The sequence below is a fragment of the Rhodococcus sp. 5G237 genome, assembly GCF_053764735.1.
The window spans coordinates 456773-572115 of sequence record NZ_JBSNCD010000001.1; the positions used below are offsets into that span (position 1 = coordinate 456773).

General features: G+C 68.4%; 108 protein-coding genes and 1 tRNA gene (1 of these 109 cut by a window edge). 52 read left to right on the plus strand and 57 right to left on the minus strand.

Annotation, left to right across the window (positions count from 1 at the left end; all coding sequences use genetic code 11):
- Nucleotides 1-363: the 3' end of an alpha/beta fold hydrolase gene (locus ACWPOC_RS02150; RefSeq protein WP_455407930.1), read on the plus strand. 930 nt of this gene lie to the left of the window's left edge; 363 of the gene's 1293 nt are visible here — the last part of the coding sequence; its start codon lies beyond the left edge, outside the window; its stop codon occupies nt 361-363.
- Nucleotides 364-437: 74 nt separating this feature from the next.
- On the opposite strand, the gene ACWPOC_RS02155 is transcribed toward ACWPOC_RS02150, so the two are convergent.
- Complete coding sequence (locus ACWPOC_RS02155; RefSeq protein ID WP_455407931.1) at nt 438-2417, minus strand: acyl-CoA dehydrogenase family protein; 1980 nt, start codon at nt 2415-2417, stop codon at nt 438-440.
- Nucleotides 2418-2772: 355 nt separating this feature from the next.
- Nucleotides 2773-3237 carry a hypothetical protein gene (locus ACWPOC_RS02160; protein ID WP_081314571.1) on the minus strand — a complete coding sequence of 155 codons (465 nt, stop codon included), beginning with the start codon at nt 3235-3237 and terminating at the stop codon, nt 2773-2775.
- Nucleotides 3238-3339: 102 nt separating this feature from the next.
- On the opposite strand from ACWPOC_RS02160, the gene ACWPOC_RS02165 reads away from it, so the two are divergent.
- Nucleotides 3340-3867, plus strand: coding sequence for a peptidylprolyl isomerase (locus tag ACWPOC_RS02165; protein ID WP_016691095.1), 528 nt, complete (start codon nt 3340-3342; stop codon nt 3865-3867).
- 10 nt (nt 3868-3877) lie between these two features.
- Nucleotides 3878-4804 carry a rhomboid family intramembrane serine protease gene (locus tag ACWPOC_RS02170; protein ID WP_059381972.1) on the plus strand — a complete coding sequence of 309 codons (927 nt, stop codon included), beginning with the start codon at nt 3878-3880 and terminating at the stop codon, nt 4802-4804.
- Here the strand turns inward: ACWPOC_RS02170 and ACWPOC_RS02175 are convergent.
- Together ACWPOC_RS02175 and crgA are read right to left on the minus strand one after the other, a co-directional pair.
- On the minus strand, nt 4789-5247 hold the full coding sequence (locus tag ACWPOC_RS02175; RefSeq protein ID WP_059381973.1) for a PH domain-containing protein: 459 nt from the start codon (nt 5245-5247) through the stop codon (nt 4789-4791). The genes ACWPOC_RS02170 and ACWPOC_RS02175 overlap by 16 nt on opposite strands.
- A gap of 108 nt (nt 5248-5355) precedes the next feature.
- Entirely contained in the window at nt 5356-5619 is a 264-nt protein-coding gene (gene crgA, locus ACWPOC_RS02180; RefSeq protein ID WP_006550938.1) for a cell division protein CrgA, read from the minus strand.
- A gap of 103 nt (nt 5620-5722) precedes the next feature.
- Between crgA and ACWPOC_RS02185 the strand changes: the two genes are divergently transcribed.
- Nucleotides 5723-6448 (plus strand): DUF881 domain-containing protein, encoded by a 726-nt coding sequence (locus ACWPOC_RS02185; protein ID WP_159417098.1) that lies wholly within the window; start codon nt 5723-5725, stop codon nt 6446-6448.
- Between the two features lie 166 nt (nt 6449-6614).
- Nucleotides 6615-7277, plus strand: coding sequence for an aminodeoxychorismate/anthranilate synthase component II (locus ACWPOC_RS02190; RefSeq protein ID WP_006550940.1), 663 nt, complete (start codon nt 6615-6617; stop codon nt 7275-7277).
- Nucleotides 7278-7348: 71 nt separating this feature from the next.
- On the opposite strand, the gene pknB is transcribed toward ACWPOC_RS02190, so the two are convergent.
- The 7 genes from pknB to ACWPOC_RS02225 form a co-directional block, all read right to left on the minus strand.
- Nucleotides 7349-9253, minus strand: coding sequence for a Stk1 family PASTA domain-containing Ser/Thr kinase (pknB, locus tag ACWPOC_RS02195; RefSeq protein WP_120280966.1), 1905 nt, complete (start codon nt 9251-9253; stop codon nt 7349-7351).
- Complete coding sequence (locus tag ACWPOC_RS02200; RefSeq protein ID WP_455407932.1) at nt 9250-10821, minus strand: serine/threonine-protein kinase; 1572 nt, start codon at nt 10819-10821, stop codon at nt 9250-9252. The genes pknB and ACWPOC_RS02200 overlap by 4 nt, the downstream gene beginning before the upstream one ends.
- Nucleotide 10822: 1 nt before the next feature.
- A complete protein-coding gene (locus tag ACWPOC_RS02205) occupies nt 10823-12307 on the minus strand; it encodes a peptidoglycan D,D-transpeptidase FtsI family protein (RefSeq protein WP_106200896.1) in 1485 nt (494 codons plus the stop codon).
- On the minus strand, nt 12304-13752 hold the full coding sequence (locus tag ACWPOC_RS02210; RefSeq protein WP_059381992.1) for an FtsW/RodA/SpoVE family cell cycle protein: 1449 nt from the start codon (nt 13750-13752) through the stop codon (nt 12304-12306). Before ACWPOC_RS02210 ends, ACWPOC_RS02205 begins: the two co-directional genes overlap by 4 nt.
- Nucleotides 13752-15326, minus strand: coding sequence for a protein phosphatase 2C domain-containing protein (locus tag ACWPOC_RS02215; RefSeq protein ID WP_120280968.1), 1575 nt, complete (start codon nt 15324-15326; stop codon nt 13752-13754). Before ACWPOC_RS02215 ends, ACWPOC_RS02210 begins: the two co-directional genes overlap by 1 nt.
- Nucleotides 15323-15784, minus strand: coding sequence for an FHA domain-containing protein FhaB/FipA (locus ACWPOC_RS02220; protein WP_006550946.1), 462 nt, complete (start codon nt 15782-15784; stop codon nt 15323-15325). The genes ACWPOC_RS02215 and ACWPOC_RS02220 overlap by 4 nt, the downstream gene beginning before the upstream one ends.
- A 154-nt stretch (nt 15785-15938) precedes the next feature.
- The gene (locus ACWPOC_RS02225) at nt 15939-17255 is read right to left on the minus strand and encodes an FhaA domain-containing protein (protein WP_120280969.1); all 1317 of its coding nucleotides are present in this window, start codon (nt 17253-17255) and stop codon (nt 15939-15941) included.
- 202 nt (nt 17256-17457) lie between these two features.
- Between ACWPOC_RS02225 and ACWPOC_RS02230 the strand changes: the two genes are divergently transcribed.
- A tRNA-Leu gene (locus tag ACWPOC_RS02230) sits at nt 17458-17540 on the plus strand.
- A 106-nt stretch (nt 17541-17646) separates the two neighbouring features.
- Here ACWPOC_RS02230 and ACWPOC_RS02235 read toward each other — a convergent pair.
- Nucleotides 17647-18252 carry a pentapeptide repeat-containing protein gene (locus ACWPOC_RS02235; RefSeq protein WP_455407933.1) on the minus strand — a complete coding sequence of 202 codons (606 nt, stop codon included), beginning with the start codon at nt 18250-18252 and terminating at the stop codon, nt 17647-17649.
- Nucleotides 18253-18846: 594 nt separating this feature from the next.
- Here ACWPOC_RS02235 and ACWPOC_RS02240 point away from each other — a divergent pair.
- Nucleotides 18847-19488, plus strand: a complete 642-nt coding sequence (locus ACWPOC_RS02240; protein WP_120280970.1) for a dihydrofolate reductase family protein — start codon at nt 18847-18849, stop codon at nt 19486-19488.
- 46 nt (nt 19489-19534) lie between these two features.
- A complete protein-coding gene (locus ACWPOC_RS02245) occupies nt 19535-19741 on the plus strand; it encodes a hypothetical protein (protein WP_006553307.1) in 207 nt (68 codons plus the stop codon).
- Nucleotides 19742-19833: 92 nt separating this feature from the next.
- Here the strand turns inward: ACWPOC_RS02245 and ACWPOC_RS02250 are convergent, their stop codons facing one another.
- The gene (locus tag ACWPOC_RS02250; RefSeq protein ID WP_120280971.1) at nt 19834-20373 is read right to left on the minus strand and encodes a winged helix-turn-helix transcriptional regulator; all 540 of its coding nucleotides are present in this window, start codon (nt 20371-20373) and stop codon (nt 19834-19836) included.
- Nucleotides 20374-20460: 87 nt separating this feature from the next.
- On the opposite strand from ACWPOC_RS02250, the gene ACWPOC_RS02255 reads away from it, so the two are divergent.
- From ACWPOC_RS02255 to ACWPOC_RS02280, 6 genes are all read left to right on the plus strand, one after another.
- Nucleotides 20461-20826 (plus strand): nuclear transport factor 2 family protein, encoded by a 366-nt coding sequence (locus tag ACWPOC_RS02255; protein ID WP_120280972.1) that lies wholly within the window; start codon nt 20461-20463, stop codon nt 20824-20826.
- A gap of 93 nt (nt 20827-20919) precedes the next feature.
- Nucleotides 20920-21267 (plus strand): metal-sensitive transcriptional regulator, encoded by a 348-nt coding sequence (locus ACWPOC_RS02260; RefSeq protein ID WP_024102573.1) that lies wholly within the window; start codon nt 20920-20922, stop codon nt 21265-21267.
- Between the two features lie 40 nt (nt 21268-21307).
- Nucleotides 21308-21514, plus strand: coding sequence for a heavy-metal-associated domain-containing protein (locus ACWPOC_RS02265; protein ID WP_120280973.1), 207 nt, complete (start codon nt 21308-21310; stop codon nt 21512-21514).
- Complete coding sequence (locus ACWPOC_RS02270) at nt 21511-22473, plus strand: hypothetical protein (protein WP_455407934.1); 963 nt, start codon at nt 21511-21513, stop codon at nt 22471-22473. The genes ACWPOC_RS02265 and ACWPOC_RS02270 overlap by 4 nt, the downstream gene beginning before the upstream one ends.
- A gap of 25 nt (nt 22474-22498) precedes the next feature.
- Entirely contained in the window at nt 22499-24781 is a 2283-nt protein-coding gene (locus tag ACWPOC_RS02275; protein WP_268654944.1) for a heavy metal translocating P-type ATPase, read from the plus strand.
- Nucleotides 24782-24827: 46 nt separating this feature from the next.
- On the plus strand, nt 24828-25826 hold the full coding sequence (locus ACWPOC_RS02280; protein ID WP_120280976.1) for an MDR family oxidoreductase: 999 nt from the start codon (nt 24828-24830) through the stop codon (nt 25824-25826).
- Between the two features lie 75 nt (nt 25827-25901).
- On the opposite strand, the gene ACWPOC_RS02285 is transcribed toward ACWPOC_RS02280, so the two are convergent.
- From ACWPOC_RS02285 to ACWPOC_RS02315, 7 genes are all read right to left on the minus strand, one after another.
- Complete coding sequence (locus ACWPOC_RS02285) at nt 25902-27563, minus strand: catalase (protein WP_120280977.1); 1662 nt, start codon at nt 27561-27563, stop codon at nt 25902-25904.
- Nucleotides 27564-27727: 164 nt separating this feature from the next.
- Nucleotides 27728-28987: a glycosyltransferase 87 family protein gene (locus ACWPOC_RS02290; protein WP_120280978.1), complete on the minus strand. Its 1260-nt coding sequence runs from the start codon at nt 28985-28987 to the stop codon at nt 27728-27730.
- A 67-nt stretch (nt 28988-29054) separates the two neighbouring features.
- A complete protein-coding gene (locus ACWPOC_RS02295) occupies nt 29055-29771 on the minus strand; it encodes an SOS response-associated peptidase (protein WP_120280979.1) in 717 nt (238 codons plus the stop codon).
- Nucleotides 29772-29915: 144 nt separating this feature from the next.
- Nucleotides 29916-30638, minus strand: a complete 723-nt coding sequence (locus ACWPOC_RS02300) for an ABC transporter ATP-binding protein (RefSeq protein ID WP_085468680.1) — start codon at nt 30636-30638, stop codon at nt 29916-29918.
- Complete coding sequence (locus tag ACWPOC_RS02305; RefSeq protein WP_085468681.1) at nt 30614-31501, minus strand: ABC transporter permease; 888 nt, start codon at nt 31499-31501, stop codon at nt 30614-30616. The genes ACWPOC_RS02300 and ACWPOC_RS02305 overlap by 25 nt, the downstream gene beginning before the upstream one ends.
- A gap of 29 nt (nt 31502-31530) precedes the next feature.
- The gene (locus ACWPOC_RS02310; RefSeq protein ID WP_085468682.1) at nt 31531-32880 is read right to left on the minus strand and encodes an LLM class flavin-dependent oxidoreductase; all 1350 of its coding nucleotides are present in this window, start codon (nt 32878-32880) and stop codon (nt 31531-31533) included.
- 21 nt (nt 32881-32901) lie between these two features.
- Entirely contained in the window at nt 32902-33960 is a 1059-nt protein-coding gene (locus ACWPOC_RS02315; RefSeq protein WP_085468683.1) for an ABC transporter substrate-binding protein, read from the minus strand.
- A gap of 222 nt (nt 33961-34182) precedes the next feature.
- On the opposite strand from ACWPOC_RS02315, the gene ACWPOC_RS02320 reads away from it, so the two are divergent.
- Nucleotides 34183-35604: a wax ester/triacylglycerol synthase domain-containing protein gene (locus ACWPOC_RS02320; RefSeq protein WP_085468684.1), complete on the plus strand. Its 1422-nt coding sequence runs from the start codon at nt 34183-34185 to the stop codon at nt 35602-35604.
- Here the strand turns inward: ACWPOC_RS02320 and ACWPOC_RS02325 are convergent, their stop codons facing one another.
- Both ACWPOC_RS02325 and ACWPOC_RS02330 read right to left on the minus strand, forming a co-directional pair.
- The gene (locus ACWPOC_RS02325; RefSeq protein WP_085468685.1) at nt 35605-36360 is read right to left on the minus strand and encodes a FadR/GntR family transcriptional regulator; all 756 of its coding nucleotides are present in this window, start codon (nt 36358-36360) and stop codon (nt 35605-35607) included. It abuts the gene before it with no gap.
- Between the two features lie 5 nt (nt 36361-36365).
- On the minus strand, nt 36366-37733 hold the full coding sequence (locus ACWPOC_RS02330) for a phosphotransferase family protein (protein WP_085468686.1): 1368 nt from the start codon (nt 37731-37733) through the stop codon (nt 36366-36368).
- 189 nt (nt 37734-37922) lie between these two features.
- Between ACWPOC_RS02330 and ACWPOC_RS02335 the strand changes: the two genes are divergently transcribed.
- Both ACWPOC_RS02335 and ACWPOC_RS02340 read left to right on the plus strand, forming a co-directional pair.
- Nucleotides 37923-39575 carry a thiolase C-terminal domain-containing protein gene (locus ACWPOC_RS02335; RefSeq protein ID WP_455407935.1) on the plus strand — a complete coding sequence of 551 codons (1653 nt, stop codon included), beginning with the start codon at nt 37923-37925 and terminating at the stop codon, nt 39573-39575.
- A gap of 51 nt (nt 39576-39626) precedes the next feature.
- Entirely contained in the window at nt 39627-40856 is a 1230-nt protein-coding gene (locus ACWPOC_RS02340; RefSeq protein WP_085468688.1) for a CaiB/BaiF CoA transferase family protein, read from the plus strand.
- Nucleotides 40857-40905: 49 nt separating this feature from the next.
- On the opposite strand, the gene ACWPOC_RS02345 is transcribed toward ACWPOC_RS02340, so the two are convergent.
- Nucleotides 40906-41592 (minus strand): TetR/AcrR family transcriptional regulator, encoded by a 687-nt coding sequence (locus tag ACWPOC_RS02345; RefSeq protein WP_145709208.1) that lies wholly within the window; start codon nt 41590-41592, stop codon nt 40906-40908.
- A 229-nt stretch (nt 41593-41821) separates the two neighbouring features.
- Between ACWPOC_RS02345 and ACWPOC_RS02350 the strand changes: the two genes are divergently transcribed.
- The 11 genes from ACWPOC_RS02350 to ACWPOC_RS02400 all read left to right on the plus strand — a co-directional run bounded on the left by ACWPOC_RS02350 (nt 41822) and on the right by ACWPOC_RS02400 (nt 53572).
- On the plus strand, nt 41822-42010 hold the full coding sequence (locus ACWPOC_RS02350; protein WP_145709209.1) for a ferredoxin: 189 nt from the start codon (nt 41822-41824) through the stop codon (nt 42008-42010).
- Between the two features lie 97 nt (nt 42011-42107).
- Nucleotides 42108-42968, plus strand: a complete 861-nt coding sequence (locus tag ACWPOC_RS02355; protein WP_085468690.1) for a mycofactocin-coupled SDR family oxidoreductase — start codon at nt 42108-42110, stop codon at nt 42966-42968.
- 37 nt (nt 42969-43005) lie between these two features.
- Entirely contained in the window at nt 43006-44478 is a 1473-nt protein-coding gene (locus tag ACWPOC_RS02360) for an aldehyde dehydrogenase family protein (RefSeq protein WP_085468691.1), read from the plus strand.
- A 34-nt stretch (nt 44479-44512) separates the two neighbouring features.
- Nucleotides 44513-45730: a cytochrome P450 gene (locus tag ACWPOC_RS02365; RefSeq protein ID WP_085468692.1), complete on the plus strand. Its 1218-nt coding sequence runs from the start codon at nt 44513-44515 to the stop codon at nt 45728-45730.
- 55 nt (nt 45731-45785) lie between these two features.
- A complete protein-coding gene (locus ACWPOC_RS02370; protein WP_085468693.1) occupies nt 45786-46973 on the plus strand; it encodes an amidohydrolase family protein in 1188 nt (395 codons plus the stop codon).
- Nucleotides 46974-46999: 26 nt separating this feature from the next.
- Nucleotides 47000-47260 (plus strand): hypothetical protein, encoded by a 261-nt coding sequence (locus tag ACWPOC_RS02375; RefSeq protein ID WP_037189688.1) that lies wholly within the window; start codon nt 47000-47002, stop codon nt 47258-47260.
- Nucleotides 47257-48207 (plus strand): DUF7065 domain-containing protein, encoded by a 951-nt coding sequence (locus ACWPOC_RS02380; protein WP_085468694.1) that lies wholly within the window; start codon nt 47257-47259, stop codon nt 48205-48207. Before ACWPOC_RS02375 ends, ACWPOC_RS02380 begins: the two co-directional genes overlap by 4 nt.
- A 56-nt stretch (nt 48208-48263) precedes the next feature.
- Nucleotides 48264-49010, plus strand: coding sequence for a Clp protease N-terminal domain-containing protein (locus ACWPOC_RS02385; protein WP_085468695.1), 747 nt, complete (start codon nt 48264-48266; stop codon nt 49008-49010).
- 84 nt (nt 49011-49094) lie between these two features.
- The gene (locus ACWPOC_RS02390) at nt 49095-49751 is read left to right on the plus strand and encodes a superoxide dismutase family protein (RefSeq protein ID WP_085468696.1); all 657 of its coding nucleotides are present in this window, start codon (nt 49095-49097) and stop codon (nt 49749-49751) included.
- Nucleotides 49752-49876: 125 nt separating this feature from the next.
- The gene (locus ACWPOC_RS02395) at nt 49877-51358 is read left to right on the plus strand and encodes a carboxylesterase/lipase family protein (RefSeq protein WP_085468697.1); all 1482 of its coding nucleotides are present in this window, start codon (nt 49877-49879) and stop codon (nt 51356-51358) included.
- 96 nt (nt 51359-51454) lie between these two features.
- Nucleotides 51455-53572, plus strand: a complete 2118-nt coding sequence (locus ACWPOC_RS02400; protein WP_085468698.1) for a catalase — start codon at nt 51455-51457, stop codon at nt 53570-53572.
- A 129-nt stretch (nt 53573-53701) separates the two neighbouring features.
- Here the strand turns inward: ACWPOC_RS02400 and ACWPOC_RS02405 are convergent, their stop codons facing one another.
- Complete coding sequence (locus ACWPOC_RS02405; protein ID WP_085468699.1) at nt 53702-54745, minus strand: FAD-dependent monooxygenase; 1044 nt, start codon at nt 54743-54745, stop codon at nt 53702-53704.
- A gap of 67 nt (nt 54746-54812) precedes the next feature.
- Here ACWPOC_RS02405 and ACWPOC_RS02410 point away from each other — a divergent pair, with 67 nt between their 5' ends.
- The 3 genes from ACWPOC_RS02410 (at nt 54813) to ACWPOC_RS02420 (ending at nt 61738) form a co-directional block, all read left to right on the plus strand.
- On the plus strand, nt 54813-55397 hold the full coding sequence (locus ACWPOC_RS02410; RefSeq protein ID WP_159417071.1) for a TetR/AcrR family transcriptional regulator: 585 nt from the start codon (nt 54813-54815) through the stop codon (nt 55395-55397).
- Nucleotides 55398-55698: 301 nt separating this feature from the next.
- On the plus strand, nt 55699-60294 hold the full coding sequence (gene gltB, locus ACWPOC_RS02415; protein WP_455407936.1) for a glutamate synthase large subunit: 4596 nt from the start codon (nt 55699-55701) through the stop codon (nt 60292-60294).
- Entirely contained in the window at nt 60287-61738 is a 1452-nt protein-coding gene (locus ACWPOC_RS02420; protein WP_060652370.1) for a glutamate synthase subunit beta, read from the plus strand. Before gltB ends, ACWPOC_RS02420 begins: the two co-directional genes overlap by 8 nt.
- Nucleotides 61739-61867: 129 nt before the next feature.
- Here the strand turns inward: ACWPOC_RS02420 and ACWPOC_RS02425 are convergent, their stop codons facing one another.
- A complete protein-coding gene (locus ACWPOC_RS02425; protein ID WP_455408011.1) occupies nt 61868-62350 on the minus strand; it encodes a DoxX family protein in 483 nt (160 codons plus the stop codon).
- 138 nt (nt 62351-62488) lie between these two features.
- Here ACWPOC_RS02425 and ACWPOC_RS02430 point away from each other — a divergent pair, with 138 nt between their 5' ends.
- Both ACWPOC_RS02430 and ACWPOC_RS02435 read left to right on the plus strand, forming a co-directional pair.
- Nucleotides 62489-63259 carry a hypothetical protein gene (locus tag ACWPOC_RS02430; protein WP_455407937.1) on the plus strand — a complete coding sequence of 257 codons (771 nt, stop codon included), beginning with the start codon at nt 62489-62491 and terminating at the stop codon, nt 63257-63259.
- Between the two features lie 200 nt (nt 63260-63459).
- Entirely contained in the window at nt 63460-64302 is an 843-nt protein-coding gene (locus ACWPOC_RS02435) for a cutinase family protein (protein ID WP_455407938.1), read from the plus strand.
- 3 nt (nt 64303-64305) lie between these two features.
- Here the strand turns inward: ACWPOC_RS02435 and ACWPOC_RS02440 are convergent, their stop codons facing one another.
- On the minus strand, nt 64306-65217 hold the full coding sequence (locus ACWPOC_RS02440) for an SDR family NAD(P)-dependent oxidoreductase (protein ID WP_120280994.1): 912 nt from the start codon (nt 65215-65217) through the stop codon (nt 64306-64308).
- 36 nt (nt 65218-65253) lie between these two features.
- Entirely contained in the window at nt 65254-65895 is a 642-nt protein-coding gene (locus tag ACWPOC_RS02445) for an MSMEG_1061 family FMN-dependent PPOX-type flavoprotein (RefSeq protein WP_088896868.1), read from the minus strand.
- A gap of 176 nt (nt 65896-66071) precedes the next feature.
- Between ACWPOC_RS02445 and ACWPOC_RS02450 the strand changes: the two genes are divergently transcribed.
- Nucleotides 66072-66554, plus strand: coding sequence for a nuclear transport factor 2 family protein (locus ACWPOC_RS02450; RefSeq protein ID WP_120283825.1), 483 nt, complete (start codon nt 66072-66074; stop codon nt 66552-66554).
- A 58-nt stretch (nt 66555-66612) separates the two neighbouring features.
- Here ACWPOC_RS02450 and ACWPOC_RS02455 read toward each other — a convergent pair whose 3' ends face one another.
- The 3 genes from ACWPOC_RS02455 to ACWPOC_RS02465 form a co-directional block, all read right to left on the minus strand.
- Nucleotides 66613-67212, minus strand: a complete 600-nt coding sequence (locus ACWPOC_RS02455; RefSeq protein WP_120280995.1) for a histidine phosphatase family protein — start codon at nt 67210-67212, stop codon at nt 66613-66615.
- Nucleotides 67213-67256: 44 nt separating this feature from the next.
- Nucleotides 67257-70547, minus strand: coding sequence for a bifunctional lysylphosphatidylglycerol synthetase/lysine--tRNA ligase LysX (gene lysX, locus ACWPOC_RS02460; protein WP_455408012.1), 3291 nt, complete (start codon nt 70545-70547; stop codon nt 67257-67259).
- Between the two features lie 146 nt (nt 70548-70693).
- Complete coding sequence (locus tag ACWPOC_RS02465; RefSeq protein WP_183070621.1) at nt 70694-72808, minus strand: MMPL family transporter; 2115 nt, start codon at nt 72806-72808, stop codon at nt 70694-70696.
- 46 nt (nt 72809-72854) lie between these two features.
- On the opposite strand from ACWPOC_RS02465, the gene ACWPOC_RS02470 reads away from it, so the two are divergent.
- Together ACWPOC_RS02470 and ACWPOC_RS02475 are read left to right on the plus strand one after the other, a co-directional pair.
- Entirely contained in the window at nt 72855-73355 is a 501-nt protein-coding gene (locus tag ACWPOC_RS02470; protein ID WP_120280998.1) for a MarR family winged helix-turn-helix transcriptional regulator, read from the plus strand.
- 60 nt (nt 73356-73415) lie between these two features.
- A complete protein-coding gene (locus tag ACWPOC_RS02475; protein WP_120280999.1) occupies nt 73416-74192 on the plus strand; it encodes a putative protein N(5)-glutamine methyltransferase in 777 nt (258 codons plus the stop codon).
- Nucleotides 74193-74214: 22 nt separating this feature from the next.
- Here the strand turns inward: ACWPOC_RS02475 and ACWPOC_RS02480 are convergent, their stop codons facing one another.
- The 4 genes from ACWPOC_RS02480 to ACWPOC_RS02495 all read right to left on the minus strand — a co-directional run bounded on the left by ACWPOC_RS02480 (nt 74215) and on the right by ACWPOC_RS02495 (nt 76924).
- Entirely contained in the window at nt 74215-75033 is an 819-nt protein-coding gene (locus ACWPOC_RS02480) for an anti-sigma factor (protein ID WP_120281000.1), read from the minus strand.
- Entirely contained in the window at nt 75026-75598 is a 573-nt protein-coding gene (locus ACWPOC_RS02485; protein ID WP_024102602.1) for a sigma-70 family RNA polymerase sigma factor, read from the minus strand. The genes ACWPOC_RS02480 and ACWPOC_RS02485 overlap by 8 nt, the downstream gene beginning before the upstream one ends.
- 77 nt (nt 75599-75675) lie before the next feature.
- On the minus strand, nt 75676-76299 hold the full coding sequence (locus tag ACWPOC_RS02490; RefSeq protein ID WP_120281001.1) for a DUF1365 family protein: 624 nt from the start codon (nt 76297-76299) through the stop codon (nt 75676-75678).
- Nucleotides 76289-76924 carry an alpha/beta hydrolase family protein gene (locus ACWPOC_RS02495; RefSeq protein WP_230789547.1) on the minus strand — a complete coding sequence of 212 codons (636 nt, stop codon included), beginning with the start codon at nt 76922-76924 and terminating at the stop codon, nt 76289-76291. Before ACWPOC_RS02495 ends, ACWPOC_RS02490 begins: the two co-directional genes overlap by 11 nt.
- 171 nt (nt 76925-77095) lie before the next feature.
- Here ACWPOC_RS02495 and ACWPOC_RS02500 point away from each other — a divergent pair, with 171 nt between their 5' ends.
- Together ACWPOC_RS02500 and ACWPOC_RS02505 are read left to right on the plus strand one after the other, a co-directional pair.
- Nucleotides 77096-77770 (plus strand): fasciclin domain-containing protein, encoded by a 675-nt coding sequence (locus ACWPOC_RS02500; protein WP_120281003.1) that lies wholly within the window; start codon nt 77096-77098, stop codon nt 77768-77770.
- A gap of 30 nt (nt 77771-77800) precedes the next feature.
- Nucleotides 77801-78391 (plus strand): lipocalin family protein, encoded by a 591-nt coding sequence (locus ACWPOC_RS02505; RefSeq protein WP_455407939.1) that lies wholly within the window; start codon nt 77801-77803, stop codon nt 78389-78391.
- A 145-nt stretch (nt 78392-78536) separates the two neighbouring features.
- On the opposite strand, the gene ACWPOC_RS02510 is transcribed toward ACWPOC_RS02505, so the two are convergent.
- The 3 genes from ACWPOC_RS02510 to ACWPOC_RS02520 form a co-directional block, all read right to left on the minus strand.
- Complete coding sequence (locus tag ACWPOC_RS02510) at nt 78537-80000, minus strand: SDR family oxidoreductase (RefSeq protein WP_455407940.1); 1464 nt, start codon at nt 79998-80000, stop codon at nt 78537-78539.
- Nucleotides 79997-81361: a TIGR01777 family oxidoreductase gene (locus ACWPOC_RS02515; protein ID WP_455407941.1), complete on the minus strand. Its 1365-nt coding sequence runs from the start codon at nt 81359-81361 to the stop codon at nt 79997-79999. Before ACWPOC_RS02515 ends, ACWPOC_RS02510 begins: the two co-directional genes overlap by 4 nt.
- Before the next feature lie 259 nt (nt 81362-81620).
- A complete protein-coding gene (locus ACWPOC_RS02520) occupies nt 81621-82976 on the minus strand; it encodes a cryptochrome/photolyase family protein (RefSeq protein WP_455407942.1) in 1356 nt (451 codons plus the stop codon).
- A gap of 28 nt (nt 82977-83004) precedes the next feature.
- Here ACWPOC_RS02520 and ACWPOC_RS02525 point away from each other — a divergent pair, with 28 nt between their 5' ends.
- Nucleotides 83005-83226 carry an RNA-binding S4 domain-containing protein gene (locus ACWPOC_RS02525; protein WP_033097898.1) on the plus strand — a complete coding sequence of 74 codons (222 nt, stop codon included), beginning with the start codon at nt 83005-83007 and terminating at the stop codon, nt 83224-83226.
- Between the two features lie 25 nt (nt 83227-83251).
- On the opposite strand, the gene rraA is transcribed toward ACWPOC_RS02525, so the two are convergent.
- From rraA to ACWPOC_RS02540, 3 genes are read right to left on the minus strand one after another with little or no spacing between them, the layout of a single operon-like run.
- The gene (gene rraA / locus ACWPOC_RS02530) at nt 83252-83740 is read right to left on the minus strand and encodes a ribonuclease E activity regulator RraA (protein WP_016695034.1); all 489 of its coding nucleotides are present in this window, start codon (nt 83738-83740) and stop codon (nt 83252-83254) included.
- A gap of 47 nt (nt 83741-83787) precedes the next feature.
- A complete protein-coding gene (locus ACWPOC_RS02535) occupies nt 83788-84171 on the minus strand; it encodes a DUF5313 family protein (RefSeq protein WP_455407943.1) in 384 nt (127 codons plus the stop codon).
- An 18-nt stretch (nt 84172-84189) separates the two neighbouring features.
- Entirely contained in the window at nt 84190-86034 is a 1845-nt protein-coding gene (locus ACWPOC_RS02540; protein WP_455407944.1) for an AMP-dependent synthetase/ligase, read from the minus strand.
- A gap of 68 nt (nt 86035-86102) precedes the next feature.
- Between ACWPOC_RS02540 and ACWPOC_RS02545 the strand changes: the two genes are divergently transcribed.
- Nucleotides 86103-86486 (plus strand): ArsR/SmtB family transcription factor, encoded by a 384-nt coding sequence (locus tag ACWPOC_RS02545; RefSeq protein ID WP_455407945.1) that lies wholly within the window; start codon nt 86103-86105, stop codon nt 86484-86486.
- A complete protein-coding gene (locus ACWPOC_RS02550; protein ID WP_455407946.1) occupies nt 86483-87109 on the plus strand; it encodes an SRPBCC family protein in 627 nt (208 codons plus the stop codon). The genes ACWPOC_RS02545 and ACWPOC_RS02550 overlap by 4 nt, the downstream gene beginning before the upstream one ends.
- 21 nt (nt 87110-87130) lie before the next feature.
- Here ACWPOC_RS02550 and ACWPOC_RS02555 read toward each other — a convergent pair whose 3' ends face one another.
- A complete protein-coding gene (locus ACWPOC_RS02555; RefSeq protein ID WP_455407947.1) occupies nt 87131-88618 on the minus strand; it encodes an adenylate/guanylate cyclase domain-containing protein in 1488 nt (495 codons plus the stop codon).
- A gap of 142 nt (nt 88619-88760) precedes the next feature.
- Between ACWPOC_RS02555 and ACWPOC_RS02560 the strand changes: the two genes are divergently transcribed.
- Together ACWPOC_RS02560 and ACWPOC_RS02565 are read left to right on the plus strand one after the other, a co-directional pair.
- Nucleotides 88761-89501, plus strand: a complete 741-nt coding sequence (locus tag ACWPOC_RS02560) for a GAF and ANTAR domain-containing protein (protein WP_120281014.1) — start codon at nt 88761-88763, stop codon at nt 89499-89501.
- A 66-nt stretch (nt 89502-89567) separates the two neighbouring features.
- Nucleotides 89568-91121 (plus strand): succinic semialdehyde dehydrogenase, encoded by a 1554-nt coding sequence (locus tag ACWPOC_RS02565; protein WP_120281015.1) that lies wholly within the window; start codon nt 89568-89570, stop codon nt 91119-91121.
- Here the strand turns inward: ACWPOC_RS02565 and ACWPOC_RS02570 are convergent.
- From ACWPOC_RS02570 to ACWPOC_RS02585, 4 genes are all read right to left on the minus strand, one after another.
- Nucleotides 91090-92655, minus strand: a complete 1566-nt coding sequence (locus tag ACWPOC_RS02570) for an MDR family MFS transporter (RefSeq protein WP_120281016.1) — start codon at nt 92653-92655, stop codon at nt 91090-91092. The two genes, ACWPOC_RS02565 and ACWPOC_RS02570, sit on opposite strands and share 32 nt — an antisense overlap.
- The gene (locus ACWPOC_RS02575) at nt 92652-93377 is read right to left on the minus strand and encodes a TetR/AcrR family transcriptional regulator (RefSeq protein ID WP_455407948.1); all 726 of its coding nucleotides are present in this window, start codon (nt 93375-93377) and stop codon (nt 92652-92654) included. Before ACWPOC_RS02575 ends, ACWPOC_RS02570 begins: the two co-directional genes overlap by 4 nt.
- Nucleotides 93378-93444: 67 nt before the next feature.
- Entirely contained in the window at nt 93445-94872 is a 1428-nt protein-coding gene (locus tag ACWPOC_RS02580) for a DHA2 family efflux MFS transporter permease subunit (RefSeq protein ID WP_455407949.1), read from the minus strand.
- Nucleotides 94869-95642 carry a DUF427 domain-containing protein gene (locus ACWPOC_RS02585; RefSeq protein WP_455407950.1) on the minus strand — a complete coding sequence of 258 codons (774 nt, stop codon included), beginning with the start codon at nt 95640-95642 and terminating at the stop codon, nt 94869-94871. The genes ACWPOC_RS02580 and ACWPOC_RS02585 overlap by 4 nt, the downstream gene beginning before the upstream one ends.
- Nucleotides 95643-95819: 177 nt before the next feature.
- On the opposite strand from ACWPOC_RS02585, the gene ACWPOC_RS02590 reads away from it, so the two are divergent.
- From ACWPOC_RS02590 to ACWPOC_RS02620, 7 genes are all read left to right on the plus strand, one after another.
- Nucleotides 95820-95951, plus strand: a complete 132-nt coding sequence (locus tag ACWPOC_RS02590) for a hypothetical protein (protein WP_277370688.1) — start codon at nt 95820-95822, stop codon at nt 95949-95951.
- The gene (crtI, locus tag ACWPOC_RS02595; RefSeq protein WP_455407951.1) at nt 95948-97567 is read left to right on the plus strand and encodes a phytoene desaturase family protein; all 1620 of its coding nucleotides are present in this window, start codon (nt 95948-95950) and stop codon (nt 97565-97567) included. Before ACWPOC_RS02590 ends, crtI begins: the two co-directional genes overlap by 4 nt.
- A complete protein-coding gene (locus ACWPOC_RS02600; protein WP_159417043.1) occupies nt 97560-98528 on the plus strand; it encodes a phytoene/squalene synthase family protein in 969 nt (322 codons plus the stop codon). Before crtI ends, ACWPOC_RS02600 begins: the two co-directional genes overlap by 8 nt.
- Before the next feature lie 52 nt (nt 98529-98580).
- Complete coding sequence (gene idi / locus ACWPOC_RS02605) at nt 98581-99165, plus strand: isopentenyl-diphosphate Delta-isomerase (RefSeq protein WP_120281020.1); 585 nt, start codon at nt 98581-98583, stop codon at nt 99163-99165.
- 37 nt (nt 99166-99202) lie between these two features.
- Nucleotides 99203-99955: an ABC transporter permease gene (locus ACWPOC_RS02610; protein WP_277370692.1), complete on the plus strand. Its 753-nt coding sequence runs from the start codon at nt 99203-99205 to the stop codon at nt 99953-99955.
- A 72-nt stretch (nt 99956-100027) separates the two neighbouring features.
- Nucleotides 100028-103210, plus strand: a complete 3183-nt coding sequence (locus tag ACWPOC_RS02615; RefSeq protein ID WP_455407952.1) for a carboxyl transferase domain-containing protein — start codon at nt 100028-100030, stop codon at nt 103208-103210.
- Nucleotides 103211-103229: 19 nt separating this feature from the next.
- Nucleotides 103230-103868 carry a UdgX family uracil-DNA binding protein gene (locus ACWPOC_RS02620; protein WP_120281023.1) on the plus strand — a complete coding sequence of 213 codons (639 nt, stop codon included), beginning with the start codon at nt 103230-103232 and terminating at the stop codon, nt 103866-103868.
- A gap of 4 nt (nt 103869-103872) precedes the next feature.
- On the opposite strand, the gene ACWPOC_RS02625 is transcribed toward ACWPOC_RS02620, so the two are convergent.
- The 5 genes from ACWPOC_RS02625 to ACWPOC_RS02645 are packed head-to-tail and all read right to left on the minus strand — an operon-like array spanning nt 103873 to nt 107264.
- Complete coding sequence (locus tag ACWPOC_RS02625; RefSeq protein WP_120281024.1) at nt 103873-104811, minus strand: CopD family protein; 939 nt, start codon at nt 104809-104811, stop codon at nt 103873-103875.
- A gap of 5 nt (nt 104812-104816) precedes the next feature.
- A complete protein-coding gene (locus ACWPOC_RS02630; RefSeq protein WP_455407953.1) occupies nt 104817-105350 on the minus strand; it encodes a copper resistance CopC family protein in 534 nt (177 codons plus the stop codon).
- Nucleotides 105347-106021, minus strand: coding sequence for a YcnI family protein (locus tag ACWPOC_RS02635; protein ID WP_120281025.1), 675 nt, complete (start codon nt 106019-106021; stop codon nt 105347-105349). Before ACWPOC_RS02635 ends, ACWPOC_RS02630 begins: the two co-directional genes overlap by 4 nt.
- A 33-nt stretch (nt 106022-106054) precedes the next feature.
- Nucleotides 106055-106546: a hypothetical protein gene (locus ACWPOC_RS02640; RefSeq protein WP_120281026.1), complete on the minus strand. Its 492-nt coding sequence runs from the start codon at nt 106544-106546 to the stop codon at nt 106055-106057.
- 34 nt (nt 106547-106580) lie between these two features.
- Nucleotides 106581-107264, minus strand: a complete 684-nt coding sequence (locus ACWPOC_RS02645; protein ID WP_106200837.1) for a DUF6474 family protein — start codon at nt 107262-107264, stop codon at nt 106581-106583.
- Nucleotides 107265-107413: 149 nt separating this feature from the next.
- Between ACWPOC_RS02645 and ACWPOC_RS02650 the strand changes: the two genes are divergently transcribed.
- Complete coding sequence (locus ACWPOC_RS02650) at nt 107414-108991, plus strand: TM0106 family RecB-like putative nuclease (RefSeq protein ID WP_120281027.1); 1578 nt, start codon at nt 107414-107416, stop codon at nt 108989-108991.
- A 15-nt stretch (nt 108992-109006) separates the two neighbouring features.
- Nucleotides 109007-109210, plus strand: coding sequence for a hypothetical protein (locus ACWPOC_RS02655; protein ID WP_455407954.1), 204 nt, complete (start codon nt 109007-109009; stop codon nt 109208-109210).
- On the opposite strand, the gene ACWPOC_RS02660 is transcribed toward ACWPOC_RS02655, so the two are convergent.
- The 7 genes from ACWPOC_RS02660 to ACWPOC_RS02690 all read right to left on the minus strand — a co-directional run bounded on the left by ACWPOC_RS02660 (nt 109194) and on the right by ACWPOC_RS02690 (nt 115064).
- Complete coding sequence (locus tag ACWPOC_RS02660; protein ID WP_455407955.1) at nt 109194-110003, minus strand: alpha/beta hydrolase; 810 nt, start codon at nt 110001-110003, stop codon at nt 109194-109196. The two genes, ACWPOC_RS02655 and ACWPOC_RS02660, sit on opposite strands and share 17 nt — an antisense overlap.
- A 71-nt stretch (nt 110004-110074) precedes the next feature.
- Complete coding sequence (locus ACWPOC_RS02665; protein WP_120281029.1) at nt 110075-110842, minus strand: SDR family NAD(P)-dependent oxidoreductase; 768 nt, start codon at nt 110840-110842, stop codon at nt 110075-110077.
- A 44-nt stretch (nt 110843-110886) separates the two neighbouring features.
- A complete protein-coding gene (locus ACWPOC_RS02670; RefSeq protein WP_174246956.1) occupies nt 110887-112134 on the minus strand; it encodes an MFS transporter in 1248 nt (415 codons plus the stop codon).
- Complete coding sequence (locus ACWPOC_RS02675; protein ID WP_174246955.1) at nt 112131-112634, minus strand: MarR family winged helix-turn-helix transcriptional regulator; 504 nt, start codon at nt 112632-112634, stop codon at nt 112131-112133. The genes ACWPOC_RS02670 and ACWPOC_RS02675 overlap by 4 nt, the downstream gene beginning before the upstream one ends.
- A gap of 78 nt (nt 112635-112712) precedes the next feature.
- The gene (locus ACWPOC_RS02680) at nt 112713-113411 is read right to left on the minus strand and encodes a TMEM165/GDT1 family protein (RefSeq protein WP_455407956.1); all 699 of its coding nucleotides are present in this window, start codon (nt 113409-113411) and stop codon (nt 112713-112715) included.
- A 264-nt stretch (nt 113412-113675) separates the two neighbouring features.
- Nucleotides 113676-114209: a hypothetical protein gene (locus ACWPOC_RS02685; RefSeq protein ID WP_024102643.1), complete on the minus strand. Its 534-nt coding sequence runs from the start codon at nt 114207-114209 to the stop codon at nt 113676-113678.
- A 231-nt stretch (nt 114210-114440) separates the two neighbouring features.
- Nucleotides 114441-115064: a superoxide dismutase gene (locus tag ACWPOC_RS02690; protein ID WP_006553395.1), complete on the minus strand. Its 624-nt coding sequence runs from the start codon at nt 115062-115064 to the stop codon at nt 114441-114443.
- Nucleotides 115065-115343 lie beyond the last annotated feature (279 nt).

Below are 115343 nucleotides of genomic sequence, written 5' to 3' on the forward strand. Positions count from 1 at the left end.
CAGCGCACCAGCGATTACACCCGCACGGGTGAGCCCCTCGACGTCGTGCTCGACCGCCTGCCGCAGGTCCAGAAGATCCTCGCGGAGCAGCGCATCGGCAACCGCACGCCGGCCGTGCCCGTCCTGCTCCAGCACGGCACGCAGGACGACACGGTCCCCTACGGTCAGGGCCGTCAGCTGGCGCTGGACTGGTGCGACAAGGGCGCGACGGTGCAGTTCCTGCCCAACACGACGCCGCCGATCCTGCCCGGCTTCGTCATCAACCACGCGGTGCCGATGATCGGCGGACTGCCCGAATCCGTCGCGTACATCGAAGCGCGACTGCGCGGTGAGCCCGCACCGTCGAACTGCGGAGCCTTCTGACGCTCCTTCGAATCCGCAATCGATCCGGCCCGCACCCCCCTTCCGGGGGTGCGGGCCGGATCCGTGTGCAGGGTCTACACCGAGTGGCGGGTGTCGATGATCCGGCGCGCGACGTTCGTCTCGGTCGACGGGCCCGGTTCCCAGCGGGAGATCCACGGACCGGTGCCCTCGCTCGGATCGAGCACGCCGCGCTCGAGCCACTCGTATCTGCCCTCGAGAACACCGGACGCGGTGCGACGGTCCTCGGCGTCGGTGTTCGTCCACAGGGCGTCGAACAACTTCTCCACGCGAAGCCGCGACTGCTTGCAGAAGGCGTCGGCCAGCTCGAAGGCCGCGTCGGCTCCCGGATGCCCGTCCACGCGTTGCCGTTCGGCGCGCACGCACACGGCGGTCGCGGCGAACAGTTCGCCTCCGATGTCGACGATCCGGCCGAGGAAGTTCTCCCGCTTCTCGAGTCCGGCCTGCCAGCGGGCCATCCCGTAGAAGGTCGAGCGGGCGAGCTTGCGCGAGCTGCGTTCGATGTACCTCAGATGCGGTGCCAGGGAACCGAATTCGTTGTAGGTCCGCGGTAGCTGTCCCTTGCCGGCGACGAGCTTCGGGAGCCATCGGGCGTAGAACCCGCTCGCCCGTACCGCGGCCTGCGCCTTCTCCTTGCCCGTCGAATCGGGGTCGGCGAGTTCGCCGGCCGCGCGCAGGTGGGCGTCGACCGCCTCGCGGGCGACGAGGAGACGCATGATCTCACTCGACCCCTCGAAGATGCGATTGATCCGCAGGTCGCGAACGAGTTGCTCTGCGGGAACGGCCCGTTCGCCGCGCGCGGCGAGCGACTCGGCGGTCTCGTAGCCGCGCCCGCCGCGGATCTGCACCAGTTCGTCGGCGATGAGGCATCCCATCTCGCTCGCCCACAACTTCGCCAGTGCCGCCTCGATGCGGATGTCGTTGCGCTGCTCGTCGTTCATCTGACCCGACAGTTCCACGACGGACTCGAGTGCGTAGGTGGTCGCGGCGATGAACGAGATCTTCGCGGCGACGGCCTCGTGCTCACCGACCGGCTTGCCCCACTGCACCCGCTCCGACGACCATTCGCGGGCGATCTTCAGCGCCCACTTGCCGGCACCCGAACACATCGCGGGGATGGCGAGGCGACCGGCGTTGAGCGTCGTCAACGCGATCTTCAGCCCGTCGCCCTCACGCCCGATCAGGTTCTCCTTCGGAACCCGCACCTTGTGCAGCCGGGTCACGCCGTTCTCGATGCCGCGCAGACCCATGAAGGAGTTGCGGCGTTCGACGGTGATGCCGGGCGAGTCCGCTTCCACGACGAAGGCGGAGATCCCGCCGCGATGGTCCTCGCTCTTCGGTATGCGGGCCATGACGACGAGCAGTTCGGCGACCACCCCGTTGGTCGTCCACAGCTTGACGCCCTCGAGTTCGTAGGCGCTGCCGTCCTCGACGGGAGTGGCGGTGGACGCGAGTCGCGCGGGGTCGGACCCGACGTCGGGTTCGGTGAGCAGGAAGGCCGAGATGGCGCCGCGCGCGCATCGCGGCAGGAAGCGCTGCTTCTGCTCGGGGGTGCCGGCGAGCTTCAGCGGTTCCGGCACACCGATCGACTGATGGGCCGACAACAGCGCCCCGATGCTGGGGTGCACGCAGGCGACGACCGTCAGTGCCCGGTTGTAGGCGACCTGCGACAGCCCGAGACCGCCGTACTCCTGCGGGATCTTCATGCCGAAGCAGCCGAGTCCGGCCAGCTCACGGACGTATTCGTCGGGTATCCGCGCGTCGCGTTCGATGCGGCCGCCGTCCATCGAGCCGCACGCGGCGCGCAGGCGTGCGAGGAACTCCTCGGTGCGGGAGTCCTCGTCGGGTGTCGGTCGCGGGAAGGGGTGGACGAGGTCGAGGGTGAGCCGTCCGAGGAACAGTTCCTTCGCGAAGGACGGCTTGTTCCACTCGGATTCGCGGGCCTGCTCCGCTACTTCGCGAGCCTGCCGCTCGGTTACTTGGCGAGCCTGCCGCTCGGTGACCTGTGGGGTTCGATCATCGGCGCTGTCTGCCATGACTGCCTCCGGGTCGCGTGCCTACTGGTGAGTATGCACCCGGATGTGTCGCTTATCACAGCTTCGGACATGTCGATCATGAAGCGGTCGGGATGTGAACGAGATCACTACTGCGGAGGTCGTCGGGGGCGTGCCGGTACTCCCGGACACGCCTACGCTCGAATCGTCACCGGCGACGCGCCCCGCCCGTCACTCGCCGATCCGCACCGCGGATCGGAACGGAGGTGGCCATGGAATTCCTGGCCTTCGTCCCCGTCCTGCTCACCTTCCTCGGCGTGCTCTACTTCGCGGCGTGCCTCATCGTCGACCACGAGATCCGATCCGCGGAACGAGAATTCGGCACCGCGACCGGCGATCAGGCCTCCGAGGTGTCGGTGGACTCGGGGGAGACCGGCGTCGACGCGGCCTCTCCGGTCGTCGTCGCGGCGGATTCCGCCGGCCGCACGCGCGGCGGTTCCGGAGCGATCGGAGGGTGAGCCGGACGGCGTCGCCGGTAGAACACGACCCCGCCGGCGGCCACGACGGCAACCGCGCCGGCGACGACGAGACCGACCCGCCTGCCCGTGCGCTCCGGTCGCGAGGACGACTTCGCGGCACACCGCTCGGCCGCGGCCCGCCGGGCCACCGAGAGCAGTTCGCCCGCGACGTCCAGACCCTTGCGTGCTGCGAAGAGTCCGGCCGCACTCGAGCCCTGCGCGAGCGCTACCGCGCCCTCGCCGGCCACGCGGAGAGCACCCGCGAGATTGCCGGATTCGTCGTGGCGTCGCACGAATGCCGGAAGCCACACGTCGTCGGTCTCGGCATGAATCAGCTTGCTCATGCGTCCACTCTTCCATACCGTCCCGGACCTGCGGTCGTGACCGGAGAGCGTGTCCCGCGCCGCCTGCCCTGCCCGGGAAGCGGGCAATGGCACCATGGTGGGGTGACTTCACCGCATCAGACAGCAACGGCCACGCTCCACACGAACCGCGGCGACATCGCGATTGCGCTTTTCGGCAACCACGCGCCGAAGACGGTCGAGAACTTCGTCGGTCTGGCTCAGGGCACCAAGGAGTACAAGACCCAGAACGCCAAGGGCGAGACCAGCGGTCCGTTCTACGACGGCGCGGTCTTCCACCGCGTCATCGACGGCTTCATGATCCAGGGTGGCGACCCCACCGGCACCGGCCGCGGCGGCCCGGGCTACCAGTTCGGCGACGAGTTCCACCCCGAGCTGCAGTTCGACCGCGGCTACCTGCTCGCGATGGCGAACGCCGGCCCGGGCACCAACGGCTCGCAGTTCTTCATCACCGTCGGCCCGACCCCGCACCTCAACCGTCGCCACACCATCTTCGGTGAGGTCGTCGACGCCGAGTCGAAGAAGGTCGTCGACGCGATCGCGACCACCGCCACCGACCGCGCCGATCGTCCGGTCGACGACGTCGTGATCAACAGCATCACCATCTCCTGAGAGAGTTCCCATGACGAACCCCGGCTGGGGCTCCGCGGCCGAGGGTGGTGGCCCGCAGCCCCAGCCGCGGTGCGTTCGCCATCCCGACCGTCCGACCCTTCTTGCCTGCTCCCGCTGCGGCCGGCCCGCGTGCCCCGAGTGTCTGCGTCCCGCCTCGGTCGGTCAGCACTGCGTCGACTGCGTCGCCGCGGCCGAACGGTCGACACCGCAGGCCCGCACCATCGCCGGCGCACCCGTCCGCTCCGATCGGCCCTCGCCGATCGTGACGTACGTGCTCATCGCGCTGAACGTGCTCGTCTTCGGCATCACCGCCGCGCAGTCGGGCAGCGTGATGACCAACGAGCAGGGCTCGGCACTGTTCCTCGACTGGGCGCTGTGGCCGCCCATCATCGCCGCGCACGGCGAGTACATCCGGATCCTCGGCAGCGGCTTCCTGCACTTCGGCCTGCTCCACCTGGCCGTCAACATGTTCGCGCTGTGGGTGATCGGCCGCGACACCGAACTCGTGCTCGGACGCGCCCGGTACCTCTCGGTCTACCTCGTGTCGATCCTCGGTGGATCCGCCGCGGTGATGTTCATGGAGACCGGTGCGGTCACCGCCGGAGCGTCGGGAGCGGTCTTCGGTCTGCTCGGCGCGCAGGCCGTCATCCTGCTGCGCCTGCGTCGCAGCCCGGCACCCGTGCTGACCATCGTCGGCCTCAATGTGATCATCAGCATCACCATCCCGGGCATCTCCCTGTGGGGTCACCTGGGCGGTCTCGTCGCCGGTGCCGCCGCGACCGCGGCCCTGCTCTACGCCCCGCAGTATCTCGGTGCCGGCACCGACCGGGACCGCATCGTGCGCACCGGGTGGATCGCGCTGGTCGCGGTCGTCGTGGTGACGCTGGTCGCGATCGTGCTCGCCGTGGTGCGGCTACGCGATCAACTGGGCGTCTGATCGGGCGCGAGATCGCGCACCGCCAACGCGGCGTGCACGTTCCGCGGGTCGGTGCCCAGATCCCACCGGCCGAAGATCATCAGGTTCTCCGTGCCGGTCGCGGAGTCGATCGTGTCGATCTCGAGCATCGGCACGCGCCGCCCGAAGCGCGGGTACTCGACGATCCGCACGCGGTGCAGGGCCGCGCGCGGGAACTCGCGACGACCCGTCAACCGCATCGTCGCGATCCCCGTTCCTCCGGGGAGCACTTCGAGGCGAGGACGCTGCCGCAGCGCGAGCGCGACCATCACGAGGACGAGCACCGCCGCGAAACCCACCAGCACGCGACCGGCCGCGTCGGGAACCGCAACCGCGGCCGTCACGGCCAAGGCGATACCGGCGGCCGACAACGCAGCTATTGCGGCGGGCGGCGTCGCCCACCGCAGCGGTGTCTCGTCGGGCATCTGCGTCCTCTTCCGATCCGTTCCCCGGAGACCTCTCACCGGGTTGTGCACAGTGTTATCCCCAGGTGGGGATGAATAACATCGGTGTAACCCGAATGGGCGGGGAGGTCAGCGCCAGTTCATCGTCATGATCAGACCGACCACCATGAACCCGAAACCGATCAGGAAGTTCCAGGCACCGAGATCGTTCATCCACGTGATCTGCTCGGCCGCGAGGTAGTAGACGATCAGCCACAGCAGCCCGATGACCATCAGGGCGAGCATCACCGTCACGTACAACGTGCTCGACGGCGTGCCCTTGACCTTCACCGGTGTGCGGCTCACCGTCCGGGTCGCGGAGACGTCCTTCTTGCGAACCTTCGACTTGGGCATGGTGTCCTCGTTCTCACGACTCCACCCGTCGTACACGGATGGAGTGGTCGGTCAACTACCTGTTGAGATCACGCTAACGTAAGGCCAGGATCGGAGGTACGACGTGTCGGAACGACGACTGCGCGCGCCCGTGTGGGGTGTCGCGACCCTCGTCGTCTGCCTCGTGGCCGGTCTGCTCGTGGGCACCACCCGCGGAGTGTCCGAGGGCGACGAACTGCGCGCCGGCGACTCCCCGCGACTGTCCGATCTGGTCCGTGCCGCGCAGGAGAAGGCCGACGAACTCGCCGCCACCCGAGACGATCTCACCGCGCGCATCGACGAACTCCAGGACCGTGCCGCGGTGAACGACGAGGACGTCGCCGCAGTGCTCGACGACCTGTCCGCGATCGAGGACCCGGCCGGACTCGTGGCCCGCCGCGGTCCGGGCGTGACCGTCACTCTCACCGACGCACCCCGCGACGCCAACGGGCGCTATCCGTCCGGTGCCTCACCCGACGATCTCGTCGTGCACCAGCAGGATGTGCAGAGCGTGCTCAACGCGGTGTGGGCCGGCGGTGCCGAGGCCGTGGCCATGCAGGACCAGCGGATCGTCGCGACGTCGGCGCCACGCTGCATCGGCAACACGCTGCTGCTGCACGGGCGCACCTACTCGCCGCCCTACGTCGTCACCGCGCTCGGCGACCCGGCGCGGCTGCAGGCCGCGCTCGACGCCGAGCCCGGTATCCGCATCTACAAGCAGTACGCGGCCCGCTATCAACTCGGATACACGCAGCAGGCGTCGGAGGATCTGTCGGTCCCCGCCTACACCGGTAGTTCGTCCGCGCGCTGAGACGTGCCCGATTCGGACACCGGGCGGGTCGCCCTGTAGTGAGCACCGGGCGGGTCGCCCTGTAGCGAGCACCGGGCGGGTCGCCCTGTAGCGAGCACCGGGCGGGTCGCCCTGTAGCGAGCACCGGGCGGGTCGCCCTGTAGCGAGCACTGAGTACCCTCGTCTCATGCGCATTCTCGTCGTCGACAACTACGACAGCTTCGTCTTCAACCTGGTCCAGTATCTGGGGCAGCTCGGAACGACGGCCGACGTGTGGCGCAACGACGACGAGCGGCTCACCGCACCGGGTGCTCTCGCACGGGTCGCGAAGGAGTACGACGGCATCCTCCTCAGCCCCGGCCCGGGTACACCCGAACGCGCCGGGGCGAGCATCGACCTGGTGAAGGCATGTGCCGACAGCAGCACTCCGCTGCTCGGTGTGTGCCTCGGTCATCAGTCCATCGGTGTCGCGTTCGGCGCGACCGTCGACCGCGCCCCCGAGCTGCTGCACGGCAAGACCAGCCTGGTCCGCCACAACGGTGCCGGTGTGCTCGCGGGCCTGCCCGATCCGTTCACCGCGACCCGCTACCACTCGCTGACCGTGCTGCCCGAGACCATGCCCGCCGAGCTCGAGCCCACCGGCCACACGGAGACCGGCATCGTCATGGCCCTGCGTCACGCCGAGCTGCCGATCCACGGTGTGCAGTTCCATCCCGAGTCGGTGCTCACCCAGGGAGGTCACCGGATGCTCGCGAACTGGCTCGCGGCCTGCGGCGAGGCTCCGGACGAGACGCTCGTCGCGCGCCTCGAGGCGCAGATGGCACGCGCGCTCGACGGCGGAGCGGCCTGACACACCCCATTTCCGACGAGAAAGGCGCCGGTCCTTCGAGGACCGGCGCCTTTCGTCGTTGATCAGCTCGCTCAGCGGATGCCGAGCACACCGACGCCCACGGTGATGGGCTGGTTCTTCGAGATCTCCGAACCCGGCGGCTGGGCCTGCGTGATCACGGTGCCGACGAGATCGACATCGAGTGTCGCCTCACGCGTCTGCTGGAGCTGGGAGGCGTTGCCCGTCCAGCCGGCGCCGCGCAGGGCAGCGAGTGCGTCCGAGACCGACCGGTTGGTGATGACGGGCATCTCGATACGGTCGCCGTTGGACACCCGCACCGTCACCGTCGACCCCTGTTCGGTGGAGGCGCCACCGGCCGGGCTCGTCGACACGACGGTGCCCTCGGTCTCGCTGGAGTCGATGTTCTCGACGACGACCTCGAAACCGGCGCCCTCGATGTTGTCGCTGGCCACCTCGACGGTCTGGCCCACGACGTTGGGGACGCGCACCAGTTCGGGGCCGGATCCCAGCGTGATGGTGATGGGGCTGTCGCGGTCGACGCTGGCTCCCGCACCCGGGTTCTGGTCGACGACGAGGTCCTCGTCGTCGGCATCCGACGGAGCGCGTCCGACGTTCGGGTCGAGCCGGAGACCGACGGCGGACAGCTCCTGGGCTGCGCGTTCCTGGGTCATGCCGTCGAGCCGCGGGATCTGCACCTGTTCCGGTCCTGTCGACACCTCGAGGGTGACCGTCGAACCCTCCTCGGCCTGGCTCCCGGGCACGGGACGGGTGTTGATGACGTTGCCGTTCGCGACGACCGGATCGCTCTTCTGCTGGATCGAGACCCGGAAGCCGGCGTTCTGCAGCTGGCTCTCGGCGAGCTCGGCGGAGATGTTGCGGACGTCGGGCACCGCGACCTGGGCGGCCGTCGAACCGGGGCCGAGCGACCACAGGAAGACGCCGACGATACCGACCACGGCGACCGCGGCGATGCCGAGCAGCACCTTCTTGAGAACCGAGCCGCCGCCGGAATCCTCGGCGGGTGCCCCGGCAGCGCCGGCGGCCGCGACACGGCTGTGCCGGCCCGTGTTGTTGTCGACGGAGTCGATCAGCGTCGTGCGGTCCTCGTCGGTCATCACCATCGGCGCACTCGGACGCTGCCCGCTCAGCACGCGGATCAGGTCGCTGCGCATCTCCGCGGCCGACTGGTAGCGGTTCGCGGGGTTCTTCGCCATCGCCTTGAGGATCACCGAGTCGAGCTCGGGCGGCACGGACGAATTCACCGACGACGGCAGCGGCGGATCCTCCCGCACGTGCTGGTAGGCCACCGCGACGGGCGAGTCGCCCTTGAAGGGGGGCTCGCCGGTGAGGATCTCGAACAGGACGCAACCCACCGAGTACACGTCGGACCGGGCGTCGACCTGTTCACCGCGCGCCTGCTCCGGGGAGAGGTACTGCGCGGTGCCGATCACCGCGGCGGTCTGCGTCATCGGGCTCGCGGCGTCGGAGATGGCCCGGGCGATGCCGAAGTCCATGACCTTCACCGCGCCGGCCTTGTTGATCATGACGTTGGCCGGCTTCACGTCGCGGTGCACGATCATGTTGCGGTGGCTGAAGTCCAGGGCCGCGCACACATCGGCGATGATCTCCATCGCCCGCTTGGGGGTCATCGGCCCGTCGGCGCGCACGATGTCGCGCAGCGTGTCGCCCTCGACGTACTCCATGACGATGTACGGGAGCGGCCCGGCCTCGGTCTCGGCCTCACCGGTGTCGTAGACGGCGACGATCGCCGGATGATTCAGCGCAGCGGCGTTCTGCGCCTCGCGCCGGAAGCGCAGGTAGAACGTGGGGTCGCGTGCGAGATCGGCACGCAACACCTTGATGGCCACATCCCGGCCGAGCCGCAGATCCCGCGCGAGGTGCACCTCGGACATACCGCCGAAGCCGAGGATCTCACCCAGCTCGTAGCGGGAGGAGAGCTTGCGGGGTGTGGTCATGACGTTCCTTGATTGTTCGTACCGTTGCTGGTTTCGGATGAATTGTCGTCCCCTCCACCGGCGGCCTCGGGGTCGGTCTCGTCGTCGCCGTCACCCTCCGCGCCGCCCGTGCCGCCGTCGCCGCCACCCGTGTCCTCCGCTGTGGTGGTGGTCGTCGCCGTCGTCGTGGTCGGGACCGTCGTGGTGGTGGGCGGTTGCGTCGTGGTCGGCTCGGTCGTCGGCTCCACTGTGGTCACCGGCGGCTGGGTCGTCGTCGTGGTCGGAGGGGGTGTGAAGGTCTCCGTCTCGACGGGCGGCGGCAGCGGCACGAACGTCGTCGTGGTGGTCAGCGGCGGACGGGTCGTCGTGGTGGTCGCGCGGGTCGTGGTGAGCTGCGTCGTCGGCGACGGAGCGCGCGGGATCTCCTCGTCGTCGCCGCCCAACAGCACGATTCCCAGAGTGACCAGGGCGAGCACGACTGCCGCACCTGCGGCCCAGGCCAGCGCTGTGGGACTCGGCGACCGTCGTCCGTCGTCGTCGGCGGGCACTCCCGCAGTCGGTGGACCTGCCACCGGCGGACGGCCGGCGGTCGGCGGCTGGGCCGAGCGGGGAACCGACGAATAGGCCGTCTGGTCGTACTGCGTCGGGTGCAGGGCACGGGTCGAGGACGTGTGGGCCGTCGTCCCGGGCACGCCGGGCGGAAGAACCCGGTTGGCGCTGGTCACCGGCGGCACGTTGCCGGGCGGGGGCACGGGCCGTCCGGACCGCACCGCAGCGACGGCGTTGGCGAACTCGCCGCCGTTCGAATAGCGGTAGGCGGGGTCCTTCGACATCGCGATCTCGATGAGTTCGCGCACCTCGGGCGGAAGATCCGTCGGCAGCGGCGCCGGGGTCTCCTGGACGTGCTTCATCGCGACCGTCACGACGCTGTCGCCGAGGAACGGACGTCGGCCCGACAGCACCTCGTAGCCGACGACGGCCAGCGAGTACACATCGCTCGCGGACGTCGCCTCCTGGCCCAGTGCCTGCTCGGGAGCGATGTACTGCGCGGTGCCCATCACCATGCCGGTGCGGGTGACCGGGGAGGCGTCGACCGCCTTCGCGATACCGAAGTCGGTGATCTTCACCTGGCCCGTCGGGGTGATGAGGATGTTGCCCGGCTTGACGTCGCGGTGCACCACGCCGGCGTTGTGGGCGGCCTGCAGGGCGCGTCCGGTCTGCTCGAGCATGTCGAGCGCGTGCGGCAGCGACAGGCGTCCGAGCCGCGACAGGACGGCGTTGAGCGGTTCGCCGTGGACGAGTTCCATCACGAGATAGGCGATGGACTGGCCTTCGGCGTCGGTGGTCTCGCCGTAGTCGAACACCCCGGCGATGCCGGGATGGTTGAGCTGGGCGGTGGTGCGGGCCTCGAAGCGGAACCGGGCGAGGAAGTCCTCGTCGCCGGACAACTCGGCCTTGAGGACCTTCACCGCGACCCGCCGGTCGAGCCGGGTGTCGAGTCCTTCCCACACCTGACCCATTCCGCCGGTCGCGATGAGTCGCTGGAGACGGTAACGGTCGGCGATCATGGCGCCGCTGCTCAGAGCCATGTCAGCCTCCCTGTAATCCGGCCGAGATGACGGCCCGTCCGATCGGGGCGGCCACCGAGCCGCCGGTCGCGGCGAGAGCTCGGTCGCCGCCGTCCTCCACGATCACCGCGACGGCGATGCGGGGTTGTTGTGCAGGTGCGAATGCGATGTACCAGGTGTGCGGCGGGGTGTTCCGCGGATCGTTGCCGTGTTCCGCGGTGCCCGTCTTCGACGCGATCTGCACGCCCTGGATGGCACCGCCACCGCCGGCATTGTTCTCGGCACCGATCATCAGGTCGGTGAGGGTCGCCGAGACCTCCGGCGAGATCGCCTGGCCCAGCGATTCGGGCTTGGTCTCCTCGAGCACCGTCAGGTCGGGTCCCTGCCGACGGTCGACGAGATACGGCTTCATGCGCACCCCGCCGTTTGCGATGGTCGCGGCGATCGACGCGTTCTGCAACGGAGTGAGGGCCACATCACGCTGGCCGATGCTCGACTGGCCGAGTGCCGCGCCGTCCGGGATGGGGCCGACGGTGCTCGCCGCGACGGGCAGCGGCACGTCGAGGGTCTCGCCGATGCCGAGCTTCTCGGCCTGCGAGACCAGCGCCTCGCGTCCGTCGTCGATGCCCATCTCGACGAAGGCCGTGTTGCACGACCGCGCGAAGGCCTCCCGCAGCGTCACCGTCGGTGCGTCGCCGCACGCCGCTCCGCCGTAGTTCTCGAGGGTCGTCGCGGTGTCGGGCAGGGTGATCTGCGGTGCCGCGGTGAACTGCGTGTCGGGGGTGACGCCGTTCTCGAGCGCCGCCGCCGTCACGACGACCTTGAAGGTCGAGCCCGGAGGGTAGGTCTGGGAGATCGCACGGTTGAGCATCGGCTTCTCGGGATCGGCGTTGAGCTCGTCCCAGGCCTGCGAGGTCGCGGCACCGTCGTGTCCCGACAACCGGTTGGGGTCGTAGCTCGGAGTGCTCACCATCCCGAGGATCCTGCCGGTGCTCGGTTCGATCGCGACCACCGAGCCCGTGTAACCCTTCGAGGTCAGCTCGTCGTAGGCCACCTGCTGAACGACCGGATCGATCGTGGACACGACGTTTCCGCCGCGCGGGTTGCGGCCCGACACCAGGTCGAACAGGCGACGTCCGAACAGCAGGTTGTCGGAACCGTTGAGCAGCGAATCCTCGGACCGCTCGAGTCCGGTGCTGCCGTACTGCATCGAGTAGAAACCGGTCACCGGCGCGTAGGCCAGCGGGCTCATCGGCTGGGTCGGCGGCGCCGGGTATTCGCGCAGGTACTTGTAGCGGCTGTCGGTGGGCACCGACACCGCGAGAGCCTGACCGGCCGCGACGATCTGTCCGCGCTGACGGGAGTATTCGTCGATCAGCACACGCGAGTTGCGCGGATCGGTGCGGAGATCGTCGGCCTTGATGACCTGCACGTAGGTGGCGTTTGCGAGCAGCGCGACGACCATGAACATCACGGCCATCGCGACCTTGCGGAGCGGACCGTTCATTCGCGCCCCATCATTTCCGTCTTGGCCTCGGCGATCGGCGTGGGCGCCTTCTTACGGGGGATCGCGGGTTGGCGGGCAGCGTGCGAGATCTTCATCAACAGAGCCAGGAGCAGATAGTTTGCGAGCAGCGACGAACCACCGTAGGACACGAACGGTGTGGTCAGGCCGGTCAGGGGGATCAACTTCGTGACACCGCCGACCACCACGAACAGCTGGACGGCGAGGGTGAACGACAGGCCGGCGGCGAGCAGCTTGCCGAAGCTGTCGCGCACCGCCAGCGCCGTGCGCATGCCGCGGACGACGAGGATCAGGAACAACAGCAGGATGGCGGCCAGGCCGATCAGGCCGAGTTCCTCACCGATCGCGGCGACGATGAAGTCGGTCTTCGCGAACGGCACCTGTCCCGGGCGTCCGCTGCCCAGGCCGGTGCCGGCGACCCCGCCGGTCGCGAGACCGAACAGCGACTGGGAGATCTGGTAGCCGGTGTTGTTGTAGTCGGCGAGCGGATCGAGCCAGGTCTCCACGCGCACCCGCACGTGACCGAACATCTGGTACGCCGCGTAGAAGCCGACGGCGAGCAGCGAGAATCCGATGATCAGCCAGCCGACACGTTCGGTCGCGATGTAGAGCATCACCAGCACGGTGGTGAACAGCAGCAGCGACGTGCCGAGGTCCTTCTCGAAGACCATCACGCCGATCGAGATGATCCAGGCCGCCAGGATCGGGCCGAGATCGCGGGCGCGGGGGAAGTCCATCCCCAGGAAGTGCTTGCCCGCGGTGGTGAACAGATCGCGTTTCGCCACGAGGACCGATGCGAAGAAGATGATCAGCAGGATCTTCGCGAACTCACCGGGCTGGATGCTGAAACCGGGCAGCCGGATCCAGATCTTGGCGCCGTTGACCTCGGAGAACCTGCTCGGCAGCAGGGCCGGGATCGCGAGCGCGATGAGGCCGATGAGACCGAGCGTGTAGCTGAACCGCGCGAGCAGGCGGTAGTCGTGCAGGAACACGAGCACGACGATGAACAGCGCGATGCCGAGCGCCGTCCACAGCACCTGCTGCGTCGCGTCGGGCGACGGCGGCGGAAGGCCCATGTAGCGGGCGTTCTCCTGGTCGGACAGGTCGAGCCGGTGGATGAGCACGAGTCCGAGACCGTTGAGCAGCGCGACGATCGGCAACAGCAGGGGATCGGCGTACTTCGCGAAGCGCCGGACCGCGAGGTGCGCGGCGAGGAACAGCGCCGCGAAGGTCACCCCGTACTTGAGCAGGTCGAGGGTCAGCGCCTGCTCCATCGAGACCTCGACGAGCATGAGCGACACGGTCGTGACACCGATGGCCGCGATGATCAGGGCCAGTTCGGTGTTGCGCCGGGTCGACTGGACGGGAGCCGGGGCGAAACCTCCCGGAGGGCTCGGGAAGGCCCCCACACCATGGGACACCGACATCAGGCGCCCACCCTGCAGTTCTGACCGGGGATCTGGGGCGCGGGCTCGGGAGCCGGCTCCATGTTCGGAGCGGGTTCGCCGGGAGTCGGCTCGCCGGGCTGTGGTTCACCGGGCTGGGGTTCACCGGCTCGGGGTTCGCCGGGGAGCGGTTCGCCGGGCTGGGAGGCCGGTGCCGGTTCGCCCGGCTGCGGCTCACCGGGCGCCGGCGGCTGCACCGCGGGTGTCTCGGTGGGCTGGGTGCCGTTCGGTCCGGGAGCCGGCTGCGGCTCACCCGGCCCGGGGGCCGGTGCGGGAGTGGGCTCGGGTTCCTCCGGGGTGCACACCGGCAGCAGGTCCAGTTCGGCGAGCCGCTGCATCTGCTCGCGGGTGTCGTCGAGCGACCCCGACGGAAGACCGGCACGAACCTGTTCGCGGGCGGCGGGCCACAGATCGTCGACGAGCATCACCCGGCACGACGCGCTGGCGGGGTCGACGAGCGTGAGGTCGCCCTCGTCGGTGATGCACCCGACGCGCGCGGCCTCCTGCAGCGAGTAGCCGAAGACGTCGCCGGGGATGCCGCGCAGCACCGTCACGCGACCGTCGTCGGCGCCGACGTAGTAGTTGTTGCGGATCAGCTGACGGCCGACGAACAGACCGCCGACCAGCACCGCGATCACCACGATGGCGGCGACGGGCCACCACAGACGGCTGCGCTTCTTCTTCGGCTCGGGCTCCGGGGCCTTGTTGATGACCCGCTTCGGAGTGGCGCGCGGGGGTCGCATCGCGGCGGCACGACCGGCTGCGGTGTTCGGTGGGGGAGTGTCCTCGTCGTCGTCCGCCGATGCCGCACCGGCGACGATCGGATGCGACTGGCCGTAGTCGAGATCGATCACGTCGGCGACGACGACGGTGACGTTGTCGGGGCCGCCACTGCGCAGCGCCAGCTCGATGAGCCGGTCGGCGCACTCGTCGTGCGTGCCCTGCCGCATGGTGTCGGCGATCGTCTCGTCGCTGACGACGTCGGACAGGCCGTCGGAGCACACGAGGTAACGGTCGCCGGCGCGGGCCTCGCGCACGGTCAGGGTCGGTTCGACCTCGCTGCCCGTCAGCGCGCGCATGATCAGCGACCGCTGCGGGTGCGTGTGAGCCTGCTCCGGGGTGATACGGCCCTCGTCCACGAGCGACTGCACGAAGGTGTCGTCGCGGGTGATCTGGGTGAGCTGACCGTCGCGCAGGAGATAGGCGCGGGAGTCGCCGATGTGCGCGAGGCCGAGCTTGCTGCCGGCGAACAGGATGGCCGTGAGCGTGGTGCCCATACCGTCGAGTTCGGGCTCTTCCTCCACCTGGTCGGCGATCGAGGCGTTGCCTTCGCGGACGGCCGCGGCGAGCTTGCCGAGGAGGTCGCCGCCCGGCTCGTCGTCGTCGAGGTGGGCAAGCGCCGCAATCATCAGTTGCGAGGCGACCTCACCGGCTGCGTGGCCGCCCATGCCGTCGGCGAGGGCGAGCAGGCGGGCACCGGCGTAGACGGAGTCCTCGTTGTTGGAGCGCACGAGGCCGCGGTCGCTGCGGGCGGCATATCGGAGTACGAGGGTCACGGGCGGAGCTCGATCACGGTCTTGCCCACACGGACCGGGGTTCCGAGCGGGACACGGACAGCGGTGGTGACCTTCGCGCGGTCGAGATACGTGCCGTTCGTCGACCCGAGGTCTTCGACGTACCAGTCGGAACCTCGCGGCGACAGGCGTGCGTGGCGCGTGGACGCGTAGTCGTCGGTCAGCACGAGTGTGGAGTCGTCGGCACGGCCGATGAGAACCGGTTGGGTGCCGAGCGTGATCCTCGTGCCGGCCAGCGCGCCCTGCGTGACCACCAGATACTTGGCGGTCTTGTTACGGCTCAGCGTCGGCAGCACCGACTGCTTGGGGGAGTAACGCGGGAGCGGTCGCGCGGCACCGGCGTAGATGTCGGACCGGAGCGTGCGCAACACCGCCCATACGAACAACCACAGCAGGAGGAGGAATCCCGCTCGGGTCAGCTGCAGAATCAGCCCCTGCACGGTGCATCCTCCTTCGGGGTAGTCGACCGGTCGTGTTCCTGGTCGTGCGGTCACTCACAATACGGACACCGGACGACTCCATGCAGCGTCCGACGCGCTGTCACACGCGTCGGACGGTATGAACGGGTCCGGTCGGTCCTTCGATACCGGCTGATCAGAGGATGCGCACGAGGATTTCGGAATGCCCGGCGCGAATCACGTCACCATCGGCGAGCTGCCAGTCCTGCACCGAGGCGCCGTTGACCGTCGTGCCGTTCGTCGACCCGAGATCGGAGAGCATCGCGACCTGGCCGTCCCAGCGGATGTCGATGTGGCGACGCGAGACGCCGGTGTCGGGCAGGCGGAACTGTGCGTCCTGGCCGCGGCCGATGATGTTGCTGCCCTCTCGGAGCTGGTAGTAGCGACCGCTGCCGTCCTCGAGCTGGAGCGTCGCGGTCAGCACCCGACCGGCAGTCGGAGACTGGTAGCCGCCCTGCTGGTAGCCCTGATCGTAACCGGGAGCCGCGGCGGCGTAACCCTGGTCGTAGCCGCCCTGCTGCGCGCCGTACTGCTGGTCGTAACCCGGCTGTGCGTAGCTCTGCTGACCGTAGGCCTGCTGATCGTAGCCGCCCTGCTGGTAACCCTGGTCCTGGTAACCCTGGTCGTAACCGGGCTGCGCGTAACCCTGCTGGCCGTACGCCTGCTGGTCGTAGCCACCCTGCTGCGGATAGTCGTGGCCGTAGTCCTGGCTGTACGCCTGCGGCTGGGCGCCCTGGGCACCGTAGGCCTGCTGGTCGTAACCGCTCTGGTCGTAGCCGCCCTGTTGGTAGTCCTGCTCGCTGTAGGCCTGGCCGTACGCCTGCTGGTCGTAACCACCCTGCTGGTCGTAGCCGCCCTGAGCCTGGTCGTAGCCGGCGTTGCCGTAGCCCTGGTTGTAGCGCTGCTCCTGGCCGACGTGCGCGTGACCGTTGCGTGCGTACTGCGGTTCCGCCTCGGCGGGGTCACGGCTGGGGTCGTAGCCGGGGTTCTGCGTCATTGGGCCAGCTCCTGGTTCAGAGGTCACGGGTGGGCGGTTCTGTGGGTTCCGCGGTGACGGAGCACGCGTCGCTGAGCGCCCCGCATCGGGATCTACCGAGCCGCGAGTCCGGAACTGCCCGGTGTGCAGTGCCGACGACGACTCGAAGACGACTTGGATCTCACCGTATGTCTGCCATCCCTGTTCTCGGATGAAGTCCTCAAGGTGACGGGAGAATGCCTTCACAGTCAAGTCCCGATCCGCTGCGAGGGCGTCGTGATCGGTTTCGCTGATCGTGATGACGTAGTGATTGGGGGCGAGCATGTGGCCCCGATCGAGCTGTTGGACGCCGTCCGTTGCCTCCTGCTGCAGCGCCGCCTCGACTTCCTGGGGCACGACGCCGCCCCCGAACACGCGGGCGAAAGCGTCGCCGATCGCGGCCTGGAGTTTGCGCTCGAAGCGCTGGGCAATACCCATGGCGACCCCCTTTCCGTACTCAGCGTGTCGCAATGCAGATCTCGTCACTGCATGGTATCCACTTTTCCCCGGATTCGACCCTGCGGTATTCGGCACGTCTCCGACGGATGTGCTCGGCACTCGAACCGGCGGCGCTGGCAGCCCGCTGACCAGGCGAATAGTTGTTTGACTCCGGTGTGTGTTACTGTTTTCGGCGTTGCTCGGGCGAGTGGCGGAATGGCAGACGCGCTGGCTTCAGGTGCCAGTGTCCTTCGGGACGTGGGGGTTCAAGTCCCCCTTCGCCCACAGTGTGCAGTTCCACGAACTGTGACGGACGAGGTCACGAACTCTTCGGAGATCGTGACCTCGTCCTTTTCGTCGTGGTCTTCCGGGCTGTCGGCCCTCCGGCCGGTCAGTCGCTCGGGTGCCGATCCGCGGTGAGGTCGACACGGATCTGTGGTACGGGCACGCTCGTGGGTACTCGGGTCCGTCGATTGCCGTGCGCGGCGGCGAGTTGTGGCCCGGTGAGATACAGGGCGAGGGACAGATCGGCGTCCTCCACCCACGCACCGCGCAGGTCCGCGCCGAGCAGATCGACGCCGGCGAGGTCGCATCCCCTGAGGTCGGCGCCGATCAGTACCGCGCCCCGCAGGTCGGCGCCGCACAATCGGTGGGCACGTAGATCGGTTCCGGCGAGATCGGCGCCCGGGACCAGGTCCGGATGTATCCGCTCGTCGTCGGCGAAGTACGAAGCCCGTACCTCCGCGCTGACCTCCATGAGGACCGGTCGAACGCGGGCGCGTATCTCGGCAATGTCGAGGGATTCGAGTTCGCCCACGCTCCGGCGGGTCAGGGATACAAGGGATGCGACGAGTTCCCGCGCGGTGTCCGCGGTTTCCGGATCGTAGGTGCGTTCCTGGGCCTCGAGCAGATGCCACATCATCTCGTGCAGCTCTTTCACGACGGCGAATGCCGAGAACATCCGGTCGCAGGTCTCGGATCGATCCTGCCGGCTCACACCGGCGAACAACCGCTGGGAGACGGCCTGGCCGGCACCGAAACAGTCGAAGACCGTGCAGCCGCGGAAGCCGCGGGACGGCAGCGTCTCATGGATGGTGCACGAGAAGCGCGCGTCGAGATGTCGGCACGGTGACCCGGCGAGCTTGTCCTCGGCGAAGTCCGAAGACCTCGTGAATCCGAAAGCCGTGCAACACAGTGCGAAGCAACGGCTGCAATCGCCCCGAAGGTCGGATCGGTGAACGATCGGTGATGGGGACGAGTGACGTGATGGGGTGAGCATGTGAACTCCGAGAGTCGATTCCGATGCATGAAGGACTGCACGACGGGATCGGGGAACCCTGGCCCGGGTTCCCTCTCGGGGCACACGGAATCACCGCCGCCTGCAGACGCGGTTCGCGGACGGCGCGGAACATCTGTCTCACGGATACACGGTGCTGATCACTGGACACGAAAATACCAGCAGGCACGCGCGGTGTCAGCAGGCCGGACGGCTGTCCCGAGGCTCTCCGTGAGCCGAGCACGGTGCGATGAGTTCGCACGGCTCGCGAGGTCTTCCTCTTCGTACCGGTCGATCGGATGTGAGGAGAAGAGAGTGGGTCAGTTGCTGCGCGTACAGAACTTTTCGGTGTCGAGCGACGGCATCGGTGCGAGGGAGGACCAGAGCTTCGAGAGTCCCTTCGGCCTGGATCCGGGTCCGATGTTCGAGTGGGCCGGTGCCACGGCGAGTTGGCACCTGCGCACCGAACCCGGCGGGAGCCGCGGGCTCGACGACTACTTCATCCGGGACTTCTCCTGCAATATCGGTGCGGAGATCATGGGACGCAACAAGTTCGGTCCTCAGCGGGGTCCGTGGCAGGACCACGAATGGCAGGGCTGGTGGGGTGACGAACCGCCGTTCCATACCCCCGTGTTCGTTCTGACCCACCACGAACGTCCGTCCTTCGCACTCTCCGACACCACCTTCCATTTCGTGAACGGTGAACCGGCCGCGGTGCTCGAACAGGCTCGCGCCGCCGCGGAGGGCAAGGACGTCCGACTCGGAGGTGGCGTCTCCACCATCCGCGAGTTCCTCGACGCCGATCTGGTCGACACCATGCACGTCGTGGTGGCGCCGGTGCGGTACGGCACCGGTCTGAAGCTCTGGGACTCCCCGGACGAGCTACGGGACCGTTTCCACCTCGAGGTCGTGCCCAGCGCGAGCGGGGTGGTCCATCACCTGTTCTGGAGGAAGTGAACACCGGCGACCGGCGCATAATGGGGGATGGGGGTAGGAGGTCGTCATGCGTGCTCTGAGTGGCCTACTGGATGTCGTGCTCGGACTTCTCACCGCCCTGCTCGGCACCGTCCTGGGGATCGTCGCCGCGGTGGTGATGCTCCTGGGCGCGGTGTTGTGCGTGACGATCCTGCTGATTCCGCTGGGCATCCCCGTCATCCGGCTCTCCCGCCGTCTGTTCACCCTCGCAGGGAAGATGATGCACGTGCCCTGAGCTTCGCAGGGAGCTCGTGGTGCGGCGTGCGACCCGGGCGCCGTGGATGTCGCTCCCGCCCCGAAACGACGACTCATCCGCACGGAATGTCGTTACGACACCGTGGGCTCGTGACCATCGTCTGCGTCTGCGCGTCCGGACGCGGCGCCGGTTCTGCGGGCATAGCGTTCGCGCATCTCGGGTCCCGCCGCCGGGCCGGCGGTATAGATGTATCGCGGATCGTCGACGCGCTCGCCGGTGGCGGCATCGACGACCACCGGCTCGACTTCGCGGCCGGTGTGTGAGTCGACCAGGATCATGGACCGCTCCTGCGCGGCCAGTTGCGCATTCCGCCAGGCCGCCAGCGCGATCAGCACGGGCCGTAGCGATCGGCCGAGCGCGGTGAGTACGTATTCGTAACGAACGGGTCGTTCCTGGTACGGCTTCCGCTCCAGGATTCCCGCCTCGACAAGCGCTTTCAGTCTGCTCGTGAGCATGCTCGACGAGATCCCGGTGTTGTCCTGGAACTCGTCGAAACGCGAATAACCGTCGAAGCAGTCGTGGAGTATCAGCACCGTCCACCACTCACCGACCAGGCCCAATGTCGTCGACAGCGGACACTCGCGGTCCTCGAGACGAATTCTGCCGGCCATGCCACCTCCTCGACGTCGCTGCTATTCTAGCAGTCACTGTTACTTCTAAAATAGAAGTGACTTCGAGGACTATCGAGAGGAACTGCAATGACGAATTCCGTGGTCGACCGGTGTCCGGATGCCGTGCGCGCCTACCTGGCTCTTGCTTCAGGCGAGGATCGCACCGCGGCGACTCCGCTCTTTGCGGAGGATGCGCACGTGACGGACGACGGGACCGACCATCGTGGCAGGGCCGAGATCAGGGAGTGGCTCGACCGGGTCGCGGGTGAGTTCTCGTACACCACAACCCCGATCTCCGCCGACGGCGACGCCGCCTCGGATCGGGTGTCGGTGCGGTGCCGAATCGAAGGGAACTTCCCCGGGGGTGTCGTCGACCTGGATTACCGCTTCCGCCTCGATGCGGCCGGTCGCCTCGCGAGTCTGGTGATCGCCCCGGCCGTCGACCAGGGGTGATGTCTCTCGGTGGTCGCTCCTTGTCGTAGATACCCTAGGGGGGTATGGTATCCGTCAGGACGACCGCCGAGCGCACCGACAAGGACGACTCCGATGCCGAATACCCCGAGCGAGACCGTGCACACCGATGCCGTCGCACACGACGACGCGCATCAGCACAGCTACATCGCCAACAACACCAAGGCCGACTACCTCAAGCGACTGCGTCGCATCGAGGGGCAGGCTCGCGGCCTGCAGCGGATGGTCGAGGAAGAGAAGTACTGCATCGACATCCTCACGCAGATCGCGGCGATGAAGAAGGCTCTCGAGGCCGTCGCGCTCGGTCTGCTCGACGAGCACATGGCGCACTGCGTGGCCGGTGCCGTGCGCGCCGGCGGCGACGAGGCCGACCTCAAGTTGAAGGAAGCCAGCGACGCCATTGCGCGACTCGTCCGCTCCTGATCGTCCCGACCCGTTCACGACCCGTATCCGAGGAGTTCCCATGAGCCACACCAGCACCTACACCGTCACCGGCATGACCTGCCGGCACTGCGTCGCGTCGGTCACCGAAGAGGTCCAGGAGATCCCGGGCGTCGAGAACGTCGAGGTCGATCTGGACACCGGTGCCGTCACCGTCACGAGCGCCGAGTCCCTCGACGATGCCGCCGTCGCGGCCGCCGTCGAGGAGGCCGGTTACAACCTCGCATGAACACCCCGGCCAAGCTCACCGGCTTCGTCGCCGCCGTAGCCGCGGTCTTCGGTATCGCGCTGCTCGTCGGCGCCACCGTCGGCCCGGTGGAGGAGCAGACCGGGGATCCGACCGCGAGCGCCCACGACGCCGGTCACGGTGAGGACACCGCCACCGGCAGCGCCGCGGAAACACCTGCTGTGGAAGACATCCCGGGAGGTCTGATGATGTCTCAGAACGGTTATACCCTCGCGCTCGCCGAGAGGAATCTCGAGTCGGGTGAGGGCAGGAACCTGACATTCGCGATCAACGGTCCCGACGGCGTGCCGGTGACCGACTTCGACGTCACCCACGACAAAGAGCTGCACCTGATCGTCGTGCGCCGCGACTTCACCGATTTCCAGCACGTCCATCCCGTACTCGACGAGAACACCGGTATCTGGTCCGTCGACGTCGACCTCACGCCCGGCACGTGGCGGGTCTTCACCGACTTCACGCCCACCGGGGGAGAGGCGCTCACGCTGGGCACCGACCTCACGGTGGAAGGCGAATTCGTCCCTGCCCCACTGGAAGCCGACAACCGCACCGCTACCGTCGACGGCTACGAGGTCACCCTCGACGGCGACCTGTCGTCGGGTACCGACGCGATGCTCACCCTCACCGTGAGCAAGGACGGACAGCCGGTCACCGACCTGCAGCCCTATCTCGGTGCCTACGGACACCTGGTGGCACTGCGCGGCGGCGACCTCGCCTATCTCCACGTCCACCCGGACGGGACACCCGGCGACGGCACCACACGACCCGGTCCCGAGGTCGTCTTCCACACCTCCGTCCCGAGTGCCGGCACCTATCACCTCTATCTCGACTTCCAGCACGACGGAGTGGTTCGCACCGCGGCGTTCACCCTCACCGCCGGAGGCACCGGCGAGGTGCAGTCGGGGTCCGGCGCGCACGGTGACCACAGCCGTTCCGGCCGCTGACGGCCCTTTTCCCGAGGAGATGCACATGACCACGCAGAGTCAGCCGGTCGCCGCCGAATCGATCGAACTCGCCATCACCGGCATGACCTGCGCATCCTGCGCCAATCGCATCGAGCGCAAGCTCAACAAGCTCGACGGCGTCACCGCGACCGTCAACTACGCCACCGAGAAGGCGAAGGTCACCTACCCCGACGACGTGACACCCGAGGATCTCGTCACGGTCGTCGAACAGGCCGGCTATGGCGCCGCACTGCCGCCGCCGCCCGCGCAGACGGCCGACCGGTCCGATGACGTGCCCGAAACCGATTCGGTTGCGGCGCTTCGTCACAGGCTCGTCGTCTCGGCGATCCTGACGGTGCCGGTGATCGCGATGGCGATGATCCCGGCCCTGCAGTTCACCAACTGGCAGTGGCTCTCGCTCACCCTCGCCGCGCCGGTCGTGGTGTGGGGTGCGTGGCCGTTCCACCGGGCGGCGTGGATCAACCTGCGCCACGGCACGTCCACCATGGACACCCTTGTGTCGCTGGGAACCCTTGCTGCCCTGGGATGGTCGGTCTACGCCCTGTTCTGGGGAACGGCGGGTGAACCGGGGATGGTCCACCCGTTCGAGTTCACCATCGCGCGGGGCGACGGCAGCGGCAACATCTATCTCGAGGCCGCGGCCGGTGTCACGACGTTCATCCTCGCCGGACGCTACTTCGAGCAACGATCGAAGCGACGCGCAGGCGCCGCCCTGCGTGCCCTGCTCGAACTCGGTGCCAAGGACGTCGCGGTCCTCGGACCGGACGGGACCACCGAGACCCGGGTTCCGGTGGAGCAGTTGGCAGTCGGGGATCTGTTCGTCGTACGGCCGGGTGAGAAGATCGCCACCGACGGTGTGATCGAACGGGGCACGTCGGCGGTCGACGCGTCGATGCTGACCGGTGAATCCGTTCCCGTCGAGGTCGGTGTGGGCGACAGTGTCGTCGGCGGCACGGTCGACGTGGGTGGACGACTCGTGGTGCGCGCGACCCGCGTCGGCTCCGACACCCAGCTCGCGCAGATGGCGAAGCTGGTGGAGGACGCCCAGAACGGTAAGGCCCAGGTGCAGCGCCTGGCCGACCGGATCTCCGGCATCTTCGTGCCGATCGTCCTGCTGATCGCTGCCGGCACACTCGGTTTCTGGCTCGGCACCGGCAACGGACCTGCGGCGGCCTTCACCGCGGCGGTCGCGGTGCTGATCATCGCCTGTCCGTGTGCCCTCGGCCTGGCCACCCCGACCGCGCTGATGGTCGGTACCGGTCGCGGCGCCCAGCTCGGCATCCTCATCAAGGGACCCGAGGTCCTCGAGTCGACCCGTTCGGTCGACACCGTGGTCCTCGACAAGACCGGTACGGTCACCACCGGCCGGATGACGCTGCGCGAAGTCGTCGCCGACGACGGGGAGAACGCCGACGACGTGCTGCGGTACGCCGGGGCACTCGAGTCGGCGTCGGAACACCCGATCGCACGTGCCATCAGCGACGCGGCTGCGGACAGGTTCGGCGGCCTGCCCCAGGTGGAGGACTTCACGAACGTCGAGGGCCTCGGTGTCCAGGGAGTGCTCGTCGACGGCGACACGAGCCGCGCCGTGCTGGTGGGACGCCCGAAGCTGCTGGCCGACTGGTCGCAGCATCTCTCCGAGACCCTGCAGCAGGCGTTCGAGCAGGCCCAGAAGTCCGGTGGCACGGCCATCGCCGTCGGCTGGGACGGAAAGGCCCGCGGCATCGTCGTCGTGGCGGACGCGGTCAAGCCGACCTCCGCGAAGGCCGTCGCCGAACTGCGGGAGCTCGGCCTGCGTCCGATCCTGCTCACCGGCGACAACGCCGCCGTCGCGCACACCGTGGCGGCCGAGGTCGGCATCGACGAGGCCGACGTGATCGCCGACGTGCTGCCCACCGACAAGGTCGACGTGGTCGAGCGACTCCAGCGCGAGGGCGCGGTGGTCGCGATGGTCGGCGACGGTGTCAACGACGCCGCGGCGCTCGCCCGGGCCGACCTGGGTCTGGCGATGGGCACCGGCACCGACGTCGCGATCGAGGCGAGCGACCTGACGTTGGTCCGCGGCGACCTGATGGTCGCGGTCGATGCCATCCGGTTGTCGCGCCGCACGCTGACGACGATCAAGGGCAACCTGTTCTGGGCGTTCGCATACAACGTCGCGGCACTGCCGCTGGCGGCCGCGGGCCTGCTGAACCCGATGCTCGCCGGTGCCGCGATGGCCTTCTCGTCGGTGTTCGTGGTCTCCAACAGCCTGCGACTGCGACGGTTCCGCGCGCACGCGGCCTGACCGCTTTCGGCTGCAGCGAGGAGGACGGCCTGTCAGGATCGGATCCATGACACAGCCGTCCTCCTTCCGTGCCCTGGTCGTCGACGACACCGACGACGGCCAGGTGGCACAGTTCCGCGAACTGACCGACACCGACCTTCCCGAACACGACGTCCTCGTCGAGGTCGAGTACTCCTCGCTGAACTACAAGGACGGTCTCGTGATCGCGGGACCGCAGAAGATGGCGCGACGCACCCCGCTGGTCGCCGGAGCCGATCTCGCCGGCACCGTCCTCGAGAGCAGCAACCCCGACTGGAAGCCGGGCGACCGCGTCGTCGTCAACGGCTGGGGTCTGTCCGAGACCCAGTCGGGCGGGTACACCCGGCGCCAGCGCGTGAAGCCCGAGTGGCTCGTGCGCATCCCCGATGCCTTCTCCACCCGCGACGCCATGGCCATCGGCACCGCCGGCTACACGTCCGCCCTGTGCCTCGACGCGCTCGAACGGTACGGGATCGCATCCGACGCGGAACTGCTCGTCACCGGCGCGGCCGGTGGCGTCGGGTCGATCGCCGTCGCGCTCGCCGCTGCCGCGGGACACACGGTCGTCGCCGCGACCGGCCGTCCCGAGACCCACGACTTCCTGAGCGAACTCGGTGCGTCGTCGTTCGTCGACCGTGCCGAACTGCAGGGCAAGGGCCGGCCCCTGGGCAAGGAACGCTGGGATGCCGCGGTGGACGCGGTGGGCGGTTCGACGCTCGTGAACGTGCTGTCGCAGATCCGCTACGGCGGCGCGGTCGCCGCGTGCGGTCTCACGGAGTCACCGTCGATGCCCGATGCCACGGTGATGCCGCACATCCTGCGCGGCGTCGCGTTGCTGGGCGTCGACTCGGTGATGGCGCCGACTCCGCTGCGCCGGTCGGCGTGGGATCGTCTCGCCCGCGATCTCCCTGCGAGCACCCTGGATTCGCTGTCGCGGGTCGAACCGCTCTCGGACGTCCCGCGACTCGCCGAGGAGATCCTGGCGGGCAAGGTGCGCGGCCGGGTGGTCGTCGACGTCACCGCCTGAGAACGGTTCCGGAGAACGACCGGTGGGCAGCCACTTCGACAAGTGACTGCCCACCGGGGCCGAGACGGACGGACGCTACGAGGACGCGTGGACCTCGCGCTCGTTGGGCACGCAATGCGTCATCTGCAATCCGGTCACATCACGGGGACCGTTCTTGCCGAGATTCGCTGCGCGTTGCAGTTCGTCCTCGTCGAGGGTCTGGCTCTGCAACGGCGGTAGATCCCGTATGTCGTCGGCACTGATACCGAGTCCGTCGCCGACGCGTTGTCCGAGCTCGTCGTCGCACATGAAGAAATGCCACACCATCCGCTCCTGCACCTCGCGGACGGCCTGCCCGATACCGCCGACGAGATTCTTCACCAGGTCGTCCTTCTCCCACTGCTCCATGAGCTGGTAGCGCTGGCCGGCCTGCTCGTAGTCGTTGGTACGCGGAATACGTTTGCGCGTGAGACGACCCCGGATTTCCGGCCCCTGATCGTCGTGAGTCGGGAACTCGGCTTCGCGCAGACCGCCGGTGATGGACGGTTCGTAGTTCACGTGCGGGTTGTCGCCGACATCGTCGACGCCGTATGCCATCGGTCCGCCCTGCTGATTGGTGGCCACGTGGGCGTTCTTCGCCGAGTTGACCGGAAGTTGCAGGTAATTGGGCCCCACCCGGTAACGCTGCGTGTCGGAATAGGAGAACGTGCGTCCCACGAGCATCTTGTCGTCGGAGAAGTCGAGTCCGTCGACGAGGACGCCGGTGCCGAAGGAGATCTGCTCGTTCTCGAGGAAGTGGTTCTCGACGTTGCGGTCGATCACCATTCTGCCGACCGGCATGGCGGGGAACTCGTTCTCCGGCCAGACCTTCGTGTCGTCCAGGGGATCGAAGTTCAGCTCCGGATGGTCGTCGTCGCTCATCATCTGTACGCGCAGTTCCCATTCGGGGTGGTCACCGCGCTCGATGGCCTCGTACATGTCCTTGCTGGCATGCCCGAGATCGTGCGCCTGAATGGCTGCCGCGTCGTCCTCGGTCAGGCTCTTGACACCGATCTTCGGAATCCAATGGTATTTCACGAGGTGTGTCACGCCCTCGGCGTTGACCCACTTGTAGGTGTTGACCCCGAAGCCCTGCTGAGTGCGGTAATTGGCCGGAATGCCACGGGGACTGAACAGATTCACCAGCATGTGCATCGCTTCGGGTGTCTGCGACATGAAGTCGAAGATGCGTGCGGGTTCCTGCCGGAAAGTGACGGGGTCGGGCTTCAGTGAATGGATGACGTCGGGGAACTTGATCGCGTCGCGAATGAAGAAAACCGCGAGGTTGTTTCCGACGAGATCCCAGTTACCGTCCTCCGTGTAGAACTTGACCGCGAAACCTCGTGGATCGCGGGCGGTTTCCGACGAGTCGCGTCCACCGATGACCGTGGAGAGCCGGATGGCGACGTCGGTCCGCTTCCCCGGCTCGGCGAAGAGTTTCGCGCGCGTGTAGTTCGTGATGGGTTCATCGCCCCATTTCCCGGTGGCTTCGAAATATCCGTAGGCGACGAAACCGCGCGCGTGCACCACTCTTTCCGGAATACGTTCTCGATCGAAATGGCTGATCTTTTCGAGGAACTGATAGTTCTCCAGCGTCGCGGGTCCGCGGGGGCCCACCGTCCTCTGATTCTGGTTGTCGTATACGGGGTGGCCCTGGCGGTTGGTCAACACACGTCGGTCGTCTCTCCGGGCCGGGCCCTGCGACGAAACATCGGTCACGGTGTTCTCCCTCGGATGCAGTTGATGGGCTTTCTCGTAATCGAGTTGTCACCCGTCCTGTGCGACGGCGACATCCCTCTCACTATTACGTTCTTTCCGGGTTCCCGTCGGCCTTTCGCGAACAACGACCCGGATGCCCGACAACCGGCGCACCCTCTACACGATCAGCGCGCGGTCTCCGCGTTCGGCAGTTGTTCCGACGAGGCGGAGTCCGGATCGGTCCGTGGACCGAAGGCGAGCCAGAGCAGGAACCCGAATCCGGCCGTGACGTAGAGCGTGCCGAGCAGGTGCTGCCATGCGGCCCAGCCGAGTTCGAGATCGCCACCTGTGGGGAACAGGTGGTGCGGGCCGATGAGGAAGACGAGCGCGACGCCGGCGGCGATCGCCGTGAGCCTCTGCGCATCGGTTGCGCGCCACGCCGCGAGCGCGAGGGCCGGCAGTGCCGGCGCGACCCACACCCAGTGGTGCGACCACGACACCGGCGACGCCAGCAGCACGGCCGTCGCGTTCGCGAACAGGGCGAGCACGAGATCGCCCTGCTCGAGGGCACGCCGGATGGCCACCACCGCGACCAGCAGCATCACCGCGACGGCGAGCAGCCACAGCACGGACCCCATGAGTTCGGGCGGCCCGAAGCGGGAGATCACGGCCTTGAAGGACTGGTTGGTGGCGAAGTACGCCGCGCCGATCCGGCCGGTGTCGGGCAGGGTGTCCAGCCAGTACTTCGTGGAGGTCGCGGGCATCACGGCGAACGCGAGGGCGGTGAACCCGAAGGTCGACGCGATGATGGTGGCGCTGGTCCGCCGGTCGCGCCGCAGCAGGAACAGCAGCAGGAATGCGATGGGCGTGAGTTTGACGGCGGCGGCCAGTCCGATCAGCATTCCGCGCGGCCACTTCGGGGTCTTCACCAGGACGTCGAGGGCGACGAGCGCCATCAGGACGAGGTTGATCTGCCCGAACGAGATCGTCTCGCGCACAGGTTCGAGCAACAGTGCTCCGGCGACCGCGACCGCCGTGACGATCCATGCCGTTCGCGTCTCGAAGTCCGGGCGGAGCCGGTCCAGCACGACCCGCAGGGTGACGACGAGCGCGGCGACCGAGACGAGGGTGAAGACGATCTTGCCGAACGTCACGGGGATCAGCGCCAGGGGAGCGAAGAGCATCGCCGACAGCGGCGGGTAGGTGAACGGCAACGCGAAGTCGTCGGTCACCGGAGGCATCTGCCCGTAGATGTCGGCGCCGTCGAGCAGCACCCGCGCGCCCATCCGGTAGACCAGGAAGTCGATGAGTTCGCTCCTGACGAGGATCGCGACGAGCACACCCACGGAGACGAGCGACGCGATCACCGCGACGGCGGTACCGCGAGGTCCGGTGAGGAACGGAGGCGTCGTCGAACCGATCGGAGTCTGCCGTGATTGTCGCACCCGGCAACTTTAGTCAATTCCGATAATCGTTCCGGTCCGACGTGGGGAATGCCATACGGCCGGAATGTCACGAACCGACAGGTCGCAGCAGGTCGGGGTTGTTGTTCCGAGGTGAATTGACCGCCGTGCTCACCTCGTACGGTTCGAGCGTCGGTTCGGGAATCGAATTCAGCAGGGCGTCGACGTCGTCGCGGTCGTTCAGCTCGGGATCGAGCCACGGACCGACGAAGGTATCGGGCAGGATCACCGGCGACCGTTCGTGGATGTGCCCGGCGGCGTCGGTCGCGGGACGGGTGAGCACGGTGCACGTCCACAACCAGCGGTCGGGATGGTCCTCCGGCAGCTCCGGGTTCGGCCACAGCTCGTAGAGCCCGGCCATCGAGATCGGTCCGTCCGCGTGCAGGAAGAACGGGATCTTCTTCCCGTCCTCACCCTTCATCCACTCGTAGTACCCGTCGGCGGGCAGCACGCACCGACGCTTCGCTGCCGCGGCCTTGAAGGCGGGCTTCTGGGTGATGGTCTCGGAGCGGGCGTTGATCATCCGCGACCCGATCTTCGGGTCCTTCGCCCAGAACGGCACGAGCCCCCACTTGATCTGCGAGGACACGATGCGGATCGGCTCGGCGTCCGGTTCCTCGCGCGGCGCTCGCTCGAGCACGACGTTCACGCGCTGGGTGGGCGCGATGTTGTACGACGGGGGCAGTTCCTCACCCACGGCCTCGACGGCGTCGTAGGCCGCGAGCAGATCCCCGCGGGTACTGGTGCTGGCATAGCGTCCACACACGATGCATCTCCCGTCGGCGACTCCGGAGCGACGATTCGATTCTCTCTCATCGGTCGCTCCGGAGCGGATCGCTCGGGCGGAGACGGAGCGGATCGCTCGGGCGGAGACGGAGCGGGTCGCTCCAGCGGAGACAGTGCAGGTCGCTCAGACGGAGACCTCGACTCCCAGTGCCTCGAGCAGGGTGCGGCGGTACTCCGCGATCTCGACGACATGATCGGCCCGCGGGTGGGGCAGGTCGATGGTCAGTTCGACGGCGAACGAGCCATGGTCGAGCACGAGCACTCGGTCGGCGAGGGCGATGGCCTCGTCGACGTCGTGGGTGACGAGCAGGACCGCGGGCCGGTGCTTGGCGCACAGTTCCTGCAGCAGTCCGTGCATCCTGATCTTCGTCAGTGCGTCGAGGGCACCGAACGGCTCGTCGGCGAGCAGCAGCTCGGGTTCGCGCACGAGCGACCGCGCCAGCGACACCCGTTGCTGCTCACCACCGGACAGCTCGGTGGGCCATGCCTTCTCGCGTCCGGCGAGCCCGACCTCCGCCAGGGCGGTGCGGCCGCGCTCGGCGGCGTCGTCGCCGTCGAGACCGAGGATCACGTTGTCGAGCACCCGAGCCCAGGGCAGCAGTCGCGAGTCCTGGAAGACCACCGCCCGCTTCTGCGGCACCTCGAGGGTGCCCGAGCCGGGCACGCCGTGGTCGAGTTCGGCCAGGGCGCGCAGCAGGGTGCTCTTGCCCGAGCCGCTGCGGCCGAGCAGTGCCACGAACTCGCCGGGGGCGATCTCGAGGTCGATGTTGTTCAGCACCGCGCGTCCGTCGAAGCCGCGGCTCAGTCCCCGGGTGCGTACGGTCAATTGCCGATCGTCCTGCGCCATGCCAGCGCCTTCCTCTCTGCCGCACGGACCAGCAGGTCGCTGCCGAATCCGAGGATCGCGTAGACCACCAGTCCGACGATGATGATCTCGGTCATGCCGTAGTTGCGGGCCTGGTACATCAGGTAGCCGATGCCGCTCGAGGCGTTGACCTGTTCGACGACCACCAGGGCCAGCCATGCGATGGTCACCGACAGGCGCAGGCCGGTGAAGAAACCGGGCAGCGCCCCCGGCAGGGCGATGCGCCGGACGAACCGGGCGCGGGACAGATCCAGCGTCTCGGCCAGTTCGACGTAGCGGGCGTCGATGCCGCGCAGCGCCGAGTAGGTGTTGATGTAGACGGGGACGAACACCGACAGGGCGATGAGCAGGATTTTCATCTCCTCGCCGATGCCGAACCACAGGATCGCCAGCGGCATCAACGCCAGGGTGGGGATGGAGCGCTTGATCTGCACCGGGCCGTCGATCAACGCCTCACCGATGCGCGACAGGCCGGCGGCCAGTGCGAGCACCAGTCCGAGGACGACACCGATGACCCCGCCGATCAGGGCGCGCTGGACGGAGGTCCACAGGTTCGACTGCAGTCGTCCGTCGCCGATCAGTTCCCATGCGGTGGTGACGACCGTCCACGGCGCCGAGAGGGTCTTCGGATCGAGCACCCCGGTGGCCGAGGTGACGATCCATGCCACCAGCAGCAGCGCCGGGCCGATCGCCAGGCCGAACTTGATCGGCTTGCCCGGGGCGAGGCGGCTGCGGGTCGTGCGCGGCGACAGGTCGGCCGTCGCGCCGGGATCGGGCTTCTGGTCGGTGTCGGCGTCACCGGCCAGGCCACTGCCGAAACGCCGGGGTTCGACGGAGACGCTCATGGCTCCAGTCCTTTCGTCGGTTCGGTCGGTCAGACGCCGGCGGCAGCGAGCTCGCGTGCGTACTGGCTCTCCGGACGCGGCAGGCCGTAGTGGTCGCGCAGCGTGGTGCCGGTGTACTCGGTCCGGAACAGGCCGCGCTCCTGCAGGATCGGCACCACCTGGGAGGCGAACGCCTCGAGACCCTGCGGGTACTGCGGCGGCATGATGTTGAAGCCGTCCGCGGCACCGTTGGTGAACCACTCCTCGATGATGTCGGCGATCTGCACCGGCGTACCCGCGACGACGTTGTGGCCCCGTGCGCCGGCGAGCTTGTGCAGCAGCTGACGCAGGGTCGGCTGTTCGCGCTCGACGATCTTCGCGAAGACCAGGCGGCGGCTGTTGTCGTTGTCGGTGATGTCGCCTGCGCCGGCGAACAATTCGACCGGCACCTTCTCGTCCAGCTCGAGCCGGGACACGTCGATGCGGCCCATCTTCTGGAGCTGCCCGAGGCCGTATTCGACGATGGTGAGCTCGTTGAACTCGCGCTGCAGTTCCTTCGCCTCGGCCTCGGTCGCACCGATGAACGGGCTCAGGCCGGGAAGGATCTTCACGTGATCGGGATTGCGCCCGAATGCCGCTGCGCGGGTCTTGATGTCGGTGTAGAAGGCCTGGGCGTCCTCGATGCGCTGGTGCGCGGTGAAGATCGCCTCGGCGTAGGTCGACGCGAAATCGCGCCCGTCGTTGGAGGATCCGGCCTGCACGAGCACGGGGCGTCCCTGCGGGGAGCGGGCCGAACCGAACGGGCCGCGCACCTTGACGTAGTCACCCTCGACGTCGATGCGGTGGATCTTGTCCGGGTCGGCGTAGACGCCGGCGGCCTTGTCGAGGACGAGTGCGTCGTCCTCCCACGAATCCCACAGCTTGATCGCGGCGTCGACGAATTCGCGTGCGCGGGCGTACCGTTCGTGAACTTCGGGGTGTTCGGTGTACCCGAAGTTCGCCGCTGCGGCGTCGGTCGCGGTGGTGACGATGTTCCAGGCGGCGCGGCCACCGGAGATGTGGTCGAGGGAGGAGAACAACCGGGCGAGATTGTAGGGCTCGTAGTAGGTGGTCGACGCCGTGGCGATCAGCCCGAGATGCGTGGTGACCGTGGCCATCGCGACCAGCGTGGTGATCGGTTCGAGGCCGTAGTCGGGACGGTACTTCACCTCGGTGCGCAGGGCCGGGCCGTCGGCGAAGAACACCGCGTCGAGCTTCGCACTCTCCGCGAGGCGGGCGAGTTCCTGGAAGTAGGTGACGTCGTAGAGACGCTCGGGCACGCTGCCGGGATGACGCCACGAGGCCTCGTGGTGGCCGGTCGGGTAGATGAAGGCGTTGAGGTTGAGCTGGCGGTTCGTCATGTCGGATTTCCCCTCGGAAGGTCAGCTGCGGGTGTGGGAGGCGCCGGTCTCGGCGACCGCTTCGGTGACGACCTCGTCGAAACGCAGGTCGAAGGCGTCGGCGGCGTCGACGGGCTTGGGCAGTTCACCGGCGGCATCGATCACGTCGATGGTGTGCTGCTGGATCTCGATGAGCTCCTCGTCGAGATGCGGGAAGGTGGTGATCCCGGAGGTGTCGAGGATGCGCTCGCCGTCCTCGGCCGTCAGGCCCTGGCTCTTCACGAAGTAGGTGTCGATGTACGCGTCGGGGTTGTTGTTGGCCCAGTCGACGGACGTGATGTACGCGGTGACGTAGGCGCGGACCGCCGCGGCGGTCGCCGGGTCCGACAGGGCCTTCTTGCTCGAGTAGAGGTACGAGATGCCTTCGCTGAGGTCCTCGATCTCGGGGCGCGGCAGCGACGTCGCGCCTGGTGTCTGCATGTAGCGGGAGAAGACCGGCTCGCTCATCGGGGCGGCGTCGATCTGGTTGGAGCGCAGCGCGTCCGGGAAGTCCGGCAGCGACATCGACACGAGCTCGACGTCGTCGACCGACAGGCCGGCCTTGTCGAGGCCACGGAGCACGAAGGCCTGCTGCGAGGTGCCCTCGGCGTAGCCGATGCGCTTGCCCTTCAGATCCGCGAGCGTCTCGATGTCCGAAGCGTTCGGAGCGATGCCCATGTTGAGGCTGTTGTTCGTCTGCATGGCCGCGACGACCTGCACGTCGTCACCGGCGACCAGCGACTGGACGGTCATGATCTCGCCGGCCCACGCGACGTCGACCGCGTCGGCGCGGAACGCCTCGAGGATCGCGGGCGCGCCCTGGAAGGTCGCGAACTCGTACTCGAACGGCAGCGCGTCGAGCTGTCCGGAACCGGTGAGGAGGGACAGCTGCCGCTCACCCTGGTCGGCGATGACGAGCTTGGTGCCCGCGGGGATCTCGGTGGGCAGCGCGCTGTCGGAACCGAGGCCGCCGTCGCCCGAGGAACCGGAGCTACATGCCGCGACCGCGGTCAGAAGGAGCGCGATGATGGCCGTCGATCCGGCACGACGTAGACGGGGCATGGACTTCCTCACGGTTCTGGCGATGGGGAGCGATCTTCGACGGCGTCGAAGTCGTCACCGATCCTGTGCGATCCGTCGGCGGGGGACCAGGGTTTGCGTCAGCGTGAGCGAAAGGTCCTCGATCCGGCCCATCGGTGCTGTTCGAGGGCCGATATCGCGGGTATCCGCGCATCGCGGCGGTTACCGTGCGAGGGAGAACCGGAGGCGGGGGAGGTGGCGCGCATGGGTGCGGACGATCGGCACATGTCACAGCCGGATCTGATGTCCTGGCGGATGGAGAAGGACCCCGTCCTGCGGTCCACGATCGTCGCGGTGGCGCTGCTCGACCGGTCACCCGACCAGGAGCGCTTCGTCCGGATGATGGAGCGCGGAACACGTGCGGTGCCGAGCTTCCGTCGCAAGCTCGTCGAATCCCCGTTCGGGCGGACCCCACCACGGTGGGTGGACGACCCCGACTTCGATCTGTCCTGGCATCTGCGGCGCATCGCGCTCCCGCATCCCGGGGGACTGGACACCGTGCTCCCGCTCGTGCGTGCCGCGGCGATGTCGGCCTTCGACAAGGACCGTCCCCTCTGGGAGGCGACGATCGTCGACGGCCTCGACGACGGTCGCGCCGCGATCGTCCTCAAGGTGCACCACTCGCTCACCGACGGTATCGGCGGCATCCAGATCGCGAACGAGATGGTCGACTTCGAGCGCGACGGTACCGACCGCGGGCCACTGCCCGAGGATTCGCCGGCCTCGGCTCCGGCATCGGACCTCGCCGATTCCGTGGGCTGGTACCTCTCGACGGCCGGCGAGATGGTGGGGAGGGGTGTGCCATGGCTCGTGCGTTCCGGTCTGCGGTCGGTGACGAATCCGGTCGCGGCGCTGCGCAGCGTCGTGGACACGGCCCGTTCGACGGCCCGGTTCGTGCAGCCGGTGTTCACGACGCTGTCTCCGGTGATGGTCGGCCGCAGCACGGTTCGGGAGGTCGCGGCCCTCGATCTGCCGCTCGACGCGCTGCGGCGGGCCGGACGGGCAGCGGACTCCTCGCTCAACGACGCCTTCCTGGCCGGAATCCTGCTGGGGCTGAGGCACTACCATTCCCGGCACGGTGCGCAGGTCGCCGAACTTAGGACGACGCTGCCGATCAGTCTCCGGCGCGAGGGCGACGCGATCGGAGGCAACCGGATCACCCTGGCGCGGTTCGCGCTTCCCCTCGACATCGCCGATCCGGTCGCATCGATGCACCGGGTGGACCGGATCGTCCGGTCGTGGCGGGACGAACCGGCCGTGCCGCTCTCGTCCGCCATCGCGGGTGTGCTGAACGTGCTCCCGGCCGGTGTGCTGGGTGGAATCCTCGAGCACATCGACTTTCTCGCGTCGAACGTCCCGGGTTCCCCGATCCCGCTGTACATGGCCGGGGCGGAGGTGCTGAGGTACTATCCGTTCGCTCCCACCGTCGGCTCGGCCGTCAACATCACCCTGATGTCGCACACGAACCACTGCTGCATCGGAATCAACGCCGACTCCGCCGCCGTCCCCGACCTGCCCGTCCTCGTCGAGTCGCTGGCCGAGGGCTTCGGTGAGGTGCTCGCGGTGGGAGGCGAGGGCACGCGCATCGAGACCACGCTGTCCGCAACGGCGGTCTCGCACCCCTGATCAGTCGAGGAGATCGCGCACCGGTGTGCCGGCATCCCCCTCGAGCGTGAGCAGCCGGGACGCGTGCATGTGCCGCTGCCAGTGCTCGAACGCACCGTCGCCGTCGCGTAGGCGCAGCAACCGGATCAGACGCCGCAGCGATCGCACGAGCAGCATGAAGTTCTCCGCGGTATCCGGATTCGCGAGCGACATGCGTTCGCGTGCCACCTCGCCGGTGTGCCGGGCGAAGATCTCGTGGAGCATTCCCGCGATGAGCGCCAGCGTCGCGTTCCCGGACAGTTGCACCATCCGCAGATGGAACCGCGCGGCCGCCACACCGAGATCGCGGGTCGTGAACGCTGCGGGGATCTCCTCGTCGACGAAGCGCTCGAGTTCGTCGAACGCCACCTCGGTCCCGGTGATCGCGAGGAGACGTGCGGCAGGAGGTTCCACCGCCTCGAGAGCATCGAACACGTCGGCGACTGTGGCACCGGACAATTCGAGCAACAACGATGCCGGTCGCGCGACGACCTCCGAACCCGGAACCCGGACCCGCGCTCCGGCCCGGGAACCTCGCCGCACCTCGACGAGACGTTCGGCCTCGAGCACCCGGACGGCCTCGCGCAGGGTGGGCCGGCTGATCGCGAAGTGCTCCATGAGTTCTGCCTCGTGCGGCAGATGATCGCCGTCGACGAGGGCTCCCTCGACGATCATCCGGCGCAGGGTCCGCGCCACCACTTCCGCGGCCTTCGGGCTGCGGATCGCTCGGGTCTCCACGGTGACTACAGGACGTCGAAGTGACGTTCGGCGAGAACGCCCATGGCCGAACGCAACTGCTGGGTGCGCCCGGCGATCTGGCGGGCGAACACCGTCAGGACGTCGTCGATGGGGATCTCACCGGCGAGGTGCCGTTCGACCAGCACGGTGGTGCCGTCGACGACGGTGTCGGGTCGCGACCCGAGCGCGGTTTCGAGATCGTCCAGATCGCGCTCGGTGATGCGATCTGCGTACCGGTCCGCGTCGCGGAGATACTTCAGGATGCGGGCGAGTCCCTTGCTGCGCTGGATGACGAAGGCGTCCTCGCTGCGCGGCACGATGATGTGCCGGATCTGTTCGAGGGCAGCGTCGTAGAGCCATTCGCGCTCGGTCGATTCCGCCTCGACGTCGTTCGGCGTGTCGAGGTCGATGCGGAGGACGTCCGCGAGGGCCTCGACGAGCAGGCGGCGGTGCAGGAGCCCGTACGGCAAGGCATTTCCCACCTCGGCCAACAGATCCGGATGGGCGGCGTTCCCCTGCCCGAGGATCACGATGCGCAATTCCGCGAGCACCCGGTAGTAGCGCACCCGATCGAGGTCGACCGTGGTCCCGGATGCGCGTTCGTAGTCGGCGAAGCGATCGTGGATGTCGGTGAACGGCTCCTGGACCGCGCGGGTCGTGACCCAGGCGAGGTCGTCGTGCGGGTCGCCGAGATGACCGAGTTCGAGATCGAGAACCGCGGTGACCCTACCGTTCTCGTAGAGGAAGTTCCCCGGACCGGTGTCGCCCTGGACGATGACGACGGGGCCGTCGACCTCCGGGATGTTCCGCTTCACCCAGGTCAGTGCGAGTTCGATCAGCGGATCGGCCTTCCCGCCGGCGTCGCGGTAGACGGTCTCCCAGGTGTCGATCTCCTGCGCGACCAGCTGTCGCAGTCCCGTCTCCGGATGCTGGTCGGGCAGCTGCAAACGGTGCGGATCGACGCGGTGCATCTCGGCCAGGATGCGCATGAAATCGGAGGCCACCGACACGCGTTCGTCCTCGTCGCGGATCCGGGAGAACCAGGCCTGCCCGGGAACTCGCTCGGACAGGATGGCCTGTTCGGTGGGGTGGACTCCGACGATGCGGGGCACCGGAACCGGGGAATCGGCGAAGGCGCGGTAGAAGTGCGCTTCGCGGTGCAGGGTGAACGGATCTCCGCGTTGTGCCGGATCGAGCCGGTCGTAGCGCAGGAAGAGCGGAAGGATCGTGCCGTCGCCGGTCTCGACGTCCACGATCCACGCCTCGCGACGGCCGCCGCCCGGTCGCCGGTCGATCTCCACGATGGTTCCGCCGGCCGTCTCGGACACCCACTCCAGGAGGGCCGGTTCGAGTGCGCCTCGGTTCTCGGTCATGTGCGTGCCCTGCTCCTTCGTGCGCTGTCACCCGATGGTTGTGCACTAGGTTATATATCTCGATGCGGTCTGGGTAGTGTTCGGCACGCTTTTCCACGAGCTTCGGAATGGATGGTGACGTGGGTCATGGTCGGTGCTAGCATCCGTCCCCAAGTTGTCTAACTTGGTGATCGGACACGGAGGATATCTGTGGGAGCGTCCCGAAGACCGTTGCCTCAACCCACCCTGACCACAGCGGGGTTCTGGGCCTCCGGCGCCGACGATGTCCTGAGGGTCGCACAGTGCGATGCCTGCGGAAAGCTCATGCATCCCACTGCGGTGCTGTGCTCGGAATGCGCATCGCGCGAGATCTCGCTGCAGCCCGTCTCGGGACGCGCCGTCGTCGTCGGCGTGACCGTCAACGCCCAGCCGTGGCTTCCGGATCTCCCACCGCCCTACGTCATCGCGATCGTCGCGCTGGAGGAGGACCCGAGCGTCCGGCTCACGACGAACATCGTCGGATGTGAACCGGGCGAGGTCGCGGTGGGCGACCGTGTGCGGGTCGTCTTCGAACAGGCCGCCGACGACATCTGGTTGCCGCTGTTCGAACCCGACCCCGAGGCCGGCGACGAGTCCGGCCCGCTGCCGGAACCCGAGGACGTGCGCGCGCATGTCCGGACCCCGGTCTCGAACGACAGGTTCGAGGACCGGGTCGCGATCACCGGTGTCGGCCAGTCCGCCGTCGGCCGACGCCTGATGGTGGATCCGCTGACCCTCACCGTCGACGCGTGCCTGCGGGCCGTGGAGGACGCCGGCCTCACGCCGGCCGACATCGACGGCCTGTCCACCTATCCCGGCGCGGCTCCCGGAGGCATCTCCGAGGGCGGCATCATGCCGGTCGAACAGGCTCTCCGCATCCGCCCGGTGTGGGTGAACGGCGGCGGCGACCTGCCGGGGCAGAACGGTTCGATCGTCGCGGCGATGCTCGCCGTCGCATCCGGTCTGTGCCGCCACGTGCTGTGCTTCCGCACCGTCTGGGAGTCGACGCACTCCGAACTGGTGAAGGCCGGGAAGTGGTCGGGCGGGGGCGGCAGGGCTTCGGGCATGCTCGAATTCCGGCACCCCTTCGGCGCGGTGTCCGCCGCCAACTGGATCGCGTGCCAGGCCTCGCACTACTTCCACCGCTACGGCGACGCCAAGGACGCCCTGGGCGCGATCGCCGTCACGGCCCGCGACCACGCATCGGCCAATCCCGAAGCGGTGTACCGGGATCCGATCACGATGGACGACTACCTCTCGGCCCGCGTCGTCTCGACCCCCTTCGGGCTGTACGACTGCGACGTGCCCGTCGACGGGGCCGTCGCCGTCGTCGTCTCCGCGATCGACGCCGCCGCGGATCTGCGGCACGAACCCGTGCTCGTCGAGGCCGTCGGTACCCAGATCACGGAGAACCTCTCCTGGGACCAGGGCACGCTCACACACCTCCCGCAGTCGCTCGGCCCGGCCGCACACCTGTGGAGTCGCACGGATCTGCGACCCGACGACGTCGACGTGGCCCTGCTGTACGACGGCTTCACGTTCAACGCGCTGTCGTGGCTCGAAGGTCTCGGTTTCTGCGAATTCGGTGGTGCCGCCGACTTCATCGACGGCGGCAAGGGCATCTCCGTCGACGGTGTGCTGCCCCTCAATCCGCACGGCGGTCAGCTGTCGGCCGGTCGCACCCACGGCTACGGCTTCGTCCGCGAGGCGGTGCTGCAGCTGAGGGGACAGGCCCCCGGGGTGCAGGTCGCCGACGCGAAGGTCGCCGTCGTGACCGCCGGTGGTGGCGTGCCGTCCGGCGCGATGCTCCTCCGGACCCGCTAGCGAAGAACATCCCGAACACCCCACCCGTACCCGACCAGGTCAGGAGTCGTCATGGACCGTCCCTTGGAGGGCATCCGCATTCTCGAGGTCGCACAGTTCACCTTCGTTCCCGCCGCCGGCGCCGTGCTCGCCGACTGGGGAGCCGACATCGTGAAGGTCGAGCACGCCGAGAACGGTGACGCCCAGCGCGGACTCGTCCGTGTGCTCGGGCTCGACGCGAGCAAGGCGGGATCGTCGTTCGCGCCGATCATGGAAGGACCCAACCGCAGCAAGCGAAGCATCGGAATCGACCTCGCCAACCCCGAGTCGCGACCGGTCCTCGAGGAGTTGATCCGGCGCAGCGACGTCTTCCTGACCAACTACCTCCCCGGACCGCGCGCGAAGCTCTCGATCACCCTCGAGGACGTCCGCGCCATCAACCCGAAGATCATCTACGTCACCGGAAGTGGTTTCGGTACCGAGGGTCCCGACGCCGACAAGGGTGCCTACGACGCCACGGCATTCTGGGCGCGCGGCGGAAGCGCCGACGGTGTCATGCCGCCGGATGCCGACCACATGGCGTTCATGCCGTCCGGCGCGTACGGAGACAACATCGGCGGCATGACCATCGCAGGCGGGATCGCCGCCGCGATCGCCGGCCGGGAACGCACGGGCCAGCCGTCGGAGGTCGACGTCTCGCTGCTCGCGGTGGGAGCCTGGGCCACCCAGTTCTCCGTCAACCTCTCGCTGTTCACCGGTGGTCCGCTGCCGAAGGTGCAGCGCAAGACCGCCGCGCCCGGCAATCCCCTCAGCGGCTCGTACCGCACTGGCGACGGACGCTGGCTGCAGTTCTCGATGCTCCAGCCCACGCGCTACTGGAACGAATTCGTCACCGCTCTCGGTCTCGAGCACCTCGTCGACGACGAGCGCTTCGCGTCGATGGAGGCGATCTTCCAGCACGCCGAGGAGATCGGCGGCTGGTTCGCCGACGCGATCGCGCAACGCGACTACGACGACTGGCTCGAGGTGTTCGCGTCCCTGACCGGGCAGTGGGCGCCGGTGCAGGACGGTTGGAATCTCGGGCACGACGAAGCGCTCGTGGCGAACGGGCGGATCGTGGAGGTGGTCGACGCCGACGGCAAGCCGCAGAAGCTCGTGGCGAGCCCGGTGAAGTTCGACAACGCGCCGGTGAAGATGACGCGGGCACCCCAGTTCGCCGAACACACCGACGACATCCTGCGCGAACTCGGGTTCGACGACGACAAGCTCATCGAACTCAAGATCGCCGGGGCCGTCACGTAATACGGTCCACGACCATCCCGTGACGTCAGGATCACCCTGTAGCGTCACGTCATTCGGTGGCGTCGTGCCTCAACCTGCGTGCCGCGTGGTTCGCGACGGCGAGCGCCTCGGTGGCCGCCTCGAGGGCCTTCTCGAGGTCCTCGCGTGCGGCATCGCCACCGTCCTCGGAGGGCTGAGGGCGTAGGGCGGGGACGACATATCTGCGGAAGCGCAGGCGTGCGGCCTCGTCGGAGCGCTTGGGGTCCTCGGCCGCGAGAAAGGTCTGCTCGATGAGGTATTCGAGCAATTCCTCCAGCGGGATGTCGGTGCGGATGAGTCCTGCCTCCTGTCCGGTGCGGAGCAGGGGCTCGGAGACCGCCGAGGTGACGGCGAGGATGTCGGGATGGCGCGCCGACGCCGAATGCTGAGCCATGAGAGCGACGATCACCGGGTCCTCGGGGAGTTCCCGGGCGTTGTAGGCCATCGTGTCTTCCATCTTGGCGAAGATGTCGCCGTGGCCGGCCGAGCGGTCGAGTGCGCGTTCGATATGACGCTCGGCGCGAAGCAGCCCTACCTGGACGATCATCTCCTGGGCCCCGCCGAGCTGCCGGAACGCCGTCGCTCGGGAGACACCTGCGCGTTCAGCGATCGCGGTCATGCTCACGGACACGGTGCCGCGGTGCCGGATCTCCTCGTCGGCGGCGCGGACGAGGCGCTCGCGCAAGCTCATCTCGTTGGTCGTCACGGACTCGTCCATCGGCACCACCTCACCCTAACGGTGGTCACTGCACGTCGTCGGGGGCACGCACACCGCGACATAGTAAACTTGGTAAAAAGTGTGATCCAGGTCTCGACTTACGCATCCGATGTTGCTACGGTGTGTCCAATGAGTCTCAGGCAGTGAGACCGATCGGGGGATTCGGTCTCACGATCTGCCGCGACCGTCAGTACTTCGTCTCTTTCGTCCACGTCGAAAGCAGGGCTTCATGAGACTTACGATCGACACCGCCAAATGCTCCGGCCACGCGCGCTGCTGGGAAGCCGCCCCCGAGGTCTTCGACATCGACGACAACGGATACGCCCTGCCGCTCGACCGCGAGGTCTCCGAATCCGTCGACGCCGCGGTGCGCGCCGGCGTCGCCGCTTGCCCAGAGCGGGCCATCACGCTCTCCTGAATTCTCGTTACCTATGTGAACAGTCTGCACGACAACCGATCTCGTCCGTTTCTTCACACCTCCCCTCCCACCGGATCCGAAGCAAAGGACACCCCTCATGGGCCGTTTGCAGGACAAAGTCGTCTTCGTCACCGGCGTCGCCCGCGGTCAGGGACGCACTCACGCAGTGCGTCTGGCTCGCGAAGGCGCGAAGATCATCGGCGTCGACCTCTGCGACAACATCAAGACCAACGCCTACCCCCTGGCGTCGCCGGAGGATCTCACCGAGACCACCCGCCTCGTCGAGGAGGCCGGCGGCACACTGCTCACCACCGTCGCCGACGTCCGCGACCGCCAGGCCCTGTTCGACGCCGTGCAGCGCGGTGCCGAGGAGTTCGGCCGGCTCGACGGCGTCGTGGCCCAGGCGGGTATCTGCCCCTTGGGAACCGACGATCCGCAGGCCTTCATGGACGCCTTCACCGTCGACTTCGTCGGTGTCGTCAACGCGGTCGAGGCCGGCCTTCCGCACCTCGCCGACGGCGGGTCGATCGTGGCCACCGGCAGTCTCGCGGCCCTGCTCCCCGGCGCCACCGACAATCCCACCAACGGCACGGGCGGACTCGGTTACTCCCTGGCCAAGCGGATGATCTCGTCGTTCGTCAACGACCTGTCGGTCGTGCTGGGACCGAAGAAGATTCGCGTCAACGCGGTACACCCCACGAACTGCAACACCGACATGCTCAACAGCGAGGTGATGTACCGGCAGTTCCGGCCCGATCTCGAGTCGCCCACCCTCGAGGACGCCCTGCCGGTCTTCCCCGTCATGAGCGTGATGAACGTGCCCTACGTCGAACCCGAGGACGTCACCGACACGGTGCTGTTCCTGCTCTCCGACGAGTCGCGGTACATCACGGGCATGCAGATGCGCGTCGATGCCGGCGGCTACGTGCGCAATCGTCCCGCCACCCCGGCCTTCTGAACTGCGCACGCAGTTCCTGCCCAGTACGGAGAATCCTGTGACACACGACTTTTCCCGGCTGTTCATCGACGGTGCCTGGGTCGACAGCGACGGCGGCGAGATCCTCGACGTCCACAATCCCGCGAACGGCGAACTCGTCGGCCGCGCCCCGCAGGCCACCGTCTCCGACGTCCGCCGGGCGATCGCCGCCGCCCGGCGCGCGTTCGACGAGGGACCATGGCCGCTCATGACCCCGCACGAACGCGCCCAGGTGATGCTGCGCATGGCCGACGCCCTCGACAAGCGCCGCGCCGAACTGGTCGACCTGAGCATCGCCGAGGCCGGTTCCACCCGGGCACTCGCCGAATACCTGCAGGTGGGTATTCCACTGCAGCACTTCCGCGACATGGCCGAACGCATCCTGCCGTCCTTCGATTTCGAGAAGCCCGTGCTCCCGACCATCGGACAGGGCATCGGGCAGGGCGTCGTGCTGCGCGAACCCGCCGGTGTCGCGGCCCTGATCTCGGCGTACAACTTCCCGCTCTTCCTCAACATCATGAAGGTCGCGCCCGCGCTCGCCGCCGGATGCACCGCGGTCCTCAAGCCGGCACCCACGACGCCTCTCGAGGCGCTGATCCTCGGCACGATCGCCGAGGAGGCCGGGCTCCCGCCGGGCGTGCTCAACATCGTCACCGGCGACACCGAGGCCGGCCGCGAACTCACCACCAGCCGCGACGTCGACCTGGTGAGCTTCACCGGCTCCGACACGGTGGGCCGCGCGGTCTACGAACAGGCCGCCCCCACCCTGAAGAAGGTCGTCCTCGAACTCGGCGGCAAGTCGGCCAACATCATCTGCGAGGACGCCGACCTGGCGAAGGTCGCCGAATCGGTGATCGGCAACATGGTCACCCACTCCGGGCAGGGATGCTCGCTGTTCACCCGCACTCTCGTGCACCGTTCCCGCTACGACGAACTCGTCGCCTACGTGACCGCGGGACTGGGGACCATCACGGTCGGCGACCCCGCAGATCCGAGTGTCATGATGGGTCCGCTCATCAGCGAGGCGCAGCGCACCAAGGTCGAGAAGCTCATCGCCCGCGGGGTCGAGGAAGGCGCGAAGATCGCTTTCGGTGGAGGTCGCCCCGCCGGACTCGACAAGGGTTACTTCGTCGAACCGACCCTGTTCGTCGACGTCGACAACTCGATGGACATCGCGCAGAAGGAGTTCTTCGGCCCGGTCGGTGTCATCATCCCGTTCGACGACGACGATCACGCCGTCCGTCTCGCCAACGAGAGCGAATTCGGCCTCGGGGGAAGCATATTCGCCGCCGACCCGGCGCGCGCCTACGGCATCGCCAAGCGCATCCGCACCGGTTTCGTGTCGATCAACGGAGGCGGTGGGGGAGTGACCCCGCACGTTCCGTTCGGTGGCTACAAGCAGTCGGGACTCGGACGCGAATGGGGCGCAGCCGGACTCGACGAGTACCTGGAAACCAAGGCCGTCACATGGAGCGCCGCCAGCGGCGGCTGAACCCCCTCACACTTTCTCTTCGTAAGGATCTGACATGACCCGAGCCGAATCCGACCGAGCCACCACCTCCGGTTGCCCCGTCCACAACTTCAACTACACCGAGCTGCAGAAGGCCGGCACGTGGTTCGAGAAGTACGACGAGCTGCGCAGCGAATCCGCCGTCTACCGGAACGAATTCGGTCCGGGTTTCTACTCGGTGGTGAATTACGAGGGCATCCTCGACCTGCTCCAGCGGCCCGACACCTTCTCGAACAGCGTCGTCACCCCGCTCGACCCGAACCCGGCCTTCAAGTGGATCCCGGAGATGCTCGACGGCGACGAGCACCACCAGTGGCGACGGCAGCTCGGCCCACTGTTCTCACCCAAGTGGGTGGAGTCGCTCGAACCACACATCCGTGAGTGTGCAGCGGGACTGGCCGACGAGATCGCGTCGCGGTCGGACAACCAGGTGGACTTCATGCGCGAGTTCGCGCAGGTCTTCCCCGCGACGATCTTCCTCGAACTCATGGGCATGCCGGTCGAGGAACTCGACCAGTTCATGGAGTGGGAACACGCGATCCTGCACGCCACCGCGGACGATCTCGAAGCCCACGGGGAGCGTCAGTTCGCGGCCATGCAGGCCGTGATGGGACGGTTCGCCTCGATCATCGCCGAGCGGCGTGCCGAACCCAAGGACGACATCATCAGCAAGGCACTGACCTTCGAGATCGACGGTGAGCCCGTCAAGGACGAGGATCTGCTCTCCTTCTGCCTCCTGATGTTCATGGCCGGACTCGACACGGTGGCCGCGACCCTGGGATGGGCGTTCTATCACCTGGCGTCGCATCCGGAGGATCGTGCGCGCATCGTCGAGGATCCGTCGATCATCCCCAGTGCGGTCGAGGAGTTCCTCCGCGCCTACGCGATCGTCGTTCCGGCCCGGAAGGTTATGCACGACACCGAACTCCAGGGTGTGCAGCTGAAGGCCGGCGACATGGTGAACTTTCCGCTGAGCGGCGCGACCCGCGACGAGGAGGCCTTCGACGGCGCTGCGGAGGTCGACATCGAACGTTCACCGAACAACCACATCGCCTTCGGTGCGGGTCCGCATCGCTGCCTCGGCTCCCACCTCGCGCGACGTGAACTGCGTATCGCTCTGGAGGAGTGGCACAAGCGGATTCCGGAGTACCGCCTCGTTCCGGGTGTCGAGCTCACCGAGACCGGCGGTCAGCTCGGTCTCACCTCGCTGCCGATCGAATGGGACCGGGCCTGAGTTCGCCGGCCGCGAGCTCCCCGCACGGCGATCCCCGCACATCCAGGAGGACGTAATGCCATTGCAGGACCACATGCACCTGATCTCCACCGACGATCACCTGATCGAGCACCCGGCGTTGTGGTCGGACCGGTTGCCGTCGAAGTTCCTCGAAGCCGGCCCGAAGATCGTCGAGAAAGAACTGCCGAAGGCCATCCACGTCGGCGACGGCGACCGCGCGCTCGACGCCGCGACCAAGATCGCGCAGGTGTGGGAGTACGAGGGACGTATCTACCCGTACATCGGCCTCAACGCCGTGGCGGGCAAGAAGCCCGAGGAGTACGGCGTCGAACCCACGCGGTACGACGAGATGCTGCCGGGCTGCTACGACCCGAAGGCCCGTGTGCAGGACATGGACATCGACGGTGTGCAGGCCACCCTGTCGTTCCCGTCCTTCCCCCGGTTCGCCGGCACCGTCTTCCTCGAGGGGCAGGACAAGGATTTGGCCCTGCTCTGCGTGCAGGCGTGGAACGACTACATTCTCGACGAATGGTGCCCCACCGCACCCGATCGCCTGGTCCCGCTGACGATCCTGCCGCTGTGGTCGGTGGAGGAGGCCGTCAAGGAGGTGCACCGCACCGCCGCGAAGGGTTCGCGCGCCATCTCGTTCGTGGAGAACCCCGTCCCGCTCGGTCTGCCGTCCTTCCACACCGATCACTGGGACCCGCTGTTCTCGGCGGTGGAGGAGACCGGCCAGCCGCTGTGTGTGCACTTCGGCACGTCGGGTCAGGCACCGATCACCGCTCCCGAAGCACCGATGGCGGTGATGATCGCACTCTTCGGCTGCAACTCGATGTACGCGACCGCCGACCTGCTGTTCTCGCCGGTCTTCCACAAGCATCCGCGCCTGAAGTTCATGCTCTCCGAGGGTGGCATCGGCTGGGTGCCCTACATGCTCGAGCGGATGGACCAGACCTGGCAGAAGCACCGCTACTACCAGAACATCAATCAGAGCGTCCGGCCGTCGGAGTTGTTCGCCAAGCATATCTACGGCTGCTTCATCGACGACCAGTTCGGTGTCGACAACCGCGCGGCCGTGGGCATCGACAACATCACCTGGGAGGGTGACTACCCGCACTCCGACTCGAACTGGCCCAACAGTCGCAAGGTGGTCCAGGAGCAGATGCGCCTGGTGCCCGACGAGGACGTCCATAAGATCGTCGAACTCAACGCGCGGGGGCTGTTCAATTTTCCGCGTGCGTGATCCGGCCCGACGAGAGGGAATCCGACATGGAGGAACCGATCACGCAGATCCCGGAGGACGACTGGGCCGATCAGGATCTGCTGACCCGCGATCTGGCGGGATCTCTCCTCGACGAGGAGATCGAGGCCGAACGCGAACGTCTCGCGAGGCTCGACCGAGGTGAAGGGGGAGACGACATCGTGATGTCGCGGGAAGACATGGAGCGCAGACTCGCCGCGATGATCGCCGTGCGCGATCGCGTGCGCGGCGAGGGCCGGCCGGCTCCGTTGAGAGGACTTCCGGAATGACGGATTCCACTGTTGCCGAAGAATTCACGACGGACGGTGGATTCACGGCGGAGGACGACGGTCTGCATCCCGTCTCCGACAACTTCTACGAGACGGAGACCTTCTGGTTCTCGTTCTTCGTGCCGGAGCGCAACATCGGTGCCTGGGTGTACGTGAGCGTCCGGGCCAACGCCGGCACGACCGGTGGGGGATTGTGGTTGTGGGACCACACCGGTAGCGAACCGTGGAATGTTCCCTTCTTCGAGGGGTTCTCGCATCTCAAGCCACCGAAGTTCGAGGACGGTGTGCTGACGAGCCCCACGGGAGCGACGATCACGGTCGTGCAGCCGGGGATGGAGTACTCGGTCCGCTACGACGATCGCGACCGCATCACCGCCGACCTGCACTTCGTCGGGCTCGAGCGGCCGGTGCCGCTCCGCAGCGGGTCACCGCCGTATCCGTCGGCGTCGCACTACGACCAGACCGGACGCGTCACCGGCACCGTCGTGCTCGACGGCGAACGCATCGACGTCGACTGCTACGCGATGCGCGACCGTTCGTGGGGGCCGCGGACCGAACGTGGCTACCGCCGTGTGGGTTACACATGGCTGGCCGATCCGCAGCTCACCCTCCTCACCTATTCGGCACCCACCGACGACAGCGACGACATCCACTCCGGGTATGTGCGCCGGGGAGAGGACGTCGTCGCGGTGCGCGGCGGGCACCGGAAGGCCGGCCGCGATCCCGAGCGAGGATGGATCGAGTCGCTGGATCTGACCGCGGTCGACGAGAGCGGTGCCGAGATCACCGTGAGCGGTCGCGCTCGGAGCCGCCTGATCCTGCCGGGATCGACGAACATCTGCATCAACACGTTGCTCGAGTTCGACGTGGACGGCCGCATCGTCTACGGCGAGGACCAGGACGTCTGGCCGATCAAGGAGTTCCGGGCAGCGGTACGTCCCGGCTGACGATCGGTCGTCAACCCAGGGTTGACGGGTTCCATGCGTCAACTTAGAGTTGACGCATGGAACCCATTCGTCCTTCCCATCCCATCCGGCTCGACGACCTCATCGACGCGATCAAGAAGGTCCACGATGATCCACTCGAACAGCTCTCCGATGCCGTCATCGCGGCCGACCACCTCGGCGAGGTCGCCGATCACCTGATCGGACACTTCGTCGACCAGGCCCGACGTTCCGGCAAGTCGTGGTCGGAGATCGGCCAGAGCATGGGCGTGTCCAAGCAGGCAGCCCAGAAACGGTTCGTGTCGAAGAGCGACAACGACCTCGACCCCGAGCAGGGGTTCTCGCGATTCACCCCGCGCGCACAGAACACCGTGATGGCGTCGATGAACGAAGCACGTGCCACGGGAAGCCGCGAGATCACGCCCGTCCATCTGATCCTCGGTCTGCTCGTCGACACCGAGTCGCTCGCCGCCCGCGCACTCGCGGCCCAGGACGTCGACTTCGCGGCGCTGCGCTCGGCCGCCGTGGCGACGCTCCCCGAACCGACGAGCGACGTCCCCGAACTCGTCCCGTACGACGCGGGTGCCCGCAAGGCCCTCGAGCTGACCTTCCGCGAAGCCCTGCGACTCGGGCACAACTACATCGGCACCGAGCACATCCTCCTCGCGCTCCTCGAACTCGAGAACGGCGACGGCGTGCTCTCGGCGGCCGGCGTGAACAAGAGCGCCGTGGAGAAGAAGGTCGCGGAGGATCTCGCCGCGATCGTCGAGGCCCAGCAGGCCGAGGACGGCAAGACCGGGTCGTAGGACCGGCGGGACCTGCGCGCCCGTGGCGCGGGCACGTTCCTGCGGCCAGGTTCGCCGACGGCCCCCTCGGGGTACGTCGAAGTCATGAACACACGCCACGCATGTCTCGTCGCGGGCTTCTCCGTCGCCACGCTCGTGGCCGCCGGGTGCAGCAGCGACGACTCGTCGACCGATACCGAGACCACCGTCGAGACCCCGCCCACTTCGCTCACGACCACCACCACCGATTCCATGCCCACGCCGCTGCCCGGAATGAGTGGCGACGCCTTCGGGCTCCCGAACGAGGGAGGCGACGACGACAACGCCTTCACCTACGACGAAGCGGCCGTGCCGGTCGGGGCGACCTTCGACGTCGAATCCGAAGAGGAGAACGGCCGGACCACCGTGACCCTCAGGGTGATGGGTCTGCAACCCGATCGGGACTTCGGGGCGCACGTCCACACGCAGCGGTGCGGGCCGAACCCGCCCGATTCGGGGCCGCACTACCAGAATCAGGTCGACCCGGCGGCGAACCCCGACTCGCCGTCCACCGATCCCGCCTACGCCAATCCGCAGAACGAGATCTGGCTCGACATCACCACCGACGCGCAGGGCAACGCCGAGGCGTCCACGACCGTCGATTGGGAGTTCCGCGACGACGAGGCCAACTCGGTGGTGCTCCACGCCCAGCACACCATGACCGCACCGGGTGAGGCAGGACAGGCCGGCGACCGGCTCGCCTGCATCGACGAGGACTTCTGACCCGGACGACCCGACGGTCCGGTGGGTGAGCGCCACCCGCCGGACCGTTCTCGTGCCGTGAATCGGGCTCGGGCGAACGACTTCCGTGCCATGCTGACGCCGGAACCGGTGAAGGAGGAGCGTGGATGGAACCCGTCGTCGACACCACCGGCGGACGAGTACGCGGTACGACCGTCGGCGGCACGGCCGTCTTCAAGGGCATCCCGTACGCCGCCGCGCCTTTCGGTGAGCTCAGATTCGCAGCGCCCGGACCTGTCCCCCGATGGGACGGCGTGCGCCCCGCGACCGAGTTCGGTCCCACCGCCCCGAAGGCGCCGTACGCCCCACCGATCGATCAGCTTCTGCACGAACCGTCGATCCCGGGCGAGGACGTCCTCGGACTCAACGTGTGGAGTCCCGACCTCTCCGGCTCGCTGCCCGTGATCGTGTGGATCCACGGTGGCGCGTTCGTGCACGGCAGCAGCGCGGTGGCGCTGTACGACGGTGCGAACTTCGCACGCGATGGCGTCGTCTTCGTCAGCATCAACTACCGACTCGGCGCAGAGGGATTCGCGCTCCTCGACGACGCTCCGGCGAACCGCGGTCTCCTCGATCAGGTCGCCGCCCTCGAATGGGTCCGCGACAACATCGCGGCCTTCGGCGGTGATCCGGATCGCGTGACGATCGCCGGTGAATCCGCGGGGGCGATGAGTGTGGTCTCGCTGCTGGCGATGCCCGCCGCGCGCGGGCTGTTCCGTCGCGCGATCGCCCAGAGCGGCGCCGGACATTCGGTGATGTCGGCCGGCACCGCGCGGACGGTCGCCGGCGCCCTGAGCGACATGCTCGGCGTCGCCCCGACCCGCGCGGCCTTCGCCGGGATCGAGCCGAAGGTGCTCGTCGACGCACAGGAACGTCTCACGGCCCGGATCCGCGGTGAGCGCGACCCGGCGACATGGGGTGAGATCGCCACCGATTCGATGGCCTTCGAACCGTGCGTGGACGGGACCGTGCTCCCGGGCCGGCCGATCGACCTCGTGGGGAAGGGCGCGGGATCCGACGTCGATGTGCTCATCGGCCACAACGACGACGAGATGACGCTGTTCTTCGTGCCTCTCGGGGTCGACGGACTGCTCGACGAGGCCGCTGCGCGCGGACTCGCCGCCGCCTACGGCCTCACCGATCCGGAGGCGTTCGACGCCTACCGTCGCGCCCGGCCCGATGCTCGTCCCGGTGAGGTGGCCATGCACATCGTGCGCGACTGGATGTACCGCATCCCGGTGCTCCGCGTCGCGGAGGCGCGTGCCGCACACGACGCCGAAACCCATGTCTACCGGTTCGATTGGAAGTCGCCGCTGTTCGACGGCCGGCTCGGCGCGACCCACGCGCTCGACATCGGTTTCGTGTTCGACAATCTCCATCTCCCTCAGGCCGCGGCGCTCGCGGGTTCCGCACCTCCGCAGGAGCTGGCGACGCGGATGCACCGGGCGTGGGTGGACTTCGCGACCACGGGTTCGCCGGGATGGCCGCCCTACGGGGACGAACGCACCGAGATGCTCTTCGGCGACACGTGTACGACCGCCGACGACCACGAGGCCGATCTGCGGACGCTGTGGGACGGAATTCGCTGACCGAGTTTGATCTTTGTTCCCACGGGTAGTCGTGGGGAAGACGTGCCCAGCCCCGGATATCCACTCGACAGACGACAGCCACGAATCGGAGTTCCCATGCCCGCCGACACCCCGAAGATCCCCGGTGTTCCCTCGTCCACCGTGCCGTCCGTGGAGGAACCCACGACGCCCACGACTCCGCCCGAGCCCAAGCCGGAGCAGGCCGAGCCCGAGGTCAGGACGGCCACCGGTACTCCCGCGGATCTGCCGCGCGGTCGTGCCCAGCAGGGGGAGTACCTGACGACGGCTCAGGGTGCGCGGCTGACGGATACCGACCACTCCCTCAAGGCGGGCCGGCGTGGTCCGATCCTGTTGCAGGATCATCACTTCCGCGAGAAGATCACCCACTTCGACCACGAACGCATCCCGGAGCGGGTGGTGCACGCCCGCGGCGCCGGCGCCCACGGTGTCTTCCGCGCGACGGGCGCCGCGAGCTCGATCACGCGTGCCCAGTTCCTCCAGAAGGACGTGGAGACACCGGTGTTCGTGCGGTTCTCGACGGTGCTCGGTTCCCGTGGCTCGGCCGACACGGTGCGCGACACCCGCGGTTTCGCGACGAAGTTCTACACCGAGGAAGGCACGTTCGACCTCGTCGGCAACAACATCCCGGTGTTCTTCATCCAGGACGCCATCAAGTTCCCCGACATCATCCATGCGGGCAAGCCGCACCCGGATCGTGAGATCCCGCAGGCGCAGAGCGCCCACGACACCTTCTGGGACTTCGTCTCGCTCCACACCGAGGCCACGGCCCACACGATGTGGAACATGTCCGACCGCGGCATCCCGCGCTCCTACCGCATGATGGAGGGCTTCGGCGTCCACACCTTCCGCGTGGTCAACGCCGAGGGCGACACCGCGCTGGTGAAGTTCCACTGGAAGCCGCGCCTCGGCGTGCACTCGCTGGTGTGGGAGGAAGCCCAGCTCATCAACGGTTTCGACCCGGACTTCCACCGCCGCGACCTCGCCGACGCGATCGAGGCCGGTGCCTACCCCGAGTGGGATCTCGGTGTGCAGGTCTTCCCGGACACCCCGGAACAGACCTTCGAGGGGATCGATCTGCTCGATCCCACCAAGATCGTCCCCGAGGAACTGGCGCCCGTTCAGATCATCGGCACGATGGTCCTCAACGCCAACCCCACCAACTTCTTCGCCGAGACCGAACAGGTCGCCTTCCACCCGGGCCACCTCGTTCCCGGCATCGACGTCACCGACGATCCGCTGCTGCAGGGCCGCCTGTTCTCGTACCTCGACACCCAGCTGACGCGACTCGGCGGACCGAACTTCGGGCAGATCCCGATCAACCGTCCGCACGCACCCGTCAACGACATGTTCCGCGACGGCTTCCACCAGCACGCCGTCCACACGGGTGTCGCTCCGTACAAGCCGAACTCGCTCGACGCGGGATGCCCGTTCATGGCCGGTGTCACCGAGGGCGCCTTCATCGACCTGCCTGTGGAGGTACCGGCGGCGAAGAAGGAGCGTGAGGTCTCCCGGTCGTTCGACGACCACTACACGCAGGTCCGCCAGTTCTACCTGAGCCTGTCGGAGATCGAGCAGGACCACGTGGCCTACGCGTACACCTTCGAGCTGGGCAAGTGCTACGAGCAGTCCATCAAGGAGCGGCAGCTGCAGATCCTGGCGAACATCGACACCGGCCTGTGCGAGAAGGTGGCGGCCGGTCTCGGTCTGCCCGCTCCGAAGCCGACCGTCGAGGTCTCCGATCTCCCGCAGAGCCCCGCGCTGGCGCAGGTCGGCAAGACGTGGCCCGTGCAGGGCCGGTTGATCGGCATCGTCGCCGACGACACCACCGACGTCGACCAGGTGCTCGCGGCCGTGCAGGCCGTGGATGCGGCCGACTGCGTCCCGCTGGTCGTCGCCCCGCACGGCGGGATGCTCGGGGGAATCGTGCCGATCTCGCGCACCTTCCTCACGGCCCGCTCGATCGAGTTCGACGCGGTGATCATGGCGACGACCGTCCCCGACACGAGGGTCCGGATCCTCGTCGACGAGATGTTCCGGCATCACAAGGCACTGGCCGCGTGGGGCGCCGGTGCGGCGGCACTGGAGGAGCTGAAGGCACCGGGTGTCGAGATCGTGGACGGACCGGAAACGGCCGTCGCGCAGGTGCTGGAGCTGCTGGGTACCCACCGTGTGTGGGATCGAGACGCCGTGTGACAGACCTCACCCGAGCTCGTCTTCCGAAGTTCGGGTGCCCCAAGTTATTCTTTCGTTACCTCTGGCCGCAGCTGATTCTCATCGCTGCGGCCAGTTGTTATTTACGCCCAGGTCAGGGCACGAATCGCATCATCGGGTGAATCGCGCTGCCGCGCCCACGAACGGGTCGCGCAGAGCCGTGAACCGGCGTGCGGTCGCCACCCGGGCAAGGGTTCGGGACGCGCGCACCAGCCGCTGGGTGCGGCGCCGCCGGGTGCGGTCGTATCGCTCCAGCGCCTCGGTCACCGGATGCTCGGACAGCAGGACCGCGAGTGTCGCGCCGTCGATCATCGCCTCGCACGCGCCGCGACCGAGATTCGGTGCCATCGCGTGAGCGGCGTCACCGATCAGCGCGACGTTGCCGTGGACGAAGGACGGCAGCGGGGGCGATTCGTACAGATCGTGGTGCAGCACGTCGGCGGGGTCGATCCGATCGAGCACGTCGCGCACGGCCGGGTGCCAGTCGCGGTAACGCTCGCGCAGTTCGTCGATGCTCCCCGCTCCGCCGGCCGGGGCGCGCACGGCGGCGAACCAGTTGGTCAGATCCCCGTCACGCGGGGTGATGCCGAACAGCGCGCCCGGTCCCCACGACTCGCTCGTCGTCGGCACCGTGCCCGATACCCAGCCGCGCCACGCCGAGTAGCCGGTGTACACGGGACGGTAGGCGGGACCGAACAGCCGGTCGCGCGTCGCGCTGTTGATGCCGTCCGCTGCGATCACGACGTCGTAGGCGGCGAGATCGGGCAACCCGGGTGCCGGCGCTCCGAACCGGACGGCATCGGACGGAAGCCCCTCGGCCAGGATCGTGAGCAGTTTCGGCCGGGAGAGAAGGACGACCGGTCGCGCCAAGGTGCGGATGCGTCCGATCACCCGCCCGTCCCATCGCAGGAAGGCCGCGCCGTCCTGCAGCACGCCGAGCTTCTCCACCTGCCCGCCGAGACCGGAGCCGCAGCCGGCGGTGGTCAGGGCGTCGAGGGCTTCGGCCCACATGCCGAGTGCGGTGCCCGTCTCCGGAAGGGAGGGTGCGCGTTCGAAGACGTCGACGTGCCAGTCGCGCCGGACGAGCGCGTTGGCGACGGTGAGCCCGCCGATCCCTCCGCCGAGGATCGCTGCTTTGCCGTGTCGTGCGGTCATGACCCGACCGTACTACGGATGTAGTGTCGTGTCACTACTCCTGTAGTGAATCTCGTAGGATCGAGTCGTGACCGACGAACGCCCTCGGGTGGCAACCGACAAGCGCACAGCGGTTCTCGACGCTGCGATCCATCTGGTGGGGACCGAAGGGCTGCGCGCCCTCACCCACCGCCGCGTCGATGCCATGGCGGGTGTGCCGGCCGGATCCACGTCGAACTACTTCCGCACCCGCCAGGCCCTCGTCGAAGGAGTGCTCGACAGGCTCCTCGAGCAGGACCGGGTCCAGCTCGCGGCGATCGGCGCCGCGTTGCCGGGCGACGCGCGTGAGCTCGAAGACCTGATGCACGGTTATGTGATGTTCGTGACGGGGGACGACCTCGTGCGAACCCGCGCACGCTTCGCGATGTTCGTCGAGGCGATGGCGACGCCCGAACTGCGTGCCGGGGTCGAGACCCGCCGCAGCGAACTGCGCGGATGGATCGGGACGGTGCTCGCGGGCCTCGACGTCGACGATTCCGTCACCGCCGCGCGGGTTCTCATCGACTACCTGGACGGACTGATCCTGCATCGCTGCACCTCGCACGACGACGGACCGGACCCGCGCGACGGCGTGTCCCGGATGGTGCGAATGCTCCTTTCCACGGCAGGGTGACGCCCGCGATTCCGGTGCGTTACGGCTGCGTTTCCGCAGGTGGGCGGGAGAATAGGGCAGGCTTGCTTGCATTACCCCCCGCCACCTGGCATATCGTTCATTTCGAAGACGGTGGGACCACGACGTCCCACCGGTCGCCGGATCCACGCTCGTGCTGCCGAAAAAGGCACCCGCACCGTCGCGGATGAGCGGATACTGGCGATGTCGAAGGTATCGGGCACCCGGCCGATACCCGTCTACGGCAGTAGATGGCCATCAGCGCTGCTGGTCGTCGGTGCTATCGCATCAACGAAGGCTAGGTATGACTCATCTCCCCGGGCCTCGAGGGCTCTACCACCCGGCGAACGAGCACGACTCCTGTGGCGTCGCGTTCGTCGTCGACATGCACGGTCGTCGCAGTCGCGACATCGTGGAGAAGGCGATCACCGCCCTGGTGAATCTCGAACACCGCGGTGCAGCGGGAGCGGAACAGAACACCGGCGACGGCGCCGGCATCCTGATCCAGGTCCCCGACGCCTACTTCCGTGAGGTCGTCGACTTCGATCTTCCCGCCGAAGGCGCATACGCGACCGGTATCGCGTTCCTGCCCAAGGACACAGCCAAGGCCGACGCCGCGGCCGCCGAGGTCGACCGCATCGTCGCCGAAGAGGGCCTCGAGGTCCTCGGCTGGCGCGAGGTGCCGATCGACGAGTCCGAGCTGGGTTCCATGGCCAAGGACGCCATGCCTACCTTCCGGCAGATCTTCATCGCCTCCGGCGCCCGCGCGCTCACCGGCCTCGAGCTCGAGCGCCGCGCGTACGTCGTGCGCAAGCGCACCGAGCACGAGCTCGGCCACCACGGCGCGGGCGAGGACGGTCCCGGCAGCGAGACCGTCTACTTCCCGAGCCTGTCGGCATCGACCTTCGTCTACAAGGGCATGCTCACCACGCCCCAGATGAAGGGCTTCTACCGCGACCTGCAGGACGAGCGCGTCGTCTCGGCCCTCGGCCTCGTGCACTCGCGGTTCTCCACCAACACGTTCCCGTCGTGGCCGCTCGCGCATCCCTTCCGCCGCGTGGCGCACAACGGCGAGATCAACACCGTCACGGGCAACGCCAACTGGATGCGCGCCCGTGAGGCACTCATCGACACCGAGGTCTTCGGCGGTCGCGACAAGCTCGAGAAGATCTTCCCGGTCTGCACGCCGGGCGCGTCCGACACCGCGCGTTTCGACGAGGTGCTCGAACTGCTGCACCTCGGTGGCCGCAGCCTGCCGCACGCCGTGCTCATGATGATCCCCGAGGCGTGGGAGCGCCACGACTCGATGGATCCGGCACGTCGCGCGTTCTACGAGTACCACGCGGCCCTCATGGAGCCGTGGGACGGACCGGCCTCGGTGTGCTTCACCGACGGCACCGTCATCGGCGCCGTGCTCGACCGCAACGGCCTGCGCCCCTCGCGTGCCTGGGTCACCGACGACGGCCTCGTCGTCATGGCCTCCGAAGTGGGTGTGCTCGACATCCCCACCGAGAAGATCGTCAGCAAGCGCCGCCTGCAGCCGGGCCGCATGTTCCTCGTCGACACGGCCAAGGGCCGCATCGTCGAGGACGAGGAGATCAAGCGCGAGCTCGCCGCCGAGCATCCCTACGAGGAATGGGTCGCCAACGGCGTCACCCGTCTCGAGGACCTGCCGGAGAGCAAGTACACCTACATGTCGCACGAGCGTGTCGTGCTGCGGCAGCAGGTCTTCGGCTACACCCGCGAAGAGGTCGACCTCCTCGTCAAGCCGATGGCGGCCTCCGGTGCCGAGGCGCTCGGCTCGATGGGCACCGACACGCCGATCGCCGTGCTGTCGTCGCGCCCGCGTCAGCTGTTCGACTTCTTCTCGCAGCTGTTCGCCCAGGTCACCAACCCGCCGCTCGACGCGATCCGCGAGGAGATCGTCACCAGCATGGGCGGCATGCTCGGCCCCGAGGGCGACCTGCTGAACCCGACCGAGGCGTCGTGCCGGCAGATCCTCATCGGTGCGCCGGTCATCGACAACGACGACCTGCAGAAACTCATCCACGTCAACGACGAGAAGCAGTTCCCCGGCTTCAACAGCGTCATCATCCGCGGCCTGTACCCGGTCGCGGAGGGCGGTGAGGGTCTGCGTCGCGCGCTCGCCTCGATCCGCGAGCAGGTCTCGCAGGCCATCGAGAAGGGCGCACGCCTGATCGTGCTGTCCGACCGCGAGTCCGACGAGAAGCTGGCGCCGATCCCGTCGCTGCTGCTCACCTCCGCAGTGCACCACCACCTCGTCCGTGAGAAGACCCGCACCAAGGTCGGTCTGCTCGTCGAGGCCGGCGACGCCCGCGAGGTCCACCACATCGCCGCCCTGTGCGGTTTCGGTGCGGCCGTGGTCAACCCGTACATGGCGTTCGAGAGCATCGACGAGCTGCTGCAGAACGGCGACCTGCCCGAGGGCATGACCCTCGACAAGGCCATCGCCAACTACATCAAGGCGGCCTCGAAGGGCGTGCTCAAGGTGATGTCCAAGATGGGCATCTCCACGCTCGCCTCCTACACCGGTGCGCAGCTGTTCCAGGTCATCGGCCTGTCGCAGGAACTCGTCGACGAGTACTTCACCGGTCTGCAGTCGCAGCTCGGCGGCGTCGGTCTCGACGAGATCGCCGCGGACGTCGCGGCCCGTCACCGCACGGCCTTCCTCGACCGCCAGTCCGAGCGCGCGCACCGCGAGCTCGAGGTGGGCGGCGAGTACCAGTGGCGTCGTGAGGGCGAGTACCACCTGTTCAACCCGGACACGGTGTTCAAGCTCCAGCACGCGACCCGCACCGGCCAGTACTCGATCTTCAAGGAGTACACGAAGCTCGTCGACGACCAGTCGGAGCGACTCGCGTCGCTGCGCGGTCTGTTCGAGTTCAAGAAGGGCGTGCGCCCGCCGGTGCCGATCGACGAGGTCGAGCCGGCGAGCGAGATCGTCAAGCGCTTCTCGACCGGTGCGATGAGCTACGGCTCCATCTCGGCCGAGGCGCACGAGACCCTCGCGATCGCGATGAACCGTCTCGGTGGCCGCTCGAACTCCGGTGAGGGCGGCGAGCATCCGAGCCGTTTCACCCCGGACGAGAACGGCGACTGGCGGCGCTCGGCGATCAAGCAGGTCGCCTCGGGTCGCTTCGGTGTGACCGCGCACTACCTGAGCAACTGCACCGACATCCAGATCAAGATGGCGCAGGGTGCGAAGCCCGGTGAGGGCGGCCAGCTGCCGCCGCACAAGGTGTACCCGTGGGTCGCCGAGGTCCGTGGTTCGACGCCCGGCGTCGGCCTGATCTCGCCGCCGCCGCACCACGACATCTACTCGATCGAGGATCTCGCGCAGCTGATCCACGACCTGAAGAACGCCAACCCGAAGGCCCGCATCCACGTGAAGCTGGTCTCCGAGCTCGGTGTCGGCACGGTCGCCGCGGGTGTGTCGAAGGCACACGCCGACGTCGTGCTCATCTCGGGTCACGACGGTGGTACCGGCGCGTCGCCGCTGACCTCCCTCAAGCACGCGGGTGCTCCCTGGGAGATCGGTCTCGCCGAGACCCAGCAGACGCTGATGCTCAACGGTCTGCGCGACCGCATCGTCGTGCAGGTCGACGGTCAGATGAAGACCGGCCGCGACGTCGTCGTCGCCGCTCTCCTCGGTGCCGAGGAGTACGGTTTCGCGACCGCGCCGCTCGTGGTCTCGGGCTGCATCATGATGCGCGTGTGCCACCTCGATACCTGCCCCGTGGGTGTCGCGACGCAGAACCCGGTGCTGCGCAAGCGGTTCACCGGTAAGCCGGAGTTCGTCGAGAACTTCATGCTGTACATCGCCGAAGAGGTGCGCGAGTACCTCGCCGAGCTCGGTTTCCGCAGCCTCGACGAGGCCATCGGCCAGGTGGACGTCCTCGACACCCGCAAGGCCGTCGAGCACTACCGCGCGTCGAAGCTCGACCTGTCGCCGCTGCTCGAGAAGGTCACCTCCCCGATCTACGGGGAGCAGGACATGCACTGCACCAAGGAGCAGTACCACGCTCTCGACAAGGCACTCGACAACGAGCTGATCGCGAAGGCGCAGCCCGCTCTCGAGTCGGGCACGCCGGTCTCGTTCGACACCCCGATCACCAACGTCAACCGCACCGTCGGCACGATGCTCGGCCACGAGCTCACCAAGAAGTACGGTGCGGAAGGGTTGCCGGACAACACGATCGACATCACCTTCACGGGTTCGGCCGGCAACAGCTTCGGTGCGTTCGTCCCGCGCGGCATCACGATGCGGCTCAACGGCGACGCGAACGACTTCGTCGGCAAGGGCCTGTCGGGTGGTCGCATCGTCGTGCGTCCGCCGCACAATGCGGCCGAGGGTTTCGTGCCCGAGGACAACATCATCGCCGGCAACGTCATCCTGTTCGGTGCCACCTCGGGTGAGGTCCTCATCCGTGGCATCGCGGGTGAGCGCTTCGCGGTCCGCAACTCCGGAGCCACGGCCGTCGTCGAAGGCGTCGGCGACCACGGCTGCGAGTACATGACGGGTGGCAAGGTCGTCATCCTCGGCAAGACCGGCCGCAACTTCGGTGCGGGCATGTCCGGTGGCGTCGCGTTCGTGTACAACCCGGACAAGGACTTCGAGAACAACCTGAACACCGAGCTGGTCGACCTCGAGGATCTCGAGGGCGAGGACTTCGCGTGGCTCAAGGGCGCCGTCGAACGGCATCGTGACGAAACGGGCTCCGAGGTCGCAGCCCGCATCCTGGCCGACTGGTCACAACAGGTCAGCCACTTCGCGAAGGTCATGCCTCGCGATTACAAGAAGGTACTCATGGCTATCAAGGACGCCACCATCCGTGGTGCGAACGTGGACGAGGCGATCATGGAGGCTGCTCGTGGCTGATCCCACCGGTTTCCTCAAGCACGGTTCCCGCGAGACGCCGGTCCGCCGGCCCGTCCCGCTGCGACTCCTCGACTGGAAGGAGGTCTACGAGCCGTTCCCGCTCGACACCCTCCGGACCCAGGCGAGCCGTTGCATGGACTGCGGTATCCCCTTCTGCCACAACGGTTGCCCGCTCGGGAATCTCATCCCCGAGTGGAACGACCTCGCCTACAAGGGCAAGTGGGAGGACGGGATCGAGCGTCTCCACGCCACGAACAACTTCCCCGAGTTCACCGGCCGGCTCTGCCCGGCGCCCTGTGAGGCGTCGTGCGTGCTCGGCATCAACCAGGACCCGGTGACCATCAAGCAGGTCGAGGTCGAGCTGGTCGAGAAGGCCTTCGACGACGGCCGCGTCAAGCCGGTTCCGCCGTCGAAGCTCACCGGCCGCAAGGTCGCGGTCGTCGGCTCCGGGCCTGCCGGTCTCGCTGCGGCACAGCAGCTCACGCGTGCCGGTCACTCGGTGACGGTGTTCGAGCGGGCCGACCGCATCGGTGGTCTGCTCCGCTACGGCATCCCCGAGTTCAAGATGGAGAAGCGCTTCATCGACCGCCGTCTCGCGCAGATGGAGGCCGAGGGCACCGTCTTCAAACCGGGCGTGAACGTGGGTGTCGACATCACCGCCGACGAGCTGCGCGAGCAGTTCGACGCCGTGGTGCTCGCCGGCGGCGCGACCGTCGCCCGCGACCTGCAGATCCCCGGACGCGAGCTCGACGGCATCCACCAGGCGATGGAGTTCCTGCCGATCGCCAACCGCGTGCAGCTCGGCGACCTGCCCGCCCCGACCATCACGGCCGAGGGCAAGAAGGTCGTCATCATCGGCGGTGGCGACACCGGCGCCGACTGCCTGGGCACCTCGCACCGTCAGGGTGCGGCGAGCGTCCACCAGTTCGAGATCATGCCGCGGCCGCCGGAGCAGCGCGCCGAGTCCACCCCGTGGCCGACCTACCCCCTCATGTACCGCGTCTCGTCGGCGCACGAGGAGGGCGGCGAGCGCGTCTTCTCCGTCAACACCGAGGAATTCGTCGGTAAGGACGGCAAGGTCACCGCGCTCAAGGCACACGAGGTGCAGATGGTCGACGGTCGCTTCGAGAAGGTCGAAGGCAGCGACTTCGAACTCGAGGCCGATCTGGTGCTGCTCGCGATGGGCTTCACCGGTGCCGAGAAGCCCGGTTTGCTCACCGATCTCGGTGTCGACTTCGACCAGCGCGGCAACGTCGCCCGCTCGTCGGAGTGGGCCACCAACGTCGACGGTGTCTTCGTCGCCGGCGACATGGGTCGCGGACAGTCGCTCATCGTCTGGGCGATCGCCGAGGGTCGCGCGTGCGCCGCTGCGGTGGACCGCTTCCTCGAGGGCGAGACGGCACTGCCGGCGCCGATCGCGACCACCACGATGCCGCAGCGCTGAGCGCGGAAATCTATCGGCGTCCGAGTGGCGCCGGAGAGTTGAGCGCTCCAGCGTCGCAGCGCTGAACGAGGTACGACCACTGGGCCGCACACCGGAAGGTGTGCGGCCCAGCGGTGTTCGTGGGTGAGGTCAGGCGTCGACGAGCGACGCGGGATCGGTGTCGGATGCGGTGGCCGGCGCCGGTTCGGGTGTGGCCTCCTCGCGCCGCCGCGCGAGGAGGCGGTCGACGGCCCACGATCCGGAGCCGACGAAGATCAGGACGAACATCGCCCAGCAGAACAGCGCGGCGGATTCACCGTCGTTCTGGATGGGCAGTGCGCCGTCGGCCTGATGGCCCCAGAAGTAGGCGTACGCCATCGATCCGGAGCCGAGGAAGGCCGCGAGCCGGGTGCCGAGACCGAGGATCAGGGCGGTGCCGCACACGACCTGGATGATCGCGCCCCACCAGCCGGGCCATGCGCCGAGTTGTGCGGTGGCTCCGCCGTAGGGTTCCGTCGGCCACGCCCACAGGCTCGTGGTGCCGTGGCACAAGAACAGGAAACCGACGACGATGCGGAAGGCGGCGACGGCGTGGTCGCCGAAACGGTCCGGCCAGTGGCGCACTGAGTTCATCACGTGCGGAAGTAAAGCATGCCTACCCTTACATACAGGGTGCTTGGTCATCGTTCCGCGGTTCAACAGCAACCGCCGGACGCGCTGCACTGTGATATTTCCGTGTCGCCGGGCGTCGCACCCGTTATGGTTCTGCGCATGACGGCTACGAGACGGGCACTGGCGATGGTCGTGATGGGTGCGGGTGCCGTCGTGGCCGCCGTCGCGGCGGCTCCCGCCGCGGCCGCGGATCCTGCGGACGCGTGCATCCGCAACGGTGGTGGGCTCGTGACGGTCGACGGCGCCGAGCCCGTCCCACCGGTTTTCGGATTCGACGGCCCCCGCCTGCTCGGACTCCAGGGCGGTGTCGGCAACGCGTGCATCACCAACGTGGGTCCCGGCGCCGTGACGGTCACGCATCCCGAGGGACGTGTCCCGGGACGCACCGAGGTGTCCACCGCGCTCGTGGAGATGCGGGTCGACGGCGGGCTCGGCAACGTCGCCGTCACCAACGTCGGTACCGGTGCGGTCACGGTGCACCGGACGGAGGTCACGCCCGAGCCTGTTGCGGCGCCCACCCAGGCTCCGCTCCCCGGGATGCCGGAGCTGATCCTCGACGCGGGAACCGACGGCGTCTTCGTCACGAACGTCGGTACGGGCGGTGTCACGGTCGTCGACCGTGCCGTCGCGCCGGCGGAGCTTCCGGCCTCGCCACCGCCTCCCCCGGGTGCGGTCGTCACCGATCCGTTCAGCGGAAACATCTATGTCACAAACCTCTTCGGGCCCGACATCGTCGTCGCGGAACCCGCCTCGACCGCCGAAGGGAGCGCGGTCGAGCGACCGGTTCCGGGAACGGCGGTCGACTACGGGACGGGCAACGTCTTCGTGACGAACATCGGCGGGGGACAGGTGACCGTCGTCCGCGGCTGATCCGCCGGCCCCGTCGTTCCCCGACAACGTTCCGGACTCGGATGTATCACATCCGGTTCACGAATATGTCATCCTTCTACTCGATACTGCCGGGGAGGGACGCGGCACCAGGACAGTAGCGGGGCGGGGACATGGCTATGAGAAGAGTGTGGGCGGCAACGGTGGCCGCAGTGGCGGCATGTGCAGCAATATTCGTCGCAATGCCTGCGGCGCAAGCGAATCCGCCCGGATGTCCGACCCTGAACGTGGTCGCTGTGCCCGGAACGTGGGAGACCTCGAACACCCCCGACCCCGGCCGCGGGAACGGCATGCTCGCCCAGGTCACGTCCGATCTTCCCGCAGGGGCACGCGTCGACTACGTCGCGTATCCCGCCACGGCCTTCCCGTGGGAGGGCGACGTGTACGCGGCCTCCCGCAACCGCGCCGTCGACAACGCGCGCGGCATCATCGCGGCCACCGCCGCGCGGTGCCCCCTCACGAACTTCGCCCTCGTCGGCTACAGCCAGGGTGCCGATGCCGCAGGTGATCTCGCCGCCGAGATCGGCACCGGGCTGGGAGTGGTCGGTCCGCACCGCCTCGTCGCGGTGGGTCTGCTGTCCGATCCGCGCCGCTCCGAACTCGACCCGTTCGTCGGTCCGCCCGTCGCCGGCACCGGTGCCGGAGGTGCCCGTGCGGGTGGCTTCGGATTCGTAACGCCCAACGTGCGCACCATCTGCGCGGTGGGCGACCTCTATTGCTCGACGCCGCCGGAGGACTTCGTCACGCGACTGGCCGGCTTCCTCGCCATCTCGGCGGGCAGCCCGTTCGAGCAGCTCGAGAACTACCGCGACGAGGCGACCGCGCTCTACAACGACATCATGACCGCCGGGGGCATCCCGATGCTGCAGCTGCAGCTCACGCCCGAGGCGAACGAGCTGCGCGAGCAGAAGATCCGCACCTTCTACGAGTCGCAGATCCACCAGGACTACTCGAACTACGTGGTCGACGGTCGCGGAACGACGGCCACGCGGTGGCTGCACGACTGGATCGCCTCCAAGGCCTGACCATCAGTCGATATCGAATCGTGCGCCCACACGCATGACACGGGGCGCGAAGCGCATCAGCCACTTGCGGACCTTCGCACCCGGCGCGACCGTCACCACAGGTTTGTTGTGACGGACCGCCCCGACGATCGCCTTGGCCACCTTCTCCGGCGCGATGTGCAGGCGCCGGTACATCGCGAGGGTGCGGGTGCGTCGCGCTGCTCGTAGTTCCTTGTTCGGCGCGACGTACTCCGTCGCCCGGGTGAGGTTGGTGTCCACCAGGTCGGGACACACGACGGTCACGCCGATCCCGTGTTCGAGCAGTTCGGCGCGCAGGCACTCCGACAACATGAACACCCCGGCCTTGCTCGTCGTGTAGGCGGCGAGGTTGCGTTGCGGCATGTACGCCGCCGCCGACGAGACGTTGACGATCTGCCCGCCCGTGCCGGCTTCGATCATCTGCTCGGTGAAGGCGCGGCAGCCGTAGACCACACCCCAGAAGTTCACGTCCATGACGTTCTCGAACACGCTCTGCGGGGTGTCGGCGAAGGCACCGATGACACCGATGCCCGCGTTGTTGACGAGCACGTCGGCGACGCCGTGCCGCTCGCGGACGGTCTGCGCGAACTTCCGGACCTGCTGTTCGTCGGAGACGTCGAGTTCGTAGGCGTGGGCGGCGCCGCCGAAGACGGCCTCGGAACCGCCGGCGCCGGGAGCCGGGACGTTCACGAGCGCCACCGTCTCGCGGGCACTGTCGAGATCCTTGTCGGCGACGACGACGATGGCGCCTTCGGCGGCGAAGGCGATCGCCGACGCCCGGCCGATCCCGCTACCGCCGCCGGTGACGACGACGAGGGCGCCGGTCAGGTCGCGCAGACGGCTGCGTAGTGCAGCGCCGGCGCGCCAGCGGCGTATCTGAGCGATCCGAGAGGGCACCCCACCATCGTGACGCACTCGCCGCGTGTGGTCCGGTCAGTACAGGAACTCGCGGTAGAGCTCGCGCTTGCCCGGCTCTGCGTCGGCCGGGATCTCGATCGAGTGGAGTTCGGCGTGCATGTCGCGCATCGACGGGACCGCCGCGCGGTCGGGATAGGTCGACGGATCCCACAGTTTGGCGCGCAGCAACGCCCGCGCGCAGTGCAGGAAGACCTCGTCGATCTGCACGATCACAGCGAGCTGCGCCGGCTTGTTCTGCAGCGACAGCTTCTCGAGCAGGTCGGGGTCGGTCGACAGGGTGGCGCGGCCGTTGATCCGCAGCACCTCCTCGTCGCCGGGGACGAAGAACAGCAACCCGACGTGAGGGTTCTCGAGGATGTTCCGGTACGAGTCGGCGCGGCGGTTGCCGGGCCGGTCGGGCAGCGCGATCGTGTGGTCGTCGAGGACGAGCACCGCCGACTCGATGTCGCCACGCGGCGAGCAGTCGCAGTTGCCGACGGCGTCGGCGGTGGCGATCGTGAAGAACCGCGCCAGCGACAAGAAATGCCTGATGAGCGGGGTCAGGTGTGGTCGCGCCTTGTCGACGATCGCCGGGTGCGGAATGCCCAGGACGGCCTCGAGCTCGCCCTGTGTCCGTATCCCGCCCTGTACGAGCTCGTCGATCCTGTCCGCATCCATCCGGTGCACCTCCGGCGGTGACCGTACCAATCCTGCGGGCGAAGATCACGTCGGCATCCGGATCGTGCCTGATCAGGTGGTGGTCGCCGGAGCTTCCGGTCACCGGGACAGACCGGGAACGCACGCTCCCGATCCCGGTAGAACGAAAGGCGATGCCCCCGTCCGGAAGGATCGAGATGACCGACTCCGCCCTGCTGGCCTCCCTCCTCGAACGCGTACAGCTCCTCGAGGACAAGGCTGCGATCCACGAGGTCCTCACGGCCTACGGCCCGGCCGTCGACGCCGGTGACGCCGAGGCGGTGGGGGAACTGTGGACGCAGGACGCCGTCTACGACATCGACATCCGCTTGATGGAGGGGCGCGACACGATCATGGAGATGGTGCGCACCCGGCCGCACCAGGACTACATCGAGGAGGGCTGCGGTCATCTGCTCGACCCGGTGCACATCCGGGTCGACGGCGACACCGCCGTCGCGACCTGTCACTCCCTGCTGCTGCGCCGCAACGCCGATTCGGATTCGTTCCGGGTGTGGCGGGTGAGCGCCAACCGATTCGAACTCGCCCGGATCGACGGCAGTTGGAAGATAGCGCGCCGCACGTCGCGGTTGCTCGACGGCAGCACCGCCGCCCGCGACCTCCTCGCGAGCGCACGGCGCTGAACCCACGACTCGTGGGTGGGCGCTGGGGGCTCACCCACGGGCCGGCTGCCGGAGGAGCTCAGACGCGCAGGGTGTCGCGTACGTGCCCGGTCTCGTTGATCGACGCCACGCGGCGTGCGCCGCTGCGTGAGACGAGGATGCGCGTCACCGACGCGTATTCGATGGGGAACATCAGCGGCCGGGGCAGCTCGAGCAGGTGCTGCAGCACGATGTTCACGACCCCGCCGTGGACGAACAGCGCCACGGTCTCGGCATGGTCGCACGTGCCCACCACGTGGTCGATCCCGCGCAGCACCCGTGTGCGGAAGGCGTCCCCGTCCACGAAATCGGGCAGGTGACCTGCCAGGATGCGCTTGTAGGCAGCCGGTGCGACGTCCTTCGCGGCGTCGATCGTGAAGTAGTGATCGTGGCCGTAGTCGTACTCGGCGATGTCCTCCATCTTCTCCACGTCGAGCCCGCGTCGTTCCGCGACCGGCTCGGCCGTCTGCAGGGCCCGCAACTGCGGGCTCGAGAACAGACGGGTGATGTTGTAGGGGGACAGCGCGTCCGGTAACCGCGACGCCTGGAGACGACCGGTCTCCGTGAGCGGCGGGTCGGCGACCCCGGTCTCGGCGCGGGCGTTGTTCGGCTCGGCGTGGCGGATCAGGAGTAGCTGCACGACCTCACGATGCCAGGTGGAGCGGTTTCACGTGAAACGACCCGTCAGGAGCGTCGCGGCTTCGTGAACGGGAACGCCAGCGACTCGCGGATACTGCCTCCGAGGACGAGCATCACGATCCGGTCGACACCCATGCCGAGACCGCCGGTGGGAGGCATCGCGTATTCGAGTGCTTCGAGGAACTCCTCGTCGAGTTCCATCGCCTCCTCGTCACCGCCCGCGGCGAGCAGCGACTGCTCGGTGAGGCGGGCACGCTGGTCGAGGGGATCGGTGAGCTCGCTGTAGGCGGTCCCCAGCTCGACACCCCAGGCCACCAGGTCCCACTTCGCTGCGACACCCGGTTTGCGGGGGTGCGGCCGGGTCAGCGGCGACACCGAGGTCGGGAAGTCGGTGTAGAAGGTGGGGAACTCCGTCTTCGATTCGACGAGGTGCTCGTACATCTCCTGTGCGGTGGCGCCGGCGTCCCAGGCCGGGTTGTAGGGGATCTCGTGTTCGTCGCACATGCGTCGCAGGACGTCGACGGGGGTCTGCGCGTCGACGAACGTCCCGAGCGCCTCGGAGATCGCGTCGTGGAAGGTCTTGACGGGCCACTCGCCGGAGATGTCGATCTCGACCGGGGTGCCGTCGGGGCCGGGTCGCAGGATGATCTCGCGTCCGTGTGCCGCACGGGCCGCTGCCTGGATCAACTCGCGTGCGACGACCCGCATCTTCTCGTAGTCGCTGTGCGCCTCGTACGCCTCGAGGATCGTGAACTCCGGGTTGTGCTTGAAATCCGCACCCTCGTTGCGGAACACCCGGCCGATCTCGAAGACCTTCGCCATGCCCGCGACGCACAGCCGCTTCAGGTACAGCTCGGGGGCGATCCGCAGGTACAGATCGGCGTCGTAGGCGTTGATGTGCGTGACGAACGGTGCGGCGTTCGCGCCGCCGTGCACCGACTGCAGGATCGGCGTTTCCACCTCGAGATAGCCGCGGGCCTGCAGTTCGTCGCGCAGCGACCGCACCACCGCGCTGCGCGCCGCGAGGTGGTCGCGTGCGCCGCGGTCGATCGCGAGATGCAGATAGCGTTGCCGCACGCGGGCTTCCGGGTCGACGAGACCGTGGTACTTGTCGGGCAGCGGGTGCAGGCACTTGCCGTCGACGCGCCACGAATCGGCGAGCACCGAGATCTCGCCGGTGCGGCTGCGTCCCGTCTCGCCGGACACCTCGACGAGGTCGCCGAGGTCGAACAGGAAGCGTTGTCCGGCAACCCGTTGCCGATCGACGAGGATCTGGATGTCGCCCGACCAGTCGCGCAGCACCGCGAACAGCACACCGCCGAAGTTGCGGATGCGCAGCAGGCGTCCCGCCACGGTCACCGGAGTGCCGGGCTTCGCGGCCCGGGCCTCGGCGGCGGTGTGGGTCGGGGGATGCGCGACCGGATAGGGATCGACACCGTGTTCGACGATCCGCTGCAGGGTGTTCATCCGCACCTGGACCTGCTCGGGGCGGCGACGTCCGTGCGAGACGGCGGGCGTGCCGTCGGCGAGTTCGACGCCGGGTGCGCTGCCGTCGTCGTGCAGTTCCGCCGCGACCACCTGGTCCTCGGGGAACGCCGAATGTGTTCCCGTGTGCTGCTCGGTGTTCCGGCGAGCGAAGGTGGGGAGGGTGAGGAAGCCCTCGGCGATCGCCGACGCGAGCGCGACGCGCGGGATGAGCCGGTTGTCGCGGAAACACAGGAAGCGGGGCACCCACTCGGGGTGGTACTTGACGTTGGACCGGTACAGCGCCTCGAGCTGCCACCACCGCGAGAAGAACAGCAGGATCGACCGCCACAACCGCAGGATCGGGCCGGCGCCGATCCGCGCGCCCTCCTCGAAGACCGACCGGAAGACCGCGAAGTTCAGCGAGATCCGCTCGACGTCGAATTCGGCACCACGTGAGGCGAGCTCGGAGACCATGAGTTCGACGACGCCGTTGGGGGCCTGCGGGTCGCGGCGCATCAGGTCGAGCGACACCCCGTCCGATCCCCACGGCACGAGCGAGAGCATCGCGACGACCTTGCCGTCCGCGACCGCTTCGACGAGCAGGCAGTCGCCGTCGAGCGGATCACCGAGCCGGCCGAGGGCCATCGAGAAACCGCGCTCGTTCTCGGTGTCGCGCCAGGCCTCGGCGCGCTGGATCGCCGCCGACAGCTCGATGGGCGACAGTTCGCGGTGACGCATGATCCGTGCGGTCACACCGTGTTTGCGGGCGCGGTTGACGGCCTGCCGCACCGGTCGCATGTCGCGTCCGGCGAGACTGAAGTCGCGGGTGAGCAGGACGGCCTCGTCGCCGAGCTGCAGCGCGTTCAGGCCCGCACGGTGATAAGCCCTCGCACCGTCCTCGCTCGCCCCCATCACCGCGGGTGTCCACCCGTAGGCGCGGGCGAGATCGAGCCATTCGTCGATGGCGTGCGGCCACGCCTCGGGGTTGCCGATCGGATCACCGCTCGCGAGGCACACACCGAGTTCGACGCGATAGGTCACCGCGGCCTTGCCACTGGGGGCGAACACCACGGCCTTGTCGCGGCGCGTCGCGAAGTAGCCGAGTGAATCGTCGCTGTGGGTGAGCAGGCCGCGGATGGCCGATTCGTCACTGCCGGTGAGCGCATTGCTCGCTCGCTGCGAGCGGAACAGCACCACGACGGCCGCGAGCACGGCGAGCGCGCCGAGCAGGCCGAGGACCGTGTTGACCAGCCCGTTCGGGCGACCACCGAACTGGTCGTTGTCGATGAAGGTCAGCGCGGTGACACGGTTGAGGGCCCACAGGAACCGGTCGGGGGCGGGCAGAGTGCCGGGGAACAGCTCCACCAGACCCCAGCCGATCAGTGTCGCGACGGCCAGGCCACCCACGAGCACACCGAGTGCGGCCCAGACGTTTCCGCGCCGCACGCGCGTGTAGAACTCGGGATAGGACAGCAGCAGGAGCGCGACGATCAACAGGTGGACGATCAACGCGACGAGGTGGTTCGGGTCGCGCTCGACGATGCTCATCACGAGATTGGTGATGGTGAATCCGCCGAGATAGATCGTCAGGATCCACCACGCGATGCGCTTGCGGCCGGCGACGGCACCGGCGAGCAGGCCCAGGACGAGAGCGAACGACAGGCTCGTGTCGGGAGCGTCGAAGTAGTACTCGTCGAGATATTCGCGCGGAGCGTGGATCCAGTAGCGCAGGGTCGGGGAGATCGACCACAGCGCGACCACGACCGCGTAGATGCCCAGGATCAGGCCGAGGATGTGCGGTACGGCGGACAGACGCCCACCGACGAGGTCGGTCGGCGATGGACGGGAGGGCGCTGGGCCGTCCTCCACCGGACGCGGGCGCTCGACAGGAGCGGTGGAATCCGCAGACATGGAATAGAACGGTAACGGGCAAACGCGGCAGACGTGGGACGAACGGCCGCGGGACCGGGTCGCATTCCCGGTCCCGCGGCCGTTCTCATCCGTTCATGTGCCCGTCAGGAACGGGGTGCTCCCGCGGTCGCGACGTCCTCGGTGGCGTCGGGCTCGGACGGTTCGGTCCGCGCCAGCTTGCTCGGCCACCAGATCTTCTTGCCGATGTCGATCGTCAGCGCCGGCACCACCAGCGACCGCACGAGCAGTGCGTCGAGGAGGACGCCGAAGGCGACGATGAACGCGAGTTGCGCCAGGAACAGCAGCGGGATCACCGCCAGCGCCGAGAACGTCGCAGCGAGGACCACGCCGGCGGACGTGATGACACCGCCGGTGACGGTCAGTGCCCGCAGTGTGCCGGCGCGGGTACCGACCTTCTTCGTCTCCTCGCGGACGCGAGTCATGAGGAAGATGTTGTAGTCGATACCCAGCGCCACGAGGAAGACGAACCCGAACAGCGGCACCACCGGGTCGGCGCCGGGGAAACCGAGCAGGTCGTTGAACACGAGCGACGAGATGCCGAGGGTCGCCGCGAACGAGACGATCACGGTGAGCATCAGCAGGATCGGTGCGACGACCGCCCGCAGCAGTGCGATGAGCACCAGCAGCACCACGAGCGTCACGGCCGGGATGATGACGGTGCGGTCGCGGGTCGCGGTGTCCTTCGTGTCGAGGTCGACGGCCGTGGGTCCGCCGACGAGTGCCTCGGCGTCGGGCACGGAGCCCACCGCCTCGCGGATGCGTTCGACGGTCTCCTCGGCGGCGAGGGAGTCGGCAGGATCCGACAGCGTCGCCTGCACCGCGACCAGTCCGTCGACCACGCGCGGCGCGCCGTCGGGGCCGGGGACGGGCTGGACGGTCGTCACGCCCTCGACGCCCTCGGTGGCGTCGACGACACCCTCGAGCGCGCCTTCGCGGGCGACGACGATGCTGGGCGAACCGGTGCCGGCGTCGAAGTGCTCACCGAGCACCTCCTGGCCGGACTTCGAATCGGTCTGCAGGAGGAACAGATCCGAGGACGCGACACCGCTCGCCTTGAACTGCGGTGCCAGCAAGGCGAAGGCGACGAGCACGAGGCTGCACACGATCCAGATGGGACGCGGCTTAGACCCGACGAAGTCGGCCACCCGGCCCCACACCTTGTGGGACTTCTGCATGTCGTCGGCATCGGCGTTCGCGTCGTAGACCGGGCGGGTGGGCCAGAACGCGACGCGGCCGAGCAGCACGAGCGCTGCGGGCAGGAAGGTGAGCGACGCGAGGAACGATGTCGCGATGCCGATGGCGGCCACCGGGCCGAGACCGCGGTTGGAGTTCAGGTCCGACAGCAGCAGGCACAGCACGCCGAGGATGACTGTGCCGGCGGACGCAGCGATCGGCTCGATCGAACCGCGGAGCGCGCTGCGCATCGCGGCGTACTTGTCCTGCTGCAGTCGCAGTTCCTCGCGGTACCGGGAGACCAGTAGCAGTGCGTAGTCGGTGGCGGCACCGAACACCAGGATGAACATGATGCCCTGGCTCTGGCCGTTGAGCGCGATCGCTCCGGCATCGGCGAGCACGTAGACCAGCAGGCTCGCGAGGGCGAGTGCGAACAGCGCCGAGATGATGACGACGAACGGCAGGATCGGGCTGCGGTAGACCACCACGAGGATGACGAGAACGACACCGCCCGCGACGAGCAGGAGCAGTCCGTCGATGCCGCCGAAGGCAGACGACAGGTCTGCGGCCTGCCCGGCGGGGCCGGTGACGTAGACGGTCAGGCCGTCGGGGGCGCCTTCGAGGGCCGTCCGGAGTTCCTCGACGGCCTCCTGGACCTCCCCGGAGGCGTCGAGCGGCACGATCATCTGCGCCGCTGCGCCGTCCTCGGACGGGATCGGCGGCGGTCCTGCGGATTCGGTGGCCAGGAAGGCGAGGTCCTCGTCGGTGATCCCGCCGTCGCGTTCGGCGACGACGATCGCGGGGATGAACTCGCTCTCGTTGAACTGCGCGTACAGCTCGTCCGCGCGGGTGGATTCGGCGGAAGCCGGGAGGAAGGTGCTCGCGTCGTTGGAGGCGACCTCGCTGAGCTTGCCTGCGAACGGACCGCCGCCACCAGCGGCCACAAGCCACGCGATGAGCAACAGGGCAGGTAGGAGCCACCGCCATCGGCTGGTTGTGCGTGGGGGCTCGGTAGCAGTGCTCAAGATTCCTCCTGGCGTGAGCGAATGTGTCGGAACTAGATTATTCAGCGTGCTGAACGATGGGGGTGGAGACGACCTCGACGAGTGGCCCACCGGACGTCTGCTGTCCACCGCGGCCCGGCTCGTCGAGCAGGCCTGGGAGCAGTCCTTGCGACGGCGAGGGCTCACCCACGCGGGGGTGATCGCACTGCACGCGGTGGCCCACGCCCCGCTGTCGCAACGGGAGATGGCGCGCGCATGCCGGGTGACCGACCAGACCATGAGCCGGACCGTCGACCATCTCGTCCGCGGCGGTTTCGTCACGCGCGCGGTCGACCCGGAGGACGAACGGAGGATGCGGGTGGAGATCACGCCGTCGGGCGTGGACGCCTACCGGCGCGTGATCGAACTCGAACGCGACGACGAGCCCGGCGGTGATTCTCCGGTCGCGGTGTCGGACCCGGCTACCCTGCGCCGGCTCCTGCTCGAAATCGTTCGTTCGCACAGCACTCCTCGTGACAGCCCCGGGAGTACCCACGATCGGGAGAGTCCACCCCTCGGCGGGATGTGAGCTGCCACCCTCTCCGGAAAACGAGAAGATCCGTCCGGAGCGCGCGCGGTAGGGTGCCGCATGGTCTCCGCTCCCCGGACCCACGCCGACGTCGTGTCCGCACTGCGAGCAGCCGGGTGCGTGTTCGCCGAGGAGGAGGCGCAGCTGCTCGTCGAAGCCGCTCCCACACCCTCGGATCTGGAGCGGCTCATCGCGCGGCGCGTCGGCGGCGAACCCCTCGAACACGTACTGGGACAGGTCTTCTTCCACGGCAGGCGCATCGCGGTGCGAGAAGGGGTGTTCGTCCCCCGTCGCCGCACCGAGTATCTGGTGGACTGCGCGATCGAACTCACGCGGCCCGGTGCCGTGATCGTCGACATGTGTTGCGGGTGCGGTGCCGTCGGTGCCGCGCTCGCCACCGCCGTCGAGGACTGCGAGGTCTACGCGGCCGACATCGATCCCGTCGCCACCGCGTGTGCCCGCCTGAACCTGCCGCCCCACCGGGTGTTCGACGGCGATCTGTTCGACGCCCTGCCGGGCACGCTGCGCGGTCGCGTCGACGTGCTCGTCGCCAATGCGCCCTACGTGCCGTCGGGGGCGATCGGGTCGATGCCGCGGGAGGCGCGCTGCAGCGAGCCGCGACACGCACTGGACGGCGGACCCGACGGACTGGACGTCCACCGCCGGCTCGTCGCCGACGCGGGCCGGTGGCTCACCGACGGTGGGTCGCTGCTCGTCGAGTCGGCCGCGTCGCAGGCACCCGTCGTGCGCGACCTCGTGACCCGGGCCGGACTCGACGCCGACACGCGGGGTTCCGAGGAGTCCGACGCGACGGTCGTCATCGGCACCCGTCGATGACGTGCTCGCTGCCGCGAACATGTCAGTCGAGCGGTAGCTGAGCGAAGATCGCGGTCGGCTGGGTCGACCCGCCCGTCGGTTCGACGCTGAAGGCGAGCGCGGTGGCACCCGAGATGTCCTCGAGCACCGCGGTCGTCGACGGCGCGACGTCGTCGGGTGTCATCGTGCCCGCGGGCTCCATGCCCTCGGGCCCGACCAGCCACATCTGGTAGACGCTGCCCTCGGCCGGCGGGGCGACGTTGTTCATCACCAGCACGCCCGCGTCCTCCTCCTTGGAGAACACCACGGTCGCGGTGCCGCCACCGTCGAGCTCGCCCGACGAGGTCCGTACGTCCTCGGCGGCGAAGACCCGCTCGCTCGTGCCCGGCTCGGACGTGGTCTGCCACTGACCGGCCACCACGACGCCGCCGATCGCAACGATCACGGCCGCTGCCGCGGCGAGCAGGAAGTTCCGCCGTCGGGCCTGGCGGCGCTCGTCGAGGGAGACGGGCGGGGGAAGGTGATCGTCCTCCGCCCGAGGTGCCTCGGTCGCCTCCGGCTCACCGGGTCGTTCCGTGTGCGTCTTCTCGGCGGGCGCCTTCGCGGTGAGTTCGGCGTGGACCAGATCGAGCAGTCGCACCCGGAGTTCGGGCGGCGGCTCGGTCGCGGTACCGGCCGACATCGCCGCGAGGGTCTCGTGGACCTCGCGGACCTCGGCGTCGAACCGTTCGACCACCTCCGGGTCTGCTTCCGCGAGTCGCTCGGCGAGCTCCCGACGCTCGTCGGGCGTGACGGCATCCAATGCGAAGACGGGTGCCATGTCGAGCAGATCGCGCGAGGAATCGTTCGCTTCATCAGCCATCCACAGTCACCCCCAGACAATTCTTCAGTCGTTTCAGGCCGTCCCGGATGCGCGACTTGACCGTCGGCAACGGGGACGAAAGTTCTTCTGCCACTTCGGTATACGTAAAGCCTCTGTAGTAGGCGAGCTCGACCGAGCGTCGCTGCAGTTCGGTGAGCGAACCCAGACACTCGTTCACCCGGCGGCGATCGTCGCGCTGCGCGACCTCCTCGCTCACCGAATCGAAGGCCGCGTCGACGTTCGTCGAGCCGTACTGCGACTCGCGGTCGGCTCCGGACTGTTCGCTTCGGACGCGGTCGACGGCGCGCCGATGGGCGAGCGTGATGATCCACGACAGAGCGGAACCCTGACGCGGGTCGTACTTGTCGGCCGACCTCCACACCTGGAGGTAGACCTCCTGGGTGGTCTCCTCGCTGTAGCCGGGATCCCGCAGGACCCGCAGCACCATGCCGAAGACTCGGGAACGCGTCGCGTCGTACAGTTCGGCGAACGCCGTGGGGTCTTGCCGGGCCACCCGCCCGAGCAGTTCGCCGAGGGTATCGGTATGGCCTCCGACGCCGGTCATCGGCTCAGTCCGCTCATCGGAGGAAAGCCTAGCCGGGACATTCCCTCCACTCAAGGCAACCGTGTCGACCACGAGCGTCACCCCATCCACATCCGAGCACGGAGAACTGTCGTGAGATCGACGGGCAGCCGTTCGCCGCTGACGGTCGCGGTGAACACAGGGACACCGGGCCGCCGCAGGGCGACCGAAACCGCGAACATGTCGCCTGCCCGGGTGATGATGTCGATCTCGTCCGAGCGCAGCGTGTAGCAGTGCCGTCCGTTCCGGCGCGAATGGATCTCCGCGACCACACAGGCCAGGGAACCACTCGGATCGTGGCACCAGAACAGGTTCAGCGGATCCGATCCGAGACCGAGACGCCGGATGTTCAGCAGCGCCGTGATCCGCCCGCCCGGAACCCTCACCCCGTCGGCCACGAGTTGGTCCTCGACCCGGCCGCGGAAGGTGTCGGAATCGCTCGCGACGAAGTGGTCCCACGGCTCGAACCGCATCAGCGTGCGCAGCCACCAGGACGAGGGCGTCGTCTCGTCGACGTCCATGACCCAGCTGAAGCCGCGGTACTCGAGCGAGGGGCGCTCGGCCGAGCCCTGTGCGTGGCGGACGAAGGTCCGGTAGATCGCCGGCGCGACCGCTTCCCGGCCACCCCGGAACTCGACGTCGTCGCCGATCATCGCGACTGCGCGGGGAAGGTCAGGATGCATGGTCGTCTCCGGGGCACGTGGTCGGTTTCCCCGCCAGTGTGCACGTGAGGAAATCGGCCGTGGTGTCGGCCCACCAGCGCGGGTCGGTGAGGAGGAAATGTCCGGCTCCGGGCAGGGGCCGCCAACGCGTGTTCACGCCCCGGTCTCCCGCCGCCATCGTCTGGCTCTGCGCCATCCGTGGATCGGTCCTGGTGTCCTCCGTACCGTGCGCGACCAGCAGGTGCCGGCCCGCAGGGATCAGGTCGGCGTCGTCGGCCGGCCACCACGGAGCCAGGGCGACGAGCGACTCGACGCCGTGCTGGGCCGCGAGATGCGCGATCGCCCGCGCACCCATCGCGTGCCCGACCAGCCCGAACCGGACGTCCCCGCGACGCCGGATCACCGACTCGATCGCCCGCAGACCGTCGCGGACCGGGCTCATGTGATCGTCGTTCCACCCGCAGTACCGGTAGTCGACGAGGTCGACCGCGATGTCGTACGTGCTCAGCCTCAGGCGCAGGGCATCGGTGAACAGACGCATGCGCAGCTGCGACGGATGCCACGGACGTGGCGGTGTGGTGCCGACCGGACGCCCACCGGGCAACACGAGTACGTGAGCCGGTCGGAGATCCTCGACGTTGTCCATGACCTGCATTCGGAGCCGACCGCGATCCGGATGGGTCGAACACCGGATACCGATCCGAAAAAAATTCTTTCGATCCGACCCATCCGCACCGCCCCGGGGATCGAATGCTCAGTGACACACCTGGTCGACGTGGCTGCTTTCCGGCCACGGCATACGAAGGGAACCACGATCATGAACATCACTGCGCGCAAGAGCCTGGCCGCCGTCGGAATCGGTGCGATGTCCCTGCTGGGTGTCGCGGCATGCTCCGACGATTCGGGGAGCGACACGAACGAGACCACGATGGAGGAAACCGTCGAGGAGACCATCGTCGAGGAAACCACCACTGCTGCAACGGGAACCGCTGCTCCCGCTGCCGGCCCCGTCGGCCCGGGCTGTGCCGACTACGTCGCCGCGAACCCGACCGGCCCGTCGTCCGTCGAGGAACTCGCGAACCAGCCTGTCGCCGAGGCCGCCGGAAACGTGCCGATCCTGACCACTCTCACGCAGGCCGTGTCCGGCCAGCTCAACCCCGACGTAAACCTGGTCGAGACGCTCAACGGTGGCGAGTTCACCGTCTTCGCACCGGTCGACGACGCGTTCGCCGCCCTGCCGCCGGAGACCGTCCAGACGCTGCAGACGGATTCGGCTCTGCTCACCGACATCCTCACCTACCACGTGGTTCCCGGTGAGCTGACCACCGCCGACATCGCCGGCACGCAGACCACCGTCCAGGGCGGCACCGTCGAGGTCGCCGGCGAGGGTGAGATGTGGACCGTCAACGACGCCAACGTCATCTGCGGTGGCATCGAGACCGAGAACGCCACCGTGTACCTGATCGACGGCGTTCTCATGCCCCAGCAGTAACCGATACCGGACGACGGAAAGGTAGAAGACATGCGTAGGTCCCGACACGGCGTTCGGGGGTTTGCGGCGGCGTTCATCGCCGCCGCAGGCGCGCTCCTGTTCGCCACGCCCGCCGCCGCAGCGCCGCTCACCCCGGTTCCCGAGCTCGACGTGAACCGATATGTGGGGCAGTGGTATCAGCTCGCCGCCAATCCGGCTCCCTACAACATCGACTGCGCTCGCGACACGACGGCGTTCTACACGCTGCTCGACGAACGCAACGTGCGTGTGGAGAACTCGTGCACCACGTTCACCGGTGATCGTCGCGGGATCATCGGGAACGCCCGCGTGAACGACACTGCCGCACTGCACGTGTCGTTCCCGGGGGTGCCGTTCCAGGATTCGCTCGACGGACCGAGCAACTACATCGTCACGTACCTCGCGGACGATTACTCGTGGGCATTCGTCGGTGACCCGACGCGCATCTCCGGATTCGTGCTGTCGCGTTCGCCCGTCGTGAGCGACGACGCGTGGCGCGAGATCCGGAACGTCGTCGAGGCGAGCGGGTACAACTCGTGCCTGATGCTCACCTCGCCCACCGCCGAGGGGCTGCAGGACATCAAACCGCTCTGCACCGTGTAACTCTCGGGGCGATCGGGGTGGTGTGCGGATCGCGAGGAAGATCCGTACACCACCCCGATTCGTCGTGCCGGGGACATCCGCTCGCGAATTCGCCATCCGCTACAGCAATTGCTGCGGCGGATGGCGAGCAACGTAGCGGATCGCTCTAGCGGCCGGCGGTTCCCGCGATGTTCTCGAGCATCCCGCGGAAGATGATGCCGTGGAAGGGAACCAGCGCGTACCAGTAGAGACGGCCCGCGACTCCGCGCGGGAAGAAGATCGCCCGCTGGTGCACGCGCGACCGGCCCGACTCCAGCGGTTCGACCCGCCACTCGAGCCACGCTCCGCCGGGCGCCCGCATCTCCGCGCGCAGGCGCAGCAGCGTCGGGCGCTCGATCCGTTCGACGCGCCAGAAGTCCAGGGCGTCACCGGTGTGCAGGGTCTTCGGGTCGCGGCGACCCCGGTGGAGTCCGACACCGCCGACGAAGCGGTCGAGCCAGCCCCGGATGGTCCACGCCAACGGGAAGGAATACCAACCGTTCTCGCCACCGATGCTCTCGACGACGGCGAACACTTTCTCCGGAGACGAATCCGACTCGAGTGACCGCTCGTCGGTGAAGACGACCTCGCCGGCCCAGTCCGGGTCGGACGGAAGCGGATCGGCGGGTGCGCCGACCGGGGACGCGTTCGTCCACGTCGTCTCGACCTCTCCCCGTTCGATACGGCCGAGGGCGAGTCGGACGGCGTCGCGGTATCCGGTGAGGCCGGATTCCGGTGGGGGGATGATCGAGTCGATGTCGTGGTTGCGCATCACCGCGTCGGTCGACAGCGATTCGAGCAGCGCCCGGCCGAGAGGTGGAGGGATCGGCGTGACCAGACCGATCCACAGACCTGCGAGCTTCGGTGTGAGGACGGGCAGGACGAGGATCCGGCGTTTCGTCAGACCGGCGACCTCCGAGTACTGCTGCATCATCTCGCCGTACCGCAGGACGTCGGGCCCACCGATGTCGTAGGTGCCGCTGCGGGGGAGGGGTGCATCGGCGGCGGCGACCAGATAGTGCAGGACGTCGCGCACCGCGATGGGCTGGATCCGGTTGTTCACCCAACGCGGGGTCGTCATGACGGGGAGCCGATTGCTCAGGTGCCGGATCATCTCGAACGACGCCGAACCCGAACCGATCACGACCCCGGCCTGCAGCACGAGCGTCGGCACACCGGAATCCGTCAGGATGCGTCCGACCTGGGCGCGCGAATACAGGTGCGGTGAGAGATCACCCGACTCCGGGTGCAGCCCACCGAGGTACACGATGCGGGAGACACCGTTGTCGCGTGCCGCGTCGGCGACGTTCTGTGCGGCCCGCTTCTCCGCGTCGACGAACTCGTCGCGGCCACCCATCGAATGCACCAGGTAGTACACGACGTCGATGTCACGACACGCCTCACGCAGCGATTCGGCGTCGTCGAGGTCGCCGCGGACGATCTCGACGTCGTCGGCCCACGGCACGTCGCGCAGTTTGTCGGGGCTGCGCGCGAGCACCCGTACCCGGTAACCCGCCTCGAGCAGGCGTGGAGCGAGCCGGCCCCCGATGTAGCCGGTCGCTCCGGTGACCAGGACACGCTTTCCGCTCACGGCTCCTCCAGGATGTGGCCGAGTTGATGCCGCAGCGACGCTTCGAGATCGGGACGCCGGAAGCGGTGCCCGGCGTCGATCAGCGCCTTCGGGACGACGAACTGGTCGGCCTGGGCGACCTCGCGTGCACCCTCGTCGCCGAGCAACAGGCGGGGACCGAAACCGGGGACGGGCAGCAGTGCGGGACGGTGGAGCACCGACGCGAGTACCCGGGTGTACTCCTCGTTGCGCACCGGTTGCGGTGCAACGGCGTTCACCGAACCGGCCAGGCCGGGGTCGGTGAGGGCGCGGTGGTAGACCTCGAGGAGGTCGTCGATGTCGATCCAGGAGAACCACTGCCGGCCGTCGCCGAGCCGGCCTCCGAGACCGCTCGCGAACAGCGGCCGCATCAACTGGAGCGTTCCGCCGCGGGGTGTCTGGACGATGCCGGTGCGCACGTGCACGACCCGCAGGCCCTTCTTCTCCGCGGGATGTGCCGCGGCCTCCCAGTCGGCGACGACCTCGGCGAGGAAACCCGTTCCACGTGATGCGCTCTCGTCGAGCGGTGTGTCTCCCCGGTCGTAGCCGTAGAGACCGATCGCGGACGCGGAGACGAAGGTCGCGGGACCGTTGGGTGTCGTCGCGGCGAGTTCGGCGAGTCGGCGCGTCGGTTCGATGCGGCTGTCGCGGATCGCGGCCTTGTGGGAGTCGGTGAACCGTCCCGCGATCGACGCGCCCGCGAGGTGGACGACGGCGTCGACGCCTTCGAGCAGGTCGGGCGCAGGATCCTGCGGGTCCCAGCGTCGTTCGTCGGGGCGCTGCGGTTTCCGGCGCACCAGGCGGACGACCTGGTAGCCACCCGTGGACAGGAAGGCCGTCAGGGCGGTACCCACGAGTCCGCTCGATCCGGTCACCGCGACCGTCCCGGGCCGGATGCCCTGCGCGTGCGACCAGCGGTGGCTCGCGAGATCGTCGGCGAGCTGGCGGTGCCGGTAACGGAAGGTCTGGGTGAGGAAACGGCCCGGTACCGGCGTGTCGACGCGATCGGTGACGCGGGTGCGGAATTCGTCGACGACGTCGAAGCGGTGTTCGTGGCGCCACGAGCCGATGACGGTGGCGGGGCGCGACAACAGACCGTCGTGGGAGAGTTCGTCGACGAAACGTGCTGGTGGATCGTAATCCTCGGGTCTGTGCCGGGAGATCCAGCGCAGACCGCCGGGGAGACCGAGGACGGCCGTGCCGGATTCGAGGGAGTCGGCCTCGGCAACGACGTTCATCGGTTGCCAGGGCGGGATGAGGCGGAGGATGGCGCCGGGACGGGAGTGCCAGTCGAACACGTCGTCACGCGGTGCGTCGACGACGCTCGAGAACTCGATACCCATGCCCTACCTCCCGTTCGCAGAGTGCTCACCCGGTGGTGACGGCGCCGGAGCGGACTCCGGCGCCGTATCCACTCAAGCAGGGAGGACGCTGATCAGGAAGGTGTATGCGTCGACGAGCGGGTTGTGGATGGCCATGAAAGCTGCTTCGACGAGAGCGCGCACTGCGGTGTCCTTTCGTTGGGTGTACGGCGAACGCGTTGTCCGTCCGGAAGTTGTTCGGAGCACCGCCACGACCGGATGGGTCGTTTCGCCGTCTTCTTCATCGGGGTGAGCGAATCCGCTCGTATCTGTCCAGAGCGACGCGACGTTCGTGTGCGTGATCGACGACCGGTTCCGGATATCCGTCCGGAGGGCCGTCGGGCAGGCTGTGCACACGAGCGCCGTCGATGCTCCGCAGTTCGGGTACCCACCTGCGCACGTATTCACCCGTCGGATCGAACTTCTCGCCCTGCCGGGTCGGATTGAACACCCGGAAGTAGGGAGCGGCGTCGGTGCCGCTTCCCGCCGTCCACTGCCAATTGTGTTGGTTGGACGCCAGATCGCCGTCCACCAGATGCTTCATGAAATGTCGTGCCCCACGCCACCACGGCAGGTGCAGGTCCTTCGTCAGGAACGACGCGACGATCATCCGTACCCGGTTGTGCATGACGCCTTCGGCGAGGAGCTGCCGCATCCCGGCGTCGACGATCGGGAATCCCGTCCGGCCCTCGCACCACGCGGCGAACAGGGCGTCGGCGTCGGGTCCGGAATCGTAGGTGATGGCGTCGAAGTCGCTGTTGTAGTTGGTCCGGGCGGTCTCGGGTCGCTGGAACAGGACGTCGGCGTAGAAGTCGCGCCACGCCAGTTCGCTGCGGAAGGTGACGGCCCCGTCGTCCGACCGGTTCCTCATGTCGTGCAGCAGGGTCCGCGGATGGATGCAGCCGAATTTCAGATAGGGGGACAGGCCGCTCGTGCCGTCGAAGGCCGGCCGGTCGCGGTCGGTGGCGTACCGCTCGAGACCGTCGTCGAGGAATTCGCGCCACCGCACCAGCGCGGCCGCCTCTCCGGGGGGAGGTGCGGGTTCGTCGCCCGCCTCGGGAATCGGCACGCGTGCGGAGCAGCCGCTCGGGTCCACCCAGTCGGCGGTGTCCGGTCCGGTCGCCGCGGGTGTGTGCCATCCGTGGTCGTTCCAGGCGCGGCGGAAGGCCGAGAACACCTTGTATGCAGTGCCGTCGGGTTTCGTCACGCGGCCCGGCGTGACGGCATACGGCGAGCCGGTGGCCACCAACGGAACGTCGCCGAGCGCTTCGGCGACCGCCCGGTCACGTCGCGTGCCGTAGGGCCCGTGATCCGAGCTGATGTGGACCGCGGTCGCATCGAACTCGGCGGCGACCTGCGGCACCAGGGTCACCGGGTCTCCCTGGACGACGAGCAGGCGCCCGCCGAGATCCCGGTCGAGGGCTCGCAGGCATCCCATGAGGAAGTCGCGCCGGCGGGCCCCGGACGGGCGGAGCAGTGCGTCGTCGAGGACGAACAGGGCGAGGACGTCGTCGGCGGCCTCGGTGGCCGAGAGCAGGGTGGGTAGATCGTTCAGTCGGAGATCACGACGGAACCAGATGATGCTGGGGCGGGCCATGGATCCAGTGTCGGGGACAATGGGTGTCATGTCCGACGCATTCGATGTACCGATCCGTGACGAGTCGATCCGGCTCGGTCAGTTCCTCAAGCTCGCAAGCCTCATCGAGTCGGGTGCGGAGGCCAAGGAAGTGATCGCCGACGGCCTGGTGTCGGTCAACGGTGACGTGGAGGTGCGTCGCGGCCGTCAGCTGAAGGTGGGCGACGTGGTGGAGATCGCCGGGGCGAGCGCGCGGGTCGCGCACGAATAGCGGGTCGACCCGCGCGCTCGGCTGATCAGTTCTCGGCGCGGACGACGACGCCGTCGGAGTCGCTGTAGACGATCTCGCCCGGGTTGAACGTCACGCCGCCGATCTCGACGGGCACGTTCTTCTCACCGGAGCCGGTCTGGGTGCTCTTGCGCGGGTTGGTGCCGAGGGCCTTGATACCGATGTCGAGCGTGCGCAGGATCGCGGAGTCGCGGACCGCGCCGTTGACGATGACCCCGGCCCAGCCGTTGTCGACACCGCGACCGGCGATGATGTCGCCGACGAGCGCGGTGTGGATGCTGCCACCGCCGTCGACGACGAGCACGCCGCCGTTGCCCGGCTCGGAGAGAGTCTGCTTGACGAGCAGGTTGTCCTGGAAGCAGCGGATGGTGGTGATGGGGCCGACGAACTCGGTGCGGCCGCCGAACTGGATGAACTGCGTGTCGCAGCTGCGGATGTCCGGGCCGATCTCGTCGGCGAGGTCTGCAGTGGCTGTGAAGGCAGGGGCGTCACTCATGGTGCGAGGATAAGCGGACGCGCTGCCCCGCACAGGGGGAGGCCCGATCAGGACGCGCGGCCGAAACGGCGCTCGTAGTCCTCTCGTTCGCGCGCGGCGCGGGCGCGTGCCTTCGCGCTGAGCAACTCCGGATCGAGACCGTGCTGCTGGAGGCGGTGCCGTTGCCAGATAGGCATCAACGCCACCGAGAAGTAGACCCACGGCAGCAACAGCAACAGCATCATCGCGATCGGGATCCACACCGGCCCCGGGATCAGTAGGAACAGCAGGAGCAGCGGGATGATCGGCAGATTCCATCGCAGCAGGTAGCGGCGTGTTCCGCCGGTGCCCAGGACGTCGTCGCGTACCCACTGCCGCATCTCGGGCGGTAGCGCGCGACCGAACATGTAGCCGATCCGCTGCAGGAAATTCGGTCGTGCACTACTCATCATGAGACCCAGGATAGGCCGTCACCCTTCGTAGAGGCCTGCCAGCCTGTCGGCGAAGTTGTCGACGACGACCTTCCTGCGCAACTTCATGCTCGGCGTCAGATCGCCCGATTCGATCGACAGTTCACGCTCGATGATCGTGAACTTCTTGATCTGCTCCCACCGATTGAGCTGCAGGTTCAGATCGTCGATGTAGCCGGAGACGAGTTCGTGGGTCTTGTCGTGCCGTGCGATGTCCTCGAACGACCCGCTCACACCGTTCTTGTTCGCCCATTCGCCGATGGATTCCGGATCGAGCGCCACCAGCGCCACGCAGTAGGGCCTGCCCTCGCCGTAGACGACGATCTCCGAGGCGTATGGGCACATGCCCTTGAAGGTCGCTGCCAGCGACGACGGGGCGACGTACTTGCCCTGCGACGTCTTGAACATGTCCTTCTTGCGGTCGGTGATGCGCAGATAGCCCTCGTCGTCGAGGCTGCCGATGTCGCCGGTGTGGAACCATCCGTCGTCGGAGAGCGACTCGGCGGTCGCGTCGGGCCGGTTGTGGTAGCCGGTCATCACACCGGGGCCGCGGACGAGCACCTCGCCGTCCTCCGCGATGCGGACCTCCGTGCCCGGGACGGGCCAGCCCACCGTGCCGATGCGGTTGGCGTAGGGACGGTTGACGAATGTCGCGGCAGAGGTTTCGGTGAGGCCGTAACCCTCGAGGACGGGGATGCCGACGGCGTCGAACCATTCGCCGACCTCGGGGTTGAGCGCCGCCGAACCGGAGATGAAGAACCGCAGGTGACCACCGAAGCGTTCGCGGATGGTGGAGAAGACCAGCTTGTCGGCGAGGCCGTGCTGCAGCTTGGCGAGCAGTCCGGGCGACCTGCCGGCCTGCTTCGCTTTCGAGACCTTCCGGCCCACGCCCACGGCCCAGTCGAAGATCTTCTTCTTGGCGCCGCCTTCCTCCTCCATCATTCCCTCGACGCGCGCGTGGGCCTTCTCGAAGATGCGAGGGGCCGCACCCATGAAGGTCGGGCGGACGACCGCGAGGTTCTCGACGATCTTGTCGACGCGCCCGTCCACCGCGGTGGGGAAGCCGATCTGCAGGGGGAGGGTGAGCAGCACCTTGCCGAAGACGTGCGACAGCGGCAGCCACAGATACTGCAGGTCGTCGGAGCTGAGCATGTGCAGCGCATCGATGGCGGCGGCCTCGTAGGTCCACGCCGAGTGCGGCAGGCGCACGCCCTTGGGCTTGCCGGTGGTGCCCGAGGTGTAGATGAGTGTGGCCAGGTGCTCGGCCCTGATGCTGTGGATGCGGTTGAGCACCACTCCGGAGTCCTCGGCGAGCAGGCCGCGGCCCAGTTCGGCGAGCTCGTCGAAGTTGATGACCCAATCACCGTCGCCGGTGCCGTCGACGACCACGACCTTCGCCACGTCGGGCAGATCGCCGCGGTGGCTCACGAGCTTCTCGACCTGCCCGGCGTCCTCGGCGATGACGATCCGGCTGCCGGAGTCGGCGACGATGAACGCCACGTCGTCGGCGTGGGTGGTGGGGTAGACGGTGGTGGTCGCGGCGCCCGCGCACATGACGGCGAGGTCGGAGAGCACCCATTCGTACCGGGTGGACGATGCGAGGGCCACACGGTCCTCGGATTCGATGCCCAGGGAGATCAGGCCGGCCGCGAGCAGCCGCACCCGGTCTCCGGTCTGTTCCCAGGTGACCGAGGTCCAGCCGCCGGCCCCGTCGGGGAAGCGGAAGGCCTCGGCGTCGGGCGTGGTGGACACTCGGTCGAGCAACAGGCGGGCGACCGAGGGAGCCCGGTTGTCGATGACCGCTCGGTCGACCTTTTCCTCGGAGACGCGCGTTGTTGTCGTCATGCATCGAAGTCTAGGGAGCAGGACCGTGCTTCTGGCCAATATAAGTAGAAACTTATATAGTGGGGTCCATGCACGGGTTCGAGGTCCTCGCAGATCCGGTTCGCCGCCGCATTCTCGAACTGCTCGCGGGAGGCCCGCAGACGGCCGGTGAGATCGCCGCGGCGATCGGCCGGGAGTTCTCCATCTCCCAGCCGGCGGTCTCGCAACATCTCAAGATCCTGCGCGACCAGCGGTTCGCAGCCGTCCACAAGGACGGCACCCGCCGCTACTACGAACTCGATCCCGCGGTCCTCGTCGAACTCGAGGACTGGCTGGCGGGTCTGCATCCCCCGGTCTTCGCGGCTCTGGACGCGCTGGAGACCGAGATCGCGCGCGGTAAGCGTGAGCGGCGGAGCCGCGACGCCGTCCCGCCCGCGCTCCCTGCTTCCGACGAGAGAAGGAAATCCTCATGAAGAACGTGATCACGAGCAACGAGACGAGTCGCCGCACGGTCGGGCGTCGCACCGTCGAGGGCCGCGAGGCCAAGGTCGTCACGATCTCGCGCAGCTACCGCACGAGCGCCGAGGACCTGTGGGAGGCGTGCACCGACCCGCGGCGCATCCCCCGCTGGTTCCTGCCCGTCGAGGGCGACCTCGAGGTCGGTGGCCGGTACCAGCTCCAGGGCAACGCCGGTGGCGAGGTCCTCACCTGCGAACCGCCCCGGACGTTCACGGCCACCTGGGAATTCGCGGGTCGGGTGAGCTGGATCGAGGTGTCGGTCCTGCCCGAACCGGGAGACCGGGCGCGCCTGGAACTGACGCACATCGCCCACCCCGACGAGCACTGGGAGCAGTACGGACCCGGCGCGGTCGGTATCGGTTGGGATCAGGCGCTTCTCGGACTCGGACTGCACATCGAATCGGGAGAGGCGGTGGATCCGAAGGAATTCGAGACCTGGTCGATGTCCGAGGAAGGTCTGCAGTTCGTCCGCGACAGCAGCGCGGCCTGGTGCGAGGCCGACATCGCCGCGGGCGAGGACCCCGAACAGGCACGCGCCGCCGCCGAGCGGACGAGTGCGTTCTACACGGGCGGATGATGAGCCGGCCGGCTTTCTACTTCAATTCTCCTCCGTGCGACGCCGCTGCCGGGCGTTCGCGTGTGCGGCAGCCGAACGCAGCACCTGCGGCGTGCGTCGCGCCGCTCGGAGAACGGCGCGGTCGAAGGGGTTGAGCGAGACCCGCTTCCGCGGTGCCTGCAGGGACGGACGGCCGCCGGTCAGGGCGAAGAGGCGGACCTTGCCCGGCACACCGGCGAGCCGATGCGATCCCCTGTCGGCGAACTGCAGTCCCGACCCACCGGCCAGCTCACGCACGTGGCTCGAGACGAGCACCTCGCCCGGGCGGGCCGCTGCGCCGATGCGCGCCCCCACGTGCACGGTCAGGCCGGTGACGTCCGTCCCGGTCGGCTCGACGGTGCCGGCGTGCACCCCGGCACGCACCTCGAACCCGAGGCGGCGGGCCTCCGCGACGATCCGCGCCGCGCACTGCACGGCGGCCACGGGCCCGTCGAACAGACTGAAGGTGCCGTCCCCGACGGTGCTCACCAGCTGCCCGCCCGCTTCGGTCACCGCGAACCGCACGTCGCGTTCGTGACGTGCGAGCAGGGCCCGGTAGGAGGTGTCGCCGATGCGTGCGAGGAGCTTGGTCGACCCCACGATGTCGGTGAACAGGGTCACCGCGAACCGACGGCCGGCGTCGACGGGTGGGACGGAACCGCGGACGAGTTCCTCGACCATCGCCTGGACCTGCGACCACGCTTCACCGAGTGCGGCGCCGCGCGGTGACGGCCGGGTGATCACCAGCTCCCCGCGTGGCACGAGATCGGCCAGATGTCTCGCCGGGCCCACAGGTATCGAACCCCCGGCGACCAGCACCACCTTCGTGGGGCACTGCACCGAGCCGAGAGCGTGCGAGTAGTCGATCCGCAGGCTCGCCTCGAGGTGTGCGCTCATCGTGCTCGGCGAGGCGGAGCACCGCTCGAGCATGGCCATCAGCCGGCGGTTGTAGGGACTGTCGACGTGCGCGTCGGTCAACGCGACCGTGCGCCCCTCGCCCCAGTGCCGGACGGCGTCGCGCCACAGCTCGACGAACTCGGTGATCTCGGGCTCGGTCCACCCCTGCGGCGGCCGGTCGTCGTCGAGCAGCGGTTCGCAGTACGGCGCGATCAGCATCAACGCATTGACGCGTTCGGGGGCGGTCGCCGCGACGAGCACCTGCGGGCCGCACGTGCTGTGGATCCCGACGAGGGTGGCGTGCCGGATCTGCTCGGCATCCATGACGGCGAGGACGTCCTCGGCCTGCTGTTCGATCGTGGGCACGTGGTCGACGGGATCGGACAACCCGAAACCGCGGCGCTGGAAGTAGACGGCCCGCGAATAGGTGGCGAGTCGTTCGAAGAGCGAGTGCATGTACGGATCGGTCCACAACAGGTCCAGATGCATCTGGACCTCGAAGAACCACACGACGTCGGTCGGGCCCGTTCCGACCACCCCGTAGGCCAGATTGTGACCGTCGCGGGGCAGGTACCGGGTGACCGGCGGATCCACTCGTACAGCCTAGCGAGGTAGAACGGAAGAGGTCGTGTTCCGGAGGTAGGGCTGCCGTGCAGGACTCGTGGAATCGAACGATTTACACTTGATCGCCCGGTTCGTCGGGTAATGAGCTTGTCCGCCGGAGAGGGATGTTCTCATGACACGTTCGTCGGAAGACGGAGATCTCGGTCGTCGTATCGCGCAGCTGGCGCGTGGCTTCTACCGTCCGACCGATCTCGACGAGACTCTGCGCGGTGTGACGGCGGCGGCCGTCGAACTGGTGAAGGGGGCCGCCTGTGCCGACATCCTCATCGTGACCGGACGCAAGCACTTCCGTTCCCTCGCCGCGACCTCGGAGATCGCCGAGCACCTCGACGACGTCCAGGAACAGTTCGGCGAGGGTCCGTGTCTCGATGCGAGCTTCAAGTACCTCGTGGTGCGCGCCGACGACCTTCGGACGGAAACACGCTGGCCACGTTTTGCGAAGGCCGCCGTGGATGCGGGTGTGCTCGGCGCCTTGTCGTTCCAGCTGTATCTCGATCAGGAGAGCATGGGCGCGCTGAACATGTTCTCCTTCGAGGCCGACGCATTCGGTCCTCTCGCGGAGGCGACCGCCGAGGTCCTGGCCGCCCACGCGGCGATGGCGATGAGCGCGGCGCGCAGTCAGGGGCAGTTCGCGTCCGCCCTGGCGACCCGCGACATCATCGGGCAGGCGAAGGGCATGATCATGGAACGTTTCGGTATCGACGCCGTCGCGGCCTTCGAACTGTTACGCAAGCTCTCGCAGGACAGCAACGTCCCCCTCGCCGAGATCGCCCGGCGGATCGTCGAGGCCGGTCCCGAGCGCAAGGGCGACGAGCACGAGCACGAGGCGGGGGCCGACCCCACGTCTGTGTGACAGCACACACCCCGCCCGGGTAGGTTTGGTGAAACCGCAAGTACTACTCACCGGTAGGGGTGCATCATGCCAGCTCCGAGCGCTGCGACCTTCCAGCGTCTTGCCGACCTCATCGCGATCCCCGACGCCGCCGAGCGGACCACCCGCCCCGTCGTCGAGGCGTTCACCGGACGGGAGCTGGCCACCGTGCCGGTCGGCACGGCCGAGGACACGAAGGCCGCGATCGACCGGGCCCGCACCGCGCAGGTCGCGTGGGCGAAGCTGCCCGTGGAGAAGCGCGCCGCGATCATGCACCGCTACCGCGAACTCGTGCTCTCCCGACGCGAGCAGCTCATGGACATGGCGCAGGCCGAGACCGGCAAGTCCCGCGTCTCCGCGCAGGAAGAGGTGCTCGACATCTCGATGACCGCGCGGTTCTACGCGCGCGTCGCACCGAAGCTCCTGCGCCCCCGCAAGGCCACGGGCATGCTGCCGGGCCTGACGAAGACCACCGTCCTGCACCATCCCAAGGGCGTCGTCGGCGTGATCGCGCCGTGGAACTACCCGATGACGCTGGCCGTCTCCGACGCGATCCCCGCCCTGCTCGCCGGCAACAGTGTGGTGCTCAAGCCCGACAGCCAGACGCCCTACTGCGCGCTCGCCGTCGTCGAACTCCTCTACGAGGCCGGTGTTCCCCGCGACGTCTTCGCCGTGGTCACCGGGCCCGGAACCGTGGTGGGCACCGCGATCGTCGAGAACACCGACTACCTGATGTTCACGGGTTCGTCGGAGACCGGGCGTCTCCTCGCCGAGCAGGCCGGCCGGCGCCTCATCGGGTTCTCCGCCGAACTCGGCGGCAAGAATCCCATGATCGTCACCTCCGGGGTGAACCTGCGCGAGGTCACGAACGCCGCGGTGCGGGCATGCTTCTCGAACTCCGGTCAGCTGTGCATCTCGATCGAGCGGATCTACGTCGAGAAGTCGATCGCCCCCGAGTTCATCCGGATGTTCGGGGCGCGGGTGCGCGAGATGTCGCTCGGTCCCGACTACGACTTCGGCACCGAGATGGGCTGCCTCATCAGCGAGAGTCAGGTCAAGACGGTGACCCGGCACGTCGAGGATGCCGTCGCCAAGGGCGCGACCGTCGTCGCCGGCGGGAAGGCGCGGCCCGACCTCGGCCCGCTGTTCTTCGAACCCACGGTGCTCACCGACGTGCCCGAGGACGCCGAGTGCTACCGGAACGAGACGTTCGGCCCGGTGGTGTCCATCTATCCGGTGGAGAACGTCGAGGAAGCGATCCGCGAGGCCAACGACACCGAGTACGGGCTCAACGCGTCGGTGTGGGGTGCGACGAAGGCACAGGGCGAGGCCATCGCCGCGCGGGTGCGTGCCGGCACGGTCAACGTCGACGAGGGATACGCCCCGGCCTGGGGCAGCACCGACGCACCGATGGGCGGTATGGGCGTCTCCGGCATGGGACGTCGACACGGCGCGGAGGGCCTGTACAAGTACACCGAGGCGCAGACCATCGCAACGACGCGATTGCTCAATCTCGACGGCCCGCGCGGACTTCCGCGGCGGGTGTGGGCGAAGATGCTCGCCCCCTTCGTCAAGTCGATGCAGTGGCTGCCGGGTCGCTAGGAGCCGGATCGTTCTTCCGCACGATGGTGGTCGCAAGGGGCTTCTCGACGACGAGACACAGCAGGACCCCCGCGACCACCACGAGCGGCGCGATGTACAGGTAGATCGGGACGAGCGCGTCGTTGTACGCCTCGAGGACCGGTTGCCGGAGCGCTTCGGGCAGTGCCCGGACCGCGCCGGGGGTCAGCGAATCCGGATCGTCGATGCCGGTGCCCGACAGTCCACCGGCCAGGCGCGTGGCGAAGACACTGCCGACGACGGCGGAACCGAGGGTCGCGCCGATCTGCCGGAAGTAGTTGTTGCCTGCCGTCGCGGTGCCGACCTCCTCGACGGGGAAGGAATTCTGCACGACCAGCACGAGAAGCTGCATGGACGTGCCGAATCCGACGCCGATCACGGCGAACCAGCAGCCCAGCACCCAGATCGGGGTGTCCACCCCGAGGGTCGCCAGGAGCACCAGACCGGCCGTGACGAAGACCGAACCGATGATCGGGATCCGTTTGTAGCGGCCCGTTCTCGTGACGTATCGTCCCGCCAGCGTCGACGTCAGGAACAACGTTCCCATCATGGGGAGCATCAGCAAGCCGGCGGCGGTGGCGCTCACGCCCGCGACCATCTGGAGGTAGGTGGGCATGTAGGCGGCCACGCCGAACAGTGCGACGCTCATGACGAATCCGGCTGCGGTGACGAGATCGAAGTTGCGGTCACGGAACAGATGCAGGCCGATCACGGGTTCGGCGGCGCGTCGCTCCACCGCGACGAACAGCACTGCACCGGCCGCCGTAGCGGCGATCAGCGCGATCACGACCGGCGACGACCACGGATAGCGTGAACCGCCCCAGGTCGCGACGAGCACGAGAAGCGTCGTGACAACGGACAGCACGGCCATGCCGAGCACGTCGATCCGCCGGCCCGAACCGGAGACGCGAGGAAGACGCAGGAAGACCAGCGCCGCGACGACGGCGACGGCACCGAGCGGCACGTTCATCCAGAACACCCACCGCCAGCCGGGGCCCTCGGTGAACCATCCGCCGAGCAACGGCCCGGCCACAGACGACAGGGCGAAGACGCTGCTCATGATGCCGAGATACTTCCCGCGCTGACGAGCGGGAATCACGTCGGCGATGGTGGCCTGCGACAACACCATCAGGCCACCACCACCGGCGCCCTGGACGGCCCGGCCGACGATGAGCCACGTGATGTCCCCGGCGAGAGCGCCGATCGTCGATCCGACGACGAAGATCGACAACGCGGTGAGCAGGAGCGGTTTGCGGCCGAAGAGATCCCCGAGCTTGCCGTAGGCGGGCATCGTGATCGTCGACGCGAGGATGTAGGCGGTGATGACCCACAGCATCCGGTCCACGCCGTGGAGTTCGCCGACGATGGTCGGCAGGGCGGGATTCAGGACGGTCTGGTTGAGCGACGCGGCCAGCATCGCGAGCATGAGACCCGCGAAGACGAAGGTGACCCGCGAGGCGCTCTGTTCCGGTGCGGGCGTGGCTCTTTCGACCTCGTCTCGGAGTGGATCGGTCACGGTCGCGTGACCTCCCGGAACAACAGGCAGGTGCGATGCAGGACCGAGTCGGCGTCGGCCTCCGTCTTCCCGGGGGCGGTGAGCAGCGGGCGCAACGCGGAGCGCATGAGGGCACCTGCGACCGTGACGATCATGTCGGCGGTGTCCTCGAGAGTGCCGACCGTGTCGGCGGTGTCCTCGAGAGTGCCGACCGTGTCGGCGGTGTCCTCGAGAGTGCCGACCGTGTCGGCGGTGTCCTCGGCGGGTCGTGTCGCCGCGAGTCGTTCGGTGACGAGCTCGGCGACGACGGCCTCGACGTCGTCGATGTGCTGGAAGCGTCTGCGCGCGAGTTCGGGATGGCGGTCCATGAGCGCGATGTACTCGTCGTAGGCGATCGCGCGACGGCTCGCCGCGGTGCGGAAGACCGCGAGGAGCAGGAAGGCGACCTTCTCGACGAGGTCGTCGCCCGGCTCGAAGTCGAAGCCGTCGGCGATGGTGTCGTCGATGACGGGGGAGGACAGGCCGAGGACGGCGTCCTCCTTCGACCGGAAGTAGTTGAAGAAGGTGCGCGGTGAGACCTCCGCCTGCTCGGCGATGGTCTCGACAGTGATGTCGGACAGGCGACTGTGGCGTGCTGCGGCGTCGGCGGCGGCCAAGTGGATCGCCGTCCACGTGCGGACGCGTTTGCGCTCGCGGTGGGAGATCGTCACGGTGCGGACGGCGTCCGACGCAGCTGCAGTCATGAAGTTTTACAGTAGCGCAAGTTTCCGTATATGAAAATGTAGATATTCGATATTGAGAGTGTAATTCTCACCGACGCTGGCGCTCGTCGGCGGGCCGGATCTCCGCCTCGCGGAACCGGGAGACCGCCACCAGCCCCACCACGAGGAAGACCACCGGGAGCAGCACCGCATTGCCCATCGCGGCACCGAACCCGAGCGTCCCCTCACCCATCTGCATCACCGCGCCGAGGGCCGCCGCACCGAGCACCGCGCCGACCTGCCGGGCGGTGTTGTACACACCCGATCCGGCCCCGACGAGGTCACCGGGCAGGTCGCGCAACGCGATCGTCGAGTTCGGAGCCCAGCACAACGAGTTCGCGAAACCGAGCAACACGATCGGGATCAGGAGCCAGCCGACGGTCGCCTCGAGATGCATCGCCACACCGAACGACAGCATCGCCGCGATCATCGCGGAGAAACCGATCCGGGAGATCCGGCCCGGCGCGACCCGATCGGTGACCCGTCCGATCAACGGCGCCATGATCACCGAGATCACACCCATCGGCACCAGCATCAGACCCGCGACCTGCGCGGACAGTCCCTGTCCCACCTGCAGGTAGAGCATGATCGGCAGGTTCACGGCGTAGACCGTGAAACCCAGCGTCGCCACGGCGGTCACTCCGAGGGTGAAGTTGCGGCGGGTGAACAACCCGAGCGGGGCCAGCGCCTCGGTGCCGCGGGCCGCCGCGGTCCGCTGCAGTCGCACGAACATTCCGAACGCCACGATCCCGACCGCGAGGACGACCCACACCCACACCGTCCAGCCGACCTCGGGGCCCTGCTGCAGGGAGAAGATCACGCCGGTGACCGCGACCAGCGAGACGACGGCGCTCAGCACGTCGATGCGACGCGCACCGGTCGGCAACTTCGGTACGTACCGCGCGACCATCACCAGAGAGATCAGGCCCAGCGGGATGTAGACGAAGAAGACCCACCGCCACCCGCCGGTACCGACGAGCACCCCACCGAGGACGGGCCCGAACAGACCCGCCGAACTCGCCACAGCGCTCCATACACCGGTGGCCGCGCCCCGCCGGTCGTGCGCGAAGATCCGGTGGATGATGCTCAGCGGCTGCGGGTTGATGAGCGACCCGCCGAGCCCCTGCACCGCACGCAGGGCGATCAGCCACTCGATCGTCGGCGCCATCGAGCACGCGAAGGCCGCGGCCGTGAAGATCGCCATGCCCACCAGGTAGACGTTGCGCTGACCGAAGCGGTCACCGAGACGACCGGTGACCAGCAGCGGCACCGCGAAGGTCAGCAGATAGGCCGCCGACACCCACACCACCTGGTTGATGCTCGCGTCCAGATCCTCGCGGATGCGCGGCAGCGACACCGCGACGAGCGACTGGTCGAGCAGGGTGATGAACAGACCCACGCACAGGGCCGACAGCGCACGCCAGGCCCGCGGCTCGGGGATCGGGGCAGCGCTGCGTCCCGCAGCCGACGCACTCACTCCTCGACCGTGATCTCCGCGGCGTCGTCGTAGAAGCACACGTATGCCTCGATGGGTTCCATGCCGGGGAACGGCTCGGGATACGACCATGCGACGTTCTCGGCCGGCGGTGTGCCGGAGAACGACCAGTACCGGGCGACGCCCTTGTAGGGGCAGCTCGTCCGCCACTCGGATTCCTCGAGCACCGAGAAGTCGACGTCCTCAGGCGGCAGGTAGTAGCGGGTCGGCAGGCCGGTCTCGAACACGAGCACGGGGTTGCGGGTCTCGGCGACCACGACGTCGCCGATGCTCACCCGCACGTGCCGGGAGCTGCGCAGGGCGTCGACGCGGTGATAGGGATCGCGCGGATGGGTGAACACTTCGGTCTCCTCCTCGAACCACCGTTCGCCCTCGTCGACGTCGTCGCCCGGACCGGTCTCGCCCCACCGGAACCACTGGAAGACGAGACGGTCGTCGAGCCCGTCGACGTCGAGCTGGCAGACCGGTGAATAGGCCCGATGGTCGCCGACGACGATGTCGTACCACTGCCAGACGTCCTGCCGGGAGCGGCTCGGCGACAGGGACGCCGAGATCAGGTCGAGCCGGACGTCCTCGCGGGGGAAGGCATAGAACGGGACGGGCTTGCCGGGCGCCCACACCAGCACGGCCCGGGTGCTGTCGACGACCGTCCGGCCGAACCACTCACCTCTGATCCGGCGATCGACGGGTTCGTAGAGGTAGTCGTCGGTCTCCGACGGCCGTCGGAGCACAGCGGTCTTGCGGGCAGCCATACCTCGACCGTATCGCGCCCGTCCAGGGACGGGACGAATCCGCAGACCCGACCCATCCGCGCGACGACCGGCTCCGAATACGGGGAGAGACGGCGTGAGGGCCGTCACCCGAACCGACCGACACGAACCACTACGCACGCCCACGCGGCTCAGGCGACGACCAGAGGAACACCGATCATGCCCAACTACGAAACCCGGCAGAACGAGAATCGGCACCCGCACCCGTCCGTGGGTTTCCTCCAGCTGTTCATGGAAGCGCGCACGCGCACCGAGCAGACGACCCCGCGCGCGCAGGGAGGCAAGGCGTGAGGTCCGTCGGCGGCCCCGTCGAGTCCGTCGTCGTGGTGGGTGCGGGCCTCGCGGGACTGTCCGCGGCGCTCCACCTCACCGGTGCCGGCAAGCGCGTCACCGTCCTCGAACGCGAGAACACGGTCGGTGGTCGCGTGGGTACGTACCCGGTCTTCGAGGACGGGCGGCATCTCTACGACATCGACAACGGCGCCAGTGTGCTCACGATGCCGAACCTCATCGCCGACGCGCTCGCGGCCGTCGGGGAATCCTTCGACTCGACCACCCCGGCGCTCGACCTCACCCCGCTCGCCCCCGGCTACCACGCGCGCTTCGCCGACGGCACCGCACTGAACGTGTACTCCGATCCGGACGAGATGACCGCCGAGATCGCGCGCGTGTGCGGTTCCGAGGAGGCCGGCGGATACCGGCGGCTGCGCCGCTGGCTCGCATCGATCTTCGACGCCGAGTTCGACCGCTACATCGACTCCAACTTCGATTCGCCGCTCGACCTCGTGTCGACACCCGCGGCGCTGCGCGACACCGCCAACCTCGTCCGGCTCGGCGGCTTCGGCCGGCTCGGATCGCGCGTCGGGTCGTTCATCCGGGACGACCGGCTCCGGCGAATCTTCACCTTCCAGGCCCTGTACGCGGGCACCGCACCGTCGACAGCCCTGGCGGTCTACGGCGCCATCGCCCACATGGACACCTCGCTCGGCGTCTACTTCCCGAAGGGCGGCATGTCCACCATCGCCGCCGCGATGGTCGACGCGCTCGTCCGGGGCGGCGGCACCGTGCACACCGGGGTCGAGGTGTCGGAACTCCGCGTCGACGGCGGCCGCGCGAAGAGCGTGCGTTCCGCGGACGGCCGGGAGTTCGCCGCCGACGCCGTCGTCCTCACCGTGGACCTGCCCGTGGTCGACGACCTGCTGCTGCGCGCCGGGGTCCCGCCGCGCCGCCGCGCCCGCAGCGCCACCGTCGCGTCGCCCTCGGCCGTCGTCTTCCACGGCACGGTGCCCACCGACGTGACGCAGGCCTGGCCGGAATCCCACCACACCATCGATTTCGGTGAGGAGTGGGCGGAGACCTTCGCGCGGATCACCGCGCCGCGCGGCCGCGGCCGGTTGATGGCCGATCCGTCCCTGCTCGTCACGCGACCTGCCGTGACCGATCCGTCCCTGCGGATCGTGCGCGGCGGTGTCGAGTGCGAACCGGTCTCGGTGCTGGCTCCGTGCCCGAATCTCGCTGCCGCACCCCTCGATTGGGGGCGCCTCGGCAAGCCGTACATGCGGGAGATCCAGCAGGTCCTCGAGCGGCGCGGCTATCGGGGATTCGCGAGTTCCATGTGGGTCGACCACCTCGACACCCCGCAGACCTGGGCCGACAAGGGCATGCTCGACGGCAGCCCCTTCTCGGCGGCACACCTGTTCCGGCAGACCGGGCCCTTCCGCCGCCCCAACCTCGTGCACGGCGTCGACAATCTCGTCCTCGCCGGGTCGGGCACCACGCCGGGTGTCGGCGTCCCGACCGTGCTCATCTCCGGACGTCTTGCCGCAGAACGTATCTCCGGTGGTGTGACTGCCGGATCCACGACGATGTCGATTCCGATGGAAGCAGGTGCGGTTGCTCATGCGTGAACTCGACGGGATCGATCCCGATCTGCACGAGGCGTATCAGCTGTGCCGTGAGCTCAACCGGCGACACGGCAAGACCTACTTCCTCGCGACCCGCATCTTCCCGGCGTCCAAACGGGCCGGGGTGCACGCCCTCTATGGTTTCGCGCGGATGGTCGACGACATCGTCGACGTGAAACCGGTCGACGCGGCACCTGTTCTCGACGCGCTCGAACGCCGTCTGTCCGACGCGCTCAGGGGCAGGCCGCCGACCTACGACGAATTCGGTCTCGTGCTGCGGGCCCTCGTCGACACCACGCAGCGGTACGACATCCCGCACGAGTACTACTACGCCTTCCTGCGGTCGATGCGGATGGACATCCCCGGCACCGAACTGTTCCGGTCGCGGTACCGCACGATGGACGAACTGTCGGAGTACATGTACGGCTCGGCCGCCGTCATCGGGCTGCAGATGCTGCCCATCCTCGGCATCGAGGCCGAACGCGAACGGGCCGAGGCCCCCGCCGCCGCGCTCGGTGAGGCCTTCCAGCTCACCAACTTCATCCGCGACATGGGTGAGGACCTCGACCGCGACCGCATCTACCTGCCCACCGACATCCTCGCCGCCTTCGACGTGGACGAGGACCTGCTGTGGCACTGCCGCCGGACCGGGCAGCGCGACATACGGCTCGAACGCGCCCTCGCGCACCTGATCGCGCACACCCGCTCGCTCTACCGTGTGGCCGAACCGGGCATCGACCTCCTCGACCCCACGGTGCGCCCCGCGATGCGGACCGCCTTCGTCCTCTACGGCGACATCCTGCGGGCGGTGGAGGAGAGCGGATACCGGGTACTCCACCAGCGCGCACGCGTGTCGCGGCGCCGGCGCCTGTCGGTGGCGGCACCGCGGTTGGCCTCGGCCGGTTGGACCACGCTGCGTTCACGGTCGAGACTGGGGACGCCCACCGCGCCGCTCGGCCGGTGAGGCCCGCCCGGCCGAGCCGGCATTCGGACACGAATACAGAACAGGACAACACATGGAACAGGTCGTGCTGCTCGACGACGCAGGCCGCGCGGTCGGGATCGAACCGAAGGCCACGGTGCACACCACCGACACCCCGCTGCACCTCGCCTTCTCGTCGTACGTCTTCGACCCCCACGGCAACGTTCTGCTCACCCGGCGCGCCCTGGACAAGTCGACCTTCCCCGGCGTCCTGACGAACAGCTGCTGCGGTCATCCGGCACCCGACGAACCGCTCACCGAGGCCGTGCGCCGCCGGCTACGTCAGGAACTCGGGCTCGACGTGCACGACATCGAGGTCGTCCTGCCGTCCTTCCGCTACCGCGCGGTGATGGACAACGGCATCGTCGAGAACGAGATCTGCCCCGTCTTCCGCGTGCTCTACGACGGGCCGGCGCCCACTCCCGAGCCGTCGGAAGTGCACGACACCGAATGGGTCGACTGGACGGAGTTCTCCGAGGACGTCGTCGAGGGACGCCGTGAAGTCTCGGTGTGGTGCCGCGAACAGGTGGGGCAGCTCCGCACGCTCGGCCCCGATCCGCTGCACTGGCCGGTGGCGTCCACCGCGGATCTGCCGCACGCCGCGCCCGAGCGCCGATAGGGCCTCACCCGGCGACCGGGGCATTAACGTCGACCCTGTGATCGACCCGACCGTCCTGATCCGCACGATCATCGGCATCCTCGCTCTCGCCGTGATCTCGACGGCGGTGCTGTGGGCGTTCCGGGTCCCGCACCGATTCGCGCCCGTCGGTGCCATCGCCCGCGGCGCGGTGCAACTCGCGCTCATCAGCGTCGTGCTCTCCGGCGTCATCACCGACGCCCGGTGGGTCGCGGTGGTGCTCGTCGTGATGTTCACCGTCGCGTGGTGGACGGCCTGCCGGCGGATCGGGAACGAGGCCGTCGTGCGCGGGGCGACGGCCGTCGCGATGTCGACCGGCGTACTCGTCGCGGCGGGCATCGTCTTCGCGACCGGCGCGGTGGAGGCCACCCCGCGCTACGCGCTCGCGCTCGGCGGCATCATCATCGGCAACACCATGACCGTCGCGGCCCTCGCCGGTCGCCGCTTCCACGAAACCGTCGACGACCACTGGCCCGAGGTGGAGGGTTGGCTCGCACTCGGCGCGACCATGCGGCAGGCGACACTCTCACCTGCACGCTTCGCCGTGCACGCGGCGATGATCCCGTCGACCGACCAGACGAAGACGACCGGTCTGGTGACTCTGCCCGGGGCGTTCGTCGGCGCGATCTTCGGCGGATTGTCGCCGGTGGAGGCCGGACGGTTCCAGGTGGTCGTGCTCGCCGCGATCATGGCGACGGCCTCGATCACGTCCGTGCTGATGGCGCTCGGTCTCGGCCGCGCCCTGCGTCACCGTCCCGTGGTCGTTGCGTGAGACGGCGGTCTGCGGTGCGGGTGCCGGCCGGAGTAGGAGTGGATACAACCGCTGCCGAGGGAAGGATCGTCGATGCTGCTCGTAGCCAACCGGGGTGAGATCGCGTTGCGTGTCGTCCGCACGGCCGCGGACCTCGGACTCGACACCGTCGCAGTCCACGCCGCGGACGACGCCGACGCTCCGCACGTCCGCGCCGCCACGCGAGCCGAGGCCCTGCCGGGGTCCGGTCCCTCGGTCTATCTCGACCCCGGGGTGATCGTCGGTGTCGCCCGGGCGACCGGGTGCACGCTGGTGCATCCCGGTTACGGTTTCCTCAGCGAGAACGCCGCCTTCGCGCAGGCCTGTGCGGACGCCGGGCTCACCTTCGTCGGGCCGTCCCCGGAAGCACTGCGCGTCCTCGGCGACAAGCGGGCCGCCCGCTCGGTGGCGGAGGAACTCGGCATCCCGGTGACCGCTGCCGTCGAGGCGACGGATCCGGAGTCCGTGCGGGCCTTCCTGCGCGACCATCCGGGCGGGATCGTCGTCAAGGCACTGTCGGGTGGTGGCGGTCGCGGCATGCGCGTGGTCCGCGATGCCGCCGATCTCGACGAGGCGCTCCGGCTCGCCGCCGCCGAAGCGCTCGCCGCTTTCGACGACGACCGGCTGTACGCCGAGGCGCTCGTCGAGCGTGCCCGGCACGTCGAGGTGCAGGTCGTGGCTGCCGAGTCGGGGTCGGGTACCCGCGCCGTCGCGTTGGGCGACCGCGACTGCAGCGTGCAGCGCCGACACCAGAAACTCGTGGAGGTCGCACCCGCGCCCGACCTGCCCGACGCCCTGCGGGAGGCGCTGCACGGCGCGGCCGTCCGGCTGATCGGGAACGTCGGATGCCACGGGCTGTCCACCGTCGAATTCCTCGTCCACGACGCCGGTTTCGTGTTTCTCGAGGTCAACCCCCGGATCCAGGTGGAACACACCGTCACCGAGGAGGTGACGGGCGTCGATCTCGTCGCGACCCAGCTCGCGATCGCTCGCGGGGCGGGATTCGACGAACTCGGCCTCCCCGCAGGAATCACGTTCGACGGCAACGGGATCGGCGGACATCCTGCGGTGGCGCAGGGCATCGCGGTGCAGGTGCGCGTCAACGCCGAGACATCGCGCGCCGACGGCATCGCCCTGCCCACCGCCGGGACGCTCACCGCGTTCACGCCTCCCACCGGACCGGGCATCCGCGTCGACACCCACGGCCGACCCGGCCTCGAGGTGACCGGACGTTACGACTCCCTGCTCGCCAAGGTCGTCGCGTACGTGCGCTCCGGCGACCGCGCGGCCGTGCTGCGCAAGGCGTCGACGGCACTCGGCGAGTTCGTCGTCGACGGTATCGGCACCAACCGCGATCTCCTGCAGAAGATCCTGGACGACAAGGAGTTCCGGTCCGGCAACGTCCATACCACGTGGCTGGGGGAGCGGCTCGCGGATTTCGTCGACACCGCCACGACCGCGCCGGTGGAGTACACGGATCTGCGCGCCGACGAACACGCGGTGCACGCCGAGATGGTCGGCACGGTCGTGGAGATCGCCCGCGCAGGCGATACCCTTCCGGCCGGTGCGCCGCTCGCCGTGCTCGACGCGATGAAGATGCAGCACGAGATCCGGGCACCGGGCAGCGCCGTGGTCGAACGCGTGCTCGTCGAGCCGGGCCGCACCGTCGACCCGGGCACCGTGCTCGCGGTGGTCCGCGTGCTCGACGCGGACACCGCGACGGACGACATCGCCGCGGTCGACCTCGACGCCGACCGTGCCGACCTCGACGAGATCCGCCGCAGGCACGAGATCACCACCGACGCGGCGCGGCCCGAGGTCGTGGCGAAGCGGCACGGGCGGGGCCGGCGCACTGCGCGCGAGAACATCGCCGACCTCGTCGACGGCGGCAGCTTCGTCGAATACGGGCCGCTCGTCCTCGCCGCGCAGCGCGGTCGCCGCAGCGAGGAGGACCTGATCGCGAACACCCCCGCGGACGGACTCGTCGGCGGCACCGCCCGGATCGGAGGGGCCGAGGTGGTCGTGATGTCCTACGACTACACCGTCCTCGCAGGTACCCAGGGCCGTAACAACCACCGCAAGACCGATCGGCTGCTCGAACTCGCCGCCCGGCGGCGGGTGCCGCTCGTGCTGTTCGCCGAGGGTGGTGGCGGGCGACCCGGGGACGTCGACGCCGGTTCCGGTGCGGGCCTCGACCTGCCCACCTTCCGCTCGATGGCGTCGCTGCGCGGACGCGTGCCCACCGTCGCGGTCGTCTCCGGCCGCTGCTTCGCGGGCAACGCCGCGCTCGCCGGGGTGTGCGACGTGCTCATCGCGACCCCCGACGCCAACATCGGCATGGGCGGCCCCGCGATGATCGAGGGCGGAGGACTCGGCGTGCATCGCCCCGAGGACATCGGGCCGATCGACGTGCAACGCCGCAACGGCGTCGTGCACGTCGCAGCGCGCGACGAGGCACACGCCGTGGACGTCGCCCGGCGATATCTCGCCTACTTCACCGCGCCGCACGAGGACCGGCAGGCACTCGACCCGCGTCTCGCGCGACATGTGGTGCCGGAGAACCGGCTCCGCGCCTACGACGTGCGGTCGGCGATCGACGCGATCGCGGACCTCGGATCGGTGCTCGAACTGCGCCCGGACTACGGCGTCGGCATCGTCACCGCTCTGATGCGCGTCGAGGGCGCCTCCTACGGTGTGCTCGCCAACAGCAGCGCCCACCTCGGCGGGGCGATCGACGCCGAAGCCGCCGACAAGGCCGCGGACTTCCTGGAACTGTGCGAATCACACCGGCTTCCCGTGGTGAGTCTGTGCGACACACCGGGATTCATGGTCGGACCGGAATCGGAGAAGGACGCCACCGTGCGCCGCTTCGGACGTTTCTTCGTCGCCGGCGCACGCCTGACCGTCCCGTTCGGCATGATCATCCTCCGCAAGGGCTACGGCCTCGGCGCAATGGCGATGGCCGGCGGATCCTTCCACGCACCCGAATTCACCGTCGCGTGGCCGACGGGGGAGATCGGCGGAATGGGACTCGAAGGGGCCGTGCGTCTCGGATTCCGCAAGGAACTCGACGCCGCAGAGACACCCCGGGAGCGCGAGGAACTGTTCGACCGGCTCGTCGCCCTCGCCTACCAGCAGGGCAAGGCCCTGCAGGCGGCGACGAGCTTCGAACTCGACGACGTCATCGACCCCGCCGACAGCCGCGCCTGGATCGCGCGACTGGTGCAACCGCGGTGAAGCCGGGTATGCGACAGCCATGGTGACCTATTCCGGCGCGCAGGAGTACGTACCCGACAGCCGCGACCTCGCCGAACTCGCCGCCGCATCCGCGGGATGCCGGGGATGCGATCTCTACAAGGCGGCCGAGCGGACGGTCTTCGGGGCAGGGGTGCGCGACGCACGCATGCTGTTCGTCGGCGAACAACCGGGCAACGAGGAGGACCTCGCGGGAGAACCGTTCGTCGGGCCCGCGGGGCACTTGTTCGACAAGGCCCTCGAACGCGCGGGCATCGATCGCGGGGCGGTGTACGTGACCAACGCGGTCAAGCATTTCCGCTTCGACCGGTCCGCCAACGGCCGCAGACGCATCCACAAGAAACCGTCGGGTGGGCAGGTCGCGGCGTGCCGGCCGTGGCTCGAGGCCGAACTCGACGCCGTCCGCCCCGACGTGGTGGTGTGCCTCGGAGCCACGGCCGCGCAGTCGCTGCTCGGTAAGGACTTCAAGCTCACGCAGCACCGCGGGGAGGTCCTGCACCTGCCCGAGGAGCTGTGCGGGTCGTGCGATCCGGCGGTGGTCGTCACCGTGCACCCGTCGGCGGTGCTGCGGGCGAAATCGCAGCGCGACGACATGTTCCGCTCGTTCGTGCAGGACCTGGAACGCGCGGCGTCCTTGTGACGGCTCAGCCGGTGGTCGCGAGCCCTGCCGCGAGCCCGAGCGCCACCGACATCGCGCACACCTCGAGGACGGCGTTGCGCAGCGACTCCTCCTCCGGCAGGCGGTGCGCCGAGGCTGCGGGGAGCCAGTTGCGCCGCCAGTTCCACGCGAGCCCCAACAGCGCGCACAGCACGATCGCCTTCGCGAGCACGACGCGTCCGTAGCCCGTGCCCAGTAGCGCGGAGACCGAACCGAGCCGCACCGCCGCGTCGACCACCCCCGTGATCACCAACGCCACGACGCACCGAAGGGCCAGCTGCGAATAGCGCGGCAACAGTTCCGCCCATCCTCCGCGGCCCCGCACGGTGACGGCCAGCGCCACGAGCACCCCGAACCACACCGCGGCCGCGAGCACGTGCACGGCGTTGAGCAGCGATCCCAGCGGTTGCTGCGCCATGTGGCCGGTGACCGGGCGGGCGATCAACGCGAGTGCCGCGGCCACGAGCACCGGGAGGGTGGACCACCCCGCCGACCGGCGGTACGCCACCGCGGCGACGACGACGATCGCGGCGATGCACACCCATGCCGCCGCATCCACGCGGCCCGTGGTGGTGCCGACGAACTGCCCGAACCGCCCCACGTCCAGGTCCGCGGCGGGAACGTCGGCCGCGGTGGACGCGGCCCAGGCGAGGTCGACGCTCGCGAGCGCGAGCCAGACACCGCCGAGCGCGGCGATCGTCCGCCACAGCGTGTCGGAGGAGACCGCGGGACGGCGTTGCCGCTGCACCATGACCGCCAGGACGGCGAGCCCGAGCACGGTCGAGCCGACGCACAGCCCGATCGCCCGTACCGAACTCGAGGGGGCGGGCAGGGCGAGGGAACCGGCCACGGCGATGCCCGCGACGGTTCCGAAGGCAACGCCGGCAGCGGCCACGACGAGCCACTGCCGGCGTTCCGGGATCATGCCGGTCAGGCCTTCGGCTTGCGCAGCGCGAAAGCGAGACCTGCGGCGACCACGACGACACCTGCGACGACGAACCACCACACGGCAGGTCCGCTGCTGTCGCTCTCGCCCGACTCCGCGCCGGTCTCACCGGTCGCGGTGTCACCGGACGCCGCCTCGCCGGGCGTGCCGGTTCCCTCCTGGGTGAGCGTGAAGGTGCGGGTTCCGCTGACGGGATGCCCGTCGGCGGAGGTCACCCGGTAGGCGATCGTGTACTCGCCCACGGGGCCGAGACCGTCGAGTTCGACGGATGCGTTCGCACCCTCGATGATCGGGTCGCTCTTCGACCACAGGTTGCCGTCCGGCCCGACGACGGTCAGGGCCGCGAACTGCTCCTGCAGGTTCTCGTTGAGCGTCACGGTCACCCGATCGGGTGCCTCGGCGATCTGCTCGCCGTCCTCGGGCGAACTCGACAGCACCACCGAGTGGGCGGCCGCGGAACCGACGGACAGGGTCAGCGCCGCGATCAGCGCGGTGAGGAGAACGAGGATGCGCTTCATGCCCGCCGCCCCCGGATCACGGCGCCGAGACCGAGTGCGGCACCGAGCGCGCCGAGCACCAGACCGATACCGCCGAGCCAGCGCGCGGTGCTGTCGGTCGTCGTGCCCTCCGACGCCACAGCGGTCTGCCCGGTGTCGGTGACGTGCGCATCGCCACTGCCGCCGTGCCCGTCACCGCTGCTCGCCACGAGCGTCAGGCTGGGGGCGGGACGCTCGGGCTCCTCGTCGCCGGTCGTGATCTCGTCCCACGCCACGACCTCGCCGTCGCTGTAGGTCTGGATTGCGGGGAAGGCGACCTCGTCCTCCTCGGGCAGCGGCCCGACGGACAGGACGAACTGCTGGAACTGCCCCGGCCCGACCTGCACGTCCGGCTCGGCGGTCCACGTCACGGAGGTCGCGAGCTGCGACTCGGGATCCTTCTCGACGGTCGCCGTCCAGCCGGGCAGCGGCTCGGTGCGCGCCGAGCGCAGGCCCGGAAGCTCGACGGTGAGTGCCGTCGTGCCGGCGGTCTCGGACTCGGTGGGGACCCGGAAGGTCAGGACGGTGTAGCCGCCCTGCTCGGCTCCGGGTGCGACGACGGTGACGTGGGCCGAAGCGATGCCGGCGCCCGCGACCATCAGCGCAGCGGTTGCAGTCGCGCCCACGAGGGCGCGACGGGAGAACTCGAACATATGTGGTCTTTCTCGTGGTTGGAGGATCGATCGTCACAGCACAGCCGTGGCGAGCGGTGGTCCTCTCCGCGAGATGGCCGGGGGTGCACGTCCCCACACCAGTCGGCCGGTCGACGAGGTCGGGGCGAGCACGGCGGGTGCGGCGACCCGCGGCCCGCGCAGCAGCACGACCCGCAGCGCGGTGCCGCACGCCGCGTACACGTGGGCCGCGGCGCTGAGCAACACCGCGCACACCGCCACGGCCAGCGTGTGGGCGCCCAGCATGGACACCGACAGGTGCTCGTGGCCGGGCACCAGCACGGTGAGCGCGACGTGCGTGGCCGCCTGCCCACCGGCGAGCAGCACGAGCGGGGACAGCGACGGCTGGTGCGCGCCGAGGATCCCGACGATCGCCGCGACCGCGACCAGCAGTACCGCGACCGGTCCCGTCGGCACACCACCGCCGGCGGAGCCGTGGGCGGCCACCGCCAGCACCGCGGTGGCGATGCCCGCGGTGGTGCCGAGAACGGTCGGGTACCTGGTCACTGTCGGTCGTGCTCGTTCCTGATGTGCAGCCGTGTCAGCGCACGCCGAGGCGTGCGAGAAGATCCGCTTCGATGCCGTCGAGTTCCGACGAGATCGCCGCATGCGCCGACTTCCGGCGCGCGGCCGGCATCTGCTCGGCCGTCTGCACGGCGGCGGTCAGATCGGTGAGGCGTTCGCGGGTCGCCGTGGCGAACTTCTGCGTCTCCGCGTCCTTGGGGTTGCGCTGCTCGACCTTCGCGAGCGACTGCTCCGCACCCGCGATGCGGGCACTGAGCCGGGCACCGTGACCGGTGAACGAACCCAGTTCCTCGATCGGCACCCCGAGCTGCTGCGCGCGACGCGAGTCGAGCTGACCGCGCAGCGCCGTCACGGCCTGGTAGACGATCGGGACGAGCACCGGCGCGAGCAGACGCGCGACGCCGAGATAGCGGCGCACCTTCGCCGCGGTGAGGCCCTGATTCTCGGCGGCCTTCTTCTGTGCCTTGAGGGTCGCGATCTGTTCCTTCTCGACCTTGGCCTGCGACCTCGCGAGTTCCTGGTCGAGCTTGACCTGCGACTTCGCGAGCTTCTTGTCGATCTTCGCCTGGGCCTTCGCTGCCCGCCGGTCGTTCTCGAGCCGATTCTTCGCGACCAGCCTGGCCTCGAGCTTCGCCTTGGTCCTCAGCGCCTTCGCTTCCGCCCTGCGAGTCGCGCGACGCTTCCGTGTGAACAACCCCATCGAACAGCACCCTCCATTCGGTACGACACGACGCTCCGGCGCCCCGCGTCAGCCTAACGTGACGGTGCTGCTGCGAGCCGTCGCCTGTGCAGGGAATACCCTGGAATGTCGTGGACGCAACCGGAGAACTACCGCGGCCCCCACGCGGAGTGTCACAGCGCACAGCCGTCTCCCTCGAGGCCGCTGCGCTGACGAGGTGCCGCCACCGGGTCTATCTCGACGCCACCTTCCCCGACGAACTCGCAGGTGCACCCGAGAATCCGGGTGCGCGGCAACGCCAGGAGGCGGCGGCTGCGCATCGCGAGGCGATCCGCCAGAAGCTGTTCGACGCCGACCCGGACGGGTGGACGCTCGTCGCCCCCGAAGGACCGATGTCGCAGCGCGCCGAGCGCACACTCGACGCGTGCCGTGCGGGCGCCGACCGCATCTGGGGTGCGGTGCTGCCGAGCGAACCCGACACCGGACGCCGCGGTCGGTCGGAGATCCTGCTGCGCGACGCCGAACGCGGCGGCTACATCCCGGTGATCGTCGTCAACCACAAGGTCACCGATCCCGGACGTGGCGCGCTCACCACCGATCTGTTCGCGTGGGCACCCGCCGTCGACGAGACCCGCAAGGTGCGCAGTCAGGTGCGCGACCAGATGCGCCTCGCGCACCTGTACCGGATGCTCGAGCGTCACGGACTCGCGAGCCCCGCGAAGGTCGCCGGGGCGATCGGCTACGGCGGCGACTGCATCCTCGTGCACGATCTCGACCAGATCCTCGACGACTACGACGCCCGCCTGGCGGACCGTCTGGAGGTCGCGCGGGGTCTGGCTCCGACGGCGCCGTCGCAGATCGGCGAGTGCAAGACCTGCCCGTGGTGGGACCGCTGCCGCGCCGAACTCACCGTCACCCGGGATGTGTCGCTCGTCGCGCCGGGGCAGCGTGCCGTCGTGCTGCGCGAACTCGAGGTGCACACCATCGACGGTCTCGCCCGGTGGGAAGGGGAGGAACCCGAGGCGTGGCCGCAGGGTTCGTTCGAGGACGCGATCGTCACGGCGCGGGCGTGGATCGCCGGTGTGCCGCTCGTGCGTCGCTACCGGCACGTGCACGTCCACCGCGCCGACGTCGAGGTCGACATCGACATGGAGAGCTACCACGAGCACGGCGCCTATCTGTGGGGCACGCTCCTCAATTCGGGATCGTCCTCGGAGTACATCCCGTTCGCGACGTGGGAGCCCGTGCCGACCGACGACGAGGCACGCTCGTTCGCCGAGTTCTGGCGCTGGCTGTCGGACCAGCGGCGCACGGCCGAACGTCGCGGGAAGACCTTTGCGGCCTACTGCTATTCGCGGTCGGCGGAGGACAAGTGGTTGTTGTCGTCGGCGCGCCGGTTCCACGGCTTCCCGGGTGTGCCGGAACTCGCGGAGGTCAAGGCGTTCATCGGCTCGAACGAGTGGGTCGACATCTTCCAGGCCGTCACCGACCAGTTCGTGTGCCCGAACGGCAAGGGGCTCAAGAAGATCGCGCCGATCGCGGGGCATCACTGGCGCGACGCCGAGGCCGGGGGTGAGGCGTCGATGAGCTGGTACCGCGAGGCCGTGGGCATGGCGGGCGAGCCCGATCCGGCCCAGCGTGTGCGGTTGCTCGAGTACAACGAGGACGACGTGATCGCCACGAAGGTCCTGCGCGAGTGGATGAGTGATCGCGCGGTGCTGGACATCCCGTTCATCGAGGACCTGTAGCGCAGGTCGTGCCCCGTGCATGGTTCCGACGGCAAGCTGATGTCGGCACACGTGCCCCGGGGCGGCTCCGGACGCCGAGCTGCGCCGGCCGTCCCGATCCGCGACTCGTCGTCGTTCGTCGTCGGCGGCCTGTACCTGCACGGTTCGGCCGCGAAGATGCAACCCGATCCCGACCTGGTGAGATTCGACGGATCAGTGAGGTTCACAGGCCTGCTCTGAGCCGGATCAGGGCGTCCACCACAGGCGCGCCGAACATCGGTGGATCGTTGTGTTCGAGACCGCCGAGCTCGACCCGCTCGTGCAGCCGCCGGGCGGCATCGGCGACTGCCGCGCTCTGGGCGGGCGGGACGATGCTGTCGGCGGTGCCGTAGACGACCGTGATCGGCACGTCGATGCGGCCGACGAGTTCGGCGACGGGGAACTCGTCCTTCAGCGCTGCGGCGGGGACGAACGGATAGTGGTGCCGGGCCACGGCGGCGAGGTCGGTGAACGGCGAGCGCAGCAGCATCGCGGCGGGAGGTTCGTCGACGGCGAGCGCGGTGACCACGGCGCAACCGAGGCTCTCCCCGAAGTACAGCAGCCGGGTGGGGTCGACGTCGTCGCGCGAACGGAGATGCCCGAGCGCCGCGCGGGCGTCGGCGGCGAGACCCTCCTCGGTGGGGGAGCCGGGATTACCGCCGTACCCGCGGTAGTCGAACAGGAGCGTCGAGAAACCCGCCGCGGCGAGGTCGGCGGCGGTGTCGACGCGGCCGAGGCGGTTGCCGCCGTTACCGGGGGCGAGGAGGACGGTGAAGCCGGCTCCGGGTCCGTCGGGAGCGCGACCGGGCACGAACCAGGCGTCGAGCTCGAGACCGTCGGCGGTGGTGAGCACGACGTCCTCGGCGCCGGGCAGGACGGTCGCGGCGGACGGGGGAGTAGAGCTGTCGGGCAGGTAGATCAGGCGTCGTTGCAACGCCCAGCCGGCGACGCCGACGAGCGCGACGACGAGCACCACGGCGAGAACGATCCGCATGGGACCGGTCTAACGCACGTGCGCGTTCCCGGTGGCCGGAACCACCGGAAACGCGCACGGAAGGGACGTGATTACCGCGGCGCCATGCGCAGCGCACCGTCCATGCGGATGGTCTCGCCGTTGAGGTAGTCGTGCTCGACGATCATCTGCGCGAGCTGCGCGTACTCGGCAGGCTGGGCGAGCCGCGACGGGAACGGCACACCGGCCTCGAGGCCCTTGCGGTACTCCTCGGTGACACCGGCGAGCATCGGGGTGTCGACGATGCCGGGGGCGATGGTGTTGACGCGGATGCCGAACTGCGCGAGGTCGCGTGCGGCGGGGACGGTCATGCCGTGCACGCCACCCTTCGACGCGGAGTACGCGATCTGGCCGATCTGGCCCTCGAACGCCGCCACCGATGCGGTGTTGATGATGACGCCGCGCTGACCCGACTCGTCGACCGTCTCGGTCTTGGAGATCGCGTCGGCCGCGAGGCGCATGACGTTGAAGGTGCCGAGCAGGTTGACGGTGATGACCGTGCGGAACAGCTCGAGGTCGTGCGGGCCGTTCTTCGACAGGATGCGGCCGGCCCAGCCGACACCGGCGCAGTTGACGACGATGCGCAGCGGAACACCGGACTCGACGATGCGGTCGACGGCAGCCTGCACTTCGTCGCCGCTGGTCACATCGGTGGCGAGGAGCGTGACACCCGCGGGTGCGGCATCGCCGACGCGGTCGATGGACTGCTGCAGGTCGAGGCCGAAGACGGTCGCTCCGGCGTCGGCGAGGCGGCGTGCGGTTGCGGCGCCGAGACCGGATGCGGCACCGGTCACCAGTGCGGCGGATCCCTGAATCTCCACTGTTCGTATCTCCTGTCCCGTGTGAGTGTCGTTCGTCACGAACCCTAACCGGTGACGGCCGCGGGTTCCGCGGGGGTCGCGGTCCGGCGGCGCAGTGCGACGACTCCCATCGCCGCGGCTACGAGACACGCGACGGCACCGAGCAGCAGTCCGGCCCGACCACCCCACTGCTCGCACACCCATCCGGCGATGGGACCGCCGATGGCCGTGGAACCGAGGAAGGCGACCGACCACAGGGCCATCACCCGTCCGCGCATCGTCGGCGCGGAGGCGAGCTGCAGCGAACTGTTGGTGGTGGATGTGAACGTCACGCTCAGTGCACCGACGATCACCATGAGCACGATGAGCGTGGTCAGGTTCGGGGCCGCGGCGGCGACCGCCATGGCGATGCCGAACGCGAGGGAGGTGAGGATCAGCGGCCGGGTCCCGGTGCGGCCCCAGGTGGCGACGGCGAGCCCACCCACGACCGATCCCGCGCCCATCGCGGCGGTGAGGAAGCCGTAGGCCCCGGCACCGGCTGCGAAGGTGTGGTCGGCCAGGACCGGCAGGACCACCTGGAACTCGAAGGCCAGACATCCGACGAGCGCCATCATCAGCAGCGGGACGGCCAGGTCGGACGTGCGGCGGACGTAGGCGAAGCCCTCGCGCAGCTGTCCCTTGGCGCGGGCGGCGGCGGGGGAGCGCTGAAGCCGGGAGACGTCGAGTCGCAGCAGCGAGGTGACGACGGCGACGAAGCTCGCAGCATTGAGCAGGAAGCACACGCCGAGGCCGCCTGCGGCGATGACCAGGCCGGCGACGGCCGGGCCGATCATGCGCGAGCACGAGGCGAGGACCGACTGCAGGCTCACGGCGTTGCGCAGGTCCTCCGGGCCGACGAGTTCGAGCATGAACGACTGTCGCGCGGGGTTCTCGAAACACTGGTTGAGGCCGAGCGCGACCGCCAGGACGTAGACGTGCCACAGGGCGATGGTGTCGGTGACGACGAGCAGCCCCAGGATCAGGGCCTGCACACCCATGAGGGTCTGCAACCCGATCATGAGCCGGCGCTTGTCGGAGCGGTCGGCGACCACCCCGCCGTAGGGACCGAGCAGCAGCATCGGCACGGTCTGCAGCGCGAGCACGATGCCGATGGCGGTCGCGGAGCCGGTGAGCTGCAGGACGAGCCACGACTGCGCGACCGTCTGCATCCACGTGCCGATGAGCGAGACGGCCTGGCCGCTGATGTAGAGGCGGAAGTTGGGGCCGCGCAGGGCCGCGAAGGTCTGTCCTCTGAGGTCGGCGAGCATCGTCACGGGCGACCCCCCTCGGCGGAGGGGCGCGGTGAATCGGCGACGCGCTGCGAGAGTGCCTCGAGGGCGGGCAGTGCGTCGTGCAGAGCTTCGAGGTGCCGGTCGTTCAGTTCGGCGAGGTGACGGGCGAACAGGGCGGTGCGGCGGCCGCGCAGTTCTGCCGACAGTGCGGCACCGGCGGGAGTGATGTGGACGCGGACGACGCGCTTGTCGTCGGCGTCGGGGGACCGGGTGAGCAACCCGGCGTCTTCGAGTTTGCCCACCATGCGCGAACACATGGTGGGGTTGAGCCCTTCGATCTCCGCGAGTTCGCGGACTCCGATCGTCTCGTGGCGGGCGACGGTCGTGAGGAGAGTCGACTGCGAACGCGTCAGCCCTTCCTCCGAGGCGAACATGCCCATGCGGCGGGAGATCCGTCCGATCGCGATACGCAGACGGTGGACGTCTTCCGCGTCGAACGGAGGAGTTTCGGATCGAGGGGTGCTGTCCGTGAGTTCAGACATGGAACCACCTCCGAATTTATTTGCCTATCGGCAAGCATACTCCTGTCCGAAGCGGAAAGACACTGTTCGGAAGGGTGATCAGGAACGCATGAAGGCCGGGGACTCGTCCTCGGCGACACGGCGGGAGCGCCGGCGTACGACCACCATCGCGGCGACGGACAGCAGCAGGGCCACCGCGCCCGCGATCGGTCCCACGGCGCCGGTCTCCGGGAACAGGCCGTCGCCGAGCATCCACGCGCCGAAGCCGAAGAACAACGCGGCGGCGCCGTAGCGGATGGCGTTGTCGGGAAGGTGCCGGCCGAGCACGGCACCGATGACGATGGCCAGCGCGTCGGCGGCGACCATGCCGACGGTGGATCCGATCCACACCCCGGCCCAGTTGTTGTCGGTCGCGAGCGTGATGGTCGCGAGCATCGTCTTGTCGCCGAGTTCGGCGAGGAAGAACGCCGAGGTCACGGCGAGGAAGGCAGAGCGCGCGACGCGTCCGGCCTTGGACTGCTCGTCGTCGTCGAGGGAGTCGCCGCGCAGAGTCCACGCGCCGAAGATCAGGAAGGCGATGCCGCCGACGATGGAGATGGCGGTTGCAGGGATGGCGACACCCAGATAGTGCCCGACGGCGACCGACACGAGGTGGACCGCGGTGGTCGCGAACAGGATCCCCGACAGGACGACCCACCAGCGATACCGCAGGGCGAAGGTCATCGCCATGAGCTGGGACTTGTCGCCGAGTTCGGCGACGAAGACGACTGCGAAGGACAGGACGAGCGCGGACCACATACGCGTTTCCTCCTTTCGTATGGAGGAAACGGGGCTTCCTCCGGACGCCGGACGCACGGTGCGACCAGCGGCCGAAGGTCTCGCCCACCGGAGGATGATCCGGTCCGCGGGGCCGGGAAGTGCCGTTGTCGGGCGCCGCCAGTATGTCGACCCTGCGATTGGGGGCTACTCCCCTTCGCCGACGACAACGTTAGCCCGGCGAACCGAATTCTGTAAAGGCAATGCTAACTTTCGGAGAACCGAACTCTCGCTTTCAGGGCGCCCTCACGAAGCGAGCAGCATGGCCAGAATTGCGGTGTCGGGATCGTTGCCCGGATCCACTCCCACCTTGCTGACCAGCGCCGTCACTGTCCCGTCCGGTTCGGCCTCCACCCACGCCGCGCGATGTTCGAGCCCGAGATGCGGAATCCCGGGGAGCAGCACGCAGCCCGAGGCGGCGCCGGCGTTCTCCGGCAGTGACGGCGTCGTCTCGGACGGCGGATGCAGCATGATCAGCGCCGGCGGCTGATGCTCGGCGAACCGCCCGGGCTGCACGGCACGCTCGCCGAGCACCGGACCCTCGGCGACCACGAGGCCGACGGTTCCGGGCTCGGGGTCGTCGGGCAGTTCTTCCTTGACCCCGAACACCGTCGAGGTGGGCAGCAGTCCCGGCAGTGACGCGATCCGCACCGTCATCGCCAGCACCTGAGCCCATTCACGGGTGGTCGCGGGCCATCTGCCCGAGACGACGAAACCTCGAAGCGAACCGGCGGACTGGAATGCGGACAGCTCGATGCGGCTGTGTTCCTCGGCGTTCATCCCACTCCTCCCTCTCGGTCGGTAAGGGGAGAATGCCCGTTTTCTCCGTTGGCACACAAGAGGTGTCGAGTGCCAGCACTTCCGCTACACCTTTTGCCATCCGCTTCGGCAAATTGCTGCGGCGGATGGCGATTCCTGTAGCGGATGGGGAAGACCAGGCCCGGAGACGACGAAGGGCGCCGGTGTCCCGGCGCCCTCGTTGTCGGTCTCGCGACCTGTGACCGATCCGTACTAGACGATCAGGCCCGAGGTGGCGGTGCGAGCGCGCTCGAAGCGAGCCTGCACGTCCGCCCAGTTCACGATGTTCCAGAAGGCCTTGACGTAGTCGGCCTTGACGTTCTGGTACTGCAGGTAGAAGGCGTGCTCCCACATGTCGAGCATGAGCAGCGGGGTCAGGCCGATCGGGATGTTGCCCTGCTGGTCGTACAGCTGGACGATGATCAGACGCTGTCCGATCGAATCCCAGGCGAGGATCGACCAGCCGGAGCCCTGGATGGAGTTCGCGTTCGCGGAGAAGTGATCGCGGAACTTGTCGAACGAGCCGAAGGCGTCGTCGATCGCAGCAGCGAGCTCACCCTCGGGCTTGTCGCCACCCTCGGGGGAGAGGTTGTTCCAGAAGACGGAGTGGTTGGTGTGACCACCCAGGTGGAAGGCGAGGTCCTTCTCGAGCTTGGTCGCCTGGGCCGCCATGGTGCCGTTCTCGCGGGCCTCGGCCAGCTTCTCGAGAGCGGTGTTCGCACCGGCGACGTAGGTGGCGTGGTGCTTCGAGTGGTGCAGCTCCATGATCTTCGCCGAGATGTGCGGCTCGAGCGCTGCGTAGTCGTAGGGCAAGTCCGGAAGTGTGTATTCAGCCACGAAGGGTCCCTTCTTCACCGGGCCGTCCGGCCCGTGCAGTTATTCCGTACCTTTTCGGGTTTCCACCCAAGTCCATAACTACACCGTCCGCAACATTCGCCGTAATGCGGACACGATCGGACCCCGACTGTGTCGGAGAGCACCCGAAACCGTCCCTGCCTCCGGAAACGTCCCTCACCAGCGGGAACAGCCGGATAACGGGACCATCGGCAACAGCTGCGTGAACGGGACCTTAACATTGGCGCGTGTTTCGGCCCTTCCTGAACGAACCGACACGCG

Coding starts and splice junctions, on each gene's coding strand:
- ACWPOC_RS02155 (WP_455407931.1), bottom strand. CDS start 2,417: ATGGCAGACAGCGCCGATGATCGAACCCCACAGGTCACCGAGCGGCAG.
- ACWPOC_RS02160 (WP_081314571.1), bottom strand. CDS start 3,237: ATGAGCAAGCTGATTCATGCCGAGACCGACGACGTGTGGCTTCCGGCA.
- ACWPOC_RS02170 (WP_059381972.1), top strand. CDS start 3,878: ATGACGAACCCCGGCTGGGGCTCCGCGGCCGAGGGTGGTGGCCCGCAG.
- ACWPOC_RS02175 (WP_059381973.1), bottom strand. CDS start 5,247: ATGCCCGACGAGACACCGCTGCGGTGGGCGACGCCGCCCGCCGCAATA.
- crgA (WP_006550938.1), bottom strand. CDS start 5,619: ATGCCCAAGTCGAAGGTTCGCAAGAAGGACGTCTCCGCGACCCGGACG.
- ACWPOC_RS02190 (WP_006550940.1), top strand. CDS start 6,615: ATGCGCATTCTCGTCGTCGACAACTACGACAGCTTCGTCTTCAACCTG.
- pknB (WP_120280966.1), bottom strand. CDS start 9,253: ATGACCACACCCCGCAAGCTCTCCTCCCGCTACGAGCTGGGTGAGATC.
- ACWPOC_RS02200 (WP_455407932.1), bottom strand. CDS start 10,821: ATGGCTCTGAGCAGCGGCGCCATGATCGCCGACCGTTACCGTCTCCAG.
- ACWPOC_RS02205 (WP_106200896.1), bottom strand. CDS start 12,307: ATGAACGGTCCGCTCCGCAAGGTCGCGATGGCCGTGATGTTCATGGTC.
- ACWPOC_RS02210 (WP_059381992.1), bottom strand. CDS start 13,752: ATGTCGGTGTCCCATGGTGTGGGGGCCTTCCCGAGCCCTCCGGGAGGT.
- ACWPOC_RS02225 (WP_120280969.1), bottom strand. CDS start 17,255: ATGGGTATTGCCCAGCGCTTCGAGCGCAAACTCCAGGCCGCGATCGGC.
- ACWPOC_RS02245 (WP_006553307.1), top strand. CDS start 19,535: ATGCGTGCTCTGAGTGGCCTACTGGATGTCGTGCTCGGACTTCTCACC.
- ACWPOC_RS02250 (WP_120280971.1), bottom strand. CDS start 20,373: ATGGCCGGCAGAATTCGTCTCGAGGACCGCGAGTGTCCGCTGTCGACG.
- ACWPOC_RS02255 (WP_120280972.1), top strand. CDS start 20,461: ATGACGAATTCCGTGGTCGACCGGTGTCCGGATGCCGTGCGCGCCTAC.
- ACWPOC_RS02260 (WP_024102573.1), top strand. CDS start 20,920: ATGCCGAATACCCCGAGCGAGACCGTGCACACCGATGCCGTCGCACAC.
- ACWPOC_RS02265 (WP_120280973.1), top strand. CDS start 21,308: ATGAGCCACACCAGCACCTACACCGTCACCGGCATGACCTGCCGGCAC.
- ACWPOC_RS02270 (WP_455407934.1), top strand. CDS start 21,511: ATGAACACCCCGGCCAAGCTCACCGGCTTCGTCGCCGCCGTAGCCGCG.
- ACWPOC_RS02275 (WP_268654944.1), top strand. CDS start 22,499: ATGACCACGCAGAGTCAGCCGGTCGCCGCCGAATCGATCGAACTCGCC.
- ACWPOC_RS02280 (WP_120280976.1), top strand. CDS start 24,828: ATGACACAGCCGTCCTCCTTCCGTGCCCTGGTCGTCGACGACACCGAC.
- ACWPOC_RS02300 (WP_085468680.1), bottom strand. CDS start 30,638: ATGGCGCAGGACGATCGGCAATTGACCGTACGCACCCGGGGACTGAGC.
- ACWPOC_RS02305 (WP_085468681.1), bottom strand. CDS start 31,501: ATGAGCGTCTCCGTCGAACCCCGGCGTTTCGGCAGTGGCCTGGCCGGT.
- ACWPOC_RS02310 (WP_085468682.1), bottom strand. CDS start 32,880: ATGACGAACCGCCAGCTCAACCTCAACGCCTTCATCTACCCGACCGGC.
- ACWPOC_RS02315 (WP_085468683.1), bottom strand. CDS start 33,960: ATGCCCCGTCTACGTCGTGCCGGATCGACGGCCATCATCGCGCTCCTT.
- ACWPOC_RS02320 (WP_085468684.1), top strand. CDS start 34,183: ATGGGTGCGGACGATCGGCACATGTCACAGCCGGATCTGATGTCCTGG.
- ACWPOC_RS02330 (WP_085468686.1), bottom strand. CDS start 37,733: ATGACCGAGAACCGAGGCGCACTCGAACCGGCCCTCCTGGAGTGGGTG.
- ACWPOC_RS02340 (WP_085468688.1), top strand. CDS start 39,627: ATGGACCGTCCCTTGGAGGGCATCCGCATTCTCGAGGTCGCACAGTTC.
- ACWPOC_RS02345 (WP_145709208.1), bottom strand. CDS start 41,592: ATGGACGAGTCCGTGACGACCAACGAGATGAGCTTGCGCGAGCGCCTC.
- ACWPOC_RS02350 (WP_145709209.1), top strand. CDS start 41,822: ATGAGACTTACGATCGACACCGCCAAATGCTCCGGCCACGCGCGCTGC.
- ACWPOC_RS02355 (WP_085468690.1), top strand. CDS start 42,108: ATGGGCCGTTTGCAGGACAAAGTCGTCTTCGTCACCGGCGTCGCCCGC.
- ACWPOC_RS02365 (WP_085468692.1), top strand. CDS start 44,513: ATGACCCGAGCCGAATCCGACCGAGCCACCACCTCCGGTTGCCCCGTC.
- ACWPOC_RS02370 (WP_085468693.1), top strand. CDS start 45,786: ATGCCATTGCAGGACCACATGCACCTGATCTCCACCGACGATCACCTG.
- ACWPOC_RS02375 (WP_037189688.1), top strand. CDS start 47,000: ATGGAGGAACCGATCACGCAGATCCCGGAGGACGACTGGGCCGATCAG.
- ACWPOC_RS02380 (WP_085468694.1), top strand. CDS start 47,257: ATGACGGATTCCACTGTTGCCGAAGAATTCACGACGGACGGTGGATTC.
- ACWPOC_RS02385 (WP_085468695.1), top strand. CDS start 48,264: ATGGAACCCATTCGTCCTTCCCATCCCATCCGGCTCGACGACCTCATC.
- ACWPOC_RS02390 (WP_085468696.1), top strand. CDS start 49,095: ATGAACACACGCCACGCATGTCTCGTCGCGGGCTTCTCCGTCGCCACG.
- ACWPOC_RS02395 (WP_085468697.1), top strand. CDS start 49,877: ATGGAACCCGTCGTCGACACCACCGGCGGACGAGTACGCGGTACGACC.
- ACWPOC_RS02400 (WP_085468698.1), top strand. CDS start 51,455: ATGCCCGCCGACACCCCGAAGATCCCCGGTGTTCCCTCGTCCACCGTG.
- ACWPOC_RS02405 (WP_085468699.1), bottom strand. CDS start 54,745: ATGACCGCACGACACGGCAAAGCAGCGATCCTCGGCGGAGGGATCGGC.
- gltB (WP_455407936.1), top strand. CDS start 55,699: ATGACTCATCTCCCCGGGCCTCGAGGGCTCTACCACCCGGCGAACGAG.
- ACWPOC_RS02425 (WP_455408011.1), bottom strand. CDS start 62,350: ATGAACTCAGTGCGCCACTGGCCGGACCGTTTCGGCGACCACGCCGTC.
- ACWPOC_RS02430 (WP_455407937.1), top strand. CDS start 62,489: ATGACGGCTACGAGACGGGCACTGGCGATGGTCGTGATGGGTGCGGGT.
- ACWPOC_RS02435 (WP_455407938.1), top strand. CDS start 63,460: ATGCCTGCGGCGCAAGCGAATCCGCCCGGATGTCCGACCCTGAACGTG.
- ACWPOC_RS02445 (WP_088896868.1), bottom strand. CDS start 65,895: ATGGATGCGGACAGGATCGACGAGCTCGTACAGGGCGGGATACGGACA.
- ACWPOC_RS02450 (WP_120283825.1), top strand. CDS start 66,072: ATGACCGACTCCGCCCTGCTGGCCTCCCTCCTCGAACGCGTACAGCTC.
- ACWPOC_RS02475 (WP_120280999.1), top strand. CDS start 73,416: ATGGTCTCCGCTCCCCGGACCCACGCCGACGTCGTGTCCGCACTGCGA.
- ACWPOC_RS02480 (WP_120281000.1), bottom strand. CDS start 75,033: ATGGCTGATGAAGCGAACGATTCCTCGCGCGATCTGCTCGACATGGCA.
- ACWPOC_RS02485 (WP_024102602.1), bottom strand. CDS start 75,598: ATGACCGGCGTCGGAGGCCATACCGATACCCTCGGCGAACTGCTCGGG.
- ACWPOC_RS02490 (WP_120281001.1), bottom strand. CDS start 76,299: ATGCATCCTGACCTTCCCCGCGCAGTCGCGATGATCGGCGACGACGTC.
- ACWPOC_RS02495 (WP_230789547.1), bottom strand. CDS start 76,924: ATGGACAACGTCGAGGATCTCCGACCGGCTCACGTACTCGTGTTGCCC.
- ACWPOC_RS02500 (WP_120281003.1), top strand. CDS start 77,096: ATGAACATCACTGCGCGCAAGAGCCTGGCCGCCGTCGGAATCGGTGCG.
- ACWPOC_RS02505 (WP_455407939.1), top strand. CDS start 77,801: ATGCGTAGGTCCCGACACGGCGTTCGGGGGTTTGCGGCGGCGTTCATC.
- ACWPOC_RS02515 (WP_455407941.1), bottom strand. CDS start 81,361: ATGGGTATCGAGTTCTCGAGCGTCGTCGACGCACCGCGTGACGACGTG.
- ACWPOC_RS02520 (WP_455407942.1), bottom strand. CDS start 82,976: ATGGCCCGCCCCAGCATCATCTGGTTCCGTCGTGATCTCCGACTGAAC.
- ACWPOC_RS02525 (WP_033097898.1), top strand. CDS start 83,005: ATGTCCGACGCATTCGATGTACCGATCCGTGACGAGTCGATCCGGCTC.
- rraA (WP_016695034.1), bottom strand. CDS start 83,740: ATGAGTGACGCCCCTGCCTTCACAGCCACTGCAGACCTCGCCGACGAG.
- ACWPOC_RS02535 (WP_455407943.1), bottom strand. CDS start 84,171: ATGATGAGTAGTGCACGACCGAATTTCCTGCAGCGGATCGGCTACATG.
- ACWPOC_RS02540 (WP_455407944.1), bottom strand. CDS start 86,034: ATGACGACAACAACGCGCGTCTCCGAGGAAAAGGTCGACCGAGCGGTC.
- ACWPOC_RS02545 (WP_455407945.1), top strand. CDS start 86,103: ATGCACGGGTTCGAGGTCCTCGCAGATCCGGTTCGCCGCCGCATTCTC.
- ACWPOC_RS02550 (WP_455407946.1), top strand. CDS start 86,483: ATGAAGAACGTGATCACGAGCAACGAGACGAGTCGCCGCACGGTCGGG.
- ACWPOC_RS02560 (WP_120281014.1), top strand. CDS start 88,761: ATGACACGTTCGTCGGAAGACGGAGATCTCGGTCGTCGTATCGCGCAG.
- ACWPOC_RS02565 (WP_120281015.1), top strand. CDS start 89,568: ATGCCAGCTCCGAGCGCTGCGACCTTCCAGCGTCTTGCCGACCTCATC.
- ACWPOC_RS02575 (WP_455407948.1), bottom strand. CDS start 93,377: ATGACTGCAGCTGCGTCGGACGCCGTCCGCACCGTGACGATCTCCCAC.
- ACWPOC_RS02585 (WP_455407950.1), bottom strand. CDS start 95,642: ATGGCTGCCCGCAAGACCGCTGTGCTCCGACGGCCGTCGGAGACCGAC.
- ACWPOC_RS02590 (WP_277370688.1), top strand. CDS start 95,820: ATGCCCAACTACGAAACCCGGCAGAACGAGAATCGGCACCCGCACCCG.
- ACWPOC_RS02600 (WP_159417043.1), top strand. CDS start 97,560: ATGCGTGAACTCGACGGGATCGATCCCGATCTGCACGAGGCGTATCAG.
- idi (WP_120281020.1), top strand. CDS start 98,581: ATGGAACAGGTCGTGCTGCTCGACGACGCAGGCCGCGCGGTCGGGATC.
- ACWPOC_RS02615 (WP_455407952.1), top strand. CDS start 100,028: ATGCTGCTCGTAGCCAACCGGGGTGAGATCGCGTTGCGTGTCGTCCGC.
- ACWPOC_RS02620 (WP_120281023.1), top strand. CDS start 103,230: ATGGTGACCTATTCCGGCGCGCAGGAGTACGTACCCGACAGCCGCGAC.
- ACWPOC_RS02625 (WP_120281024.1), bottom strand. CDS start 104,811: ATGATCCCGGAACGCCGGCAGTGGCTCGTCGTGGCCGCTGCCGGCGTT.
- ACWPOC_RS02630 (WP_455407953.1), bottom strand. CDS start 105,350: ATGAAGCGCATCCTCGTTCTCCTCACCGCGCTGATCGCGGCGCTGACC.
- ACWPOC_RS02635 (WP_120281025.1), bottom strand. CDS start 106,021: ATGTTCGAGTTCTCCCGTCGCGCCCTCGTGGGCGCGACTGCAACCGCT.
- ACWPOC_RS02645 (WP_106200837.1), bottom strand. CDS start 107,264: ATGGGGTTGTTCACACGGAAGCGTCGCGCGACTCGCAGGGCGGAAGCG.
- ACWPOC_RS02660 (WP_455407955.1), bottom strand. CDS start 110,003: ATGCGGATCGTTCTCGCCGTGGTGCTCGTCGTCGCGCTCGTCGGCGTC.
- ACWPOC_RS02675 (WP_174246955.1), bottom strand. CDS start 112,634: ATGTCTGAACTCACGGACAGCACCCCTCGATCCGAAACTCCTCCGTTC.
- ACWPOC_RS02680 (WP_455407956.1), bottom strand. CDS start 113,411: ATGTGGTCCGCGCTCGTCCTGTCCTTCGCAGTCGTCTTCGTCGCCGAA.
- ACWPOC_RS02685 (WP_024102643.1), bottom strand. CDS start 114,209: ATGAACGCCGAGGAACACAGCCGCATCGAGCTGTCCGCATTCCAGTCC.